109 protein-coding genes and 1 other RNA gene (1 of these 110 only partly in view) are annotated in these 113,583 nt (G+C 61.3%); 68 read left to right on the top strand and 42 right to left on the bottom strand.

Going from position 1 to position 113,583, the window contains the following annotated elements; translation table 11 throughout:
* From phnK to EEQ99_RS27760, 11 genes are all read left to right on the top strand, one after another.
* Positions 1-746, top strand: partial view of a phosphonate C-P lyase system protein PhnK gene (gene phnK / locus EEQ99_RS27810; protein ID WP_028756929.1) — the 3' portion only. 31 nt of this gene lie to the left of the window's left edge; 746 of the gene's 777 nt are visible here — the last part of the coding sequence; the start codon falls outside the window, past its left edge; it ends in the stop codon at positions 744-746.
* A gap of 25 nt (positions 747-771) precedes the next feature.
* On the top strand, positions 772-1,479 hold the full coding sequence (phnL, locus tag EEQ99_RS27805; protein WP_028756930.1) for a phosphonate C-P lyase system protein PhnL: 708 nt from the start codon (positions 772-774) through the stop codon (positions 1,477-1,479).
* Positions 1,476-2,093 carry a DapH/DapD/GlmU-related protein gene (locus EEQ99_RS27800; RefSeq protein ID WP_063473520.1) on the top strand — a complete coding sequence of 206 codons (618 nt, stop codon included), beginning with the start codon at positions 1,476-1,478 and terminating at the stop codon, positions 2,091-2,093. Before phnL ends, EEQ99_RS27800 begins: the two co-directional genes overlap by 4 nt.
* 117 nt (positions 2,094-2,210) lie before the next feature.
* The gene (gene phnC, locus EEQ99_RS27795) at positions 2,211-3,056 is read left to right on the top strand and encodes a phosphonate ABC transporter ATP-binding protein (RefSeq protein WP_063473521.1); all 846 of its coding nucleotides are present in this window, start codon (positions 2,211-2,213) and stop codon (positions 3,054-3,056) included.
* An 87-nt stretch (positions 3,057-3,143) separates the two neighbouring features.
* Entirely contained in the window at positions 3,144-4,049 is a 906-nt protein-coding gene (gene phnD, locus EEQ99_RS27790) for a phosphonate ABC transporter substrate-binding protein (protein WP_063473522.1), read from the top strand.
* A 58-nt stretch (positions 4,050-4,107) separates the two neighbouring features.
* A complete protein-coding gene (phnE, locus tag EEQ99_RS27785) occupies positions 4,108-5,067 on the top strand; it encodes a phosphonate ABC transporter, permease protein PhnE (RefSeq protein ID WP_127431386.1) in 960 nt (319 codons plus the stop codon).
* 7 nt (positions 5,068-5,074) lie between these two features.
* On the top strand, positions 5,075-6,418 hold the full coding sequence (gene phnE, locus EEQ99_RS27780) for a phosphonate ABC transporter, permease protein PhnE (RefSeq protein WP_063473524.1): 1,344 nt from the start codon (positions 5,075-5,077) through the stop codon (positions 6,416-6,418).
* A gap of 141 nt (positions 6,419-6,559) precedes the next feature.
* Positions 6,560-7,255: a DUF1045 domain-containing protein gene (locus EEQ99_RS27775; RefSeq protein ID WP_028756292.1), complete on the top strand. Its 696-nt coding sequence runs from the start codon at positions 6,560-6,562 to the stop codon at positions 7,253-7,255.
* Between the two features lie 13 nt (positions 7,256-7,268).
* Positions 7,269-8,408 (top strand): alpha-D-ribose 1-methylphosphonate 5-triphosphate diphosphatase, encoded by a 1,140-nt coding sequence (locus tag EEQ99_RS27770; RefSeq protein ID WP_127431385.1) that lies wholly within the window; start codon positions 7,269-7,271, stop codon positions 8,406-8,408.
* Complete coding sequence (gene phnN / locus EEQ99_RS27765; protein ID WP_174824512.1) at positions 8,408-9,001, top strand: phosphonate metabolism protein/1,5-bisphosphokinase (PRPP-forming) PhnN; 594 nt, start codon at positions 8,408-8,410, stop codon at positions 8,999-9,001. The genes EEQ99_RS27770 and phnN overlap by 1 nt, the downstream gene beginning before the upstream one ends.
* Positions 9,002-9,016: 15 nt before the next feature.
* Positions 9,017-9,520, top strand: a complete 504-nt coding sequence (locus EEQ99_RS27760; RefSeq protein WP_063473525.1) for a GrpB family protein — start codon at positions 9,017-9,019, stop codon at positions 9,518-9,520.
* A gap of 171 nt (positions 9,521-9,691) precedes the next feature.
* Here EEQ99_RS27760 and EEQ99_RS27755 read toward each other — a convergent pair whose 3' ends face one another.
* Entirely contained in the window at positions 9,692-10,801 is a 1,110-nt protein-coding gene (locus EEQ99_RS27755; RefSeq protein WP_244604852.1) for a LysR substrate-binding domain-containing protein, read from the bottom strand.
* Between the two features lie 307 nt (positions 10,802-11,108).
* Here EEQ99_RS27755 and EEQ99_RS27750 point away from each other — a divergent pair, with 307 nt between their 5' ends.
* From EEQ99_RS27750 to EEQ99_RS27735, 4 genes are all read left to right on the top strand, one after another.
* Positions 11,109-12,158: an ABC transporter substrate-binding protein gene (locus EEQ99_RS27750; protein ID WP_028755694.1), complete on the top strand. Its 1,050-nt coding sequence runs from the start codon at positions 11,109-11,111 to the stop codon at positions 12,156-12,158.
* 110 nt (positions 12,159-12,268) lie between these two features.
* Complete coding sequence (locus EEQ99_RS27745; protein ID WP_127431384.1) at positions 12,269-13,342, top strand: ABC transporter ATP-binding protein; 1,074 nt, start codon at positions 12,269-12,271, stop codon at positions 13,340-13,342.
* Positions 13,339-14,508 (top strand): ABC transporter permease, encoded by a 1,170-nt coding sequence (locus EEQ99_RS27740; protein WP_028755692.1) that lies wholly within the window; start codon positions 13,339-13,341, stop codon positions 14,506-14,508. Before EEQ99_RS27745 ends, EEQ99_RS27740 begins: the two co-directional genes overlap by 4 nt.
* Before the next feature lies 1 nt (position 14,509).
* Complete coding sequence (locus tag EEQ99_RS27735) at positions 14,510-15,298, top strand: ABC transporter permease (protein WP_028755691.1); 789 nt, start codon at positions 14,510-14,512, stop codon at positions 15,296-15,298.
* A gap of 60 nt (positions 15,299-15,358) precedes the next feature.
* On the opposite strand, the gene EEQ99_RS27730 is transcribed toward EEQ99_RS27735, so the two are convergent.
* Both EEQ99_RS27730 and polA read right to left on the bottom strand, forming a co-directional pair.
* Positions 15,359-17,701 carry a DNA translocase FtsK gene (locus EEQ99_RS27730; protein WP_127431383.1) on the bottom strand — a complete coding sequence of 781 codons (2,343 nt, stop codon included), beginning with the start codon at positions 17,699-17,701 and terminating at the stop codon, positions 15,359-15,361.
* A gap of 273 nt (positions 17,702-17,974) precedes the next feature.
* Positions 17,975-20,974 (bottom strand): DNA polymerase I, encoded by a 3,000-nt coding sequence (gene polA / locus EEQ99_RS27725; RefSeq protein WP_028755689.1) that lies wholly within the window; start codon positions 20,972-20,974, stop codon positions 17,975-17,977.
* A gap of 428 nt (positions 20,975-21,402) precedes the next feature.
* Between polA and EEQ99_RS27720 the strand changes: the two genes are divergently transcribed.
* Positions 21,403-21,819, top strand: coding sequence for a MarR family winged helix-turn-helix transcriptional regulator (locus EEQ99_RS27720; RefSeq protein WP_127431382.1), 417 nt, complete (start codon positions 21,403-21,405; stop codon positions 21,817-21,819).
* Positions 21,820-21,825: 6 nt separating this feature from the next.
* On the opposite strand, the gene EEQ99_RS27715 is transcribed toward EEQ99_RS27720, so the two are convergent.
* Positions 21,826-24,210, bottom strand: a complete 2,385-nt coding sequence (locus tag EEQ99_RS27715) for a bifunctional diguanylate cyclase/phosphodiesterase (protein ID WP_028755687.1) — start codon at positions 24,208-24,210, stop codon at positions 21,826-21,828.
* Between the two features lie 213 nt (positions 24,211-24,423).
* Between EEQ99_RS27715 and EEQ99_RS27710 the strand changes: the two genes are divergently transcribed.
* The 7 genes from EEQ99_RS27710 (at position 24,424) to EEQ99_RS27680 (ending at position 34,356) form a co-directional block, all read left to right on the top strand.
* Entirely contained in the window at positions 24,424-25,812 is a 1,389-nt protein-coding gene (locus EEQ99_RS27710; protein ID WP_127431381.1) for a M20/M25/M40 family metallo-hydrolase, read from the top strand.
* Positions 25,813-26,202: 390 nt separating this feature from the next.
* Entirely contained in the window at positions 26,203-26,913 is a 711-nt protein-coding gene (locus tag EEQ99_RS27705; protein ID WP_127431380.1) for an SH3 domain-containing protein, read from the top strand.
* 575 nt (positions 26,914-27,488) lie between these two features.
* Positions 27,489-27,710, top strand: coding sequence for a hypothetical protein (locus EEQ99_RS27700; RefSeq protein WP_028755684.1), 222 nt, complete (start codon positions 27,489-27,491; stop codon positions 27,708-27,710).
* 230 nt (positions 27,711-27,940) lie between these two features.
* The gene (locus EEQ99_RS27695) at positions 27,941-30,295 is read left to right on the top strand and encodes a transglycosylase domain-containing protein (RefSeq protein ID WP_097544474.1); all 2,355 of its coding nucleotides are present in this window, start codon (positions 27,941-27,943) and stop codon (positions 30,293-30,295) included.
* A 282-nt stretch (positions 30,296-30,577) separates the two neighbouring features.
* Positions 30,578-32,494 carry a molecular chaperone DnaK gene (dnaK, locus tag EEQ99_RS27690; RefSeq protein WP_028755682.1) on the top strand — a complete coding sequence of 639 codons (1,917 nt, stop codon included), beginning with the start codon at positions 30,578-30,580 and terminating at the stop codon, positions 32,492-32,494.
* Positions 32,495-32,579: 85 nt separating this feature from the next.
* A complete protein-coding gene (gene dnaJ, locus EEQ99_RS27685) occupies positions 32,580-33,707 on the top strand; it encodes a molecular chaperone DnaJ (RefSeq protein ID WP_028755681.1) in 1,128 nt (375 codons plus the stop codon).
* 448 nt (positions 33,708-34,155) lie between these two features.
* On the top strand, positions 34,156-34,356 hold the full coding sequence (locus tag EEQ99_RS27680) for a hypothetical protein (RefSeq protein ID WP_003544370.1): 201 nt from the start codon (positions 34,156-34,158) through the stop codon (positions 34,354-34,356).
* Positions 34,357-34,502: 146 nt separating this feature from the next.
* On the opposite strand, the gene EEQ99_RS27675 is transcribed toward EEQ99_RS27680, so the two are convergent.
* Positions 34,503-34,868 carry a helix-turn-helix domain-containing protein gene (locus EEQ99_RS27675; RefSeq protein WP_028755680.1) on the bottom strand — a complete coding sequence of 122 codons (366 nt, stop codon included), beginning with the start codon at positions 34,866-34,868 and terminating at the stop codon, positions 34,503-34,505.
* Between the two features lie 472 nt (positions 34,869-35,340).
* On the opposite strand from EEQ99_RS27675, the gene recF reads away from it, so the two are divergent.
* The 3 genes from recF to EEQ99_RS27660 are packed head-to-tail and all read left to right on the top strand — an operon-like array spanning position 35,341 to position 37,771.
* Positions 35,341-36,465 carry a DNA replication/repair protein RecF gene (gene recF, locus EEQ99_RS27670; protein ID WP_028755679.1) on the top strand — a complete coding sequence of 375 codons (1,125 nt, stop codon included), beginning with the start codon at positions 35,341-35,343 and terminating at the stop codon, positions 36,463-36,465.
* Positions 36,462-37,286: a molybdopterin-synthase adenylyltransferase MoeB gene (locus EEQ99_RS27665; protein WP_127431379.1), complete on the top strand. Its 825-nt coding sequence runs from the start codon at positions 36,462-36,464 to the stop codon at positions 37,284-37,286. The genes recF and EEQ99_RS27665 overlap by 4 nt, the downstream gene beginning before the upstream one ends.
* Entirely contained in the window at positions 37,283-37,771 is a 489-nt protein-coding gene (locus EEQ99_RS27660; RefSeq protein WP_028755677.1) for a GNAT family N-acetyltransferase, read from the top strand. The genes EEQ99_RS27665 and EEQ99_RS27660 overlap by 4 nt, the downstream gene beginning before the upstream one ends.
* A 15-nt stretch (positions 37,772-37,786) precedes the next feature.
* Here the strand turns inward: EEQ99_RS27660 and EEQ99_RS27655 are convergent, their stop codons facing one another.
* Complete coding sequence (locus tag EEQ99_RS27655; protein ID WP_127431378.1) at positions 37,787-38,788, bottom strand: 2-hydroxyacid dehydrogenase; 1,002 nt, start codon at positions 38,786-38,788, stop codon at positions 37,787-37,789.
* A gap of 185 nt (positions 38,789-38,973) precedes the next feature.
* Between EEQ99_RS27655 and EEQ99_RS27650 the strand changes: the two genes are divergently transcribed.
* The gene (locus EEQ99_RS27650) at positions 38,974-39,513 is read left to right on the top strand and encodes an SH3 domain-containing protein (RefSeq protein ID WP_028755675.1); all 540 of its coding nucleotides are present in this window, start codon (positions 38,974-38,976) and stop codon (positions 39,511-39,513) included.
* Here EEQ99_RS27650 and EEQ99_RS27645 read toward each other — a convergent pair.
* A complete protein-coding gene (locus EEQ99_RS27645) occupies positions 39,506-40,498 on the bottom strand; it encodes an adenosine kinase (RefSeq protein WP_028755674.1) in 993 nt (330 codons plus the stop codon). The genes EEQ99_RS27650 and EEQ99_RS27645 overlap by 8 nt on opposite strands.
* Before the next feature lie 515 nt (positions 40,499-41,013).
* Here EEQ99_RS27645 and EEQ99_RS27640 point away from each other — a divergent pair.
* The gene (locus EEQ99_RS27640) at positions 41,014-41,961 is read left to right on the top strand and encodes an AEC family transporter (RefSeq protein WP_028755673.1); all 948 of its coding nucleotides are present in this window, start codon (positions 41,014-41,016) and stop codon (positions 41,959-41,961) included.
* Positions 41,962-42,127: 166 nt separating this feature from the next.
* Here EEQ99_RS27640 and EEQ99_RS27635 read toward each other — a convergent pair whose 3' ends face one another.
* The gene (locus EEQ99_RS27635; RefSeq protein WP_028755672.1) at positions 42,128-42,691 is read right to left on the bottom strand and encodes a c-type cytochrome; all 564 of its coding nucleotides are present in this window, start codon (positions 42,689-42,691) and stop codon (positions 42,128-42,130) included.
* 154 nt (positions 42,692-42,845) lie between these two features.
* Here EEQ99_RS27635 and EEQ99_RS27630 point away from each other — a divergent pair, with 154 nt between their 5' ends.
* Together EEQ99_RS27630 and EEQ99_RS27625 are read left to right on the top strand one after the other, a co-directional pair.
* Positions 42,846-43,601 carry a 3-deoxy-manno-octulosonate cytidylyltransferase gene (locus EEQ99_RS27630; RefSeq protein WP_028755671.1) on the top strand — a complete coding sequence of 252 codons (756 nt, stop codon included), beginning with the start codon at positions 42,846-42,848 and terminating at the stop codon, positions 43,599-43,601.
* Positions 43,602-43,611: 10 nt separating this feature from the next.
* Complete coding sequence (locus tag EEQ99_RS27625; protein ID WP_028755670.1) at positions 43,612-44,466, top strand: prephenate dehydratase; 855 nt, start codon at positions 43,612-43,614, stop codon at positions 44,464-44,466.
* Between the two features lie 38 nt (positions 44,467-44,504).
* Here the strand turns inward: EEQ99_RS27625 and EEQ99_RS27620 are convergent, their stop codons facing one another.
* The 5 genes from EEQ99_RS27620 to EEQ99_RS27600 form a co-directional block, all read right to left on the bottom strand.
* Entirely contained in the window at positions 44,505-44,873 is a 369-nt protein-coding gene (locus EEQ99_RS27620; RefSeq protein ID WP_017962745.1) for a VOC family protein, read from the bottom strand.
* A 135-nt stretch (positions 44,874-45,008) separates the two neighbouring features.
* Positions 45,009-45,269, bottom strand: a complete 261-nt coding sequence (locus tag EEQ99_RS27615) for a hypothetical protein (protein WP_028755669.1) — start codon at positions 45,267-45,269, stop codon at positions 45,009-45,011.
* A gap of 70 nt (positions 45,270-45,339) precedes the next feature.
* The gene (locus EEQ99_RS27610) at positions 45,340-46,035 is read right to left on the bottom strand and encodes a helix-turn-helix transcriptional regulator (RefSeq protein ID WP_028755668.1); all 696 of its coding nucleotides are present in this window, start codon (positions 46,033-46,035) and stop codon (positions 45,340-45,342) included.
* Between the two features lie 4 nt (positions 46,036-46,039).
* The gene (gene nudC / locus EEQ99_RS27605; RefSeq protein ID WP_028755667.1) at positions 46,040-46,999 is read right to left on the bottom strand and encodes an NAD(+) diphosphatase; all 960 of its coding nucleotides are present in this window, start codon (positions 46,997-46,999) and stop codon (positions 46,040-46,042) included.
* The gene (locus EEQ99_RS27600; protein ID WP_047617373.1) at positions 46,996-47,406 is read right to left on the bottom strand and encodes an HIT domain-containing protein; all 411 of its coding nucleotides are present in this window, start codon (positions 47,404-47,406) and stop codon (positions 46,996-46,998) included. The genes nudC and EEQ99_RS27600 overlap by 4 nt, the downstream gene beginning before the upstream one ends.
* 89 nt (positions 47,407-47,495) lie before the next feature.
* On the opposite strand from EEQ99_RS27600, the gene ffs reads away from it, so the two are divergent.
* The 3 genes from ffs (at position 47,496) to EEQ99_RS27585 (ending at position 49,852) form a co-directional block, all read left to right on the top strand.
* Positions 47,496-47,592: signal recognition particle sRNA small type (ffs, locus tag EEQ99_RS27595), an RNA gene on the top strand.
* 45 nt (positions 47,593-47,637) lie between these two features.
* Entirely contained in the window at positions 47,638-49,506 is a 1,869-nt protein-coding gene (locus EEQ99_RS27590; protein WP_097544480.1) for a DNA polymerase III subunit gamma/tau, read from the top strand.
* Between the two features lie 22 nt (positions 49,507-49,528).
* Complete coding sequence (locus EEQ99_RS27585) at positions 49,529-49,852, top strand: YbaB/EbfC family nucleoid-associated protein (RefSeq protein WP_063473528.1); 324 nt, start codon at positions 49,529-49,531, stop codon at positions 49,850-49,852.
* A gap of 34 nt (positions 49,853-49,886) precedes the next feature.
* Here the strand turns inward: EEQ99_RS27585 and EEQ99_RS27580 are convergent, their stop codons facing one another.
* Positions 49,887-50,516, bottom strand: a complete 630-nt coding sequence (locus EEQ99_RS27580; protein ID WP_174824510.1) for an MOSC domain-containing protein — start codon at positions 50,514-50,516, stop codon at positions 49,887-49,889.
* A gap of 57 nt (positions 50,517-50,573) precedes the next feature.
* On the opposite strand from EEQ99_RS27580, the gene recR reads away from it, so the two are divergent.
* Positions 50,574-51,179 carry a recombination mediator RecR gene (gene recR, locus EEQ99_RS27575; protein ID WP_047617368.1) on the top strand — a complete coding sequence of 202 codons (606 nt, stop codon included), beginning with the start codon at positions 50,574-50,576 and terminating at the stop codon, positions 51,177-51,179.
* An 11-nt stretch (positions 51,180-51,190) separates the two neighbouring features.
* The gene (locus EEQ99_RS27570) at positions 51,191-52,444 is read left to right on the top strand and encodes a lytic murein transglycosylase (protein ID WP_088930315.1); all 1,254 of its coding nucleotides are present in this window, start codon (positions 51,191-51,193) and stop codon (positions 52,442-52,444) included.
* Positions 52,445-52,450: 6 nt separating this feature from the next.
* Here EEQ99_RS27570 and EEQ99_RS27565 read toward each other — a convergent pair whose 3' ends face one another.
* Together EEQ99_RS27565 and EEQ99_RS27560 are read right to left on the bottom strand one after the other, a co-directional pair.
* Positions 52,451-52,906 (bottom strand): GNAT family N-acetyltransferase, encoded by a 456-nt coding sequence (locus EEQ99_RS27565; protein WP_047617364.1) that lies wholly within the window; start codon positions 52,904-52,906, stop codon positions 52,451-52,453.
* An 8-nt stretch (positions 52,907-52,914) separates the two neighbouring features.
* Positions 52,915-54,594 (bottom strand): MFS transporter, encoded by a 1,680-nt coding sequence (locus EEQ99_RS27560; protein ID WP_174824509.1) that lies wholly within the window; start codon positions 54,592-54,594, stop codon positions 52,915-52,917.
* A 197-nt stretch (positions 54,595-54,791) separates the two neighbouring features.
* Between EEQ99_RS27560 and rimP the strand changes: the two genes are divergently transcribed.
* The 9 genes from rimP (at position 54,792) to EEQ99_RS27515 (ending at position 66,249) form a co-directional block, all read left to right on the top strand.
* Positions 54,792-55,397 (top strand): ribosome maturation factor RimP, encoded by a 606-nt coding sequence (gene rimP / locus EEQ99_RS27555; RefSeq protein WP_047617361.1) that lies wholly within the window; start codon positions 54,792-54,794, stop codon positions 55,395-55,397.
* Positions 55,398-55,456: 59 nt separating this feature from the next.
* Positions 55,457-57,058, top strand: coding sequence for a transcription termination factor NusA (gene nusA, locus EEQ99_RS27550; protein WP_047617359.1), 1,602 nt, complete (start codon positions 55,457-55,459; stop codon positions 57,056-57,058).
* Entirely contained in the window at positions 57,055-57,750 is a 696-nt protein-coding gene (locus EEQ99_RS27545; protein WP_127431377.1) for an RNA-binding protein, read from the top strand. Before nusA ends, EEQ99_RS27545 begins: the two co-directional genes overlap by 4 nt.
* Before the next feature lie 101 nt (positions 57,751-57,851).
* Positions 57,852-60,602: a translation initiation factor IF-2 gene (infB, locus tag EEQ99_RS27540; protein ID WP_097544483.1), complete on the top strand. Its 2,751-nt coding sequence runs from the start codon at positions 57,852-57,854 to the stop codon at positions 60,600-60,602.
* Between the two features lie 153 nt (positions 60,603-60,755).
* The gene (gene rbfA / locus EEQ99_RS27535) at positions 60,756-61,160 is read left to right on the top strand and encodes a 30S ribosome-binding factor RbfA (RefSeq protein ID WP_047617355.1); all 405 of its coding nucleotides are present in this window, start codon (positions 60,756-60,758) and stop codon (positions 61,158-61,160) included.
* Between the two features lie 13 nt (positions 61,161-61,173).
* The gene (gene truB, locus EEQ99_RS27530; RefSeq protein WP_063473395.1) at positions 61,174-62,106 is read left to right on the top strand and encodes a tRNA pseudouridine(55) synthase TruB; all 933 of its coding nucleotides are present in this window, start codon (positions 61,174-61,176) and stop codon (positions 62,104-62,106) included.
* 268 nt (positions 62,107-62,374) lie between these two features.
* Positions 62,375-62,644, top strand: a complete 270-nt coding sequence (rpsO, locus tag EEQ99_RS27525) for a 30S ribosomal protein S15 (RefSeq protein WP_047617353.1) — start codon at positions 62,375-62,377, stop codon at positions 62,642-62,644.
* Between the two features lie 373 nt (positions 62,645-63,017).
* Positions 63,018-65,156 (top strand): polyribonucleotide nucleotidyltransferase, encoded by a 2,139-nt coding sequence (gene pnp / locus EEQ99_RS27520; RefSeq protein WP_127431376.1) that lies wholly within the window; start codon positions 63,018-63,020, stop codon positions 65,154-65,156.
* 76 nt (positions 65,157-65,232) lie between these two features.
* The gene (locus tag EEQ99_RS27515) at positions 65,233-66,249 is read left to right on the top strand and encodes a class I SAM-dependent methyltransferase (RefSeq protein ID WP_127431375.1); all 1,017 of its coding nucleotides are present in this window, start codon (positions 65,233-65,235) and stop codon (positions 66,247-66,249) included.
* A gap of 98 nt (positions 66,250-66,347) precedes the next feature.
* Here EEQ99_RS27515 and fabI read toward each other — a convergent pair whose 3' ends face one another.
* Genes fabI through fabA form a run of 3 tightly spaced genes read right to left on the bottom strand, consistent with a single transcriptional unit; the run spans position 66,348 to position 68,952 of the window.
* On the bottom strand, positions 66,348-67,154 hold the full coding sequence (gene fabI / locus EEQ99_RS27510) for an enoyl-ACP reductase FabI (RefSeq protein WP_127431374.1): 807 nt from the start codon (positions 67,152-67,154) through the stop codon (positions 66,348-66,350).
* 4 nt (positions 67,155-67,158) lie between these two features.
* Positions 67,159-68,391, bottom strand: coding sequence for a beta-ketoacyl-ACP synthase I (fabB, locus tag EEQ99_RS27505; protein WP_047617350.1), 1,233 nt, complete (start codon positions 68,389-68,391; stop codon positions 67,159-67,161).
* Positions 68,392-68,436: 45 nt separating this feature from the next.
* Positions 68,437-68,952 (bottom strand): 3-hydroxyacyl-[acyl-carrier-protein] dehydratase FabA, encoded by a 516-nt coding sequence (fabA, locus tag EEQ99_RS27500; RefSeq protein ID WP_047617348.1) that lies wholly within the window; start codon positions 68,950-68,952, stop codon positions 68,437-68,439.
* A 301-nt stretch (positions 68,953-69,253) separates the two neighbouring features.
* On the opposite strand from fabA, the gene irrA reads away from it, so the two are divergent.
* Positions 69,254-69,673, top strand: a complete 420-nt coding sequence (gene irrA, locus EEQ99_RS27495) for an iron response transcriptional regulator IrrA (protein WP_047617346.1) — start codon at positions 69,254-69,256, stop codon at positions 69,671-69,673.
* A 13-nt stretch (positions 69,674-69,686) separates the two neighbouring features.
* On the opposite strand, the gene EEQ99_RS27490 is transcribed toward irrA, so the two are convergent.
* Positions 69,687-70,322, bottom strand: a complete 636-nt coding sequence (locus tag EEQ99_RS27490; protein WP_063473397.1) for a trimeric intracellular cation channel family protein — start codon at positions 70,320-70,322, stop codon at positions 69,687-69,689.
* 288 nt (positions 70,323-70,610) lie between these two features.
* On the opposite strand from EEQ99_RS27490, the gene EEQ99_RS27485 reads away from it, so the two are divergent.
* The gene (locus EEQ99_RS27485; protein ID WP_029868354.1) at positions 70,611-71,084 is read left to right on the top strand and encodes a hypothetical protein; all 474 of its coding nucleotides are present in this window, start codon (positions 70,611-70,613) and stop codon (positions 71,082-71,084) included.
* Between the two features lie 97 nt (positions 71,085-71,181).
* Here EEQ99_RS27485 and EEQ99_RS27480 read toward each other — a convergent pair whose 3' ends face one another.
* Positions 71,182-71,970: a YdcF family protein gene (locus tag EEQ99_RS27480; protein WP_127431373.1), complete on the bottom strand. Its 789-nt coding sequence runs from the start codon at positions 71,968-71,970 to the stop codon at positions 71,182-71,184.
* A 67-nt stretch (positions 71,971-72,037) separates the two neighbouring features.
* The gene (locus tag EEQ99_RS27475; RefSeq protein WP_127431372.1) at positions 72,038-72,760 is read right to left on the bottom strand and encodes a YoaK family protein; all 723 of its coding nucleotides are present in this window, start codon (positions 72,758-72,760) and stop codon (positions 72,038-72,040) included.
* Between the two features lie 237 nt (positions 72,761-72,997).
* Between EEQ99_RS27475 and EEQ99_RS27470 the strand changes: the two genes are divergently transcribed.
* The 3 genes from EEQ99_RS27470 (at position 72,998) to EEQ99_RS27460 (ending at position 74,746) form a co-directional block, all read left to right on the top strand.
* Positions 72,998-73,234: a DUF2798 domain-containing protein gene (locus tag EEQ99_RS27470; protein WP_097544485.1), complete on the top strand. Its 237-nt coding sequence runs from the start codon at positions 72,998-73,000 to the stop codon at positions 73,232-73,234.
* Positions 73,235-73,465: 231 nt separating this feature from the next.
* Complete coding sequence (locus EEQ99_RS34765) at positions 73,466-73,771, top strand: hypothetical protein (RefSeq protein WP_048338295.1); 306 nt, start codon at positions 73,466-73,468, stop codon at positions 73,769-73,771.
* A gap of 150 nt (positions 73,772-73,921) precedes the next feature.
* Positions 73,922-74,746, top strand: coding sequence for a universal stress protein (locus tag EEQ99_RS27460; protein ID WP_127431371.1), 825 nt, complete (start codon positions 73,922-73,924; stop codon positions 74,744-74,746).
* 113 nt (positions 74,747-74,859) lie between these two features.
* On the opposite strand, the gene EEQ99_RS27455 is transcribed toward EEQ99_RS27460, so the two are convergent.
* Complete coding sequence (locus tag EEQ99_RS27455) at positions 74,860-75,225, bottom strand: hypothetical protein (protein WP_097544486.1); 366 nt, start codon at positions 75,223-75,225, stop codon at positions 74,860-74,862.
* A complete protein-coding gene (locus EEQ99_RS27450) occupies positions 75,225-76,826 on the bottom strand; it encodes an MBL fold metallo-hydrolase (protein WP_029868360.1) in 1,602 nt (533 codons plus the stop codon). The genes EEQ99_RS27455 and EEQ99_RS27450 overlap by 1 nt, the downstream gene beginning before the upstream one ends.
* A gap of 125 nt (positions 76,827-76,951) precedes the next feature.
* Here EEQ99_RS27450 and EEQ99_RS27445 point away from each other — a divergent pair, with 125 nt between their 5' ends.
* Complete coding sequence (locus EEQ99_RS27445; protein WP_097544487.1) at positions 76,952-77,785, top strand: universal stress protein; 834 nt, start codon at positions 76,952-76,954, stop codon at positions 77,783-77,785.
* A 60-nt stretch (positions 77,786-77,845) separates the two neighbouring features.
* Here the strand turns inward: EEQ99_RS27445 and EEQ99_RS27440 are convergent, their stop codons facing one another.
* The gene (locus EEQ99_RS27440; RefSeq protein WP_097544488.1) at positions 77,846-78,304 is read right to left on the bottom strand and encodes a pyridoxamine 5'-phosphate oxidase family protein; all 459 of its coding nucleotides are present in this window, start codon (positions 78,302-78,304) and stop codon (positions 77,846-77,848) included.
* Between the two features lie 120 nt (positions 78,305-78,424).
* On the bottom strand, positions 78,425-79,249 hold the full coding sequence (locus EEQ99_RS27435; protein ID WP_063473400.1) for a universal stress protein: 825 nt from the start codon (positions 79,247-79,249) through the stop codon (positions 78,425-78,427).
* 131 nt (positions 79,250-79,380) lie between these two features.
* Between EEQ99_RS27435 and EEQ99_RS27430 the strand changes: the two genes are divergently transcribed.
* Positions 79,381-80,202, top strand: coding sequence for a universal stress protein (locus EEQ99_RS27430; RefSeq protein WP_047617327.1), 822 nt, complete (start codon positions 79,381-79,383; stop codon positions 80,200-80,202).
* Here EEQ99_RS27430 and EEQ99_RS27425 read toward each other — a convergent pair whose 3' ends face one another.
* From EEQ99_RS27425 to EEQ99_RS27415, 3 genes are all read right to left on the bottom strand, one after another.
* Entirely contained in the window at positions 80,203-81,798 is a 1,596-nt protein-coding gene (locus EEQ99_RS27425) for a heavy metal translocating P-type ATPase (RefSeq protein ID WP_244604853.1), read from the bottom strand.
* Between the two features lie 260 nt (positions 81,799-82,058).
* The gene (locus EEQ99_RS27420; RefSeq protein WP_063473415.1) at positions 82,059-83,321 is read right to left on the bottom strand and encodes an MgtC/SapB family protein; all 1,263 of its coding nucleotides are present in this window, start codon (positions 83,319-83,321) and stop codon (positions 82,059-82,061) included.
* A gap of 92 nt (positions 83,322-83,413) precedes the next feature.
* Positions 83,414-83,845: a DUF3775 domain-containing protein gene (locus EEQ99_RS27415; protein ID WP_063473402.1), complete on the bottom strand. Its 432-nt coding sequence runs from the start codon at positions 83,843-83,845 to the stop codon at positions 83,414-83,416.
* Between the two features lie 202 nt (positions 83,846-84,047).
* Here EEQ99_RS27415 and EEQ99_RS27410 point away from each other — a divergent pair, with 202 nt between their 5' ends.
* On the top strand, positions 84,048-85,031 hold the full coding sequence (locus EEQ99_RS27410; RefSeq protein ID WP_097544490.1) for a zinc-dependent alcohol dehydrogenase family protein: 984 nt from the start codon (positions 84,048-84,050) through the stop codon (positions 85,029-85,031).
* Between the two features lie 88 nt (positions 85,032-85,119).
* Here the strand turns inward: EEQ99_RS27410 and EEQ99_RS27405 are convergent, their stop codons facing one another.
* The 4 genes from EEQ99_RS27405 to EEQ99_RS27390 form a co-directional block, all read right to left on the bottom strand.
* Positions 85,120-87,795 (bottom strand): cation-translocating P-type ATPase, encoded by a 2,676-nt coding sequence (locus EEQ99_RS27405; protein WP_097544491.1) that lies wholly within the window; start codon positions 87,793-87,795, stop codon positions 85,120-85,122.
* A 56-nt stretch (positions 87,796-87,851) separates the two neighbouring features.
* Positions 87,852-88,367 (bottom strand): Hsp20/alpha crystallin family protein, encoded by a 516-nt coding sequence (locus EEQ99_RS27400; RefSeq protein WP_047617325.1) that lies wholly within the window; start codon positions 88,365-88,367, stop codon positions 87,852-87,854.
* A 422-nt stretch (positions 88,368-88,789) separates the two neighbouring features.
* Positions 88,790-89,089, bottom strand: a complete 300-nt coding sequence (locus EEQ99_RS34760; protein ID WP_164735972.1) for a hypothetical protein — start codon at positions 89,087-89,089, stop codon at positions 88,790-88,792.
* Between the two features lie 66 nt (positions 89,090-89,155).
* Positions 89,156-89,803 (bottom strand): BON domain-containing protein, encoded by a 648-nt coding sequence (locus tag EEQ99_RS27390; protein WP_097544492.1) that lies wholly within the window; start codon positions 89,801-89,803, stop codon positions 89,156-89,158.
* 263 nt (positions 89,804-90,066) lie between these two features.
* Between EEQ99_RS27390 and EEQ99_RS27385 the strand changes: the two genes are divergently transcribed.
* A complete protein-coding gene (locus tag EEQ99_RS27385; protein WP_127431370.1) occupies positions 90,067-91,557 on the top strand; it encodes a succinyl-CoA:acetate CoA-transferase ScpC in 1,491 nt (496 codons plus the stop codon).
* A gap of 101 nt (positions 91,558-91,658) precedes the next feature.
* Here EEQ99_RS27385 and EEQ99_RS27380 read toward each other — a convergent pair whose 3' ends face one another.
* From EEQ99_RS27380 to EEQ99_RS27365, 5 genes are all read right to left on the bottom strand, one after another.
* On the bottom strand, positions 91,659-92,630 hold the full coding sequence (locus EEQ99_RS27380; RefSeq protein WP_028759092.1) for an ABC transporter ATP-binding protein: 972 nt from the start codon (positions 92,628-92,630) through the stop codon (positions 91,659-91,661).
* A gap of 16 nt (positions 92,631-92,646) precedes the next feature.
* Positions 92,647-92,772: a hypothetical protein gene (locus tag EEQ99_RS35405; RefSeq protein ID WP_280178100.1), complete on the bottom strand. Its 126-nt coding sequence runs from the start codon at positions 92,770-92,772 to the stop codon at positions 92,647-92,649.
* 15 nt (positions 92,773-92,787) lie between these two features.
* The gene (locus tag EEQ99_RS27375; protein WP_028759093.1) at positions 92,788-93,510 is read right to left on the bottom strand and encodes a CBS domain-containing protein; all 723 of its coding nucleotides are present in this window, start codon (positions 93,508-93,510) and stop codon (positions 92,788-92,790) included.
* 243 nt (positions 93,511-93,753) lie between these two features.
* A complete protein-coding gene (adhP, locus tag EEQ99_RS27370) occupies positions 93,754-94,827 on the bottom strand; it encodes an alcohol dehydrogenase AdhP (protein ID WP_097544495.1) in 1,074 nt (357 codons plus the stop codon).
* A 268-nt stretch (positions 94,828-95,095) separates the two neighbouring features.
* On the bottom strand, positions 95,096-95,821 hold the full coding sequence (locus EEQ99_RS27365; protein WP_028757964.1) for a response regulator: 726 nt from the start codon (positions 95,819-95,821) through the stop codon (positions 95,096-95,098).
* Positions 95,822-95,948: 127 nt separating this feature from the next.
* Here EEQ99_RS27365 and EEQ99_RS27360 point away from each other — a divergent pair, with 127 nt between their 5' ends.
* Positions 95,949-96,701, top strand: a complete 753-nt coding sequence (locus EEQ99_RS27360; RefSeq protein WP_028757963.1) for a Crp/Fnr family transcriptional regulator — start codon at positions 95,949-95,951, stop codon at positions 96,699-96,701.
* A 61-nt stretch (positions 96,702-96,762) separates the two neighbouring features.
* Here EEQ99_RS27360 and EEQ99_RS27355 read toward each other — a convergent pair whose 3' ends face one another.
* Positions 96,763-97,164 (bottom strand): hypothetical protein, encoded by a 402-nt coding sequence (locus EEQ99_RS27355; protein ID WP_244604851.1) that lies wholly within the window; start codon positions 97,162-97,164, stop codon positions 96,763-96,765.
* A 289-nt stretch (positions 97,165-97,453) separates the two neighbouring features.
* On the opposite strand from EEQ99_RS27355, the gene hemN reads away from it, so the two are divergent.
* Both hemN and EEQ99_RS27345 read left to right on the top strand, forming a co-directional pair.
* The gene (hemN, locus tag EEQ99_RS27350) at positions 97,454-98,806 is read left to right on the top strand and encodes an oxygen-independent coproporphyrinogen III oxidase (protein ID WP_063473410.1); all 1,353 of its coding nucleotides are present in this window, start codon (positions 97,454-97,456) and stop codon (positions 98,804-98,806) included.
* A 67-nt stretch (positions 98,807-98,873) separates the two neighbouring features.
* Complete coding sequence (locus EEQ99_RS27345; RefSeq protein WP_063473411.1) at positions 98,874-99,365, top strand: hypothetical protein; 492 nt, start codon at positions 98,874-98,876, stop codon at positions 99,363-99,365.
* A gap of 110 nt (positions 99,366-99,475) precedes the next feature.
* Here EEQ99_RS27345 and EEQ99_RS27340 read toward each other — a convergent pair whose 3' ends face one another.
* The 3 genes from EEQ99_RS27340 to EEQ99_RS27330 all read right to left on the bottom strand — a co-directional run bounded on the left by EEQ99_RS27340 (position 99,476) and on the right by EEQ99_RS27330 (position 102,777).
* Positions 99,476-99,934 carry a pseudoazurin gene (locus EEQ99_RS27340; RefSeq protein ID WP_063473412.1) on the bottom strand — a complete coding sequence of 153 codons (459 nt, stop codon included), beginning with the start codon at positions 99,932-99,934 and terminating at the stop codon, positions 99,476-99,478.
* A 158-nt stretch (positions 99,935-100,092) separates the two neighbouring features.
* On the bottom strand, positions 100,093-102,018 hold the full coding sequence (locus tag EEQ99_RS27335; RefSeq protein WP_063473413.1) for a PAS domain S-box protein: 1,926 nt from the start codon (positions 102,016-102,018) through the stop codon (positions 100,093-100,095).
* Between the two features lie 27 nt (positions 102,019-102,045).
* Positions 102,046-102,777: a Crp/Fnr family transcriptional regulator gene (locus EEQ99_RS27330; protein WP_063473418.1), complete on the bottom strand. Its 732-nt coding sequence runs from the start codon at positions 102,775-102,777 to the stop codon at positions 102,046-102,048.
* A gap of 228 nt (positions 102,778-103,005) precedes the next feature.
* Here EEQ99_RS27330 and ccoN point away from each other — a divergent pair, with 228 nt between their 5' ends.
* The 12 genes from ccoN to ccmE all read left to right on the top strand — a co-directional run.
* Positions 103,006-104,628, top strand: a complete 1,623-nt coding sequence (ccoN, locus tag EEQ99_RS27325; RefSeq protein WP_097544496.1) for a cytochrome-c oxidase, cbb3-type subunit I — start codon at positions 103,006-103,008, stop codon at positions 104,626-104,628.
* 8 nt (positions 104,629-104,636) lie between these two features.
* Positions 104,637-105,371 (top strand): cytochrome-c oxidase, cbb3-type subunit II, encoded by a 735-nt coding sequence (gene ccoO / locus EEQ99_RS27320; protein ID WP_028757956.1) that lies wholly within the window; start codon positions 104,637-104,639, stop codon positions 105,369-105,371.
* Positions 105,372-105,379: 8 nt separating this feature from the next.
* Entirely contained in the window at positions 105,380-105,532 is a 153-nt protein-coding gene (locus EEQ99_RS27315; RefSeq protein ID WP_017969139.1) for a CcoQ/FixQ family Cbb3-type cytochrome c oxidase assembly chaperone, read from the top strand.
* Between the two features lies 1 nt (position 105,533).
* The gene (gene ccoP, locus EEQ99_RS27310; protein WP_028757955.1) at positions 105,534-106,397 is read left to right on the top strand and encodes a cytochrome-c oxidase, cbb3-type subunit III; all 864 of its coding nucleotides are present in this window, start codon (positions 105,534-105,536) and stop codon (positions 106,395-106,397) included.
* A gap of 11 nt (positions 106,398-106,408) precedes the next feature.
* Complete coding sequence (locus tag EEQ99_RS27305; RefSeq protein WP_028757954.1) at positions 106,409-106,594, top strand: hypothetical protein; 186 nt, start codon at positions 106,409-106,411, stop codon at positions 106,592-106,594.
* A gap of 174 nt (positions 106,595-106,768) precedes the next feature.
* Positions 106,769-108,337 carry a cytochrome c oxidase accessory protein CcoG gene (gene ccoG / locus EEQ99_RS27300; RefSeq protein WP_097544497.1) on the top strand — a complete coding sequence of 523 codons (1,569 nt, stop codon included), beginning with the start codon at positions 106,769-106,771 and terminating at the stop codon, positions 108,335-108,337.
* Entirely contained in the window at positions 108,334-108,819 is a 486-nt protein-coding gene (locus EEQ99_RS27295; protein ID WP_127431369.1) for a FixH family protein, read from the top strand. Before ccoG ends, EEQ99_RS27295 begins: the two co-directional genes overlap by 4 nt.
* Complete coding sequence (locus EEQ99_RS27290; RefSeq protein ID WP_127431368.1) at positions 108,816-111,098, top strand: cation-translocating P-type ATPase; 2,283 nt, start codon at positions 108,816-108,818, stop codon at positions 111,096-111,098. The genes EEQ99_RS27295 and EEQ99_RS27290 overlap by 4 nt, the downstream gene beginning before the upstream one ends.
* The gene (gene ccoS / locus EEQ99_RS27285) at positions 111,095-111,253 is read left to right on the top strand and encodes a cbb3-type cytochrome oxidase assembly protein CcoS (RefSeq protein ID WP_028757950.1); all 159 of its coding nucleotides are present in this window, start codon (positions 111,095-111,097) and stop codon (positions 111,251-111,253) included. Before EEQ99_RS27290 ends, ccoS begins: the two co-directional genes overlap by 4 nt.
* Before the next feature lie 33 nt (positions 111,254-111,286).
* The gene (locus EEQ99_RS27280; protein ID WP_127431367.1) at positions 111,287-111,958 is read left to right on the top strand and encodes a Crp/Fnr family transcriptional regulator; all 672 of its coding nucleotides are present in this window, start codon (positions 111,287-111,289) and stop codon (positions 111,956-111,958) included.
* 101 nt (positions 111,959-112,059) lie between these two features.
* Entirely contained in the window at positions 112,060-113,142 is a 1,083-nt protein-coding gene (gene ccmI, locus EEQ99_RS27275; protein ID WP_127431366.1) for a c-type cytochrome biogenesis protein CcmI, read from the top strand.
* Positions 113,139-113,583: cytochrome c maturation protein CcmE (gene ccmE / locus EEQ99_RS27270; protein ID WP_127431365.1), on the top strand; the 445-nt coding region annotated here is incomplete at its 3' end. The genes ccmI and ccmE, both read left to right, overlap by 4 nt.

Genomic DNA, 113,583 nt, shown 5'->3' with positions numbered 1-113,583 from the left:
ACGTTTCGAAATTCTACGGCAACCGCATCGGCTGCCGCGACGTCTCCTTCGAGCTCTGGCCCGGCGAAGTGCTCGCCATCGTCGGCGAGTCCGGCTCCGGCAAGACGACGCTGCTCAACTGCCTCTCCACCCGGCTGCTGCCGAGCACCGGCAGCGTCGAATATCACATGCGCGACGGCAGCTACCGTGATCTCTACCGGATGAACGAGGCCGAGCGGCGCTTCCTGATGCGGACCGACTGGGGCTTCGTGCACCAGAATCCGGCCGACGGCCTGCGCATGACGGTCTCGGCCGGCGCCAATGTCGGCGAGCGGCTGATGGCGATCGGCGACCGCCACTATGGCAAGATCCGCGCCTCGGCGATCGACTGGCTCGAGCGCGTCGAGATCGACGCCGATCGCATCGACGACCAGCCACGCGCTTTTTCCGGCGGCATGCGCCAGCGACTGCAGATCGCCCGCAACCTCGTCACCGGCCCCCGCCTCGTCTTCATGGACGAACCGACGGGCGGCCTCGACGTCTCGGTGCAGGCGCGCCTGCTCGATCTCGTGCGCGGCCTCGTCAACGATCTCGGTCTCTCGGCCATCATCGTCACCCATGATCTCGCCGTCGCCCGCCTGTTGTCGCACCGGATGATGGTGATGAAGGACGGCTACGTCATCGAGCACGGGCTCACCGACCGCGTGCTCGATGATCCGCGCGAACCCTATACGCAGTTGCTCGTCTCCTCGATCCTGCAGGTCTGAGCTCCGAATCCAAGGAAGAAGAAAAATGGCAACGCCCCTCGTCGTTTCCGAAGTCTCGAAGAGCTTCACCATGCATCTGCGCGACGGCATCAGGCTGCCCGTCGTCTCCGATGTCGCCTTCTCGGTCGCGTCTGGCGAATGCGTCGTGCTCGGCGGCCCGTCGGGTATCGGCAAGAGCTCGCTGCTCAAGATGATCTACGGCAATTATGCCGTCGACACCGGCCAGATTCTCATCCGCCACGACGGCCGCATCGTCGATCTCGCCGCCACCGATCCGCGCACCGTGCTCAAGGTGCGGCGCCATACGCTCGGCTATGTCAGCCAGTTCCTGCGCACCGTGCCGCGCGTCGCGGCGATCGACGTGGTTGCCGAGCCGCTGGTGGCGCGCGGCGAGGACGCCGGCACGGCACGGGAAAAGGCCGGCGCTCTGCTGGCCAGGCTCAACCTGCCGGAAGCCCTCTGGCAGCTTCCGCCCGCCACCTTCTCCGGCGGCGAGCAGCAGCGCGTCAACATCGCCCGCGGCTTCATCACCGAACACACGATCCTGCTTCTCGACGAACCGACAGCCTCGCTCGATGCCAGGAACCGTGCCGTCGTCGTTGGCATGATCGCGGAAAAGAAGAAGGCGGGTGTCGCCCTTCTCGGCATCTTCCACGACGAGGAAGTGCGCGAGGCGGTCGCCGACCGGATCCTCGACGTCCAGCAGTTCTCACCGAGAAAGATCGCCGCATGAGCCGCAAGCTTGGTATCGAACCCTACTTTCATGAGACGGCATCCGTCAGCGATTCCACCTTCGGGCGGTATACGGAGGTCTCCGAACGGTGCCGCATCAGCGAGGCTACGTTCGGCGATTATTCCTACATCATGCAGGACGGCTCCGTCTGGTGCGCGACGATCGGCAAGTTCGTCAATATTGCCGCCGCCGTGCGCATCAACGCCACCAACCATCCGACCTGGCGGGCGACGCTGCATCATTTCACCTATCGCGCCGTCGACTATTGGCCGGACGGCGACATGGAGACCGACTTCTTCGCCTGGCGCCGCGCAAACCGGGTGACGATCGGCCACGACGTCTGGATCGGCCACGGTGCGACCATCCTGCCGGGTGTGACCGTCGGCAACGGTGCGGTGATCGGGGCCGGCGCCGTCGTGTCGAAGGATGTTGCGCCCTACACGATCGTCGGCGGCGTGCCGGCCAAGCTCATCCGCGAACGCTTTCCGAAAGAGGTCGGCGAACGGATGGACAGGCTTGCATGGTGGGACTGGGAGCACGATCGGCTGCGCCTGGCGCTAGCCGATTTTCGCAACCTGAGCGCGGAAGATTTCCTGTCCCGCTACGGCGGCTAAACCCCCGATATAGGGGCGGAGAATTGTGACAGGACTTACACAAATGTGACACGCGAGGTTCATCAAGCGGGACTAATGCGATGCTGACCAAGGCCTGGATCGCAAGGGAAGCGCATGATGTTCGAGCTGAAGAATGTCACACGTCGTTTCGGAAAAAAGCTCGCCGTCGATTCCGTCACGCTCGCCATTCCCCAGGGCCAGATGGTCGGCATCATCGGCCGCTCCGGCGCCGGCAAGTCGACGCTGCTGCGCATGATCAACCGCCTTCAGGAACCGAGCTCCGGCTCCATTCATTTCGCCGGCGTCGCGGTCTCCGCGCTTCGCGGCCGGGCGCTGCGCAACTGGCAGCGCGACTGCGCGATGATCTTCCAGCAGTTCAACCTGGTGCCGCGCCTCGACGTTCTGACCAACGTCATGCTCGGCCGCCTCAACCACCGCTCGACGCTGATGAGCCTGCTCAACATCTTCACCCGTGAGGAACGTGTGCATGCCATCGCCGCGCTCGAACGCCTCGGCATCGAGCAGACGGCGCTGCAGGCAGCCGGCACGCTTTCCGGCGGCCAGCAGCAGCGCGTGGCAATCGCCCGGGCGCTGATGCAGAACCCGAAGATGGTTCTCGCCGACGAGCCGATCGCCTCGCTCGATCCGCTGAACGCCAAGATCGTCATGGATGCGCTGCGCGATATCAACGAGCGCGAAGGCATCACCGTCATCACCAATCTCCACACGCTCGATACCGCCCGCAGCTATTGTGAGCGCATCGTCGGCATGGCCGGCGGCCGCGTCGTCTTCGACGGCAAGCCCTCGGAGCTCACCGCCGAGGCGGTGAAGGAAATCTACGGGACGGACAAGGACGGCGCCGGCATCGACGAAACGGTGACCTCGACATCCATCAATATCGCCCCCGAGCGGGCAGACAATCAATCCGCCGGCACCCAACCGCTGGCGCTGGCCGGTCTCTGAGAGAGGCGGCCGCGATCGAGCGCCCGCGTCAAGGGCACACTTCTTCGTAACGGGAAGACCGGGGACACCGGTCAATAGGAGAGACATATGTTGAAGAAAGCACTCTTTGCAGCAACGGCGCTCTTCGCGCTCGCCGGCGCTGCTCATGCTGCCGACCTCAAGGAATTCCGCATCGGCATCCTCGGCGGCGAAAACGAAACCGACCGCCTGCGCAACTATGCCTGCCTTGCCGACCACCTGAAGCAGGAATTCGGCTTCGAGAAGGTTTCGCTCTTCCCGGCCGCCGATTATGACGGCGTGATCCAGGGCCTGCTCGGCGGCACGCTCGACTTCGCCGAACTCGGCGCCTCCGGCTATGCCGCCGTCTACATCAAGGATCCGAAGGCTGTCACGCCGATCCTGACGACGCAGCAGAAGGACGGCTCGACGGGCTACTATTCGATCGGCCTCGCGCTGAAGTCCTCCGGCATCAAGTCCATCAAGGACGCCAAGGGCAAGAAGCTCGGCTATGCCGACCCGGATTCCACCTCGGGCTACCTCGTTCCGCTGACGCAGATCCCGAAGGACACCGGCATGCCGAACGACAAGTTCTTCGCCTCGACCCAGTTCAACGGCGGCCATGAGAACAACCTGCTCGCCGCCTATGACGGCAAGGTCGACATCGCCGTCGACGACTCGTCGGGCATTGGCGATTTCAAGGACGGCTACACCTCCGGCACCTTCCGCAAGGAAGTCGACAAGGGCGCCGTCGATCCGAACAAGCTGGTCGAAGTCTGGCGTTCGCCGCTGATCCCGAACGGCCCGCTCGTCGTTCGCAACGCTCTCGGTCAGGAGTGGCAGACGAAGCTTGCAGCCTTCTTCACGGCTCTGCCGGCAAAGGATCACAAGTGCTTCGCGGCTATCGAAGGCGGCGACTACAAGGGCTACTCGCCCGTCAAGCACGACTTCTACAACGCTGTCGTTGAAGTCCGCAAAGCTGCCATCGGCGGCTGATCGGATCTTTGAATGCGGGCGGCCGGAAACGGCCGCCCTGTAACCGGACGAGGCGTTGATGACTATTGCCGATGCACAGCCGCACATGCAGAGCACCAAGGAGATCGGCACCGCCTGGGATCGGATGGTCGCCAAACGTCGCTTCTACACCATCCTCGGCCTGGTCATTCTGATTGCGGCTTTCGCAAGCTCCGTCCGCTTCGCCGACGAGAGCAATGCCGGCCATTTCTTCGACCGCCTACCGCATCTCTTCGACTTTCTGAGCTGGCTCATCCCCAAGGATTGGAACGACGTCTGGCGGGCGCTGTTCGACATTGCGAGCGTCAACGACAAGGGCGGCGAGGAATTCAATTTCGACAGGGGCCGCGTCTACGTCTGGGGCACTTTCTACATTCCCGAATATTTCGAGCTGATGATCGTCACCATCAACGTGGCGCTGATCTCGACGATCATCGGTTTCGTCTTCGCCGTTCCCTTGAGCTTCTTTGCCGCCCGCAACCTGACGAATTCATGGGTGCTGCGCATCTTCTCCAAGCGGCTGATGGAGTTCCTGCGCGCCCTCCCCGAGATCGTCATTGCCGGGCTGTTTTCGGCGATCCTGTCGATCGGACCGGTCGCCGCCATCATTGCCATCAGCCTGCACACGGTCGGGGCGCTCGGCAAGCTTTTCTACGAAGTGGCCGAGAATATCGACATGAAGCCCGATGAGGGCATGAAAGCCGTCGGCGCCAACTGGTGGGAGCGCGTGCGCTTCGCCGCCCTGCCGCAGGTGCTGCCGAATTTCACCTCCTACGCGCTCTTACGCCTGGAGATCAACGTGCGCGCCTCGACCATCATCGGCGCCGTCGGTGGCGGCGGCATCGGCGAGGAGCTGAAGCTTTCGATCTCGCGGGGATTCGGCGCCAAGACGATGGCGCTCGTCCTCCTGCTGTTCGTGACGATCGTTGCCGTCGACCAGTTCTCCGCCTGGCTGCGCCGCCGCCTTGTCGGCGAGCACGCCTTCCTCCTGCAACATTGAGGCCGCCATGACGGTGATCGACGCAAACCGCATGCACGAGATAGAGACCCGCTATCCGGAATATTTCCATCGCTCGTTCCGCCAGCGTTTCGGTGGGCTGATGATCCTTATGGCGACGCTGCTCTACGGCCTCTACGCCGTCTGGTTCTTCGACCTGCCCAAGCTCTTTGCCGAAGCGCATTGGGAGCGCGTCGGCATCTATCTCAGCCAATGGGTGAGCTACGACGTCCAGCCGGAACTCCGCATCCAGGACGACGGCTCGATCGAGGTGCGTTATCCGCGTTTCTCGCCGCTCGGCGACAATCCGCATCCGGATTGGCTGGTCAACAATCCCGACGGCAGCATCAGCGTTTCGATCAACGGCACCAGCCGCAGCATCTCCGTCTCGAAGAGCGAGACGATCGTCACCGCCCACGGCGTCAGCGTCCCGGTCGAGCTTTCCAGCGGTGCGCCGAAAGTCGTCGGGCCGGTGCCCGGCTGGATGACGGTTTATGACGACAACGTGCTGGCCGATCTCGGCTTTGCCGGCAATGTCAGCATATCCGTCGACCGGGTGAAGATCCGCAAGCGTTTCATCGGCTGGGCGAATTTCATCTTCGACACACAATCCTCCTTCTTCGACAAGCCGGTCGGCGAGGTCGTCAGCCTCATCGTCTCCGGCCCGCGCATCAAGCCCGACCAGTCCAACCTGTCGCTCGCCTTCGACGATATCTGGAACAATAGCGAATGGCAGCACGGCGACGTCTGGACCAAACTTTTCCAGACAATCGTCATGGCGTTCCTCGGAACGCTGCTCGGCTCTCTCGCCGCCTTTCCGCTCGCCTTCATGGCAGCACGCAACATCACGCCGAACCGGCTGCTGAACCAGATCCTGAAACGCTTCTTCGATTTCCTGCGCTCGGTCGACATGCTGATCTGGGCGTTGTTCCTGACGCGCGCTTTCGGCCCCGGCCCGCTTGCCGGCAGCGGCGCGATTTTCCTCACCGAGACCGGCACGCTCGGCAAGCTCTATTCCGAAGGATTGGAGAATATCGACAACAAGCCGCGGGAGGGCATCAAATCGACAGGTGCTCAGACGGTGCTCGTTCATCGTTACGGCATTATGCCGCAGATCGTTCCCGTCATCGTCAGCCAGACGCTCTACCAGTGGGAATCGAACGTGCGCGGTGCGACCATCATCGGCGCTGTCGGCGCCGGCGGCATCGGCCTCAAACTCTGGGAGGCCATGCGCACCAACGCCAACTGGGAAAATGTCGCCTATATGGTCATACTGATCCTGATCGTCGTCTTCCTTTTCGACACAGCCTCGAACGCGCTGCGCCACCAGCTGATGGGCACGAAAACCCACTGATCCACCCATCAAAGGCGGTGGCGGCGCTGCCGCCATCATCATTCTGTCACGGAAATCTTTTAGCCGGAGCCTGCTTGCGGTTCGCCGCCAAATCACTGCACATTGCGCTCCCCCGTTTCGAAGATCCCCAGGATAAAAGCCTTGCGCTACGCTCTCTATTTCTCGCCGCCGAAGGATCATCCCCTGACCGGCGCGGCCTCGCTCTGGCTCGGCCGCGACGCTTTCACCGGCGAGACCTATCCGGCACCGGACCATGAGCAACTGGGTGCGGCAGAGCAGTTCGAGCTGACCGCCGACCCGCGCCGCTACGGCTTTCACGCCACGATCAAGGCGCCGTTTTCGCTCGCTGCCTCCGTCACCGAGAAGGATCTCCTGGGGGTTGCCGAGGATTTTGCCCAGCGCACGCCAGCCTTCGAGATTCCGGAACTCGTGCTCGGCCAGCTCGGCCGTTTTTTTGCCCTCGTTCCCGGTTCTCTTCATCAACCTCTTCAGGATTTCGCCGCGAAGGTGGTAAGGTCGTTCGAACCGTTCCGTGCCGCGCTTTCCGAGGCCGATATGGCGCGGCGCAACCCGGATAAGCTCAGCGACAGCCAGCGCGCCCATCTGCAGCGCTGGGGTTATCCCTACGTCATGGAGGATTTCGGCTTTCACATGACGCTGACCGGCCAGGTGCCCGAAGCGCGCGCCGCGGTGATGAAAGCGATTCTGACCGAGCGTTTTGCCGATTTCACCGGCCGTCCGCTTCCGATTTCCGGCCTTGCCGTCTTCACCGAGGAGACGCGCGGTGCCCCGTTCAAAGTTCATTCCTGGCTGCCGCTTGCCGGCGCCAAACGCTGAAAGACCTGACGAGATGAGCAAAGAGACCGTGTTTTCCAATGCCCGCATCGTTCTCGAGGATGACATCCTCTCAGGATCGATCCTCATTCGCGACGGCAAGATCGCCGACATCTCCGAGGGCAGCTCGGTAGCCGGCGAAGATTTCGAAGGCGACTATGTCATTCCCGGCCTCGTCGAGCTGCACACCGATCATCTCGAAGGCCATTATCAGCCGCGTCCCGGCATACGCTGGAACAAGACCGCCGCAGTCCAGGCGCACGACGCCCAGATCGTCACCTCGGGCATCACCACGGTGTTCGACTGCCTGCGCATGGGTGCGGATGAGGACGGCGGCTTCGAACATGGCGAGATGCGTGAGATGGCCGATGCCATCCAGTCGGCGGAGAAGGAGGGCAGGCTGCGCGCCGAGCACCTGCTCCACCTGCGCTGCGAGGTCTCGGCCGACAATGTGCTCGAACATTTCGCCGATTTCGAAAACGACCGGCATGTGCGGCTCGTTTCGCTGATGGATCATGCGCCCGGCCAGCGTCAGTTCCAGACGATGGACCAATATATCTTCTACTACCAGAAGAAGCGCGGCCTGAGCGACGAGGCCTTCGCCCGTTTTGTCGCCAAGCGCCAGGCAGAGTCGGCCCGCAATTCGACGCCGCACCGCAACGCCATCGCCAAGGTCTGCACCGAGCGCGGCATCACCGTGGCAAGCCATGACGACGCCACACTCTCCCATGTCGACGAGGCGATCGACAACGGCGTGCGCCTGGCCGAATTTCCGACCAGCTTCGATGCCGCCCGGGCATCGCACGGACATGGCATGAGCGTGCTGATGGGGGCGCCGAACATCGTGCGCGGCAAATCCCACTCCGGCAACATTGCCGCCCGCGATCTTGCCGAAATGGGCGTGCTCGACGTGCTTTCCTCCGACTACGTGCCGCTCAGCCTGCTGCACGCGCCTTTCATCCTCGCCGACGAGGTGGAGAGCATCAGCCTGCCGAGGGCGATCGCCATGGTGACGTCGACGCCCGCCCGCACCGTCAGCCTCGACGATCGCGGCCGGATCGCGACGGGACTGCGCGCCGATCTCGTCCGCGTCCACCGCGCGCATGGCGTGCCGGTGACACGCTCCGTCTGGCGCCAAGGACGCCGTGTCGCATGATGCCGCACGAACCCCATCCCGGAGCCGGAGCCGAGCGCGGCATCATGGTCGTCGTCGTCGGGCCGAGCGGCGCCGGCAAGGATACCCTGATGAACCTTGCCGCCCGGCATTTCACCGGCCGCACCGACGTTCATTTCACCCGCCGCGTCATCACCCGTCACCGTGACGCCGGCGGCGAGGATCATCTGTCCATCTCCCTCGAAGGCTTCGCCGCCATGGAGCAATCAGGCTCCTTTGCCGTCTGGTGGGAGGCGCACGGCCTGAAATATGGAATTCCCGCCGAGGTTTCGGTGGCGCTGTCCAGAGGCCATGTCGTCGTCGCCAACGGCTCGCGCTCGGCGCTTCACCGTTTCCAGGCCGCCTTCCCGCGGCTGAAGGTCATCAACGTCACCGCCCGCCCCGAAGTGCTCGTCGGCCGGCTGGAGGCGCGCGGACGCGAGACGCATGAGGATATCATGGCCCGGCTCGCCCGCGGACCGCTGACGGTGCGCGGCGAATATGACGTGACGGAACTCGACAATAGCGGCTCGCTCGAAGAGGCCAAGCAGAAGATGATCGCGATCCTCGAGGGATTGCTGGCGGAGACGCACTGACGGGAGAGGCAGGGCATGCGCGCCATCAGAGTGGTCGACTACGATCCTTCCTGGCCGCGGCTCTTTGCCGAAATCAGCGCCGAGGTGTCCATCCTGCTCGGCGACCTCGTGCTTTCCACCGATCATATCGGCAGTACGTCCGTGCCCGGCCTGGCGGCCAAGCCGAAGATCGACCTCGATGCCGTCGTGATATCCGACGACGTCCTGCTGGTGGCGATCGAGGCCGTGCGCGCTGCGAATTTCGTCTTCCACGGCGATACCGGTGAACAACGATGGGCCTTCACGCGCGATTGTGAAGGTTATGGCTTCAAGCTCTATCTTTGCGGACCCGATAATCGCGCACATCGAGAGCGCATTCTGTTTCGCGATTATCTCAGGGATCACCCGGAGCGAGCCAAAGCCTATGCCGATCTGAAACGTAGGCTGGCCGCGGAGGCAGACGGCGATTGGGGCCTTTACACCGGCGGAAAGACCACGTTTGTTCGCGAGACGCTGCGACTGGCAAGCTTGAGGCTGTGAAATTGAGCTGCGCCCCTATCTTCAAAGCGTGTCCGGCCCTCTCCTGGAGCGATTCCGTTTTTCTTCTAATCACGGAATTGCTCTATCTCTTTTGTTTTCACGCAATTCCCGGCAAAAGCGTTTCACGCTTTGCCTGGCAAAATCGCTGCACACTTTTGCTGGATTGCTCTTTCACCCCGGCCGGCTGGTTTCATCAGAGGCGTGACCGCCCATGGTTTCACCGATTGACTGTTGCATCCATGCGCGGAAACGCGCCAATGTCACCTCATTCCAGCGCTCTCGCGATCCGACGAAGTAATAGCCTCCAAGCCGGACATCCGTTCCGAGCAATTCGACGAGCCGCCCGGCACGCAGGTCGTCTGCAGCGATCAAACGCGTGGCAAGGGCTATTCCTTGGCCTGCGACAGCCGCGTCGACCGTCAGATTGGCCGACCACAGCCGTGGACCATTCAAAATTACTTCATGCTCGAAGCCAGCCTTGCGAAACCATTGCCGCCATTGATCGCGGCTTTCCTCGTGGATCAACGGTTGGCGCACCAGATCGTCGAGGGTGCGTATTGGCGCATTCCTGCTGATCCATTCGGGGCTTGTGACCGGAAACATGCGAGGCCTTTCCAGCAGGATCCAACGGACATTCCCTCTTGGCTCCTCCGAGTAGCGGATGTCGACATCGGCCTCATAGCGCGTGAAATCCGGTTCGAGATCGGTCGCGCGCATCACGAAATCGATCCCGGGCAAGGCAAGCTGGAGCTGATTGAAGCGCGGTGTCAGCCAACGCGTTGCGAGGCCGGGCACGCACCAGATGCGCAAGACAGTGCGGTTGACTGCTGGGCGCAATTCCGCCGTCGATTTGGCAATGAGGTCGAAAGCCGTTCCCACGGTCTCGGCAAAAACCCTGCCTTCCGCCGTCAGCCTGATGCCGCGCGGTCCGGCATCGACAAGCCGCGTGCCAAGCCAGGCTTCGAGGTTACGGACGTGGCGGGATATGACGGTATGGCTGAGATTGAGATCGTCCGCGGCCCTGCGCATTGAGCCCAGCCGGCTGACCGCCTCGAAGGCGCGCACCATGGATAACGGCGGTAAACGTCCGCGTTTCTGAGCACCTTCCGGTTCATCTGCTAGCGATTTCCCTCTGCGCAATCCCGTCCCCCAAAGGAAAACCAAAATCGGAATGCCGTGTACACATCCATATGCCATAGGCTTCGGAACTTGGGTGTAACGAAGAGTGGTGCACGGTGGTGCATATGGTGCACCACTAACCTGTCGATTGGCAATTGCCATATCCGACCTTTTCATAGGCGAGTCGTGTCGAATTTGCCGGCGGGTGCAACGCCTGGCCGGAAACACCGGTTGGGAGTGGTGCATCGACGTGTCCACCGGGGGCAACAAAAAGCGCCTTTCCGCCCCTTGGGACATACGCCAGCATTGTTCGCAGCAAAACCGTCCGCCTGTTGGAGATGACACACGGCAAGCCCGTTGAAGCCGGCCTTGCCTACCCCACGGACGCGGCCGGCGATCGCCACCGATCCCGAAGATCGTGGTTGTCAACCAAGCATCGGGCAGATGCTCAACAAACAGGGGAAAGCGAATGAAACTCAAGAACACGTCGACGATTGCAGCTCTGGGATTGCTGTCACTGGCGGTTGCTACGGGGCCGAGCGTGGCCAGGGACCTCACCATAGCTTCCTGGGGCGGCAACTTTCAGGATGCTCAACGAAAGATTTTTTTCCAACCCTTCGCCGAGGATACCGGAAAGCCTCTGCTCGATGAGGCCTGGGATGGCGGCATCGGTGTCCTTCAGGCGAAGGTCAAGGCTGGCAATCCTTCCTGGGATGCGGTGGAGGTCGAGGCGGATGAGCTTGCGCTCGGCTGTGCCGACGGTCTTTTTGAAAAGGTGGACTGGAGCAAGCTCGGCGGCAAGGATGCATTCCTCCCTTCCGCCGTAAGCGATTGCGGCGTCGGCTCCATCGTCTGGTCGACTGCGATCGCCTATGACGGCGCAAAGATTGCCAAGGGCCCGGAATCCTGGGCCGACTTCTGGGACGTGAAGAAATTCCCCGGCAAGCGCGCCCTGCGCAAGGGGCCGAAATACACACTCGAATCCGCGCTGATGGCCGATGGCGTGCCGGCCGATAAGGTTTACGAGGTCCTGGCGACGCCGGAAGGCATCGACCGTGCTTTTGCCAAGCTCGACGCATTGAAGCCGAGCCTGGTCTGGTGGACCTCGGGCGCCCAGCCACTGCAACTGCTTGCCTCCGGCGAGGTTGCCATGACCAGCGCGTATAACGGCCGCATCACCGGCATCAACCGCTCGGAAGGCAGGAAGTTCAAGGTTGTCTGGCCGGGCAGCATCTACGCCGTCGACAGTTGGGTCGTCCTGAAGGGCGCTGAAAACAAGGATGCGGCCTTTGACTTTGTTGCCTTCGCTAGCAAGTCGGAAAATCAGGCAAAGCTGCCGCAATATATCGCCTACGGCCTCACGAACACCGAAGCCGGCAAGACCCTGCCGCCCGATCAACTGGCCGACCTGCCGACGACCCCGGCCAACATGCAGGGAGCCGTCAGCCTTGATACGGACTTCTGGATCGACAATTCGGAAGCGCTGACCAAAAGATTTGACGCCTGGCTGGCACAGTAGCGGCACGATATCGCCCCCACGGATCGCTCCTGCCGAGGATCCATGGGGGCTTCCGCCTATCCTCGTCACTTCGTCTCCTTGAGAACAGACAATCCGAACGGAGGGCCGCCGTGGCTACGCCGCGCATACGCTTTGAAAGAGTCTCCAAATCCTTTGGCACGCTTCAGGTCGTCAAAGACCTGTCGCTCGACATCGAGAGGGGCGAATTCGTCAGCCTTCTCGGACCGTCGGGTTCCGGCAAGACAACCTTGCTGATGATGGCGGCGGGTTTCGAAAACCCCACCGGTGGCAGCATCTTTCTCGACGGCCGCCGTATCGACCATCTGCCACCGTATCGGCGCGAAATGGGCGTCGTCTTCCAGAACTATGCGCTCTTTCCGCATATGTCGGTTGCCGACAACATCGCCTTTCCGCTGAAGATGCGCGGTATCGGACGCAGCGAGATCGAAGGTCGAGTAAAACGGGCGCTCGACATGGTGCAACTGTCTGCAATGAGCAACCGAAAGCCGGCCCAGCTTTCCGGTGGTCAGCAGCAGCGTGTGGCACTTGCCCGCGCTCTGGTGTTCGAGCCGGCCGTTGTGCTGATGGACGAGCCGCTGGGGGCGCTTGACAAACAGTTGCGGGAACAGATGCAACTCGACATCCGCGCGCTGCACAAGCGGCTGGAGCTGACCGTGGTGTTCGTGACCCACGATCAGGCCGAGGCGCTTACCATGTCCGATCGGATTGCAGTCTTCAATCATGGGAACATCGAGCAGATCGGCTCGCCGCGCGATATTTATGATCGCCCGCAAACGCGCGTCGTCGCCGAATTCGTCGGCGAAACCAATCTGATAGAAGGAACGGTGACGGCGACGGGAAAAACCGGGGCCTCGGTCGAGCTCGCCGATGGGCGGCATCTGATCGTATCGGGCAGCGGCTCCCTCTCCGTCGGAACCCGCGTCCATATTTCGGTCCGTCCTGAGCGGATTTCTCTTGCGGCCCGCGGGACTGGGTCTGCGACGAATGCCTTGCCGACGAAAATACTCGACAGCGTGTACCAGGGCGATCACCTGCGGGTGCAGCTTGACCACGATGCCTTCCGCTTCATAGTCCGGACCGACAGGCGATCGGCGGAGTGGGCAGCGGGCGCCGATGTGGTGGCTCATTTCGCACCGGACGATTGTTGGGTGATTGCGGCATGAGTCCGTTCCGTCAAAGCATCGGCACCTTCGCTCTTGTCCTTCCTCTTACTCTGTTCCTGGGTGTCTTCTTCATCTGGCCACTTCTGACGGTGCTTGAGCAGGCGGTGTCCGATCCGGTCGTCAGCCAAAACCTGCCCCGGACGACGGCCGCGATCTCCGCCTGGAACCGTAATTCCGAGTCCTCCGACGAGATGCAGATTGCGCTTGTCGAAGACCTGAAATCGATCGACGACGATCAGAATCTGGGCGAGGTGGTTCGAAGACTTAACAGCGCCCAGCCGGGCTTCCGCACGCTGATGCGAAAGACCGTCGCCGCCGTGGAAGGCAGCGCCGAACCGACAAAACTTGGAGAGGTGGACTCACGATGGAACGATCCCTCGTTCTGGCGGGCCATTGCCGAGGCGACCTATCCTTATACCGATCGCAATCTCCTAGCCGCAGTCGATCTTCAGCATGACGCATCGGGAGCGATCGTGGCGATGCCGGCCGGGGAGTCGGCCAATCAGGCGATTCTTCTCAGAACATTCACTGTGGCTGCTGTCGTGACCGTGGCAACATGCCTCATCGGCCTGCCATATGCGATGCTGATCGCAGCCTCCAGCGGCTGGCGGCGACAGCTCCTCCTTGTCGCGGTGCTCCTGCCGCTATGGACGTCGTTGCTGGTGCGCACCGCGGCTTGGTACATCCTCCTGCAGGACAAGGGACTTATCAATTCCTTCCTCATGTCGCTCGGCCTCTTCAGCGACCCGTTGCCGCTTCTCTTCAACCGAACGGGCGTCATTATCGCCATGACGCATGTTCTGCTGCCCTTCATGGTCCTGCCGATCTACAGTGTCCTCATCGCAATCCCCCGAAATCTCATGCCGGCGGCAGCCTCTCTCGGCGCGCGGCCGATCCGGGCCTTCCTGCAAATCCTGTTGCCTCTGACATTGCGCGGTATCGCTTCCGGTGGACTGCTCGTCTTCATGGCAGCCCTCGGTTACTACATCACGCCGGCGCTCATCGGCGGGCCCAAAGACCAGATGATCAGTTCGGTGATTGCCTTCTATGCCACCGGCTCCGCCAATTGGGGGATGGCCGGCGCGCTCGGCATCGTGCTGCTCGCCGCGACCATCGTGTTCTACGGCGTCTATGGCCGGCTCTCAACGAAGACGGCAGGTGCCTGACATGACAGTTCGTTTGCTTAAATTTCTGTATGGTGCGGCAACGGTGATTTTTCTGCTGGCCCCGCTTTTGGCGATCCTTCCGATCGCATTTACCTCCAGCAGTTTCCTGTCCTATCCCATCCCTTCTTTTTCGACCCGCTGGTTTGCGGAACTCGCAAACGCGGACGCCTGGCGGCGGTCCATCGTCAACAGCTTGCTGATCGGCACGGGGACCACACTGCTTTCAACCGTGCTCGGCATGCTGGCCTCACTTGCATTGCGCAGGCGCATTGTCTTCGGCTCTACACTGCGGACAATGTTCCTTCTGCCGATGGTCGTTCCGGCGGTCGTGCTCGGAGTCGGGCTTCAAATTCTGTTTGCCAAGCTCGGATTTCCGAACACCTTTGCGGCCGTCATCATAGCGCATACGGTTGTCGCCGTACCTTTCGTGCTGATCAGCATCACCGCGTCGCTTGACGGCATCGACTATCGAGTCGAACGGGCGGCGACGAGCCTGGGCGCTTCTCCAGCAAAGGTCTTCTGGAAAATAACGCTGCCGCTCGCCATACCGGGTGTACTGTCGGGCGCGGTGCTTGCTTTTGCCACCTCGCTTGATGAAGTCGTGCTGACCCTGTTTGTCGCCGGCCCAAACCAGTTGACGCTCGCGCGCCAGATGTTCTCGTCCATTCGCGAAAACATCAGCCCGGCCATCGTTGCCGCGGCATTTCTCTTCATCCTCGGAACGATCTTTCTCGGAGGCCTGCTTGCCATCGTGCACAAACGCGCCGCCCGTTCCGCAGTCGCGGGGTGATGTTCGGCCACTGGAATGCCGCGCCCTCACGCTGAGCCGCGATGGCGCGGCTCCTGCCGATCAATCCCCGTCGCCCCGCCCAGAAACGATCTCGCGCTTGCCGACGTGGTTGGCCGGGCCGACGAGGCCTTCCTTTTCCATGCGTTCCACCAATGAGGCGGCGCGGTTATAACCGATGCCGAGGCGGCGCTGGATGTAGGAGGTGGAGCATTTCTTGTCGCGCATGACGACCTTGACCGCCTGCTCGTAGAGTTCGTTGCCATCCTCGGAGGCCATGGCGCTCTTGTCGAAAACGGCGCCGGCTTCCTCCTCTTCCGTCTCGTCCTCCTCGTCGGCGGTGACGGTGTCGAGATATTCGGGGCGCCCCTGTGTTTTCAGATGGGCGACGACCTTTTCGACCTCCAAATCCGAAACGAAGGGACCGTGGACGCGGGAAATGCGCCCGCCGCCCTGCATGTGCAGCATATCGCCCTGACCGAGCAGTTGTTCGGCGCCCTGTTCGCCGAGGATGGTGCGGCTGTCGATCTTCGAGGTCACCTGGAAGGAAATGCGGGTCGGGAAGTTTGCCTTGATCGTGCCGGTGATGACATCGACCGATGGGCGCTGTGTGGCCATGATCAGATGGATGCCGGCGGCGCGGGCCATCTGGGCGAGGCGCTGGATCGCGCCTTCGATGTCCTTGCCGGCGACCATCATCAGGTCAGCCATTTCGTCGACGATGACGACGATATAGGGCATCGGCGTCAGGTCCAGCGCCTGGCTTTCCTCGATCGGAGCACCGGTGCCCTTGTCGAAGCCGACCTGGACCATGACGTGGATGGTCTCGCCCTTTTCGCGGGCCTGCGCCACGCGGTCGTTGTAACCGTCGATATTGCGCACGCCGAGGCGCGACATCTTGCGGTAGCGCTCCTCCATTTCGCGCACGGCCCATTTCAGCGCCATCACCGCCTTCTTCGGATCGGTGACGACGGGCGTCAGCAGATGCGGGATGCCGTCATAGACGGAGAGTTCGAGCATCTTCGGGTCGACCATGATCAGGCGGCACTGTTCCGGCGTCATGCGATAGAGCAGCGACAGGATCATCGTGTTGATGGCGACCGACTTGCCCGAGCCGGTGGTGCCGGCAACAAGCAGATGCGGCATCTTGGCGAGCTCGGCAATCACCGGCTCGCCGCCGATCGTCTTGCCGAGGCCGAGCGCCAGCTTGTAACCGCTCTTCTCGAAATCCTGGCTTTCGATCATCTCGCGGAAATAAACGGTTTCACGTGTCACATTCGGCAATTCGATGCCGATGACGTTGCGTCCGGGGACGACGGCGACACGGGCCGAGAGCGCCGACATCGAGCGGGCGATATCGTCGGCCAGTCCGATGACGCGCGACGACTTCACGCCTGGCGCCGGCTCGAATTCATAGAGGGTGACGACGGGGCCGGGACGGACATGGATGATCTCGCCCTTGATGCCGAAATCTTCCAGCACGCTTTCCAAGAGCCCGGCATTCTGCTCCAGCGTCTCCTGCGACATGATCTCGCCGAGGCGTTCCGGCGGTTCCTGCAGCAGGGCGCGCGGCGGGAATTCGTAGCCGGATGCGTCGACCCTTTCGGGCCTCACGGCCAGACGCGGCGACGGTAGAACCGCAGCCACAGGCGGCGTACGCTGCGGCGCGGGCGCTGCCGGAGGGGCTGATGCAATTTGAGGGGCTGGCGTGACCTGGGGTGCGGGTGCAATCTGAGCCTGCACGACCGGCGCCTCGACAATAATGCGCCTCGGCTTTTGCAGGGATGGGGCGGCCGGAGGACGCACGGCGACCTTTGCGGACATCGCAGCGGGCGGCGAGACCGGGCGGGAGGGCACGGGAGCGACAGCCGGCCGGCCGGGGCGCCATTCCATGATCTTGAACAGCGAAGTGATCGATTCGGGCGTGGCCTCAGCCTTCGGGAACGAGATCACGGGGGGCGCGCGAACCGGCTCGGCCTCTTCGAAGGCCATGACTTCCCAGAAGGCGAAATCCGAAATGGAGGAAAGCTCAGCGGTGGCGCGGAAGGCAGGCGCGCGGACCTCATCAGGCAACGGTGCCTGCTGCAGTTCGACCATGTCGGGTGCCGTGGAAATTTCCTCCGGCTCCGGCAGATAGATATCGAACGGCACGTCGACGGCAACCGGCTCTATCCGTATCGCCTGCTGTGCAAGCTGCGAATCATCGCGACCGGGCTCATTCGGCGCGCGCCGTTTGCTGATCAGCGTTTCCGGCGTGCGGGTGAAACGAACATTCGGCGCGAGGGAAAAATTGCTCTGCCAAATGGGCGCTGCCGGCTTTTCTCCTGGATTTTCCTCCGGAAGCTCAGTTTCAATCCCGCTGGAAAAGTCCCCGGCGTCCGTCAAATTGGTTCTGGGAAAACGCATGCGTCCGCTACTCACTCATGCTTGGCAAATTACGACCCTACCGGGATAGAAAAGGAAGGTTAATAAGTTCCTTCCTTCCGTACCGTTCCGACACGGCTCCTGGTGGCAAATTGCTGCACTTTCAATGGCTTGCGCTAAGCGGAAAAATCTTTGCCAATTTTGAAGAGGTGGCTAAGCGCGTCGCGTCGAATCTGATTGATGCGACGTGCTTCGGGTCTTTGTTTGATGCATGTCGTTGTCCCAAAACCGCCGCGCACTTTTGGGCGACATGCATTAGTGCGCCTCGTCCCAATTGGTGGCGGCGCGCGCATCGACCCTCAGCGGCACGCGCATTTCGAGCGCCGGCATGGTGGCGTTTTCCATGACCGAGACGATGACCGGCATCGCCTTTTCGACATCGTCATCCTCGACCTCGAAGATGAGTTCGTCATGCACCTGCAGCAGCATGCGGACGCGATCGCCAAGGCCGACTTCGGCAAGCGCCGGCTCCATCCTGATCATCGCCCGGCGGATGACGTCGGCAGCCGAGCCCTGGATCGGCGCGTTGATCGCCGCACGCTCGTTGAAGGCGCGCACGGACGGATTGGACGAGCGGATTTCCGGATAGTTGATGCGGCGGCCGAAGATCGTCTCGACATAACCCTTATCGCGCGCCATGGCCTTTCGGCTTTCCATATAGTCGCGGATGCCGGGGAAACGCTCGAAATATTTCTTGATGTAGTCGCCGGCTTCCGAACGCTCGATCGAAAGCTGATTGGCAAGGCCGAAGGCCGAGATGCCGTAGATGATGCCGAAATTGATCGCCTTGGCGCGACGACGGACCTCGCCCGGCATGCCTTCGACCGGCACGCCGAACATTTCCGACGCCGTCATGGCGTGGATGTCGACGCCGTCCTCGAAGGCTTTGGTCAGCTGCGGGATTTCGGCCACATGGGCAAGCACGCGCAGCTCGATCTGGCTGTAGTCGGCAGAGATCAGCTTGTGGCCGGGCGTCGAGATGAAGGCGGTGCGGATCTTCCGGCCTTCGGCGGTGCGCACGGGAATGTTCTGCAGGTTCGGCTCAGAGGACGACAAGCGCCCCGTCGTCGTCGATGCCAGCGAATAGGAGGTATGCACCCGCTTGGTCTCAGGGTGGACATAGCCGGGGAGCGCGTCGGTGTAGGTCGATTTCAGCTTGGTGAGCTGGCGCCAGTCGACGATCTTGCGCGGCAGCTCGAAACCGGCGGCAGCCAGATCTTCGAGCACCTGGGCGGAGGTGGACCATTGGCCGGTTTTCGTCTTGCTGCCGCCGGCAAGGCCCATCTTGCCGAACAGGATGTCGCCCAGCTGCTTCGGCGAGCCGATATTGAAACGCTCGCCGGCCAGCACGTAGATCTCGTCCTCGAGGCGCGCGGCCCCCTGGGCCAGCTCGCCGGACAGGCGCGACAGGATCTGCCGGTCGACGGTGATGCCGCGCGCTTCCATGCGCGCCAGCACCGGCAATAGCGGTCGCTCCAGCCGCTCATAGACGCTGGTCAGCCCTGCCGCCGCCAGCCGGGGCTTCAGCACCAGCCAGAGGCGCAGCGTCACGTCGGCATCTTCGGCGGCATAATGGGTGGCGCGGTCGATGGCGACCAGATCGAAGGTGACGTTCGCCTTGCCGCTGCCGGCCACGTCCTTGTAGGGGATCGGAGTATGGCCGAGGAATTTTTCCGAGAGCGGATCCATGCCATGCGCGCCGGTGCCGGCGTCGAGCACGTAGGAGATCAGCATCGTATCATCGAAACTCCGGGTCTCGATGCCGTAGCGCTTCATCAGCAGGTAATCGTATTTCAGGTTCTGGGCGACCTTGAGAACCGATTCGTCCTCCAGCAAAGCCTTCAGCCGCGGCAGGGCATCGCGCATGGGGATCTGGTTTTCGGCAAGGCCGCCGCCGAGCAGATCGCCGACGCCGTTCTTGTGGACGAGCGGCACATAGGCGGCGCGGATCTTCGTGCCGGTGGGATCGGCCGTATTGTCGGCGATCGCCATCGAGAAGCCGACGAGCTCGGCCTGCATCGCATCGAGCGAGGTCGTCTCGGTATCGAAAGCAACGAGGCCGGTCGCGCGCGCATCGGCGATCCACCGGTCGAGCGTCGCCAGGTCGCGGATCGTCACATAGGCCGTATGATCGAAGGGCAGCGTCGCAAAGGCCTCAGCCCGCGCCTTGGCAAGATCGGCGGGCGAAAAGGCGCCTTCGACGACAGCCTTCGCCTTGGCGCGCGGCGGCACCGGCACGGATTCGCCCGAGACTTCGGGGATCCCGCCGGCAACGGGTTCGGGTTCCGCCGCACTGAGATCGGGGCCGTGGGCCGCCTCGCCCCATTCGATGTGGACGACCGCCGGTTCGATGCTGCTGGCATCGCAATCGCAGGCTTCGGCGACCCGGCGCGTCAGGGTGGTGAATTCCATCGTCTTGAGGAAGCCGATCAGCTTCGGGCCATTCTGCGGCTCGAGCACCAGCGCGTCGAGATCGAGATCCAGCGGCACGTCGGTGCGCAACCGCACGAGGTCGCGCGAGAGCTTGGCCATGTCGATATTGGCGAGGATCGTCTCGCGGCGCTTGACCTGCTTGATCTCGGTGGCGCGCTCGAGCAGCGTGTCGAGATCGCCGTATTCCTCGAGGAGCTGGGCGGCGGTTTTCGGGCCGATGCCGGGAATGCCGGGGACATTGTCGACCGAATCACCGGTCATCGCCTGCAGGTCGATCATCTTTTCAGGCGGCACGCCCCATTTTTCGATGACATCGGGAATGCCGATCTGCTTGTCCTTCATGCTGTCATACATATGGACATTGGGGCTGACGAGCTGCATCAGATCCTTGTCGGAGGAGACGATGGTGACATCGGCGCCTGCTGCCTCGGCCTGGCGGGCGTAGGTGGCGATGATGTCGTCGGCCTCAAAACCTTGGGTCTCGATGCAGGGCAGATTGAAGGCGCGGGTCGCCTCTCTTATGAGGCCGAATTGCGGGATGAGCTCTTCCGGCGGGGCGGAGCGGTTCGCCTTGTAGGCGTCGTAGAGATCCTTGCGAAACGTCTTGGCAGAATAATCGAAGATGACGGCAAGATGTGTCGGCGTCACGCCGACATCGGTATTGCGTGCATCCCTCAAGAGCTTCCACAGCATGTTGCAGAAACCGGACACGGCGCCGATCGGCAAGCCGTCCGTCTTGCGGGTCAGCGGTGGCAATGCATGAAACGCCCGGAAGATGAATCCGGAACCATCGATTAGGAAGAGGTGATCGCCTTTTTTCATGCGTGCATGGATAGCGCGGGCATTGGACGAGGTCCATATAAAGTTCGGCGCGCAAAAAGGATTCAGCGTGCGCAGCGCCGTCTATTCCTGCTCACCAAACTGTTACCGATTTGTAACGATCGCTCTCCCTTGAAAAACCACATTCGCAGCCACAAATCCATGTCACCGGCGCTTGATCGCGCCGCGGGTCTGATTACCGGCTTGTCCCCCGCCGCGTCAGGCTTGGACAAAGGCCTTATCCCCCTCTCCGGGCCTTTGTCCCCACTTTAAAGTCGCCATGGCCAACCTCCAGGCCATGGCGACTTTTGTTTTTTCCAGCCACTCGAAATTATCGTCGCGGCTTGCATCTTATGAAGCATCGCCTGCGATTTGCTGCATTGTCTCCAGCATGGTTTTGAGCCTAACTTGCAATCATGGGATTTAACCGCATGGATTCGGGAGCCTACCTTGCCAGCCAACTGGCGAAGGGTTTTGCCCGCTCGCTGCACCAGCGCGCGGTCGGTCTGGGTTTTTCTCCGGGCCAATTCCCCATTCTGCTGGAACTCTGGGCCGAAGACGGGCTGACCCAGAAACAGCTTCTCGAGCGGGTCGATATCGAGCAGGCGACCATGGCCAATACGCTTTCGCGCATGGTCCGCGACGGATTGATCGAACGCCGTCCACATCCCTCCGACAGGCGGGCGCAACTGCTCTTCCTGACGCCGAAGACCCGCGCCATGGAGGCCGAGGCGATCGAGATCGCGCGGGAGGCCGACCTTGCGCTGTTTAAAGGTTTTCGGGTCTTCGAGCGCGAGCTGACGCTCGAATATATCCGCCGGCTTCTGGAAAACGCCAAGGCGCTGTGAAGAAGCTCATTCGCCAGCACTGTGTGCGTGTCGTAACGAGAACACGCCGGTTTCAATCTGCGCGGTCAGGACGTTTTCGTGGGCGGCAAGCTTGACGCTCGGTTCGATATCCGGCTTGCCAAGCAAAAGGCCCTGTACTTGCGCGCAGCCTTCCTCGACGACGATCCGGCGCTGCATTTCGGTTTCCACGCCCTCCGTCACCACCGGCATGCCGAGGCTGTGGCCAAGACCAATGATGGCGCGCACGATCGAGCGCGCCGCCGCATCATGTTCCAGCAGGCCGGTGAAGCTGCGGTCGACCTTGATCTTGTCGAAAGGGAATGAACGCAGGTTGGAAAGCGAGGAAAAACCGGTGCCGAAATCATCCATGACGATGTGCACGCCGAGCTTGTGCAGCCGCAGCAACATCGTCATCACCCGGTCGCGATCGCGCATGAGGGCCGCCTCGGTGATCTCGAGCTCCAGCCGGCTGGGTGCAAGCCCGGTTTCGGCGAGGATCGCCTCGATCCGCTCACAGAGGTTCGGCAGCATGAATTGCACCGGCGAGAGATTGACGGCGATCATCAACGGCAGCGGCCAGCGCACGGCCTCCCTGCAGGCCTGCTGCAACACCCATTCACCGAGTTGGACGATCGAGCCGCTTTCCTCGGCGATCGGGATGAAGATATCGGGCTCGGTCAAGCCGTGACCTGGCCGGTTCCAGCGCATCAGGGCCTCATAGCCGCCAATCTCGCCGCTCAGCGCATCGAGGATCGGCTGATAGCTGACATGGATCTGGTTGCGGATGATCGCATGGCGCAGTTCGCTTTCGATCTGGCGGCGGTTCCGTGCCGCCTTATCCATTTCCGCGTCGAAGAAACAGACCTTGCCGCGACCGTCATGCTTGGCGCGGTAAAGTGCAATATCGGCATTGTTGCAGAGTTCTTCAGCAGCAGCGCCGTCCGCCGGATAGAGTGCGATGCCGACGCTGACACCAACGGCTGTGGGGTCACGCGCCGTGTCCATCTCGGCGGCGAATTCGTCGAGTATCGCCGCCGCAAGCTTTTGCGCCGCTGCCGGCTGCTGTCCGGCGGGCTGAAGGATGGCGAATTCATCGCCGCCGAGGCGGGCGATCGTATCGCTCTCATCGGCCACGCGGCGCAGGATCGAGGCGACCTTGCCGAGAATGCGGTCGCCTTCGGCATGACCGAAGATATCGTTGACGGCTTTGAAGCGATCGAGGTCGAGATAGAAGAGGGCAACCTCGCTGTTCTTTCGTTCGGCCATCTGCAACGCCTGCCGGATGCGGGTATCGAACAATGACCTGTTCGGCAGATCGGTGAGCACGTCGTGGTGGGCGAGATGCTCGATCATCTCCTCGGCCTGCCTGCGCTCGGTGAGATCGCGCACCGCCAGCACCTCGCAATTGTGTCCGCGATAAACAATCCTGCTCGCGGTCACTTCGACGGCAATCTCCTTGCCGTTCCTGGTGTTGAGCAGCGTTTCGCCTGGCTTGTTCTGCCCAGTCCCCTGAATAGCGGTCAAAACAGCCGAGGGCGCCTTGCCGGCAAGATCGGCAAGCTTCCAGCCGGAAAGCCCCTGAAAGCGTTCATTGGCATCGATGATCCGGCCTTCCCGCAGGATCAGCAGTCCTTCCTGCGAGGCATTCGCGAGCCCCCTCAGATCCGTCAGGTGGCTTTCGATAAAGACCACCGCGAGCGCAATCAGAATGAGCGTCGTCGCCGCCGCCACGACGATCGCGGCGAGCAGGCTGGCGTCGAGCACCGTTGCCGGAACCTCTTTGCCGGGATCCGGTACGAGGGTGATGCTGGCCATCGAGATGAAATGGAGAGCGCAGATCGCGAGGACGAAAGTGATGGACGAGGCGAGGAGCCGCCTCGGCCCCTTCAATTCGAAAAAAGCGTGGAAGGCGGCGCTCGACAACAGCGCTCCTGCGAGAACCGCAGTCAGCGTCATGAAGGGATCATAAACGATTACCGCCGGCGTTTCGATCGCCTGCATGCCGGTCAGGTGCATGGAGGCGATGCCGAGCGCCATCAGAACGCCGCCGCGCACGCGAGAAAGCCTGCCGCGGCTTTCCGAAGCGACGAGGATCGCCGCCCACGAACCGGCAACCGACAAGAGGAAGGAAAGCGCCGTCAGGCCCAGTTGGTAGCCGATCGGCATGCCGCCGTCATAAGCCAGCATCGCAATGAAGTGCGTTGCCCATACGCCGGTGCCGAAAGCAAATGCCGAGGCGCCAATCCAGAGTTTGCGCCGCCCGGCATCGCATTCCTGGGCGCGGGAAAGCGGCAGCATCGCCGCCATCGCGCCGACCAGACAGACCGCTGCCGCCGCAATCACCAGCCGCCAATCGTGATTGTCCCGAATACATGCGATGACCGAAAACATCTGCCCCTCCCACAGCTGAATTCGATCAGGTTATTTAGGTTATGCTAAATAACCGTAAATTGAATTAGTATTCTCTTCTATATTATTCAGTAAATCTTCCTGATATTGATCCATGCCCCGCCGGTCTTTCGCGCCGCCGATTTTTTGTTTTTCCGCCTCGCCTGCCTTTCTGGTTTGGTCTATCGTCCGGCCGAATTTCAAAAGGAGTCGAAAATGACCGATATCAATCAGGTGCTTGCGCGCGCGGACCAGAACCTTCCATCGAGCCTCGACAAGCTATTCGAACTTCTGCGCATCCAGTCGATTTCCACTGATCCCGCCTATAAGGCCGAATGCCGAAAGGCGGCGGAATGGCTCGTCGCTTATCTTGAAGGGCTCGGCTTTACGGCCTCGGTGCGCGACACGCCTGGCCATCCGATGGTGGTCGCCCACCATGCCGGCGCTGCTTCCGATGCACCGCATGTTCTCTTTTACGGCCATTACGACGTCCAGCCGGTCGATCCGATCGAGCTCTGGGAAAACGATCCGTTCCAGCCGTCGATCAAGGATCTCGGCGAGGGTCGCAAGATTTTGACCGGACGCGGCACCTCGGACGACAAAGGCCAGTTGATGACCTTCGTCGAGGCCTGCCGCGCCTATAAGGAGATCAACGGCGCGCTTCCCTGCCGCATCACCATTCTCTTCGAGGGCGAGGAAGAATCCGGCTCGCCATCCCTGAAGCCCTTCCTCGAAGCCAATGCCGCCGAGCTCAAGGCCGATTATGCGCTCGTCTGCGATACCGGCATGTGGGACCGCGACACGCCGGCAATCGCCGCCGCATTGCGTGGCCTCGTCGGCGAGGAAGTGATCGTGACGGCCGCCGACCGCGACCTGCATTCCGGTCTGTTCGGAGGCGCTGCGGCCAATCCGATCCATATTCTCGTCGAGGCTCTTGCCGGCCTGCATGACGCGACAGGCCGCATCACGCTCGACGGCTTCTATGACGGCGTCGAGGAAACACCCGACAATATCAAGGCGTCCTGGGAGACGCTCGGCAGGACCGCGGAGAGCTTCCTCGGCGAAGTCGGCCTTTCCATTCCGTCCGGCGAAAAGGGCCGTTCGGTGCTGGAACTCACCTGGGCGCGGCCGACCGCCGAAATCAACGGCATCTGGGGCGGATATACCGGCGAAGGCTTCAAGACGGTGATCGCCGCCAAGGCTTCGGCCAAGGTTTCGTTCCGGCTTGTCGGCACGCAGGATCCAGACGCCATCCGCAGGGCTTTCCGTAGCTATATCAGCACGAAGATTCCCGCCGATTGCTCGGTCGAGTTCCATCCGCATGGGGGCTCGCCGGCGATCCACCTTTCCTATGATTCGCCGGTTCTGACCGAGGCGAAGAACGCGCTGTCCGACGAATGGCCGAAACCCGCCATCGTCATCGGCATGGGCGGGTCGATCCCGATCGTGGGGGACTTCCAGAAGATGCTCGGCATGGAATCGCTGCTGGTCGGCTTCGGCCTCAGTGACGACCGCATCCATTCGCCGAACGAGAAATACGAGCTTGTCTCCTACCACAAGGGCATCCGCTCCTGGGTACGGATCCTGCAGGCGCTCGCCGCCTGAGAGGGAAAGGCGCGCCTTCAGGATGCGCCATGCGAAAATCGCGACAACAAAAAGGCCGGTTCGAACCGGCCTTTCGTCGTCCGCTCATCTCAGTGCCAGTTCATCCGTGGTCAAGGAGAAAGCGGTATTGCAATGAGACTGCCCGCGAAAGGTTAACGGGGCGTTAACGGCACCAACTCCAGTCGGAAACATTGGTTGCAGCTTCAGGCGCCGCGGATTTGCCGTTCAAGCTACGTTCATCGCGGACGACATATAAGCCATTGAAAGATAAGATGAATGATAGCGCCCTAACAGCTGCGGGCGATCGCTCTATCTTTTGTTTCAAGGGCACATGCCACGGAAACACGGCCAATTGCTGCCCGAAAAACGTGCCAACGAGGACTGAGAAGCGTGAAAAATCTCTTTGTTAAAATCGCAGCGACCGGCCTGTTCATGCTGGCGCCCGCCATAGCGCAGGCTGCCGAGGGCTACTCGACGGCGAACGTCAACATGCGTGCGGGTCCGAGCACCCGATATCCTGCCGTCGCAGTCATACCGGCCGGTTCCTCGGTCGAGATCCGCGGATGCCTTTCCGACGTCAACTGGTGCGACGTCGAGTTCTACGGCGGCCGCGGCTGGGTCTCCGGCCAGTACGTGCAGGCCCTCTACCAGCAACGCCGCATCTATGTCGGTCCGCAATATTACCGTCCGCTCGGCATTCCGGTTATCCGCTTCAGCGTCGATAATTATTGGGACCGCTATTACCGCAACCGCGATTTCTATCGCGAGCGTGACCGCTGGAGCCGCGGTCCGGACTATTATTACCGCGACCGCGACAACCGGGATTGGGATCGCGATCGGGATAACGTAGATCGCGACCGGGATAACCTAAATCGCGAGCGGGATAACCGGGATCGCGACCGGAACTGGCGCGAGCGGGATCGCGACCGAGATTGGCGTGATGGTGACCGGGATCGGCGCGGCGTCAATCAAAGGGACGATCGGCAACGAGACGATCGGCAAAGGTACGACCGGCAAGGAGCCGACCGGAGAGGCGATGATCGCAGACCGGGCCGTAGGGATTTTGATTGCCGCCCCGGCGATCCCTCCTGCGACCAATGAAACAGAAGGGGCGGCAGCGCCGTCCTCTCTCGAGGTTTGCCAGCCAAGGCAACCATCCAAGAAAAAGCCCGGCGCTCCCATGAGGGATGCACCGGGCCTGATGTCGATCGGCGCGTGTTGAGGGGAGACGGCCGATCATGCGCGGGACGTGAGGGGTTGTCCCGCTTCTCCCTAAACAATCGCCGAGCCTATTGGTTCCACCGACCAGACGGAAGATGTTCAACGCAACGCCGAAAGCAGCGTGTGCATTTCCGCGTCACGGCCACGAGCCATCCTCAGCCGGCTTTCCTCCATCCCCGGATTTCTCCAAGGCCGGCTTCATTCGATTTTGTCGAATCGACCGTTACCGCCTGCGCAGATATGACGCCTGTGTGCGTCTGCCCGCCTCGCCGGCGAGCGCAAATCGGCGCGCGCTATGTCAGATTTGCGACAGTCATGAAAATTGGCATGGATGCGCGCAAGAGGCCGACGACAATTTGATGTGAGGGTATCGTGATGCTCTTGTGTTGCGGGGTTGTTTATTGCAATTTCGTGGCGTTGCGGATTGATCGTAATCCGTTCGAGGCTGGACCCTGATGACGCAAGACTACCTGGCTTTCCTGGGGCTTTTCGCCCCCCGGGCAGCCGCCACAGATGTTACCGTTTGGCATAAACACAACCCACTCCTGCCTGTCCGCCTTACCGATGGGGCGAAGCTCAATCCTTCCGGCCAGATCTGGCGCCGCTTTCATCTGGGCGAGTGGGAATATAAGCAGGACCCGGAAACGCTCGACGATTACGAGGCCCGGCAGTTTTGAAGGCCAATGCATGTCGCAGAGAAATCTGTGGCGGTTTGGGACTTACGGCGCACCGTATCAATGCGGTTTGACGCGACGCGCTTTACCTGCGCGATCTGCTTTGATTTCCATTATTAACACCCCGTTAAATCGCCGCATTTACAGTTCAGTCGGATGATCACGGCGCCCGCAAGTGCACCGTTGTGCGAAGCCAAGCTTCGCGATCGAACATGGGGTATGACCGGTCCGCGATGGCAGGCAGAGGCAGATCAGGCGACAGAATAGAACCGTCCTTCAGCGGCCGCCCGGCACGCGACGATGACGAATTTTCGCTCGATGCCGACGATCGCATCGCCGGCAGCCGATCCCAGCGCCGCGGCGGTTCAAAACCGCCGCCGCAGCGTGCCGCCCCCCGGCGGCGGCGCGAGCCGCGGGAGCGTGACGGCGGCGGCCTTTTCGGTTTCATGCGCCGCGTGATCTACTGGTGCGTCGTGCTTTTCATCTGGGCCGGCATCGGCGTTGCCGGGCTGGTGGTTTATTATGGCTCGCGCATGCCGAGCGCCAGCACATGGGCGATCCCGGAACGGCCGCCGAACGTCAAGATCACCGCCGTCGACGGCAGCGTCATCGCCAATCGCGGCGCCACCGGCGGCGAGGCGCTGTCGCTCGAAAACATGTCGCCCTATATTCCGGAAGCCGTCATCGCCATCGAGGATCGGCGTTTCTATTCGCATTTCGGCGTCGATCCGCTCGGCCTCGGCCGGGCTGTAGTGACCAACTTCACGGCCGGCCACATGGTGCAGGGTGGCTCGACACTGACACAACAGCTTGCCAAGAACCTCTTCCTCTCCCCTGAGAGGACGCTGGAACGCAAGGTGCAGGAGGTGCTGCTCTCGCTCTGGCTGGAGCAGAAATACACCAAGGACCAGATCCTTGCGATGTATCTCAACCGGGTGTTCTTCGGATCGAACGCCTATGGCGTGGAGGCGGCCTCGCGCCGCTATTTCAACAAATCGGCGCGTGACGTGAACCTCGGCGAGGCCGCGGTGCTGGCCGGCCTGCTCAAGGCGCCGTCGCGGCTTTCGCCAGCCCGCGATGCGGAAGCGGCGAATGCACGCGCGCAGCTTGTGCTCGCGGCAATGCGCGAACAGGGCTTCATCACCGATTCCGAAGTCAAGACCGCGATGTCGCAGACCCCGGCTTCGGCCAAGAGTTACTGGTCGGGCGCCGGGCACTATGTCGCCGACATGGTGATGGACGAGCTGCCGGGCCTGATAGGCGACGTCAAGGAAGACGTCATCGTCGATACGACGATCGACAAATCGCTGGAAAAGAAGGCCGAGCAATCGCTGGTCGACGTGCTCGACAAGGAGGGCGGCAAGCTCGACGCCTCGCAGGCGGCCCTCGTCTCGATCGACGGCACCGGCGCGATCCGGGCGCTGGTCGGCGGCAGGGACTATGCGACGAGCCAGTTCAACCGCGCCGTCAAGGCGAAGCGCCAGCCGGGTTCCTCGTTCAAGCCCTTCGTCTATGCCGCCGCACTCGAGAAAGGGCTGACGCCCTACTCGGTGTTCAACGACGCGCCGATCCGGATCGGCGACTGGACACCGGAAAATTACGAGAAGAAATACAATGGCGAAGTGACGCTGGCGACCGCGCTTGCCAAGTCGCTGAACACGGTGGCCGCCCAACTGGTGATGTATGACGGGCCGGATCAGGTGATCAAGCTTGCCCACCGGCTCGGCATCGAAAGCGAACTGCAGCCGAACGCCTCGATCGCGCTCGGCACGTCCGAAGTGTCGCTGATGGAACTCACTGCCTCCTATGCCGCCTTCATGAACGGCGGCTACAAGGCGACGCCGCACGTCATCCGCCGGGTGACGACCGCCGAGGGCAAGGTTCTGTACGAAAATACCTATGACAGCCCGCCGCGCGTGCTCTCCGAGCAGATCGTCGCCGAGATGGATGCAATGATGATGGGCGTCATAGACAACGGCACCGGCAAGAGCGCCAAGATCCCCGGCTGGCAGGCCGCCGGAAAGACCGGCACGACGCAGAATTCGCGCGACGCGCTCTTCGTCGGCTTCACCAGCAACCTCACCACCGGCGTCTGGTTCGGCAATGACGACGGCAAGCCGATGAAGAAGGTGACCGGCGGCGGCTTGCCCGCAAAGGCCTGGAAGGAATTCATGATCGCCGCCCACAAAGGTCTTTCGCCGGCGCCGCTCTTCGGCAACGGCCAGTTGACTGCCGATCCGAACAGTGGTCAGCCGATGGCACAGACGGCCCCCGGTGATGGACAAGGGGGTAGTGCACAGTCGGGCGGCGGGCAACCGATGACAGCGGAGGCGCCGCCGTCGACGATCGGCGGCATCATTTCCGGCGTCTTCGGCGGCAACGACAATGCAAACCGCTATCCGCAAGCGCCTGCCCGGCAGCCGGCGGCGCCCTCCGGCAACGGCCCGGTTCCGCCTGCGGACATCGCCGAAGGCGGCGGTTCCGGCTATGAGGGCATGGTGCCGCCGGGCGATGTCGGCGGGCCGCAGACGACCTCTTCCGTGCAACCGCGGCGCACGACGCTGCTCGATCTGATCATGGGCCAGTGAGATCCTTTGCTGCATGCCCGGCGCAAGGCCGATGCTCTAGATATCGACCGCTTTGCGGACATGAGGCAAGCTCTTTCCCGGCGACTGTCAAAATTGAATGCAACACATTCGTTTTGCCGGATTCCGGGCCATTTCTCGCCTTGCAGTCCAGAAAACCGCTCCTTATATACGCCGCATCACCGCAATCACGATTGCGTAATCTTAAGTAGACCCATCCCGTAAGGGGCTGTCAGGGAAATGCCTTCTCGGGGTTCCGACAGCTTGCTTCAAGGAGAGAATGACATGGCAAAAGTAATTGGTATCGACCTTGGAACGACAAATTCCTGCGTCGCAGTCATGGACGGCAAGGACGCCAAGGTTATCGAGAATGCGGAAGGTGCACGCACGACCCCTTCCATGGTGGCATTTTCCGATGATGGCGAACGCCTCGTCGGCCAGCCGGCCAAGCGCCAGGCAGTCACCAACCCGACGAACACGCTCTTTGCAGTCAAGCGCCTGATCGGCCGCCGCTACGAAGATCCGACCGTCGAGAAGGACAAGCACCTCGTTCCCTTCACCATCGTCAAGGGCGACAATGGCGATGCCTGGGTCGAAGCCAATGGCAAGGGCTACTCGCCCGCACAGATTTCCGCGATGATCCTTCAGAAGATGAAGGAAACCGCCGAATCCTATCTCGGCGAAAAGGTCGAAAAGGCCGTCATCACCGTTCCCGCCTACTTCAACGACGCGCAGCGCCAGGCAACCAAGGATGCCGGCCGCATCGCCGGTCTTGAAGTCCTGCGCATCATCAACGAGCCGACCGCTGCAGCCCTCGCCTACGGCCTCGACAAGAAGGACGGCAAGACCATCGCTGTCTACGACCTTGGCGGCGGCACCTTCGATATTTCGATCCTTGAGATCGGCGACGGCGTCTTCGAAGTGAAATCCACCAACGGCGATACCTTCCTCGGCGGTGAAGACTTCGACATGCGTCTCGTCGAATATCTCGTCGCCGAGTTCAAGAAGGACAACGGCATCGACCTGAAGAACGACAAGCTTGCCCTGCAGCGCCTCAAGGAAGCTGCCGAAAAGGCTAAGATCGAGCTGTCGTCCTCGCAGCAGACCGAAATCAACCTGCCGTTCATCACCGCCGACGCCTCCGGTCCGAAGCATCTGACGCTGAAGCTGACCCGCGCCAAGCTCGAAAGCCTGGTCGACGATCTCGTCCAGCGCACCATCGCGCCGTGCAAGGCAGCCCTCAAAGATGCCGGCGTTACCGCCGCCGAAATCGACGAAGTGGTTCTCGTCGGCGGCATGAGCCGCATGCCGAAGGTCCAGGAAGTCGTCAAGCAGCTGTTCGGCAAGGAGCCGCACAAGGGCGTCAACCCGGATGAAGTCGTGGCGCTTGGCGCCGCCATCCAGGCCGGCGTTCTGCAGGGCGACGTCAAGGACGTCCTGCTCCTCGACGTGACGCCGCTGTCGCTCGGCATCGAAACGCTCGGCGGTGTCTTCACCCGCCTGATCGAACGCAACACGACGATCCCGACGAAGAAGAGCCAGACCTTCTCGACCGCCGAAGACAACCAGCAGGCCGTCACCATCCGCGTTTCGCAGGGCGAACGCGAAATGGCTGCCGACAACAAGCTGCTCGGCCAATTCGACCTCGTCGGCCTGCCGCCGTCGCCGCGCGGCATGCCGCAGATCGAAGTCACCTTCGACATCGACGCCAACGGCATCGTGCAGGTTTCGGCCAAGGACAAGGGCACCGGCAAGGAGCAGCAGATCCGCATCCAGGCTTCCGGCGGCCTTTCCGACGCCGACATCGAGAAGATGGTCAAGGATGCTGAAGCCCATGCCACCGAGGACAAGAAGCGCCGCGAGGCCGTCGAAGCCCGGAACCAGGCCGAAAGCCTGATCCATTCGACAGAAAAGTCGCTGAAGGATTACGGCGACAAGGTTTCCGAGGCCGACCGCACCGCGATCTCGGATGCGATCGCCGCGCTGAAGACGGCTTCGGAAGCCTCCGAGCCGGATGCCGACGACATCAAGGCCAAGACCCAGACGCTGATGGAAGTGTCGATGAAGCTCGGCCAGGCGATCTATGAAGCACAGCAGGCCGAAGGCGGCGCTGCCGGCGATGCCTCCGCGGAAGGCGGCGACAATGTCGTCGATGCCGACTACGAGGAAATCAAGGACGACGACCGCAAGAAGTCCGCGTAATCCGCGACGGCGTGGTTATGCTTCAACACTTGATCCGGCTGCTCACCATGGCAGCCGGAAATCCATTTCCGGGGTTTAATCCTTAATGGCAAAAGCGGACTATTACGAAACTCTGGGTGTAGCCAAGACGGCGGACGAGAAAGAGCTGAAGAGCGCCTTCCGCAAACTGGCGATGAAATTCCATCCGGACAAGAACCCGGATGACAAGGACGCCGAACGCAAGTTCAAGGAAATCAACGAAGCCTACGAGATGCTCAAGGACCCGCAGAAGCGGGCGGCCTATGACCGTTATGGCCATGCGGCCTTCGAGCAGGGCGGCATGGGCGGCGGTGGCGGCGGATTTGCAGGCGGCGGCTTCTCCGACATTTTCGAGGATATCTTCGGCGAGATGATGGGTGGAGGGCGCGCGCGCCAGCGCTCGTCGGGCGGCCGCGAGCGCGGCGCCGATCTTCGCTACAACATGGAAATAACGCTGGAAGAATCTTTCTCCGGCAAGACGGCGCAGATCCGCGTTCCCACGTCGATCACCTGCGACGTCTGTTCGGGCTCTGGCGCCAAGCCCGGCACACAGCCGAAGAACTGCGGCACCTGCCAGGGATCGGGACGCGTGCGCGCGGCCCAGGGCTTCTTCTCGATCGAGCGGACCTGCCCGACCTGCCACGGCCGCGGCCAGATCATTCCCGACCCCTGCCCGAAGTGCCATGGCCAGGGCCGGGTGACGGAAGAGCGTTCGCTCTCGGTCAACATTCCCGCCGGCATCGAGGACGGTACGCGCATCCGCCTGCAGGGCGAAGGCGAAGCCGGCGCCCGCGGCGGACCGGCCGGTGACCTCTATATCTTCCTGTCCGTCAAACCGCATGAATTCTACCAGCGCGACGGAGCCGATCTCTATTGCGCCGTTCCGATCTCGATGACGACGGCCGCGCTCGGCGGCACCTTCGACGTGGCGACGCTCGACGGCACCAAGTCGCGCGTGAGCGTGCCCGAGGGCACGCAGGCCGGCAAACAGTTCCGCCTCAAGGGCAAGGGCATGCCGGTGCTGCGTTCGGCACAGACGGGCGACCTCTACATCCAGATCCAGATCGAGACACCGCAGAAGCTCACCAAGCGCCAGCGCGAACTGCTTCAGGAATTCGAGCAGCTTTCCTCCAAGGAGAACAATCCTGAATCGACGGGCTTCTTTGCCCGGATGAAGGAATTCTTCGAAGGCTGAGCGGCGATCGACACGCCTATCTCTAAAGCCGGGGACGGAAACGTCTCCGGCTTTTTGTTGCGCGAGTCCCAATTTGCGACATTCGCCGTTCGTGCCGGGAAATCTGTTCCAGAACGACACGGCGGCGCGAGGGAAGACGACTTGCATTAACGCAGCCAGATGATGCCGCTTGCAAGTTTTCCAAATGAATTCAGTCTCTGCCGTCAGCGCACAACACCGAAAACCGGAAGCGATATTCGGAAGGGACGATGCCCAGGTTCGAAGCGATAGAGCATCCTTTGCTCGACGCGACGTGCTTTAGAGCAATTGCAGCAAAAGTGCGCAGCGGTTTTGCCAGGCAAAGCGTGAAACGCTTTTGCCGGGAATAAACAAAAAGATAGAGCATTTCCGTGAATCGGAGAAAAACGGAAATGCTCTAGTGGGAACAACCAAACCAAGGGTATCGACCATGGCGCCAGCCTTTTCCTCTCAGTCCGAAGACGTCGACGTTCTCGCCGGCGCCATCTACACATGGTGCGCCGAGCGCAATATCAAGCTTCGCAGCCAGCAGGGCCTTTCGATCGCCAGCATCGCGATCGACCTCTATCATGCCGGCCACCAGACGCAGGACGACCTGCTGATGGCGCTGCACGAATGCGAGATTCACTAAAACGCGATATCGAACCTCATTCAGGTGACCTGCGTCCAGTCTTTGTCCTGATGCACGCCGTTCCCCAACCGCTGCATAGCCATATCTATCCGGACATAATTCAGGCCCGGAACAGATCGTGCTTTTCGGTGAGCCGGCAGCGGGGATCAGACGGCGGTTTCTGCCGCTTCGCCTGTCATGAGGGTGACAATGGTCTTGACCGCTTCCTTGCCTGCCGGTGAGCTCAGCTTGTCGTAGCTCAGCGCAAGCGCATAGGCGTCGGGGCTGAGTTCGATACGGCTGCCGAATTGCGATATGCCGGCTCCCTCGAAAAGAGCAGAGATATCGACATCGAGAAAAACCGCGATCTGATGCAGCTTGCTGGCGGAAACGCGGTTCGTCCCCTTTTCGTATTTCTGGATCTGCTGGAAAGTCAGTCCGAGTGCTTCGCCAAGCTCGAGCTGGGAAACACGGCGAAGAGCGCGAAACTGTCTTACGTTGCGACCAACGATAATATCAACCGGATCTGGCACTTCATCACTCTCTGATACGTAAACGGTTCGTTTACCATATCGTTTTCACGGGATAACTCAACCCTACAGTTGCAAATTTCAACCGACTTTTTTTGGACCTTACGTTACGTCAGTGGCCTCAAGGGAATGCGGCAAAAGCCCGAATATCTGGCGCTTGACGACATTGAGCGTGACCGTCGACGGTATCGGTCCAGCGATATCGGATCATCCTCTCTCAGGTTGTATTTTTAGCTGATTAGAGGGCGGCATGCTGACCGTTACATCGGAAGGGTGCCGGACGCCAGGACCTCGGTCACGGGATCTGCCGGAAAATATGCCCCCGCGGTATTTCGCGCCCTGAACTTATCCCCATGTGGCCCCCAAGCCTCGGTGCGACACCACCAGGGCACGCGATCCACGGCCGTCAAGCTGTCAGCCTTGCCATCAACGCCGCTTAGGCTTAGCTGTCACGCTTCACGATTCCGGACATTCGATGCCGCACAAGGTTTCTCTTTCCCGTCTGAAGCTGACCGACTTCCGCAATTATGCGGCGGCGGCCCTTACCCTTGACGGTCGACACGCCGTGCTCACGGGAGACAACGGCGCCGGCAAGACCAATCTCATGGAGGCCGTCTCGCTGCTTTCGCCCGGCCGCGGTCTGCGCCGCGCCGCCTATGGCGATATAACCCGGGTCGGCGCGGCCGGCGGCTTTTCGATCTTCGCCGCACTCGACGGCATGGAGGGCGACGTCGAGATCGGCACCGGCATCGAAACAGGCGAGGAGACCACCACCCGCAGGCTGCGCATCAACGGCACCCCGGCAAAGACTGCCGACGAGTTGACCGACCACCTGCGCCTTCTCTGGTTGACGCCGGCGATGGACGGCCTCTTTACCGGCGCCTCTTCCGACCGGCGCCGTTTTCTCGACCGGCTGGTGCTGTCGCTCGATCCCGCCCATGGCCGCCGCGCCAGCGATTTCGAGCGCGCCATGCGCAGCCGCAACAAATTGCTGGACGAGGGCCGCTTCGATCCCTCCTGGCTCGCCGGCATCGAGGAGCAAATGGCAAGCCTCGGCATCGCCATGGCGCTCGCCCGCCAGGAGATGCTCGGCCTGCTGACCCGGCTGATCGAAGAAACGCGGGAGACTTCGCCCTTCCCTTCGGCATCGCTGCAGCTCTCGGGCTTCATGGACGGACAATTTTCGCGCCCCTCGGTCGACCTCGAGGACGATTACGCGGCTATGCTGGCAGAGAGCCGCTATCGCGATGCCGGCGCAGGGCGCACGCTCGAGGGGCCGCACCGGGCCGATCTCATCGTGCATCACCGCGAAAAGGCGATGGAGGCGGAGCGTTGTTCCACCGGCGAGCAGAAAGCATTGCTTGTCGGCCTGGTGCTTGCGCATGCGCGCCTCGTCGGCAATCTCACCGGCCATGCACCGATCCTGCTGCTGGACGAAATCGCAGCGCATCTCGACGAGAATAGACGCGCCGCGCTGTTCGATCTCATCGACGGGCTCGGCGGCCAGGCCTTCATGACCGGAACGGATCGCTCGATGTTTTCGGCGCTGGGCGACAGGGCGCAGTTTTTCACGGTGGCGGAGGGACGGGTGTTCGAATGACCGAGGCAGCTTTTCCCGACGTCGGCCGTCATGATAACATCGGTGCCATGGAACCGCTCAGCCCGGACGAAATCGCCCGTTATCACCGCCACATCCTGCTCCCCGAGATCGGGGGCGCCGGCCAGCAGAAGCTGAAAGCCGCCCGCGTGCTGGTGATCGGCGCCGGCGGCCTCGGCGCGCCGATCCTGCAATATCTGGCCGCAGCCGGCGTCGGCACGCTCGGTATCGTCGACGACGACCGGGTGTCGCTCTCCAACCTGCAGCGCCAGGTGATCCATGATTCCGGAACGATCGGCGAGTTGAAGACGGAGAGTGCTGCCTTCGCCATCGCCCGGCTCAATCCGCATGTCCGGCTGATCCGCTTCGAGGAACGCTTTTCCCCGGAGGCCGCCCGCCGTCAGCTCTCCGGCTTCGATCTGCTGATCGACGGCTCCGACAATTTCGACACGCGTTATGCCGCCGCCGATGCGGCCGAGGAAGCGCGCATTCCGCTCGTCACCGGCGCCGTCGGCCGTTTCGACGGTTCGCTGACGGTTCTCAAGCCCTATGAGAATACCGAGGACGGAACACTCTACCCTTGTTATCGTGACCTCTTTCCGGAAGCGCCGCCGGCGGGGCTCATTCCTGCCTGCGCCGAGGCCGGCATCATCGGCGCGCTGACCGGCGTCATCGGCACGATGATGGCGATGGAAGCGATCAAGCTCATCACCGGCACCGGCGAACCACTGGTCGGACGGCTGCTGCTCTACGACGCGCTCTCGGCCCGCTTCGACACGGTCCGCTACAGAAGACGCCGCACGCGGGAGAGGCAGACCGGATGACAATCGTCCCTCTCGACCAGAGCTTCACGCGCTGGGACGAACTGCTCGCGCTCATCCTCGCCGCCTTCGCTTCCATGAACGGCAGGATCGACCCGCCATCCTCGGCGCTCAAGCTCACGACCGAGTCACTGGCCGAAAAGGCCAGGGCCGAGATCGGCCATGTCGCCATCGACGGCGAAAAGCTGATCGGCTGCCTCTTCCTGCGGCCGGAGGCCGATTGTCTCTATGTCGGCAAACTCGCCGTTCTGCCCGAAGCGCAGGGAAAGGGCATTGGCAAGCGGCTGCTGACGATTGCCGAGGAAACGGCCGCATCGCTCGACCTTCCCGCCTTGCGGCTGGAAACGCGGATCGAGCTCACGGAAAATCATACCGTCTTTGCCGCCTGGGGATTTTCCAGAACCGCCGAGAAAGCGCATCCCGGCTTTGCCCGGACGACGTTCATCGAGATGCGCAAGGCCATTGCGCCGACGATTCGCCCCGTCTAAATCAAATGCACGGCTTCAACGCCCCGGCAGCACCCGATTGGGCGGCCTGTGACCGTCGATGAAGGTGCGGATATTGATGATGACCTTGTCGCCCATATCGATGCGGCCTTCGATCGTCGCCGAACTCATATGCGGCAGCAGCACGACCTTGCCCTCATTGGCGAGTTTGACGAGCTTCGGGTTGACGGCAGGCTCGTTTTCGAAGACGTCGAGGCCGGCGCCGGCAATCCGGCCCTCCCTGAGGCATTTGATCAGCGCAGCCTCATCGACCACGTCGCCGCGCGCGGTGTTGACGAGATAGGCCGTCGGCTGCAGCAGCGCCAGACGGCGCGCCGAAATCAGGTGGAAGGTCGCCGGCGTCGACGGACAATTGATCGAAACGATGTCGACGCGGGCGAGCATCTGGTCGAGGCTTTCCCAATAGGTCGCCTCCAACTCGTCCTCGACGGCTGGATTGACGCGTTTGCGGTTGTGATAGTGGATCGACAGGCCGAACGCCTTGGCGCGGCGGGCCACCGCCGTACCGATGCGGCCCATGCCGACGATGCCGATGCGCTTGCCGTGAATGCGCCGGCCGAGCATCCAGGTGGGAGACCAGCCGGCCCATTCGCCCGGCTTGTCGGTCAGCACACGCGCCCCCTCACCAAGCCTTCTCGGAACAGCGAGAATCAGCGCCATGGTCATGTCGGCGGTGTCCTCGGTCAGGACGTTCGGCGTGTTGGTGACGGTGATGCCCTTGCGCGCCGCCGCCTCGACGTCGATGTGATCGGTGCCGTTGGAGAAGCTCGCAATCAGCTTCATCTGTGGCCCCGCCTGTTCGATCAGCGCCGCGTCGATGCGGTCGGTGACGGTCGGCACCAGCACGTCGGCGGTCCTGACCGCGGCGACAAGCTCGGGAACGGAACGCGGCGCATCGTCGATGTTCAGCTCGGCGTCGAAGAGCTCGCGCATGCGGGTTTCGACGGCATCGGGCAGCTTGCGGGTGATGTAGACCTTCGGTTTTTTCTTCGCTGTCATGGCTGGCTGTGGTGCCTTGTTCAGAGGTCTTTAACCAAGAGGGGTGATAATTTTCCCATTCCGGGCATTTTCTACCAGACCCGCACGCGAAGACAAACAAAACTCGCGGTGCAGCCGGGGAATGTCAGAGCCCGGACCGCGAGCAGGCCGGGCCTGCCCGCGAATTCGAGCAAACGGAAACCTCCATGCGCAGCAAAGTTCTGAAGTCCTGCCTCGCCCTTGCCATCGCTCTGGCTACATCCATGGGAACCGTCGAATTCGCCCATGCGCAGGCGGCCAAAGGTCCAAGCGGATTGCCATTGCCGCGTTTCGTCACCCTGAAATCCAAGCGCGTCAATCTGCGCATCGGCCCGGGAACGGATTACGCCGTCTCGTGGATGTACCTGAAATCCGGCCTGCCGGTGGAAATCATCCAGGAATACGACAACTGGCGCCGCATCCGCGATGCCGACGGCACCGAAGGCTGGGTCAACCAGTCGCTGCTATCGGGTCAGCGCGCGGCGATCGCCGCCCCCTGGATGAAGACGAAAGGCAAGGGCGTCTATGTCAATCTGCGCCGCGAGGCGCTGCCCTCCGCCTCGATCGTCGCCAAGCTGGAACCCGGCGTGATGATCACGATCGGCGAATGCAACGGCGACTGGTGCCGGGCCGAAACCGAAGGTGCCTCCGGCTGGGTGGCGCAGTCGGAGATCTGGGGCGCCTATCCCGGCGAAGCCTTCAAATAAGCCCTGCCTGTTTGGCGGCCTCGGCAAGCGAGGTCATCGGGCGCGGGCCGATCTGCTGAATGACGATGCCGGCGGCCAGGCAGCCGAGCTTGCCACAATCCTCCAGAGAGCGCCCCTGGGTGTAGCCATAGAGGAAACCGGAGGCGAAGAGGTCGCCGGCGCCCGTCGTATCGACAACTTCCCTGATTCGGATCGCATCGACGTAAAAACGCTCGTTGCCCTTCAGGATGACGGCGCCATGCTCGCTCATCGTCACGGCAGCGATCTTGCAATCGGCGGCGATCCTGTTCAGCGCCTCCTCGAAATCATCGGTCTCGTAGAGCGACAGCGCTTCCTGGCGATTGGCGAAGACGATATCGACCTTGCCGGAGCGCATCAGATCGAGGAATTCGCCGCGGTAGCGGCCGACGCAGAAGCTGTCGGACAGCGTCATCGACATTTCGCGGCCGTTTTCGTGGGCGATGCGGGCACAGTCGAGAATCGCTTCCTTGGCGCGTGGCGGATCCCAGAGATAACCTTCGAAATAGGTGACCTTGGCGTCGGCGACGACGTCGGGCTCGACGTCTTCGGGGCCGAGCTCGACGCAGGCGCCGAGATAGGTGTTCATCGAACGCTCGCCGTCCTCGGTGACGAAGATCATCGAGCGCGCCGTCGGTGGGAAAGTGCCCTTGGGCCGGGTCTGATAGTGGACGCCCTGGGCGCGGATGTCGTGGGTGAAGATGTCACCGAGCTGATCGGCGGCGACATTGCCGAAATAGGCAGCCTTGCCGCCGAGGTTAGCCACGCCCGCCGCGGTATTGCCGGCGCTGCCGCCGGAGGCTTCGAGCGCCGGTCCCATGCGCGAATATAGAAGTTCGGCGCGTTCGGCATCGATGAGGTTCATCGCCGCTTTGGTGATCTGGTTGTCAATGAGGAACTGGTCGTCGCAACGGGCAATGATATCCACGATTGCGTTGCCGACTGTCAGAACATCGAATCTTGTCATGAAAAGGGAAGTCCCCGGATTTGTGATAGCCGGGGTTTGGTCTTAGCGAAATTTCCGCGGTTTGGAAGGATAAATGGGACGACGCTTCTATTTCTTCGCAAAAGTGCCGCCTATTCGTCATGTCGCTGTCATTTTCAAAATCTAGAAATACTCGCAGGAAGACCGGCATGAGCAGCTTTCTGTTGCAGCCGGGCGCACGAGGGATGACCCTTCGATCTTACCGGCGTGATGCTGACCACGGATGAACTGGCAGCTTTGTGATCCGGATATCCGGCAGGGCCGGAGCGGAAAAGCGGGCTGAGCCCGCTTTTTTTGCCTTTGGGTGCCCCGGCTGCCGGATCGGGCGGTGATGGCCTTTTCAATCCAAACAGTTTGCTGGTACTCAATAATTCCGTAAATCGATTCCGCTTTATGGAATTATGCAGGAATTCAAAGTGCTGCAGTGTCCTTTGCGCATCTGAAAAGCGCGCGACGCTGTAGATGTCGGATACTCCCCGCGCAGAGCAACCTCCCTCATGTCAGCCATCATTCTCGACGTCCTTCCCATCTTCCTCCTGATTCTCATCGGCTGGGTGATCGTCCGCAGCGGCCTGATGGCATCGAATGTCGGCGATGCGCTCGGCGAATTCGTCTTCAAGATCGCCGTGCCGCTGCTGCTCTTTCGCACCATCGCCGAGGCGGATTTTCATGGCGCCTCGCCCTTCCGGCTCTGGATCGTCTATTTTTCCGGCGTCGCCATCACCTGGACGGCCGGCCATCTCGCCGCCACGCGGCTCTTCGGCCGCGACGAACGCATCGGTGTCTTGGCCGGCGTTTCCTCGGCCTTCGCCAACAATGTCTTTATCGGACTGCCGCTGGTCGAGCGTACCGTCGGCGACGAGGGGCTGGTGGCGCTGTCGATCCTGCTTGCCGTGCATCTGCCTGTCATGATGGTCGCGGGCACGGTGCTGATGGAGCATGCCGAGCGCAAGATCGACGGCAAAAGCGACCGCAGCATGATGTTCGTGCTACGCCAGATCGCCATCAATCTCGTGCGCAACCCGCTGGTGATCGGGCTTGCGGCCGGCATGGCCGTGCATCTTTCCGGTCTCACCATGCCGACGGCGGTGGCATCGGTCGTCGGGCAGATCGCCGGCATCGCCGGTCCGGCGGCGCTGATATCGCTCGGCATGGCGCTGGAGAAATACGGCGTCTCCGGCAATGTCGGTATCGCCAGCGTCACCTCGACATGCAAGCTGCTGCTGCTGCCCGGTTGCGTGTGGGCGGCGAGCCATCTCCTCGGCCTCAGCCCCGAATGGACGGCGGCGATCGTGCTGACTTCCTCCGTACCGACGGGCGTCAACGCCTGGCTGATCGCCAACCGCTTCGGCGTCGGTCACAGCCTCGCCGCCTCGACTATCACGGTGACGACGGCGCTCGGCGCCATCACGGTCTCGCTCTGGGCCTATTTCCTCGGCGCCTAGAGCGGTTCAGCTTTTCATGGAAACGCTGAACCGCTCCAACCTCTTGTTTTGACGCAATTCCGGGAACCCGCTTCGCACTTTTCCTGGAATTGCTTTGGCGGATCTCCGCAAAACGAAAGCCCGGCTTGCGGGCCGGGCTTCCATACCATGCGATTGTCCTGCTGCGTCACTGCGTCGCGGTTTTCGGATCCGGCAGCGGCACCGGCGAATCGGCCAGCGTGTGCAGGTAGAGGATGACGTTGGCGCGATCCTGATCCTTCGCCAGACCGGCGAAGCCCATCGCAGTGCCGGGAACGTCCTTCTTCGGCGCCAGCAGGAACTTGTTGAGATATTCGAAAGTCCACTTCTCGCTGCCGCCCTTGGAGAAATCCTTCATGGGAGCGGAATAGGCGAAGCCTTCATGCGAGGCGATCGGGCGATCTACGACACCAAAGAGGTTGGGACCGACCTTGTTCGGTCCCCCTTTGGTGCCGTCATGACAGGCCTGACACTTCTTGAAGACCGTTTCACCGGCCTTGGCATCTGCAGAAGCGAGCAATTGCGCGATCGGAACGGCAACGGCAGGCGCAGCCTCACCACCAGCGGCGGGCGCCTCTTCGGCAACGATCGCGAAACCTTCCTTTTCCGGCGCTTCGGAATGGAAGATCCCTTCGGACGCGATGGAGACAGACATCAGAACGAAAATCGTCCCGAGCAGCGCCCCCACGGCCGTATTGACGTATGAATTCATCTGCAATGCTCCCCTTGCAGCCGGCAGACCATAAACCGGACCATCTTGAAATCGCGCGGAACCTATGTCTTTTGGTGGATCGTTGCAACTGTCTAAATGGTCTTGTGCGTGAGACTTTTTGACACTTTTCAGCCCGGAATAGAAGGCCCGAACAATGAGTGATTCAAATTTAGACGGCGTGCTCGTATTGATCCCGGCGCGCATGGCCTCCACTCGGCTTCCGGGCAAGCCGCTTGCCGATATTTGCGGCCTGCCGATGATCGTTCAGGTGGCGCTGCGCGCCAGGGAAGCGGCCATCGGCCGGGTCGTCGTCGCCGTCGACGATGATCAAGTGTTCGATGCCGTGGCCGCGGCCGGCTTCGAGGTCGTCATGACCAGCACGGATCATCAGTCGGGTTCCGATCGGATATTCGAGGCGCTGACGAAAGTCGATCCGGACGGAAAGGCGAAAATCATCGTCAACGTCCAGGGCGATCTGCCGACGATCGATCCGGAAACGGTGCGCGCAGCCTTGCGCCCTCTCGAAAACGAGGCGGTCGATATCGGGACGCTGACGACCATAATCGACAATGAGGAGGACAAGACCGCGCCGCACATCGTCAAGATCGTCGGCTCGCCGCTTTCCGACGCCCGTCTGCATGCGCTCTATTTCACCCGGGCAACCGCGCCTTACGGTCAGGGGCCTCTCTACCACCATATCGGCCTTTATGCCTATCGGCGGGCAGCGCTTGAACGATTCGTCTCGCTCGGTCCGTCGACGCTCGAAAAGCGCGAATCGCTGGAGCAATTGCGGGCACTGGAGGCCGGCATGCGCATCGATGCCGAGATCGTTGACACGGTTCCGCTTGGTGTCGATACTCCCGCCGACCTCGAAAAAGCGCGGCGCATCCTCTCCGCAAAGTCGAATTGACGGAACCATCATGAATATCAAGACCAACAGGATCGCCTTCCAGGGCGAGTTCGGCGCCAATTCCGACATGGCCAGCCGCGACATGTTTCCGACCATGGAGCCGCTGCCCTGCCAGACCTTCGAGGATGCGTTCACGGCGGTCGACAACGGCGACGCCGACATCGGGATGATCCCGATCGAGAACACGATTGCCGGGCGCGTCGCCGATATCCACCATCTGCTGCCGGAATCGCGGCTGCACATCATCGGCGAATATTTCATGCCGATCCGTTTCCAGCTGATGGTGCTGCCCGGGGTGACCAAGGACGAGATCCGCACGGTGCACAGCCATATCCACGCGCTCGGCCAGTGCCGCAAGATCGTTCGCGCCAATGGCTGGAAGCCGGTGATCGCCGGCGATACGGCCGGGGCGGCAAAGCTCGTGAAGGAAACCGGCGACCGCTCGATGGCCGCCTTGGCACCGCGCCTTGCCGCCGATCTCTACGGTCTGGAGATCATCGCCGAGAATGTCGAGGACACTGAAAACAACGTCACCCGTTTCGTTATCCTGTCCCGTGACGAAGAATGGGCACAACGGAATTCGGCGGAAGAAAAGGTCGTCACCACCTTCGTCTTCAACGTCCGCAACATTCCGGCCGCGCTCTATAAGGCGCTTGGCGGTTTTGCCACCAACAATATCAATATGACCAAGTTGGAAAGCTACCAGCTCGGCGGAAAATTCGTGGCGACGCAGTTCTACGCCGATATCGAAGGCCATCCGAACGATCCGAACGTGCGCCGGGCATTGGAGGAACTGCGCTTCTTCTCCGAGAAAGTGAGGATTCTCGGCGTCTACAAGGGGCACGCGATGCGAGGCCTGCTTTAAACAGGCCCCGTTCTTAAACAGACCTCGTCATTCGGCGATTATTTATCCGGCTCACAGACGCGCAGGCGATGACCGTCAGGATCGAGCACGACGAAGGTCGGGCCAAAATCCAGCTCGGTCAGTTCCTGGGCGATCGGCAGGCCGCGTTGACGCCAGTCCTCATAGTGCCTGGCGACGGCATTTTCTCCCTCGACCATGAAAGCCACTTCGCCGCGGTTGCCGATGGCGGAGGGCTGCGGCTCGACCTTGCTGCGCCGCCAGAGGCCGAGCGTGAAGCCGCCCTCGAGCGGAAAAGCGACGAAATTCGGCGCTTCCACGGCCGGTTCGCGGTTCAAGAGGTTCCGGTAGAAACTGGCGCTTTCGGCCGGGTCCTTGACGTAAAGGATTATGAGATTGGGGCTGGTCATTTCGGTTCTCCCGTTGTTGTGAAATAAATCCGCGAGGGATCGCCTGCTGCCAATTCATGGCAGCATGGTGCGACGGGGCGTAGCGATCGCAACGCCCCGTTCTCGTCAGGCAGATTGTTGGAAGGGATAGGCGACCTAAAGCGGGAAACGGTCCTCGCAGTGCGGGCCGCGTCCGTCGATGAAGCCGAGGTCGCGCTTTAGGTAATCCGGCGTTGCTTCAAGGTCGAGGCTGGTGCGGTTCCCCTTGGGAAACCTGAAAATATTGATGACCAGATGCAGCAGGCCGGAGCGCGCCGACTGGCGGACATCGGCAAAAGTTTCGGCCGAAATGACATCGGCAAAGGTGTCGCCCGTAAAGCGGTCGTTGGTCAAATGAATGGCTGGAGGCGTTACCATGATCAGTACTCCTTCCTGGTGGAATGGTACTCATAATAACCCTGCCTACTGACAGTTTCTGGCAGCAGCGTTAGTTCTCGACCGGAACGTCCTGCGTCTCACGCCACTCCTTGAGCAGTACCGTGCGGCGGCGCGGATAACGCACCTCATGCAACGCCATGTCGATAATGCGGTCGGTGCGGAAATGGCGGAAATCCTGGCGCAGTTCGCACCAGGCCATGAGGACACGCACATGCTCGAAATAACCGAGCGCAAAAGGCCAGACGCGACGGCGCGAGATTCGGCCCTGCTCGTCGCCATAATGCAGTTCGAGGATGCGCTCCAGACGGATCGCCTTGCGGATGGCCGAAACATCGGCCTTGTCCTCGTCCCGGCGTTTGGGGCCGACGAAAAGGGCTGCCGAATCGATCATCTCCCGCATATCGGCCGGCAGCACGGCGGCAATCTTGGCCAGCGCGTCGGCGCCGGCGCCGGCAAGGCGCGGCTCGGCGGCGCGAGCCACCCAGCGCGAGCCAAGCACCAATGCCTCCAGCTCTTCTTCTGAAAACATCATCGGCGGCAGCATGAACCCCGGCTTCAGCACATAACCGATGCCGGCTTCGCCTTCGATCATCGCGCCCTGCGCCTGCAGGCTGGCAATATCGCGATACAGCGTGCGCAGGCTGACGCCGGTCTCCTCAGCCAGCACCGTGCCGGTCACCGGCCGGCGGTAACGCCGGAGCGTCTGCAGCAGCGTCAGCAGCCGTTCCGAGCGGGCGACCGGCATGACGCTAGCGCTTCCACTCCACCCAGTCGCGCATCAGGCGGTGGGCGATCGCCCCTTTCGGCGGCGAGGCCTTGCCTGTCGCGCTCGGGCGTTCCAGCATCTCGATCGTTTCCTCGCGGGTGAACCAGCGGCAATCCTCGAGTTCCGTCTCGTCGCGGTTGATTTCGGTGGATTTCGCCTCGGCGTAACAGCCGATCATCAGGGAATGCGGCATCGGCCAGGGCTGCGAGGCGTGGTAGCGGATGCGGCCGGTGCGGATGCCGGATTCTTCCAGCGTTTCGCGACGCACGGCATTCTCGATGGTCTCGCCGGGTTCGACGAAGCCGGCAAGGCAGGAATACATGCCGGGCGCGAAATGCGGGCTGCGGCCGAGCAGGCAGAGGTCGCGTTTCTCGTCGATCGTCAGCATGATGACGACGGGATCGGTGCGGGGAAAGATCATGTGTTGGCAGGCGGCGCAGACACGCTTGTAGCCGCCGATGTGGATCTCCATCGCCGAGCCGCAGCGGCCGCAGAAGCGGTTGTCGCCATTCCAGCGGATGAGGCTGGCGGCCTGGGCGAATTCGCCGAGCAACACCTCGTCGATCAGCATTTCGCGAAACAGCGTGCGACCATCGGCGGGCTTGTATTGGCTGGTGAGGTCGTCGACGCCGATGCCGACGGGAACGGCAAGGCGCGGCTCGCCTGATTTACGATAACCGAGAAGCACCGTCTCATCCCAATCCGGCTGCAATTCCTGGAGCTCATAGCGGGCAAAGAGCGGATCAAGCACCTGGCCGTCATGCTTCAGCACCAGCTTATCCCCGGCGAAGGCGAAGATATGGGTGCCGTCCTTGGCCAGCGCCTTTTCGACGGACTGTTCGTCGCGATGCTCGGAATCGCGATTGAGGTCATTGGCGGCAAAGGCCGTGAGATTGCTGGGTTCCGGATGCGGCACATCCGAATCGAAAAGCGAATGACTCATGATGAAAGGGCTTCCCGCAGCTTCACTGTGAATTCATCTCTCTTTCCGTCTTCGTAGGGTTCCGCGCGCCCGAAGCCCCAGACGGGACCCGGCCAGTTGGCATCGCCTACGAAGCGGGCAATGACATGAACATGAAGCTGGCGGACGATATTGCCAAGAGCCCCGACATTGATTTTTGTCGCGCCGGTGATCTCCTTCAGGGCTTTGGAGACCAGTTCCGTCTCGAAGGCGAGCAGCACCTGGTCGAGCGGCGTCAGTTCGAAGATTTCGGTGATATCGGCCCGGCGCGGCACAAGAATGAGCCAGGGCCAGCGGGCATCCCTCGACAATCTCAGATCGCAGAGACCGGTAACCATGATGCTGACGCTATCGTTTTCCAGCCGGGGGTCGAGCACGAAACCGTTCAAAGGGCATTCTCCTCATGTTTTCCAACGACTAGCAGTTTTTTTGCATGTTGGCTTGCTTTTGATGACGATATTGCCGATATGTGCATCCGGGAGGTTGGTGGTGGACGAGCCACTCGCCAACCGGGTCAGGTCCGGAAGGAAGCAGCCCTAACGAGCCCGGCACGGGTCATCGTGCCAGCCTCCCACCTTCTCTCCACGAAGTGCCCGACGATCCGGGCGACAAGCAGGGCGATGAGCGACACCGAGCGACAATCAAAAGATGCCGCCTCGACGGGCACCGGGTACCGGGTGCTGGCTCGCAAATACCGCCCCAAGGATTTCACGGACCTGATGGTCGGCCAGGAGCCGATGGTCCGCACCCTCACCAATGCCTTCGAAACCGGCCGCATCGCCCAGGCTTACATGCTGACCGGCGTGCGCGGCGTCGGCAAGACGACGACGGCGCGCATCCTGGCGCGGGCGCTGAACTACAAGACAGCCGACATCGACAAGCCGACGATCGATCTGCGCGTGCCCGGCGAACACTGCCAGGCAATCATGGAAGGCCGGCATGTCGACGTGATCGAGATGGATGCCGCCTCCCATACCGGTATCGACGATATAAGAGAGATCATCGAGCAGGTGCGCTACCGACCGGTTTCGGCGCGCTACAAGGTCTATATCATCGACGAAGTGCACATGCTGTCGACGCAGGCCTTCAACGGCCTGTTGAAGACGCTCGAAGAGCCGCCGGAGCATGTGAAATTCATCTTCGCCACCACCGAGATCCGCAAGGTGCCGATCACCGTGCTGTCGCGCTGCCAGCGCTTCGACCTGCGCCGCATCAGCGCCTCCGATCTTGTCGGGCTGTTTTCAACTATCGCCGCCAAGGAAGGCATCGAGGCGGAAGCGGACGCGCTGGCGATGATTGCGCGTGCTGCCGAAGGCTCAGCGCGCGACGGCCTGTCGCTGCTTGACCAGGCGATCGCCCATGGCGCCGGCGCCGTGCAGGCGGAAGCCGTGCGCGGCATGCTCGGACTTGCCGACCGTGCCCGGATCGTCGATCTCTTCCAGCACGTCATCAAAGGCGACGTGGCCGCCGCACTCGGCGAGTTCCAGAGCCAGTACGAGGCCGGCGCCAATCCGGTGGTGGTGCTGACCGACCTTGCCGATTTCACCCATCTGGTGACGCGGCTGAAATATGTGCCGGATGCGGCAAACGACCCGTCGCTCAGCGAGATCGAACGCACCAAGGCGGCGGAATTCGCCAAGGGTGTTGCGGTGACGACGCTGTCGCGCATCTGGCAGATGCTGCTGAAGGGCATTCCGGAAACGGAAGGCTCGTCGCGGACGGCAGGAGCAGCCGAGATGGTGCTGATCCGACTTGCACATGCCGCACACCTGCCAGCGCCCGAGGATGCGGCGCGGCGGCTTGCCGAATTTTCCGGCGACAATGCCGGTCCGCGGCCCTCCCCTTCGCCTTCCGGCAACGGCGGCGGCAGCGGAACGCGGGTCCCCTATCAGAGCAGTGTCGCGGCGCGCGCACCCGAGCCGACACCACGGCCACTACCCTCAGGGCCGACGGCGATGCTGCGCGCCGTGCCCAATCCCGAACCGCAGAATATCGGCCGTACCGAGGCAAAGCCTGCAGAGGCTCCGAAGCCGCTCGTGCGTGTCAATTCGATCGGCGACATCGTCGACCTCGCGGGCGAGAAGCGCGATGTCAAATTGAAAGCACTGGTGCGCAACTTCGTGCGGCCGGTGCGGCTCGAGCCGGGCCGGCTGGACGTGAACCTCACCGAGGGCGCCCCGAACACGCTGCTTAACGAACTCGCCGTCAAGCTCAAGGAATGGACCGGAATCCACTGGATCGTCAGCACCAGCCGCGAAGAGGGCGGGCCGACGATGGTGGAGGCGGAAGCCAAGGCACAGGAACAGCGCGTCAGCGATGCGCGTCAAGATCCCGATGTCGCGGCGATCCTGGCGCATTTTCCGGGCGCCAAGATCATCGACGTGCGCGTGCGGGCGCCCGAACCGGACGAGGAAGGCGAGGCGACGCCGCCGGCTGCCGCCGAATCCGAGGAAGGTGACATCCTGCCCGGCGACGACATAGAATTCTAAAAGTTCAACAAGGAGCGAGACGATGCGCGACATCATGGGCATGATGGGCAAAGTCAAGGAAATGCAGGCCAAGATGGAGCAGATGCAGGCGGAGATCGCCGAGCTCACGGCCGAAGGCAAGGCGGGCGGCGGCCTCGTCGCCGTCGTCATGTCAGGCAAGGGCGAGCTGAAGAGCCTGAAGATCGACCCGTCGCTGTTCAAGGAAGACGATGTCGAGATCCTCGAGGACCTGATCGTCGCCGCTCACAAGGACGCCAAGGACAAGGCCGAGGCGCTCGCCGCCGAAAAGACCAAGGCGCTGACCGCCGGCCTTCCGATCCCGCCGGGCTTCAAGCTGCCGTTCTGAGACGGGCGCACCTATTCAAGGCCCAAAGTCCGATCTAGCGCGCTTCGTCGCTCTCGGATTCCAACATAGCCCGCAGTTTGTAGTGAATTGGGGCGGCGAGATATCGCGCCCGATCTGCCGCCCGAAGCCGTCGACCGAAAGTCTCCATCAGCTCCGGCATGGTGATCTTGGCTCCGTGAAAGGGCGTGCATTCCACCGACATTCCGGCCTTGGCCACGCCGCTCCGGATGACACGGCAATAGATGCCGGGACGGGCGGCGGCGGTATAACGTTTGACGAATTTCGGATCGGCCATCCTGGCGGCAAACGTGGCGCAGGGGATGCGGCACGCGGTGACTTCGAGGACGAGAGCGCCGATCACGAAGCGGTCACCGACGGCGACATCGCGATTGTCGAGATCCGAGATCACCATGTTTTCGCCGAAAGTGCCGGGCTCGTATGGCCGACCGAGCTCGCTGCTCCACCAGTCGAGCGTCAGCGATCCCTCGACATAAACAGCCTGATCGACACCGCCATGGTGTTTGCGGTTGCAGATGGCATCGCCGACCAGACCTTCGGCATCGATCATCACCGCACCGTTGACGGCATGTTTGAAGATGCCGGTCTTGTAGCTCTTGCCCGGCAGTCTTTCCGGATTGCCGGTGCACAGCGCCAGGATTTTCATGGGATGGCCAATCCTTCCGCGATTCCGTTTCCGTTCCATATCAGTTAAGAACGGCGCATGGCAAAACGAGTCACCGGCCCCGAAATCGAAAAACTCATCCAGCTTCTGGCGAAGGTGCCGGGCCTCGGGCCGCGCTCGGCGCGCCGGGCGGCACTGCATCTGATCAAGAAGAAGGACCAGTTGCTCGGCCCGCTGTCGAATGCGATGGGCGAGGCCTATGACAAGGTGAAGATTTGCTCGCGCTGCGGCAACGTCGATACGGTCGATCCCTGCACCGTCTGCACCGACACGCAGCGCGATCAATCCGTCATCATCGTCGTCGAGGACGTATCGGATCTCTGGGCACTGGAGCGCGCGGGCGCGATGAACGCCGCCTATCACGTCCTCGGCGGCACGCTGTCACCGCTCGACGGGGTCGGGCCCGACGATCTCAACATTCGCGGGCTGATCGACCGGGTCGGCGAAGGCGGTATCCGCGAGCTGATCATCGCCGTCAACGCCACCGTCGAGGGGCAGACGACGGCGCATTATATCACCGACCAGTTGCAGGGGCTGGACGTGAAGATCACCCGGCTGGCGCATGGTGTGCCTGTTGGCGGCGAGCTCGACTACCTCGACGAGGGAACGCTCGCGGCGGCCCTTCGGGCGCGGACAGTGATATGAGGGGTTTGCCTATGCCGAAAGATGTTCCACGGCGGCTATTCGCACTCGCCCTAGCGACCGCCCTCCTCCCCCTCTCCGCCCTCGCAGCCCCTTCGAAAGCCGATGTCGAAGCGCAGTTCGAGACATGGGTACGGAAAGACCTCTGGCCGGAAGCGAAGGCGGGCGGGATTTCCGAGAAGACCTTCCAGGCTGCCTTTTCCGGCATCACGCTGAACTGGAACCTGCCCGATCTTGCCCCGCCCGGCTTCCCGCCGCCGAAGGAGCAGAAGCAGACGCAGGCCGAATTTTCCTCGCCCGGTCCCTATTTCAACGAGGACCGGCTGAAGAAGCTTGCCGCAACGGGGCGCGGCTTTGCGGCGCAATACGGTTCAACGCTGAAACGCATCGAGAAGACCTATGGCGTGCCCGGCTCGATCGTGCTGGCCATCTGGGGCCGGGAGACAGGCTTCGGTGCGGCGAAGATCCCGAACTCGGCAATCGAGGTGTTGGCGACCAAGGCCTTCATGTCGACGCGCAAGGAGATGTTCCGTACCGAGCTGGTGGCCGCACTCCATATTCTCGATGGCGGTGATGTCGCACCGGCCGATTTCAAGGGGTCGTGGGCGGGCGCACTCGGCCAGCCGCAATTCATGCCGACCAGCTATCTGAAATATGCCGTGGATTTCGATGGCGACGGCCATCGCAACATCTGGACCTCGGTGCCCGATACGCTCGCCTCGATCGCCAATTTCCTGGTCAAGAAGGGCTGGCAGCGCGACCGCGACTGGGGCTTCGAGGTGTCGATCCCGGAGGCGGTTTCCTGCGCGCAGGAGGGGCCCGATCTGGCAAAGCCGCTGTCGCACTGGGCCTCGCTCGGCATCGACCGCATCTCCGGCAAGGGGTTTCCCTCCAGCGAGATGAAGGCTGAAGGCATGATGCTGGTGCCGGCCGGCCGCGACGGGCCGGAATTCATCGTCACGCCGAATTTCTACATCATCAAGGAATATAATAATTCCGATCTCTACGCGCTCTATATCGGTAATCTCGCCGATCGGATCGCCTATAATGGCGGCGCCTTTGAGGGCAGATGGGGCGATGTCGGCAAGATGTTGCGCTCGGATGTCGCCGCCATGCAGAAGGCGCTGGAACGGCAGGGCTATGATGTCGGCGGTTCCGATGGTCTGCCAGGCTACAAGACGCGGCGTTCGATCGGCCAGTGGCAGGCCAAGAACGGCATGAAGCCGACATGTTTTCCCGAAGCGACGATGAAGGGCAAGCTGAAGTAACCGGCTTCAGAGACTGCGCTTCAGCCCTTCATGGCTGGCCACAAAACCGAGCTTCTCGTAGAAGCGGATTGAATCCGCCCGCGTCTTGTCCGATGTCAGCTGCACGAGGCCGCAGCCACGCTCGACGCATTGGGCGATCGCCCATGCGATGAATTCAGAGCCGAGGCCCGAGCCGCGAAGGTCGCTGGCAACACGCACGCTTTCGATCTGACCGCGCCACATGCCTGTTCTCGAAAGGCCGGGAAGAAAGCTCAGCTGCAGGCAGCCGACGACACGATCGGCCGCGTCGGTTGCGACGGCCAGCAGCTGATTGGCGTCCGCCTCGATCGCCGCGAAGGCCGAGAGATACCGTGCGTCGACGGGATCGGTAACGATCTCCCTGGCGCCGCCGAGATCGTCATCGGCCAGAAGCCGGACGATGGCGGCAAGATCGGATTGGCGGGCGAGCCTGAACCTATACATGGCCGTTCTCAATGATGCAGATCGATCGGCGCCTTGTGGAAGACGTCGTTATCAGGCGGAATAGCCTGGCGTTCGATCATGCGGTGAACATGCGGCAAACCTTCGCCGCGGTGAAGCGCGCGAAGCCTGTCGATGTTTTCGGCATCGGCCTGCGTGCGCCGCTGGTTGTGTCTTATATATTCGACCCAGGTCGACGTATGGTAGGTCTCCGTCCAGAGCCCGGGATTTTCGAGATCGCGCATCAGCGCCCAATTGCGGGCGCCGTCGCGGATGCGGATGCGGCGGCGCTCACCCATCAGCGTCATGAATTCGGCAAGGTCGGTATCGGCGATCTCGTAGTCGACAAGGATGACGATCGGGCCACTGCGCGGCGTGATGTCGAGGCTGAGGGCCGGCTCGATGAAGCGGTTCAGCGGATCGAGGTTGAGCGAAGCGAAGGCCGGCATGGAAAAACGCAGGCCGATCGCGATGCCGAGCAGCATGACGACCGATGACATCAGCAGCGCATCGGCGACGCCATAACGATCGGCGGCAACGCCCCACAGCCAGCTGCCGCCGGCAATGCCGCCGAAGGTGACGGTCTGGTAGAGCGACAGCGCCCGGCCGACCACCCAGCGTGGCGTCGAAAGCTGGACGATGGTGTTGAACAGCGAAAGTGCGGAGACCCAGCAAGCGCCGGAGACGAGCAGCCCGGCGGAGGTGAGGACGGCACTCGGGCTCACGGCGGCGATGACGGCGCTCATCGCGAAGCCGGCAAAGGCCAGGCGGATGATCGTCTCGCTGGAAAGCATCTGGCGAAGCCTCGCATTCATCACCGCGCCGCCGATCGCGCCGATGCCGAAAGCGCCGAGCATGAAACCATAGGTCAGCGGCCCGCCGGCAACGAGATCGAGGGCGACGACCGGCAGCAGCGCCAGGATCGAGCTGGCGCCGATGCCGAAGAGCAGGCCCCTGACGAGGACCTTTTCGAGATTGGGCGACATCGAGATATAGCGCAGGCCGGCAAAGATGGCGCTGCCGAGCGCCTCCCGCGGCAGGGTCGAGACCGGCGTGGCCGGCCGCCAGCGCAGCAGGGCATAGATCAAGGCGAAGTAACTCACCGTGTTCACCGCAAAGGCCGCGGCCGCGCCGGCAGCGGCGACGATGACGCCGCCGATCGCCGGGCCGACACTGCGGGTGATGTTGAAGCCCATGCTGTTCAGGGTGACGGCGCCCGGCAGATCGGCGCGCGGCACCATGTCGCCGACCGAGGCCTGCCAGGAGGGATTGTTGAGCGCGGTGCCGCAGCCGATCAGGAAGGTGAAGAAGAGCAGCAGCCAGGGTGTGATCCAGCCGAGAAGGGCCGAGGCCGTCAGCAGCGCCGAAACCGTGAGCATCATGCATTGCGCCGTCAGCATGACCCGGCGACGGTCATAATTATCGGCCAGCGCCCCCGATATCAGCGAAAACAGCATGATCGGTAGCGCCGTCGAGGTCTGCACCAGCGCGACCATGTCCTCCGAGGCGGTAATGGTCGTCATCATCCAGGCAGCGCCCACCGCCTGGATCAGGCCGCCGAAATTCGAGGAAAGGCTCGCGAACCAGATGGTGCGGTAGGTATCGTGCCGCAAAGGCGCCAATGTCGAGGAAGTGTAGGCCACGATTTCTCCCGCTTTTGTTATTGCGCCCCAGCGGCAATATATGCGCAAGACCGGCGCTGGCCATAGGCCTGTTCACGCGCGGCAAGCGAATTGGCGGAATCGGTCGCGGACCTTGCAATTTCGGAAAAACCCGACTATATGCCTCTCAAATTCTTGATCGCTTGATGAAGAGTGGGCCGCAAGGACCCGCTCTTTTTTATTAGCGCGATCGCCCGAACAGCTTGAAATTGCGAGGAGCGCACCGCTTGTCGGACATGACAAACGCAGACAACGAACTTGAGCCGCGGCTGATTACCGAAACCGGGCTCGACCAGCGTCTTGCCGATATCATCGAACCCGTCCTCGTCGGCCTGGGCTTCCGGCTTATCCGCGTCCGCATGCTGAACCAGAACGGCGCGACGATGCAGGTCATGGCCGAACGCAACGACGGCACGATGACGGTTCAGGACTGCGAAGAAATCTCGATGGCGATTTCTCCCGTCCTCGATGTGGAAGATCCGATCGATAAAGAGTATCATCTCGAGGTGTCTTCGCCCGGCATCGATCGTCCGATGGTGCGGAAATCCGATTTCGTCCGCTGGCAGGGCCACCTTGTGAAATGCGAGACGTCGATCTTGATCGACAATCGCAAGCGCTTCCGCGGCAAGATCGTCGAAGCAGGCGCAGATGGTTTCACGCTCGAGCGTGACCAGGTCGCCTATGGGGAAGAGCAGAAGGTCACCATTCCCTTTACGGCGCTCAGCGATGCGAAGCTCATTCTGACCGACGACCTGATCCGCGATGCGTTGCGCGCCGACAAGCTGGCAAAAGCACAGGCCGCCAACCAGAACGAAGCGGACGACCAAGAATAACCGATCAACAGACCGCTCCAGGGACGGGAACCCTGGAGTAAAGACGGAGAAACAAGACAATGGCAGTCAGTGCGAACCGGCTCGAACTTCTGCAGATCGCAGATGCAGTGGCGCGCGAAAAGGTCATCGACCGCGAGATCGTGCTGGCCGCAATGGCCGACGCTATCCAGAAGGCGGCACGCTCCCGTTACGGCACCGAGTCCAACATCCGGGCCGACATCAATCCGAAGACCGGCGAAATCCGCCTGCAGCGCCTGCTCGAAGTCGTCGACAAGGCCGAGGATTATTCGACGCAGATCCCGCTGGAGCTGGCCCGCGACCGCAATCCGGACGCCGCACTCGGCGACTTCATCGCCGACCCGCTGCCGCCGATGGATTTCGGCCGCATTGCCGCCCAGTCCGCCAAGCAGGTGATCGTGCAGAAGGTGCGTGAAGCCGAGCGCGACCGCCAGTTCGACGAATTCAAGGATCGCGTCGGCGAAATCGTAAACGGTACCGTCAAGCGCGTCGAATATGGCAACGTCATCGTCGATCTCGGCCGCGGCGAAGGTATCATCCGCCGCGACGAAATGATCCCGCGCGAAAACGTGCGCTATGGCGATCGCGTCCGTGCCTATGTCTATGATGTCCGTCGCGAGCAGCGCGGCCCGCAGATCTTCCTGTCGCGCACGCATCCGCAGTTCATGGTGAAGCTGTTCACCATGGAAGTGCCAGAAATCTACGACGGTATCATCCAGGTGAAGTCGGTCGCCCGCGATCCGGGTTCGCGCGCCAAGATCGCGGTGATCTCGAACGACAGCTCGATCGATCCGGTCGGCGCCTGCGTCGGTATGCGCGGTTCGCGCGTCCAGGCCGTCGTCGGCGAGCTCCAGGGTGAGAAGATCGATATCATTCCGTGGAGCCAGGACCCGGCGACCTTCGTCGTCAACGCCCTGCAGCCGGCCGAAGTCGCCAAGGTCGTTCTCGACGAGGATGCCGAGCGCATCGAAGTCGTCGTTCCCGACGAGCAGCTGTCGCTTGCGATCGGCCGCCGCGGCCAGAACGTCCGGCTCGCCTCGCAGCTGACCGGCTGGGACATCGACATCATGACGGAGGCCGAGGAATCGGAACGCCGCCAGAAGGAATTCAACGAGCGCACCAACCTGTTCATGGATTCGCTCGACGTCGACGAGATGGTCGGCCAGGTTCTGGCCTCCGAAGGTTTTGCCGCGGTTGAAGAACTGGCCTATGTCGATCTCGACGAAATCTCCTCGATCGACGGTTTCGACGAGGAGACGGCGCAGGAAATCCAGCAGCGCGCCCGCGAATTCCTCGAGCGTCTCGAAGCCGAGATGGACGAGAAGCGCAAGGCGCTCGGCGTCCAGGACGAGCTGCGTGAAATCGACGGCATGACCGCCCAGATGATGGTGGCGCTCGGCGAAGACGGCATCAAGACGATCGAGGACTTTGCCGGTTGTGCGGCCGACGATCTCGTCGGCTGGACGGAACGCAAGAACGGCGAAACGAAGAAGTTCGAGGGTCTGTTCTCGAAATTCGACGTCTCGCGCGTCGAGGCGGAACAGATGATCGTCCAGGCCCGCCTCTCGGCCGGCTGGATTACCGAAGAGGACCTGGCGAAGGGGACCGAAGAAGAGGTCACCGAAGCCGAACAAGAAGCATGATGACCGTGCATGAGCCGGACGCTCTCCCTGATGAGGACGACGATCTTGCAGGTTATGACGTGAACGGACGCATGTGCATCGTGACGCGCGAAAGCGGATCGCCGGAAGAGTTGATCCGCTTCGTTGCCGCTCCCGATGGAACTATTGTCGCCGACCTGAAGCGCGAGCTTCCGGGACGCGGATGCTGGGTGAAGATCGACCGGTCGCTGGTCGACCGGGCGGTGGCGAAGAAGCTCTTCGCCCGCGCACTGAAAATGGATGTGAAGGCGGCGGACGATCTCGGCGCGAGCGTCGATCGGCTGCTCGCGGCGCAATTGATGCAGATGATGAACATGGCGCGGAAAGCCGGCCAGTTCGTCAGCGGGTCCGCGAAAGTGGATGCCGCGGTCAGAAGCGGAGCAGCGCTTGCGGTGTTCCACTCGACTGACGCAGCGGACGACGGCGTCCGGAAAATCGACCAGGCCCGCAAGGCCTGGCACCTCGGAATGGAGACCGAGGAGGAGATACCTTCCTTCCGTCTCTTCTCGGAGAGCGAAATGGAAGGCCTGATGGGCCAGAATGCTTTTATCCATGCCGCAGTGCTTGCAGGGCAGGCGGGTGAGGGTGTAGTGAAGCGCGCAAAGATGCTCGAACAGTACCGTATTGGCGGTCAGTCCCGGGCAGCGGGCGGCGCTGGCCGGCAAAAACAATGACGTGGTCACCGGCATCGGCCGGTCCCATTCTCATTGATCGACAGTATTGAACGACAGGGTCTGATCTAGTCATCGCTCCCTGTCCGAAGGAACGGGAACGAATGACCGATAGTAACGACGACAAGACAATCAGCGTGACGGGCAAAAAGACGCTTACCCTGAAACCATCGGGGATGAGCCAGGGCACCGTTCGCCAGGATATGGGTCGAGGTCGCACCAAAGCGGTCGTCGTCGAGACCCGTAAGCGGCGCCCGATGCGCCCGGAAGACGAAAAGCCGATCACACCTGTCGCTCCCGCGCCCGTCCGCGCAGCCGAACCGGCGCCTGCACCCGTGCAGGCACGCCCGCAGCAGCCGACGCCGGCACCGCGGGTTCAGCAGGGCAACAACAGCCAGACCAATCAGCGTCCGCAGCAGCCCTATCAGCAGCCGCGCTCGAACGATCGTCCGCGTCCGGTGGTGCTGAACCATCTGTCCCCGGAAGAGATGGACGCCCGCCGCCGCGCATTGGCCGAATCCCAGGCGCGCGACGCCCAGGACGCCATTCGCCGCGCCGAGGAAGAAAAGCGCCGTGCGGCCGAAGAGGTTGTCCGCAAGGCGGCCGAAGCGGAAGAAGCAGCCCGCAGGGCCGCCGAAGAGGCTGTCCGACAGGCGGAAGCGCCCGCTGCTGCCGAACCGGCAGCCGCCGCGGCCGCACCGGCTCCTGCTGTGGCCGAAGCTCGCTCCAACGCTCCGCGGCCGGCATCATCGGCGCCTGCTGCGCGCCGGCCCGATGCCGCAACACCCGCTGACGCCCGTCCGGCGCCGGGCGCCGCCGCACCGGCCGGTGTCCGTGGCCGTCGCAACGACACCGAGGATGACGATCGCGGCGCTGCGCGCGGCGGTCCGGCCCGTGGCCGTGTCGTTCGCCCGGAACCGGCAAAGCCGGTCACGACGCGTCCGAAGACGGAAGAAGAGCGCCGCCGCGGCAAGCTGACGATCACCACCGCTGACGCAGATGGCGACGACAATGCTCGTGGCCGTTCGCTTTCGGCGATGCGCCGCCGGCAGGAGAAGTTCCGCCGCAGCCAGATGCAGGAAACCCGCGAGAAGATCTCCCGCGAAGTCGTTCTGCCTGAGACCATCACCATTCAGGAACTGTCGCAGCGCATGTCCGAACGCGCCGTCGACGTCATCAAGTACCTGATGAAGGAAGGCCAGATGATGAAGCCGGGCGACGTCATCGACGCCGATCTTGCCGAACTCATCGCCGGCGAATTCGGCCATACGGTCAGGCGCGTATCGGAATCCGACGTCGAACTCGGCATCTTCAACGTGTCCGACGAAGATGGCGAACTGGTTTCGCGCCCGCCCGTCGTTACCATCATGGGTCACGTCGACCACGGCAAGACCTCGCTGCTCGACGCCATCCGCCATGCCAACGTGGTTGCCGGTGAAGCCGGTGGCATCACGCAGCATATCGGCGCCTATCAGGTGGAGCAGAACGGCCAGAAGATCACCTTCATCGACACCCCCGGCCACGCCGCCTTCACGGCTATGCGTGCCCGCGGCGCCCAGGCGACCGACATCGCGATCCTGGTCGTCGCAGCCGACGACAGCGTAATGCCGCAGACGATCGAATCGATCAACCACGCCAAGGCGGCCGGTGTTCCGATCATCGTTGCGATCAACAAGGTCGACAAGCACGAAGCGGATCCGCAGAAGGTCCGTAACCAGCTGCTGCAGCACGAAGTCTTCGTGGAATCCATGGGCGGTGAAGTGCTCGACGTCGAAGTTTCGGCCAAGACCGGCAAGAACCTCGACAAGCTGCTCGAGGCGATCCTGCTGCAGGCGGAAATTCTCGACCTCAAGGCCAATCCGAACCGGACGGCGGAAGGCACTGTCATCGAAGCCCAGCTCGACCGCGGCCGCGGTGCGGTCGCGACCGTGCTCGTCCAGAAGGGTACGCTGCGTCCTGGCCAGATCATCGTCGCCGGCGACGTCTGGGGCCGCGTGCGCGCGCTCGTCACCGACAAGGGCGACCATGTGAAAGAAGCCGGTCCGGCAATGCCGGTCGAAGTGCTCGGCCTGTCCGGCACGCCGCAGGCGGGCGACAAGTTCGCCGTCGTCGAAAGCGAAAGCCGCGCCCGCGAGATCTCGGAATACCGTCAGCGTCTGGCCCGCGACAAGGCGGCTGCCCGCCAGTCGGGACAGCGCGGTTCGCTGGAACAGATGATGATGCAGCGCCAGAGCGCCGGCATCAAGGAGTTCCCGCTTGTCATCAAGGGTGACGTGCAGGGCTCGATCGAAGCGATTGCCGGCGCGCTGGAGAAGCTCGGCACCGACGAGGTCCGCGCCCGCATCGTCCATTCTGGCGCCGGCGGCATCACCGAGTCGGACATCTCGCTCGCCGAAGCCTCGAACGCGGCCATCATCGGCTTCAACGTTCGTGCAAATACGCAGGCACGCCAGTTCGCCGAACGCGAAGGCATCGAAATCCGCTACTACAACATCATCTACGACCTCGTGGATGACGTGAAGGCAGCGATGTCGGGCCTGCTGTCTCCGGAACGCCGCGAAACCTTCATCGGCAACGCCGAGATCCTCGAGGTGTTCAACATCACCAAGGTCGGCAAGGTCGCAGGCTGCCGTGTCGTCGAAGGCAAGGTCGAACGTGGTGCGGGCGTCCGCCTCATCCGCAACGACGTCGTCGTTCACGAAGGCAAGCTCAAGACCCTCAAGCGCTTCAAGGACGAAGTCTCCGAAGTGCCGATGGGTCAGGAATGCGGCATGGCCTTCGAAAATTACGAAGACATGCGCGCCGGCGACGTCATCGAGTGCTTCCGCGTGGAACACATCACGCGCACGCTCTAAACCGCTGCGCACGATATATCAGCCCGAACGCCATTCGCCAGCCGGCGGATGGCGTTCGGGCATCTGCCGACTTGACCTTTTGGAACAAAAGAGTCATGGACGCTCTCCTTTGACGGGTTCGATTCCCAGCCGCATCGGCAAATAGAGATAACAATGACCAGACCAACTTCCTCCGCGCCTTCGCAGCGCATGCTGCGCGTTGGCGAACAGGTTCGCGCCGCTATCACCCAGGTGCTTCAACGCGGCGAAGTGCGCGACGACGTCATCGAGGCGACCGTGATCTCCATCTCGGAAGTGCGCATGTCGCCGGATCTCAAGATCGCCACCGCCTATGTGACGCCGCTCGGCGTTTCCGACCATAGCGTGGTCATCGAGGCGTTGAACCGTCATGCGAAGTTCATCCGCGGCCGGCTCGGGCCGCAGCTTCGGCAGATGAAATACATGCCGGAGGTGCGCTTCCGCGACGATACCAGCTTCGACAATTACAAGAAGATCGACGAGCTGCTGCGTTCGCCCGAGGTCCAACGCGACCTCGACGGCGATAATGACGAACAATAAACAGAAGAGACTGATGTCCAAACCACGCAAACCCAAGGGCCGGCCGATTTCCGGCTGGCTGATCCTCGACAAGCCGGTGGATTTCGGCTCGACGGAAGCCGTCTCCAAGATCAAGTGGCTCTACAAGGCACAGAAGGCCGGCCATGCCGGAACGCTCGATCCGCTCGCCTCCGGCATGCTGCCGATCGCGCTCGGCGATGCGACGAAGACCGTTCCCTATGTGATGGACGGCCGCAAGATCTACGAATTCACGGTGAGCTGGGGCGAAGAGCGCGCGACGGACGATCTCGAGGGCGAGGTGACCGAAAGCTCGGACAAGCGCCCAAGCGAACAGCAGATCCGCGATATCCTGCCTGGATATATCGGCACCATCAACCAGGTGCCGCCGCAGTTTTCCGCTATCAAGATAGCGGGCGAACGCGCCTATGATCTGGCGCGCGAAGGCGAAGCCGTCGAAATCCCGTCGCGCGAGGTCGATATCTTCCGGCTGACGTTGCTCGCCTGCCCGGATGCCGATCGCGCGCATTTCGAAGTGGAATGCGGCAAGGGCACCTATGTCAGAGCGCTCGCGCGCGATTTCGGCCGAGAGCTCGGCTGCTTCGGCCATGTGTCGGGGCTGCGGCGCACCTTCGTCGCGCCCTTTGCGGAAGAGGCCATGGTGCCGCTTGCCGATCTCGTGGCACTGGAGGCGATCGAGGATATGGACGAGCGGCTTGCGGCCCTTGACGCGCTGCTGATCGACACCTGCGAAGCGCTCTCGTCCCTACCCCACCTGGTCATCAATGACGACCAGGCACACCGGCTGAAGATGGGTAACCCGATCCTGGTGCGTGGCCGCGATGCGCCGGTTGCCGAAAGCGAAGCTTATGCGACGGCCCGCGGCAAGCTGATCGCAATCGGCGAAATCGGCCAGGGCGAGTTTCGCCCGAAGCGCGTCTTCGGCTGATCGGCTATCCCAATGCATGTCGCCCAAAAGTGCGCAGCGGTTTTGGGGATAACGACATGCATAAATCAAAGACCTAAAGCGCGTCGCATGAATCCGGATTGACGCGACGCGCTTTAGAGAGGCACAGTTTTACGCCTCTTCCCTTTGCTGCCTGAATGGTTTATAGGCAGCGCCAGCATCGGGTACGCCCGATTGCATTCGCGGCCAAAGCTGGACGACATCCCGGCTTTTGGCGACCTTTATCTCCTCTCTTAGAAAGGATCACCCGATGTCGATCACTGCTGAGCGCAAGGCTGCGCTGATCAAGGAATATGCGACCGTTGAAGGCGATACCGGTTCTCCGGAAGTCCAGGTCGCGATCCTGACCGAACGCATCAACAACCTGACCGAACACTTCAAGGACCACAAGAAGGATAACCATTCCCGCCGTGGCCTGTTGACGATGGTTTCGAGCCGCCGCTCGCTTCTTGATTATCTCAAGAAGAAGGATGAAGGCCGCTATTCCAAGCTGATCGCCAGCCTGGGTATCCGCCGCTAAGATTGTCCGGCGGGCGCTTCCGAGCGTCCGCCGGATCTGTTTCGGGACAAGGCTCCCGATGAAATGTTCCAGCCGCGCCCTATCTAAGCGGTGGAACGACCGGCAGACCCGGATGGGCCGGATCTGCCAAACCAACCGTTGACCTGTCATGGGGCAGGATTGCCGGATGCTTTCGGCCAAGGCTCATCAGTGAGTGCTGGCCCGGTTCCCCAGGGAACCTTCGGGTTGCTGGAAATCTTCGGATTTCCCGGGAACCCGAGGAATGAAAAGCCTCCCGTTGTCTTGCCCGTGATACGTCACATTGATTGCGGTCGACTGTGCGCTGCGCCTTGATATCGGCGATGGCGCGTGCTCCCGCATTGAAGGACAAGACATGTTTGATACACACACCGTGGAAATCGAGTGGGCCGGCCGCCCGCTGAAGCTTGAAACCGGCAAGATTGCCCGTCAGGCCGACGGCGCGGTTCTCGCCACCTACGGCGAAACCGTCGTTCTTGCCACCGTCGTCTCGGCCAAGGCGCCGAAGCCCGGCCAGGACTTCTTTCCGCTCACCGTCAACTACCAGGAAAAGACCTATGCAGCCGGCAAGATCCCCGGCGGCTATTTCAAGCGCGAAGGCCGTCCGAGCGAGAACGAGACCCTCGTTTCCCGCCTGATCGACCGCCCGATCCGCCCGCTCTTCCCGGAAGGCTACAAGAACGACACGCAGGTCGTCGTCACCGTCATCCAGCACGACCTTGAAAACAATCCGGACATCCTGTCGATGGTCGCCACTTCAGCCGCGCTGACGCTGTCCGGCGTTCCCTTCATGGGCCCGGTCGGTGGTGCACGCGTCGGCTACATCAACGGCGAATACGTTCTCAACCCGCATCTCGACGAGATGGACGAATCGAGCCTCGATCTCGTCGTCGCCGGCACCTATGACGCCGTGCTGATGGTGGAATCCGAAGCCAAGGAACTCAACGAAGACGTCATGCTCGGCGCCGTCATGTTCGGCCACAGGGGCTTCCAGCCGGTTCTCGACGCGATCATCAAGCTCGCCGAAGTTGCCGCCAAGGAGCCGCGCGACTTCCAGCCGGAAGATTACTCCGCTCTCGAAACCGAAATGCTCGGCCTTGCCGAAGGTGAACTTCGTGAAGCCTACAAGATCACCCAGAAGGCCGACCGCTACGCCGCCGTCGATGCCGTCAAGGCGAAGGTGAAGGCACACTTCCTCCCCGAGGAAGGCGAAGCCAGGTACACGGCCGAGGAAGTCGGCGCGATCTTCAAGCATCTGCAGGCGAAAATCGTCCGCTGGAACATCCTCGACACCAAGAGCCGCATCGATGGCCGCGACCTCGAAACCGTCCGTCCGATCGTTTCGGAAGTCGGCCTTCTGCCGCGTACGCATGGTTCGGCGCTGTTTACCCGTGGTGAAACGCAGGCGATCGTGGTTGCCACCCTCGGCACCGGCGAAGACGAGCAGTATGTCGACAGCCTGACGGGCATGTACAAGGAGCGCTTCCTGCTCCATTACAACTTCCCTCCCTACTCTGTTGGCGAGACCGGCCGCATGGGCTCCCCGGGTCGCCGTGAAATCGGCCACGGCAAGCTCGCATGGCGCGCGATCCGTCCGATGCTGCCGACGGCTGAGCAGTTCCCCTACACGCTACGCGTCGTCTCCGAGATCACCGAGTCGAATGGCTCGTCCTCGATGGCGACCGTCTGCGGCACCTCGCTCGCTCTGATGGACGCAGGCGTTCCGCTGGCCAAGCCGGTTGCCGGTATCGCCATGGGTCTGATCTTGGAAGGCGATCGCTTCGCGGTTCTCTCCGACATTCTCGGTGACGAAGACCACCTCGGCGACATGGACTTCAAGGTCGCCGGTACCGCTGACGGCATCACCTCGCTGCAGATGGACATCAAGATCGCCGGCATCACCGAAGAGATCATGAAGGTTGCCCTCGGCCAGGCCCAGGGCGGTCGCGCCCACATTCTCGGCGAAATGGCCAAGGCCATCACCGAAAGCCGCGGCCAGCTCGGCGAATTCGCTCCGCGCATCGAAGTCATGAACATCCCGGTCGACAAGATCCGTGAAGTCATCGGCTCCGGCGGCAAGGTCATTCGCGAAATCGTCGAAAAGACCGGTGCGAAGATCAACATCGAGGACGACGGCACCGTCAAGATCGCCTCCTCCTCCGGCAAGGAAATCGAAGCGGCCCGCAAGTGGATCCACTCGATCGTTGCCGAACCTGAGATCGGCCAGATCTACGAAGGCACTGTTGTCAAGACCGCCGACTTCGGCGCCTTCGTCAACTTCTTCGGCGCCCGTGACGGCCTCGTCCACATCTCGCAGCTTGCTTCCGAACGCGTCGCCAAGACGCAGGACGTTGTCAAGGAAGGCGACAAGGTCTGGGTCAAGCTGCTCGGTTTCGACGAACGCGGCAAGGTTCGCCTGTCGATGAAGGTCGTCGACCAGGCCACCGGCCAGGAAATTGCGAACGACAAGAAGAAGGAAGAAGCGGCCGAATAAGCCGCATCTCCCAGATTTGATTCCGGGCGCGGGAATCTTCCGCGCCCTTTTTGTATCCGAAGTCGAGACGAGATCCATGAGCCGCGAGACGCTGAAGACCCTGTTCCATCCCTTTGCCAGCGGCACAGTCGAGGCGCCCGGCGAGGGCGAGCGCGTGCTCTTCCTCGGCGCCGAGGCAGGCTTTGCGCTGCCGGACGGCTTTGCCGCCTCGCTCAACGCCGTCCAGGGCTTCCGGCCGCTCTATCGGCAGCTGCTGGCGCAGCGGATCGAAGCGAAGCCGGAGATCGACGGCGACGAATACGATGCGGCTCTGGTGCTCTGCACCAAGCACAAGGGCGAGAACGAAGCCAACCTCGCCGCGGCGATCGCGCGCACACGGGTCGGCGCCCTGATCGTCGTTGCCGGTGCGAAGGAAGACGGCATCCAGCCGCTACGCAAGCGGCTGGAAGGTTTCAATCTCGCCGTCGACCATATGCCGAAATATCACGGTGTCGCCTTCTGGTTCGGTCGCCCTGCCGATGCCGGCGAGATCATCTCGAAGCTGGCAAAGGCGCCGGTGCGCGTCGACGGCCGTTTCCATGCGACCGCCGGCATGTTCTCGCATGACCGGATCGATGCCGGATCGGAACTGCTCGCCTCGCGCCTGCCTGAGGATTTCACCGGCGACGTTGCGGATTTCGGCGCCGGATGGGGCTATCTCTCCGTGGAACTGGCGCGGAGATCGCGTGGACTGACCCGCCTCGACCTCTACGAGGCCGATCACGCGGCTCTGGAGGCGGCCAGGGACAATCTGGCGGAGAACTGCCCGAACGCGCCTGCGCGCTTCTTCTGGCACGATCTGGCGGGCGAACCGGTCAAGGACAAATACGATCTCGTCATCATGAACCCGCCCTTCCACGAAGGTCACGCCGCCGAACCTTCGCTCGGCCAGGCCATGATCAAGACCGCCGCATCCGCCCTGCGCGGCGGCGGCCGCCTGATGCTCGTCGCCAATCGCGGCCTGCCTTACGAGCCGGTTCTGGCAGCGAATTTCAGAGAAAGCGGTGAAACCTGCCGCAACGCCCGCTTCAAGGTGCTGTGGGCGAAGAAATAGGGCTCAAGCGGCTTCGATACCGATCATCCCAACCGATACAACAAAAAGGCCGTGCGCATCATCTGCGCACGGCCTTTGAGTTTCAATCGGGTCGTTGTTTATTCGACATCCGCCTTGCGCAGCGTTTCCAGCGTCGGCATGGAGGTGACGTTAAACCCTGCGTCGACAAAGTGGATCTCGCCGGTGACGCCGGCGGACAGGTCGGAGAGCAGGTAGAGCGCCGAATTACCGACCTGATCGATGGTCACGGTCTTGCGCAGCGGCGCATTGCGCTGGTTCCAGGAGAGGATCGCGCGCGCATCAGAGATGCCGGCGCCGGCAAGCGTGCGGATCGGGCCGGCGGAAATGGCGTTGACGCGGATGCCGCGCGGACCGTAATCGGCGGCGAGATAGCGCACCGAGGCCTCGAGCGCGGCCTTGGCAACACCCATGACGTTGTAGTTCGGGATGACGCGCGTCGAACCATTATAGGTCAGCGTCAGCATCGCACCGCCATCTTCCATCAACGGAGCGCAGCGCTTGGCGATCTCGGCGAACGAGAAACAGGAAATGACCATGGTGCGGCTGAAATTCTCCCGCGTCGTATCGGCGTAGAGACCCTTCAGCTCGTTCTTGTCGGAGAAACCGATGGCGTGGACGATGAAATCGAGCTTGCCCCAGCGCTCACCGAGCGCGTCGACCACGGCATCGACCGAGGCGATGTCCTCGACGTCGCAGGGCAGCACGAAATCCGAATTGACCTCGGCAGCCAGCGGCTTGACGCGCTTGCCGAGCGCATCGCCCTGATAGGTGAAGGCGAGTTCCGCACCCTGTGCGGCGAGAGCTTTCGAAATCCCCCAGGCGATCGAGTGGTTGTTTGCGACGCCCATGATGAGCCCGCGCTTACCCTGCATGATTCCCGACATGTTGTTATCCGTTATAACGCTGGAAGACCAGCGTGGCGTTGGTGCCGCCGAAGCCGAAGGAGTTGGAGAGGGCAATGTCGATCTTCGCGTCGTCGATCCGTTTGCGCACGATCGGCACGCCTTCGAATTCCGGATCGAGCTCGGCGATATGGGCGCTTTCGCCGATGAAGCCTTGCTGCATCATCAGCAGGGAATAGATCGATTCCTGCACGCCGGCAGCACCCAGCGAATGGCCGGTCAATGACTTGGTCGACTGGATATGCGGAATCCTGGAGCCGAATACCTCGCGGATGGCGCCAATTTCCTTGCTGTCGCCGACCGGCGTCGAGGTGCCGTGGGTATTGATGTAGTCGACGTCGCCTTTGACGGTGGCGAGCGCCTGGCGCATGCAGCGGATAGCCCCCTCGCCCGAGGGGGCAACCATGTCGTAGCCGTCCGAAGTTGCTCCGTAACCGACGATTTCGGCATAGATCTTTGCACCGCGGGCCTTGGCGCGCTCCAGTTCCTCGAGCACCAGCACACCGGCGCCGCCAGCGATGACGAAACCGTCGCGGTTGACGTCATAGGCGCGCGAGGCGCTGTCCGGCGTGTCGTTATATTTGGAGGACATGGCGCCCATGGCGTCGAAGAGGTTGGACATCGTCCAGTCGAGATCTTCGTGGCCGCCGGCGAACATCACGTCCTGCTTGCCCCACTGGATCATTTCGGCGGCATTGCCGATGCAATGCGCCGAGGTCGAGCAGGCCGACGAGATCGAATAATTGACGCCGTGGATCTTGAACCAGGTGGCAAGCGTCGCCGATGCGGTCGAGGACATCGCCTTCGGCACGGCGAAGGGGCCGATGCGCTTCGGGCTGTTGTTCTTCACGGTGATCTCGGCAGCCTCGATCAGGGTGCGGGTAGACGGACCGCCGGAACCCATGATGATGCCGGTGCGCTCGTTGTTGCCGATGTCCTTGTCCTCGAGACCGGAATCGGCGATCGCCTGCTTCATGGCGACATGGTTCCAGGCGCCGCCCTGCGACAGGAAACGCATGGCGCGGCGGTCGACCAGTTCGGCAAGTTCCGCCGAACCGAGCTTTGGACTGCCCCATACCTGGCATTTGAACCCATGTTCGGCGAAATCGCTCGAAAAGGAGATACCCGACTTTGCCTGCCGCAAGGATTCGGTGACTTCGGCCGCGTCGTTTCCGATCGAGGACACGACACCCAGACCCGTGACAACTACCCGTCTCATCTGATCAAACCTTTGTTGTTTTCGTCCGTCGCTCGAAATGCGGTTTCAGGCCGTCTTGTCTTTCGATAGACCGACGCGAAGGTCGGCCGCCTGATAAATGGTTTCGCCGTCCGCCTTCAGCCAGCCGTCGGCCGTGCCGAGGACCAGACGGCCGCGCATGACGCGCTTGAAGTCGATGCCATATTCGATCAGCTTCGTATGCGGCCGGACCATGCCCTTGAATTTCACTTCACCTGTCGAAAGCGCCATGCCGCGGCCTTCCTCGCCGAGCCAGCCCAGGAAGAAACCGGTCAGCTGCCACATGCCGTCGAGACCAAGGCAGCCCGGCATGATCGGATTGCCTTCGAAATGGCAGGGAAAATACCAGTCGTCGGGGCGCACGTCATATTCGGCCCTGAGGTAGCCCTTGTCGAAGGCTCCGCCGGTTTCGGAAATGTCGGTGATACGATGAACCATCAGCATGGGCGGCAGGGGCAGCTGCGCATTGCCGGGGCCGAACAGCTCGCCATGTGCGCAAGCGATGAGTTCGTCGTACGAGAAGCTGGACTGTCTGGTCGTCATAAAGTTTCTTTTTCCCCCCGCGTGAAGCCGATGGATGTGAACGTGTAGTCCAAGTTCTTCAGAAAATGAAGCACGAGCAAGGCAGCTTCATTCATCGCCCCGGACCAGGCTTGCGCCATTATTTGGTGGTCGCATACAGGAAGGCCAGGGCCGCGACCAGACCTATTTGCGTCAAAAGCCGGTTTTTGCCGCGTTTATCAGGCTCTTGCCCTCATTGAACTATTGAAAGGCTCCGGTGCAAAAGTTATACCGCTTGAAGAAACATGATTGCTTTATGCCAGAATAACCGGAGTTGGTCTTGATGACGGGTACGCTCCCGATCGCAATAGAGGTAAGGCTGCGCGGTGCAGGACTGCGCCCTACCCGCCAGCGTGTGGCGCTCGGCGACCTCCTGTTTGCCAAGGGCGACCGGCATTTGACCGTCGAGGAACTGCATGAGGAGGCGGTTGCCGCCGGTGTGCCGGTTTCGCTGGCAACCGTCTACAACACGCTGCACCAGTTCACGGAAGCCGGTCTGATCCGCGTCCTCGCCGTCGAAAGCGCCAAGACCTATTTCGACACCAATGTGTCCGACCATCACCATTTCTTCATCGAAGGCGAGAACGAGGTGCTCGACATTCCCGTCAGCAACCTGACGATCGGCAATCTGCCGGAACCGCCAGAGGGCATGGAGATCGCTCATGTCGACGTGGTGATCCGGCTGCGGGCAAAGCAGGGCTGACGACACCGCCGCTTCACATGACATCGTCGGGATGCCGGCCGGGCTTGTGCTTGTAGGTCGGGAAGGTCCAGCCGAACCACAGGGCTCCGCCGCGCACCGCAAAGGCCGCCACGACGCCGCAGGCAGACGCCAGATAGAGCTGCATTCCGAGCGCATTGGCCGCCGTGAACACACCGGCGCCGATGAGGGCTGCGGTCACGTAGATTTCCGGCCTCAACAGCACCGAAGGCTCGTTTGCCATCAGATCACGCAGGATGCCACCGAAGGTCGCCGTCAGCGTGCCGGTGACGATCGCGATGGTCGGGGAGCCGGTGGCGGCAAGGCCCTTGGCGGCGCCGATCACGCAATAGGCGGCAAGGCCGATCGCATCCAGCCAGATCAGCAGACGATAGCGCGATTCCAGCAGGTGGGCGGTGAAAAAGACGATGACGCCCATGATGCAGCAGACGAGGATATAGCCTGGGTTCAGCACCCAGAAGACCGGAACGCGGCCGAGCACGATATCACGTACCGTACCCCCGCCCGTTCCCGTCACCATGGCGAAAAACAAAAAACCGATGAGGTCCAATTGCTTGCGTGACGCGGCGAGCGCGCCTGTCGCGGCAAACAGCGCAATGCCGGCATAATCGAGATAGACGAGCAAGGACATGCGAACCCCGAACCGGCAGACGTTCAGAGCATGATGCCGAAAAGTGTGAGCGGTTTTCTCATGACATCATGCTCTAACTCTTGAATTGACAACAGGATTCAGATTTTGGGCCAATTAGGCCTAAAATCATTCTGTTCTCGAGAACAGAACCACGGCGGCAAGGGCGGCGCAAGGCGGGGGCGCCATAAAGCTCGAGTCTTTACGTGATGCATGTCGTTGTCCTAGAACCGCTGCACAGTTTTGGCGACATGCATTGGGCCACAGAGCCTTTATCCAAAGAGGAAAGCCGTGAAAACGCTGGTGCTCGCCGTTCTGAATATCGTCCTGCTGCTTGTCATGCCGGCTGTCGCCTTCGGCCAGCAATCGCTGATTTCCGATCCTGAGATCTACGAGAAGAAACATTTCCAGGAGCAGTGCAAGACGGCCGAATTTGCCGACGGCTTCGTCACCCGGCAGGACATCAACAATGACGGTCTGATCGACGCGGTGGTCAATGAGGGTCAGCTGACCTGCGACGGGCAGAAGGGGCCGCAATGCAATGACGACGGCTGCACCTATAATTTCTACCTGCAGGTTGCCGAAGGCGGTTATTTCATGATCGCGACGGCGCAGATCTATGGCTACGACTTCGTCCAGCGCTTCGGCAACATGGTGCTGGCGATGAAGATGCATCCGCGTTTCTGCGACCGCACGGAGGGCGATCCCTGCATCGTGACGGCCCGCGTCCGCGGCACGAAATTCGTCACCATCTCGAAGAAATAGCGCAGCATATGACCCGAAATCGGAATCGATATTCGGGTCATGCGCAAAGTCAAAGCGATCGAGCGTCCTTGGCACGTCCTGTTGGACGCGCGGCGCTCTATTGCGGATAAAGTTCCGACGTGCGGCCGGCGAGATAATAGCCGACCAGGCCGTACCATTCGCGGATGGCGGTTGCCAAGTTCTGGGCATTGAGGTTCGGCTGGGTGAAATCCAATCCAAGTCTCATCTGGCCGTCGGTGCGATAATCGGTCGGCCAGGGCACGATATCGATGCCGAGCTTGCGGAAGATGCCGACGGATCGCGGCATATGAAAGCCCGAGGTGATCAGCAGGCAATGGGAAAGCCCCTGGCTTGCCAGGAATTCCTTGGTGTTGACGGCGTTTTCGAAGGTCGTGCGCGATTGTCTCTCCTCGATCAGGCGATCCTTGCCAACGCCGAAGAGCGGGAAGAACCGCTCGGATGCCGCCGCATCGCCTTCGTAGACGCCCGAGATCGAACCGTCGCCGCCCGATACCAGAATGCGCGACTGCGGAAATTTCTGCGCGAGCCGCAGAGCTTCGACGAAGCGGTCGGCTCCGCCATTGAATTCTATGCCGTGGCGCGCCGTGTTCACCTCGTTTTCGAAGGCGCCGCCGAGCACGATCATGCACTGCAGGTTGTCGGGATCGGCGGCCGGCTTTGCGAAGCGCTGCTCGAGACCCTGCATCAGGAGGTTGCCAGCCGTGGTGTAGAGCGTAACGAAAAGGATGAGGGCCGAACCAGCTGCGCCGAGGATACTTAAGATACGCCAGCGCAGAAGGCCGGCAATGAGGGCCAAGAAGACGAGGAAGAATGCCAGCGACAGCGGCTGAGCGAAAATCCAGACAAGCTTCGAAATCAGGAACAAGACCCACTCCTTGAGGATTGGCGGCGGTCCCTTCTATCCGATTCGACGGTAACAGGAATGCGACGGTCTATTTCGCGCGCCGCACGGCCGATCCGTGCGGCGGGATCTTCTGATTGAAGCGGCGCTGGAGCGGCCGCGGGATGAGCATGGCGACAAGCGCCAGCGCCATGGCAAAGAGGGAGACCAGCCACAGCGCATGCGCGCCGGTCAGCCGCGTCAGGACGGCGCCGACGATTGCACCAAGCACCATGCCGCCCCAGGGTACGATCTGGATCGTCCATTCGACACGACGATCACCGATGATCCAGCGGCCGATCCCGCGGCCGAAGCGCGACAGGGCACCGGTTACATAGGTCAGGCCGATCGGCAGGCCTTCGATGTGCTCGACGGCGGCGTTCACCATGCCCATGGAAAAAACGATCAGGTAGAACCGGGCGAAGAGCATGTTTTGCACCGTCATCATCGAGGCGAGCGCCAGGACGAGGCCGACGCAGCCAAGCACCACGAAGATGCGGCGTTGCGAAAGATGAGAGATGACGATGCCTGCCGCATTGCCGAGCACGAAGACGATGATGGCAGAGACCAGGACTGCCGCGTGATAAAGATTGCCCTCACTCAAGGCGAGTGCGGCCCGCGTCGTATTGCCGGTCATGAAGGAAACGAAATCGCCGGTGAGCAGAAGACCGGTTGCATCAGTCATACCGGCGAGAAACGAAATCGAGCCGACGAGGGCGAGCCCGGTCAGGGTTCGTCTGGTCCGGATGATGCGGCGGCGTCTTGCTCTGGTCATTGGCTGAAGGTCCTGGAGCCGAATCGCTGAGATTGCGGCAACAAGGATAATTCCTTTCGTTGAGGAATTGGCAAAGACGATCGGAAGGAGGTGAGGCGGACTTGAACGGCAAGACATTTTCGGCCATAGAGACGGCGTTGCTTCAGATCGAAGCTCCGTAAGCGTTTACGTCAATCAACGCGCAACCCGCCGGTCGGCGCTGCGCAATTGTCTGATCGGCACCTTACGGAGATCGAAATGCTCAAAGGCAAACTCCCTAAACGTTACAATACGATCATCATGCCGTTCATCCTCTCGCTGCTGATGACGTCAGTCGTCTCGGCGATCAGTATCGTGAGAGCCCAAGGCCTGACCGCGCCTGCCCTTGCTATGTGGCCCTCGGCATGGCTGCTCTCCTGGGCGATCGCCTTTCCTGTCCTGCTACTGGTGCTGCCGGTGGTCAAGCGGCTGACGGCTGTGATCGTTGAGGCGTGAGGAGCGCGAGGCGCCGGCGGGCTGCGCAAGCGGCCTGCCGGAAGCGTTCCGCCGCCCACGCGTAGCTCCCCCCCTGCAGGACCTTGCCATTCGTTCAGCAAGCCGTCTCCTTTGATGTGTATCAAGGCATGCTTTTCGAGCAGGGATAAGGTCCGGCAACTTGCCCAGGCAGTCCAACAACATTCCTGCGGCAGGTTTTCCAAAGAGATCAATCGGTCGGGAGATAGGGTGATGCCATTAAAACTGATCAGTGGAATGATGAAGTCGTCCGGCGAGGAAGCGTTGCTTGCGATGGATGCGGGCGGCGCAAATCAGATGGTCGTCATTGACAGGGGAGCTCTTCAGGAGGTCGCAGAACCACGACGCTGCGACGAAAGCCGGCTTCAGGAAAATATCGATTTGTTCAGCCGGATTGCGTCGGCGAAATATGACTGCGGCGACGTCGAACCGGATGGGCGCATCCGAATCGGCGCGGACGATCTGCTTGCATGGCGGCAGAGTGCGCATGTCAAAAGCAAGCCGGCAAGCATAGCTTGATCGGTCCATAGCTTGCGCCGGCAAGCCTATCGATCAACACCGTCGTCACGCAGAAGGGCGCCCTCTTTGACGTACGTCAATTCATAATTCCAGGGCAGTGCGAGAGTGTGGCGAATATCAGCTCTCGCCTCTTTCCGTTTGGAGATCAGCATGAAGCAACACCTCTTTCTTCCGCTCCTCACCTATCCGGATGCGACTTCGGAATTCATGATCGCCAACGCCGTCGCACTTGCGCACCACATGCAGGCGACGCTGACCGTCTGTGCGGTGGAGATTACCGTTCCCGACGTGTCCAATGCCCTGTCGTCGCTGATCATCGATGCGGCGAAGATGGCGCGGGATGCCGGGGCGCTCAGCCGCAAGCGTGCCTCGGCGCTGACCCGGATGGCGGTCGATGCGGCAAAAGGCGCTTCCGTGGATGTGCGCACGCGCGAGATCAAGACTGCGGAGCCTTTCGTCGTCGAGGTCCTTTCGGAAGCATCGCGCGCCTACGATCTCGTGCTTCTGGAATCGGCCGGGATCTCCCGTCCGGTCGTCGAGGCGGTGCTGTTTGCGTCAGGTCGGCCGCTCATCCTATATCCGTCTGCACCTTTCGGCGGCCGGATGGATCACGTCGCCATCGCCTGGGATGGCAGCCGCGCTGCCGCACGGGCGGCACATGATGCCTCGTTTTTCCTGGAACGGGCTTCCAAGGTCTGCCTGCTTTCCGTCATCGACGAGAAGCCGGTGGAATTCGAGACCGGCGATTATCTGGTGGAGAATCTGCTGAAGAGCGGTGTCGTCGCGGAGGCGACGCGCGTGCGTGCGCGCGGCGAACCAGTCGGCGAGGTGCTGCAGACCAAAGCCTTCGAATTGCGGGCAGACCTTCTCGTCATGGGCGGGTTCGGCCATTCGCGTCTGCGCGAATTCGTGCTCGGCGGCGCTACTCAAGCCGTGCTGACCAATATCAGCCTGCCTATCCTGCTGTCGCATTGAGCACTGGCACGCCATCTTCAACGATCGAATTCGGAGCAAACGGCTCCGAACTCGTATCGCCAGAACAATCGAAGGCATGGAACATATGCACGCCGGTTATTCTCCCTTCCAACCTAACGACCGGAAGGACCATGCATCGCCCTCAGCCGACGAATCGTCTCGCAGCCGCCAGGTTTCGATGAAACCGTCCGCTTCCTGCCGGCCGCTTCGGCTGCCCCCTCCACCAGTTGAAAAGCATATTCCACGGCCGCTTCCGTATCATCGTGGCAGAGCTTTTCCGCCTGGCAGCGGGTTTCGAGCGATCGTCTGATCCGGCGTTTGATGGCAGGCACAACGGCATCGTTCGTGTGAGCGAAAAGGTGCCGCAGGCAGCTGGTAGCGACCACTTCCGAAACCAGAAGTTTTCCTTCGATTTCGCCGAGCGTCGGCACGGCAAATCGCGCTCCTCCGCTCTGGCAGTCACGATCTGTAACCAACATCATTGTTCTCCCATTTCATCATCGAGCGCTCTTTTCACCCGACGCAGGATCACCGCTCGTCCCTTTCGATCAGGTCGACGGCGCAAGCGCTCTTCCAAGTCGATAACGATCGACTGGTACTCATTGTGCCAATCAGGATGGCCAACCTCTTGTGGTGCAAGACGCGGGCGCGGGGAAGCAGGGCCCAAGAGTTCCGCGCCTTGCCTCGTCAGGCGGTAACAAGCATCGAGCGAGGGGATAAGGACCGTGATATCCGGCTGCTCCAATGCCAAACGGGATTTCAACTGGTCGCGCGCTGCATCTTCGCCATGAACCAGGAACAATCCTGTTCGAACCGGTTTGCGCGCTGCCACCCACTGCATCAATTCGGTCGCATCGGCATGACCACTATACGCCTCCAGAGAGTGAATGGTTGCACGCACGACGATTTCATCGCCTTGGATCCTGACCGTGCGCGCTCCGTCTTGGAGTAGACGTCCGAGCGTTCCCTCCGCCTGAAAACCGACGATGAGAACACTGCCCTCATCGCGCCAAAGCCAGTTCTTGAGCCGATGACGAATCCGGCCCGCCTCGCACATTCCGCTTGCCGCGATGATAATGTGGAAGCCACGGATAAGGTCGAGCGCCTTCGATTGCTCGGCGGTTTCCGTGAAGCGCACGTTCTTCGAATTCAATGCTTTGACCAGCAAATTACCGTTCGCCATGGCGCGCGCGTAACGCTTGAATATCGCAGTGGCGCGCGACGCGAGCGGCGAGTCGATCACGATCGGACAGCGCGGCAGACTGCCTTCGTCCATCAGGATGTTGAGATCAGCCAGAAGCTCCTGGGTTCGTTCGACCGCAAAGGACGGAATCAGCAAAGCGCCGCTTGGGTGATGGGCCTTCAGCACAATTTCAAGGAGCAGCCCGCGCCGTGCTTCATCCGAAACTTCGTCCCGCTCGCGATCGCCATAGGTGCTTTCGCAGATGACATAGTCGAACCCCTGGGGCGCTTCGGGTGCAGCCTCCAGCAATTTATGCTGAGGCCCGATATCGCCCGAAAACAGCATTCGGATCGGTTCATCCGTTCCCGAAAGCTCGATTTCGACCGATGCGGAGCCGAGAAGATGGCCGGCGTCCCAGAACCGGAAGCGGAGGTGGCCAGAAAGCTCGTGCCATTCCTTATGAGCGACGGCTTGAAATTGCGTCATCGCGACTCGTGCGTCATCCGCGTTGTAAATTGGTTCTATGGCGTCGCGTGATCTCCAGCGATTGCGGCGATTGAGCTGCTCGACCTCCGATTCCTGGATATGGCCGGAGTCCTGGAGCATGATCCCGCACAGGTCCAAGGTGGCAGCGGTACAGTAAATATGTCCGGCAAACCCGGCCTTCACCAGCTTGGGGACTAGGCCCGAATGATCGATATGTGCGTGGGTCAAAATGACAGCGTCAACGGCGGCCGGCTCGAAAGGGAAAGGACGATAGTTCAGCTCCTTCTCCGTTTTCGATCCTTGGAACATGCCGCAATCGATCACGATCCGAACACCACGATGGTCCAAAAGAAAGCAGGAGCCGGTCACCGATCCGGCTGCACCGTGAAAATATAAAACAGGATCTGACATGGCCTGCCCCCCAATTGTTTACACATCCTAGCCGGCGGGAACACCGACCGCTTTGCGGCAGATCAATGAATGGGGGAGCAAGGGAGATTAGGGTTGGTCAATTCCAACAAGAGAGGCAACTGGTCATGACCATCAAAACTGTTTTGAGCGTCCTCGGCGTCAATCACTTCGACGAAGACTTGAAGGGCGCCATCGACTTTTGCGAAACCCACGGCGCCCATCTCACCGCAATGGCGATTTCGATGGGCGCAGCGCCCCCTATCGGTTCCTACGAGGTTGTCTCGACGGTCTGGGTCGAAGAACGTCAGCGCGAAATCGATCGCCTGGCCGATAAGAGTTCCGAGATCAAAGCAGTCCTCGCAAGGAGCGAGGTCTCTTTCGAGGTGCAGGAGATCTACACCGAATTCGCCTGGGCGGACGAAGATATTGCAGAGCGGGCACTCTATGCCGATCTCGTCCTGGTCGGCCCTCAGGCCGCCCGTGACCAGGAACTGCGGCGCAGGGTTATCGATGGTGCCCTGTTCCGGTCGCCGACACCGATGCTGATCAACCCGAGAAAGTCCAATGTCGGGCTTGCTCCAAAAGCGATCCTGCTGGCCTGGGACTCCAGCGACGAGGCTTCGCGCGCGGCACGTCAGTCGATCGAGTTCCTGCAGGCTGCTGAATCGGTGCATATCACGCTCGTCGATCCGCTGGCATCATCATCGGCGAATGGTGAAGAACCAGGCGCTGACGTTGCCACCTTTCTGGCACGCCACGGGGTGAAAGTTGATGTGGATTGCGTCGCAAGCGGCGGCCGCCGCGTCGATGAGGTGCTGCGCCAGCATGCCGCCGATGTCGCTGCCGACATGATCGTCATGGGCGCATATAATCATCCCCGGCTTCAGCAGCGTCTTTTTGGCGGTGTAACGCGATCGATGCTGGAGGAAACCAAAATTCCCCTGTTCCTCGCCCATTGAGCAAAACGCCCGGGTTCATCCCGGGCGTCCTCCCCCGGTTTTCAATCAACGGCCCGGCTTTCAATCAACGGAAAGCGCCGTTCGACCGGTAACCTCACGGACAAATATGCCGTAAAATATGTGCTCGGACTCCGAGGCCGTTGCCTGCGGCTGCGGCTTCAAGGCACCGATTTCCCACCAATCGAAGTGTTTTTGCAGCAACGACCAGGCTTGCAGCCTTTCATTGCGCCAAAGGTCTGTATCCGGAAACTCTTCGAAGCGCCCATCGACGACGACGCTCGTCCAGCCCTTGCCCGTGCCATGCTGGTCGATTTGCAAACAGACGTTTTCGTTCGCGCGCATCCAGTCGACCTTCCGGCCGGGCATGGAAAAACTGTAGATCACACCCTTTGCATAAGCGAAGTAGATCGGCACCAAGTAGGGCTTGTCATCCTTGCAACAGGCCAGGTGGCCAAACCGGGAATGCTCAAGAACGGCGAAGCATTCTGCTTGCGTCAAGTCTTTCAGGATGTAGCTCATCGGTAACTCTCCTTGCCGCGACAAGTTCATATATTACCACCTGATCACACCCTGTCGTTGATGGAGCGCAATGACTGAAACTCCCACAGAGGCGAGACTCTCCCCGCCTTGGAGTACCGGTTAATTCGACAAAAGCCGGTTGATGGCGTTGTTATGGAGCAGCGTGCGGGTGATCCCTCCGAAGACACGTTCGCGAAATCGATTGTGGCTATATGCGCCTGCGACAATCAGATCTGCCGCCAACCTATCTGCAGCTTCGATGATCGTCATCCCTGCATCGCCTGTCTGTCGCGGCTCGATGATGCTCCGGGCTGGAACCGAATGGCGGGAGAGAAACCGAACAACATCATTCAGCGCTTGCTCATCGATCGGGTGGCTCTCCTCGATCGAAAGGACGACCACGTCTTGCGCCAAGATCAACAGAGGCATCGCATCGACAATTGCCCGCCGCGATTCCTTCGTGTCCTTCCAGGCAATCACAATCGTCTGAGCTTCCAGAGGAGCCCGGGAGGCCGAAGGTAGCAGCACCGGTCTGCCCGCCGACAGCAAAACGTCCGGTATGTTAACCGTGCGTCGGTAATCGCGTGCCTGACCCTTCTCGACATCAAAGAGGACAATAAGGTCGGCCGCTCGTGCATTTTCAACGACAAAAGTTGCCGGGTCGGCAGCCTTTGTCTGCCAGGAGACGTGGTTCCTGAACGGCGCATGTCGCATGATCCGCTCGTGCAGGTCGCGTTGTCGCGTCTCGACGGCCTCCATCTCTTCACGCATGATTTTGGTTCCGGATGTCGGTCCGATGCTTGGCTCGATCACGAATAGCGGCTGGGCCGCGGATATGCAGGCGAGTTCAGCATTGCAACGCTCAGCGAGGTTTATCGCAAAGGTGAAGCGATGATCGGGCTGGGCATCGATATCGAAATGCGTAAGGATGGATTTGAAAGTCATGGCTGGCTCCCTCCTTCGTGAGGACATTCAAATCATGCTCGCGCTTCTGCGATTTATCACCTTGATTTTCGTCAAAGCGCGGGCCGCACGAACAGGCGATGCTAGCTCCAATCATCGGGAGGACATCACCCATGAAAGCGCAATTTCATTTGCCCCTAGTCACCTATCCAGACGCAAGCTCCTTTTCGCTCCTTCAGAATGCTGTCGCTGTTTCCCTTCACCAAAAGGCTGATTTAACGGCAAGTATACCGTTGGTCAGAATTGAACCCGTGCAACCGCGACTTCCGTCATTTCTTGACGTGGAAAAAATGCGTGCGGATGCCGAGCACGTCAGCAGAGACAATGGCGCCGTTCTCGGGCAGACGCTGCGTGACTATGCGAAGCAAGCCGAGATCGAGGTTGAGATCCAGCCATTCGACGCGAGGCAACCGTTTGTCGCCCAAGCTCTTGCCGAGCTGTCACGCGCATATGATCTTTCGATTCTGGAAGCATCCGAAATAATGAGGCCGCTGATCGAGAGCGTGCTGTTTGAAAGCGGTAGACCGCTCCTGCTTTTTCCCACGGACAATTTCTGCGGGCGGATCGATGCTGTCGCCGTCGCCTGGGATGGGGGAGCCACCGTCGCGCGGGCACTGACAGGTGCCAGATTCCTGCTGGAACAGGCTTCGCGTGTCGTCCTGATTTCCGTGACCGACGACAAGCAGATTGACGAGCGCAGGCGAGACCACCTTGCGGCTGCACTTCGAAAGGCCGGCCTTGCCGTCGATGTCACGGCCGTCCAGGCGAACGGAGAACCGTCAGCCGGCGTCATCCAAGCTGCGGCGCTGGAACGCAAGGCTGATTTGCTGGTCGCCGGCGCGTTCGGTCATTCGCGGCTGCGCGAATTCGTTCTGGGTGGGGTCACACGGTCACTGTTGACGCGCCTTGAAATGCCCGCTCTCTTTTGCCACTAACTAGAGAGCACGGAGTGCGTTGCCGATCACGGCAACATCGATCACCTCCTGGAGAAGGGCGCCCTGCACAGGCGTGAGGTATCCCAGGCTCGCACAAACCATCGCGATCACCGATAGACCGACACCGCAAGCGACACTCTGAAGAGCGATCGCACGGGACCGCCGCGCGGTTTGCAGCAGAGTTCCAATCTGCCCCAGGTCATCCCGCAGCAACACGACATCCGCCGCTTCAGCGGCGGCGGCAAGATTGCGCCGGCCAACGGCAACACCGACGTCGGCAGCAGCAAGTGCAGGTGCATCGTTGACGCCATCACCGATCATCATGACGCGCCCGTAGGATCTTTCCGCCGTCACCCTCTGAACTTTCTCGGCCGGCTCAAGCTCGGCACTGATCTGATCAAGACGAAGAGCAAGGCCGACGGCGTCCGCGACTTCGGCCCTGTCACCGGTCGCAAGGCTAAGCCGCTTGACGCCCAAACGTCGAAGATCCGCGATCGCCGGGACAGCATCCTTGCGAACCGGGTCGGCCATGACGATCGTACCGGCGAGAGCGTCATCGATCGCGACATAGGCTGTGACCGTGCTGTTGTCCTTCGGGCCAGGGCGAGTGGCGGACCTTGTCTTGCCGGCAATGAAATCCCATCCGCCAACGGCTACCTTGCGTCCGTCCACATATCCCTCGATGCCTTCTCCTGGCACTTCTGCGAGTTGGGCAGGTTTGGCAAGCCTCAGGCCACGTCGCTTCGCTTCTTCGACAATCGTTTGACCAATCACGTGGCCAGAGGCTTGATCCACGGATGCCGCGAGACGCAAAATCTCCTCGGCATCCCGATCGGTCTCGATTCTGACAACAGCAGGCTCTCCAGTCGTCAGCGTGCCTGTCTTGTCGAAGACGACCACCGAGATGGTCGCGAGGACCTCGAGGACATGAGCTCCTTTGACCAGGACGCCTGCACGGGCAGCTTTCGACATTCCCGCCACGAGTGCGACGGGAACGGCGAGAATCAGCGGGCAAGGTGTCGCGACGACCAGAACTGCAACAATCCGCGTGGGATCGCCCGACAACCATGCGGCCAGGCCGGCGATCACCAGGGTCATCGCCAGGAAGGCGAGGGAGAAGCGGTCGGCCAATCTCGATATTGGCGCTTTCGAGTTTCGGGCCTGGCTCACCATGCGGATTATTCCGGCATATGTACTTTCGCTTGCTGAGCCGGAGGCGATCATTTCAAAAGCATCGCCGAGATTGGAAGACCCGCTCATGATCAATTCACCGCTTTCCCGCCGCGCCGGCAACGGCTCGCCGGTGAGAGCCGCCTCGTTCAAGAGCGCGTGACCGGCTACAACCTTGCCATCGGCAGGGACCACGTCGCCCTTTCGGACGAGCAGCTTGTCTCCCGGGACAAGTGCCGCGATGGGAACCTCGGACAGGCCGGATGCGGTGACACGAACAGCGCTACGGGGGGCGCGAGACAGAAGTTCGCTCATACCGCTCTCTGCGCGCCCTTGAGCAAAGCTTTCCAGAAACTGCCCGCCTGCATACATGACAGCAACGATGGCGCCGGCAAAATATTCGCCAAACCAGAGCGCAGCACTCATGGACAGGGCCGCGATAAGATCCAGGCCGATATCGCCACGCCTCAAACTGAGTGCGACGTCAACAGAAAGCGCGACGATGACAGTGATCGTCGCGCTGACCAGAGCGGTGGTGGACCAGAAAAGCAGATCGCCATGCCACCACCGCAACAGACCGCCGACGATGAGGCCTGTGATTGCGATAGCCGCGAGCGAAAGAGGCCAAATGCGGTGAATAACCGTGAAGGTTATTGGAAGGCGGTAATTGATACGCGAAGAAGCACTCATGCCAGAACCAAGCCGGCAATCCCAGCAAAAGTCGCGACACAGCCTGCGATCGCGAAACGAATTGCATAGGCGATGCTCCCAACACTTGCCGCAAGAACGGCCTTCGCAAGCATATTGGCGAACGCCGCGACCGCTATGGCGCGAGCGGCTGCATCTGCAGGCACCTGGATGGATGACAGTTTCGCCACGGCAAGTGTTATCGCATCGAGATCGCCCAGTCCGGTGATGAACGCAAGGGCGACCAATGACTGGGTTCCGAAGACGATCAGGGTCAAGCGTGTCAGGACGGTCACGACGGCGAGAACAAGCGCGAAACGCAGCACGACCATGACCTCAAGCGGGTTTCGCGGCAAAAAATCAGTGCTCTCGTCCGGGCGCCGCAACGATGCGGCAAGGCCGCCTCCGATGGCGAAGATCATGGCAGCGGGAGCGAGCGATGGAGCCAGCTCCTTGAGTACAGCCGGTGCAATGAGGCCGCAAATCAAAAGCACCCGGGCGAGAGAAACGGCTCCCGCCAGCATCGCTCCGGCTGAAAGGAGCGGTGAGAGGGCGGGCATCTGTATCGACTGGCGGGCAAAGGAAAGCGTCAGGGCTGTCGACGAGACGATACCGCCGCTGGCGCCGGTCAACAGGATTCCGGCACGGGCGCCGCCAATCTTGATCAGGATATAACCAACAAAGGAAACGGCTCCCACCAGGATCGTCATCATCCAAAGCTCGAAGACATTGATCGCCTGCCAGGGATCGACCGGCTCATTGGGCAGGATCGGGAGGATGACGACCGTCATCGTCAGCAGGATCAGGGCGGCCCTCAGCTCGAGCCAGGTCAGGCGCCGAAGAAATCCATGCAAGGGTTCCCGCGCGGCGAGAAGGGCCGTTATTGCAACCGCGCTTGCTGCCGTTGCCGTCATATCTGCAACGACCGCGCCGAAACCCAGTGCGAAGACCGTTATTGCGGCAATCGTGCCGGTTGCACTGTAGTCTTCGTCATGTGTTGCCTGCATGCGGCTGAAAACGAGGATTGTGACGCAAAAGGAAACAAAGATAGCCGTCGGCAGAATTGGCCCCGTGACGGGCTGCAGGAAACCGCAGAAGCCGCCCAGGAAACTTGACAGGCCATAGGTGCGGATTCCCGCCACCCTTTTGCCTGGCGCGGCCTCACGATCCTGCCAGCCGCGCTCGATACCGACCAGGATGCCTATCGCAAGCGCGAGGCTGAGGCGCTGGAATGCTTCTGTCGTTACCAATGATGTCATCATCTGATGGTCCAGACGTGCCGGTCCATCCATCGCGGAAGGTACCTGTGCCGTCTATGTCGTTGCCGTTCATTTCGAATCATGCGCCGGCAATGTCAGAGCCGGCCCAGCGCATCGTCTGTGGACGTCTCACCGAACTGGTCGAGCGCCTCCTCGAGATAATCCGGCAGGAGAGGCATGCCGAGAAGATAGGCCGCTGTGCGTCTATTGTGCGCATCCGCTGCTCGGCTGCGAAGCTCATCCCAATCATTGACATTCCCATCGCCTCGACCGAGCCACGCCAAGGCGACCAGATCGATCTGTTCGTCTTCGTTGAGAGCCCAGATTGCACTCCTGAGTTCGGTCTCGACGGGATCGTCGTCATGATCTTCCAGCACTCCGATCATGTTGTCGTCGCTCGGGTTCGAGCCCGGATCCGGCTCGGTGATGACATCCTTGACGTCGAACTCCTTAGCCTTGAGGATGAGATAGCGGACGGTCTCCGGGGAAATGCTCGGCATCCATGCCTCGTTCACAGGGTCATTCATAAGTGGCCTCCGCGCCCAATATTTCATTTCAATTATATACCATGTGACATCGGGCTGCCGTTGCATTGAGAAGGATCAATCTACCCCACCGTCACATGACGAAAACGGCGAACGAGAATGGGCAGGACGTAGGCTTGACGCTCGTCGATGCCGATCGTCGCGTTTTCAAGACCGTAACGGTTTGCGAAATGAGGAGACGCTGATGCAGGCGATGATTTTGGAGGCGATCGGGACCCCTTTACGTCTGGTGGAGCGCGCCGATCCCGCGCCGGGCAAAGGCCAGTTGATGTTGAAGGTCGAAGCCTGCGCCGTCTGCAGGACGGATCTTCACGTCTGTGACGGCGATCTTCCGAACCCGAAGCTTCCCCTCGTTCCCGGCCATGAGATCGTCGGCGTCGTCGAGGCGGTCGGCGAAGGTGTCGCGGCGTCACGCAGAGGGCAAAGGGTCGGCGTACCCTGGCTCGGCCACACATGTGGCCGCTGCTCGTTCTGCCGCAGCGGAGAGGAAAATCTCTGCGACCAACCGCAATTTACCGGCTATACGCGCGATGGAGGTTTTGCCACCCATGTCGTTGCCGATGCAGCTTACGCATTTGCGCTCGACAGCGAGGCCGATCCGGTCGCTCTTGCGCCGCTGCTATGCGCGGGACTGATCGGCTGGCGTTCGCTGAAGAAGGCTGGAGACGGCGCCCGGATCGGGCTTTACGGCTTTGGCGCAGCCGCCCATATCATCGCGCAAATATGCCGCTGGCAGGGCCGTCAGGTCTACGCTTTCTCACGCAGCGGCGACGCTGCAGCGCAAGGTTTTGCGCTCGGCCTTGGCGCTGCCTGGGCAGGGGGTTCGGATGAAGCTCCGCCTGTCATGCTCGACGCCGCAATCATCTTCGCACCTGTCGGCGAACTCGTACCGGCTGCACTGAAGGCGGTGCGAAAGGGCGGAAGGGTCGTCTGCGGAGGTATCCACATGAGTGAGCTTCCGGCCATGCCTTATGCGCTGATCTGGGGGGAGCGAAGCGTTGTTTCGGTCGCAAATCTGACGCGTGAAGATGCGGAGGAATTCTTCCCCATTGCCCGCCACGCAGGCGTCAGGACCCACACGACCGTCTATCCGCTTGCCGAAGCCAATACGGCGCTCGACGACCTGCGTGCCGGCCGATTGAGCGGAGCGGCTGTCTTGAAGCCCTGAGCCGATGGGTCATCGCTGGCCACTGCATGATGGGATTTCAGACGGGCGCACGCAAATTACCGCCATGGCTGGCCGCCGCGTCTTGTCGTCAGTTGTCGCGGTGCTGCCTGCGCCACCATTTGTCCACCTCGGAGACCGCAAGCAGAGCGCAGGCGAGCGCCAGAAGCGTTGCCCATTCGCCAAGAGATACCGGTTGCAGGGAGAGTATGTCGCTGAGGAAGGGGAGGTGCATAGCGAGCATGTGGACCGCCTGGGCGACGAGCACAGCGGCAAGCAGCAGCAGGTTACCGCCAAAACCTTGCCTGAAGAGAGACTGATATTCCGAGCGGCTGTTGCAGGTCTGGACGTTCTCGAAGAGGACGAAGAGCAGGAGCAGCATGTTGCGAGCCGCCCCTTCCGAATAGCCGTTCAGCAGCAGCCAGTAAAAGATGGCAAAACCACCAAGACCCATGACGAGGGTGGAAAGCAGCACACGGCGCAACATCAGCCGGTCGAGGATCGGTTCCGAGGGCTTGCGTGGCGGACGGCAAAATTCGTCGCCTTCGGCCTTTTCGGCACCGAGCGTGACATCTTGGATGCCGTTGGTGACCAGGTTCAACCACAGCAATTGCACCGGCAGCAGCGGCATCGGCAGGCCGAGCGGAATTGCCAGCATGAAGAGCAGCACTTCAGCCGCCCCGGTCGAGATGAGCATGAAGATCACCTTGCGAATATTGGCATAGGCGACCCGGCCCTCGCCGATACCGGCGACGACGGAGGAGAAATTGTCGTCGGTGATGATGATGTCGGCGCTGTCCTTGGCGACATCCGTGCCTTTGCGACCCATAGCAACGCCGACATGGGCGTGTTTCAGCGCCGGCGCATCGTTGACGCCGTCGCCGGTCATGGCAACGAAATGGCCCTGCCGCGCCAGCGACAGCACGATCGAAAGCTTCTGTGCCGGCTGCGCGCGCGCATAGAGCCGCGTGCGGGCGGTCAAAGCATCGAGGATCGCCGCCCCCTCCTGCTCCGCTTTGGCGATTTCGGCGCCGGTTGCGATCTGGACGTCGTCGAAATCCAGGCCGGCTTCGGCGGCGATGGCGGCCGCCGTGCGGGGATCGTCGCCGGTTATCATGGCGACCGCGATGCCCGCGGTGCGGCAGCGACGAATGGCATCGGGTACTTCGGGCCGGATCGGATCCTTCATGCCGACGAAGCCCAGAAAGACGAGGTTGACGAGATGATGGCGGCCATAGATGTCGTCGGAAGCCGCTGCCATCTCGCCATAGGCGAAGGCGAGCACGCGCAGGCCGCGGCCGGCAAGTTCTTCCTTCTGTTTGACGAGCGCTGCCTTGTCGAGGGCGACGAAACCCTTGCCTGTGTCCATTCGATCGGCCATGGCGAGCACCGTCTCGGGCGAGCCCTTGACGAAGACATGGACGCTGTCTTCCGCGTCGTGGAAGGAGGCGGCATAACGCAGGTCCGGCTCATAGGGAATGGCGCTGAGGGCGGGAAAATCCGCGCGCAGATGCCTGTGATCGATGCCGGCTTTTCGGGCCGCCGCCAGCAGTGCGATGTCGACGGTGTCGCCGGTGCCGCTCCAGCCATCAGCCTGCTGCTGAAGGGTCGCCTCATTCGGCAGGGCGGCAGCCTTCAGCAGCGAAAAGGCTCTTTCGGCAGCGACTTCGCGGGTGACGCCGGGTGCGTGCAACTCGCAGCGATCGAGGTCATGGCCGGCGTCGAAGAAGAGGCGGGTTCCTTCCGGCAGGATCATTTCCGTCACCGTCAACTCGTTCATGGTCAGGGTGCCGGTCTTGTCGGTGGCAATCATCGTGCACGAGCCGAGCGCTTCAACGGCCGTCATGTTGCGGACAATGACATTGGCCTTCGACATCCGGCGCATACTGATCGCCAGCGCAACGGTGATGGCGACGGGCAAACCTTCGGGAATCGCGCTGACGGCAAGACCGACGCTCATCAGGAAAAGATCGTGAAGTGAAAGGCCCCGCGCCAGGCCGGCAGCAAGAAGCAAGGCCGTGGCAACGGCGACCGAGTAGGCTATGTTGCGCGAGAAATACTCGAGCCGGATCAGCAACGGTGGCTGCGAACGTGATCTTTCGCCGATACTGGTTGCAATCCTGCCGAGTTCGGTGGCCGACCCTGTCGCCGAAACGCGGCCGCGACCGCGCCCTCTGACGATCATGGTTCCGGCGAAGACCTGGGAGGAGCCGCTGCCGTTTGCGAACTTGCGCACCGGCACGGATTCTCCCGTCAGCAGGGATTCGTCGCATTGAAGGTCGTCGCAGGCAAAGAGCGTGAGATCGGCCGGCGCGCGCCTACCGGATTCCAGCACGAGAAGATCTCCCGGAACAAGGTCGGTTGCGGCAATGGTCTGCTGCATTCCATCGCGGATCACCAGCGCGCTGGGCTGTTCGAGATTACGCAGGGCAGCGGCAGCCTTGCCGGCCGAGTATTCCTGGAAAGCGCCGATCGCGCCGTTGAGAATGAGGACTACCGCGATGAAGGCCGCGTCCTTTAGATCGCTGACAATGGCGGAAACCGCCGCGGCGCAGATCAGGATGTAGATCAGCGGGCTCAGGAACTGGTGCGCGAAGACGAGCAGGAAGCCGGGAGCAATTGATTTCGGCAACTCGTTGCGGCCGAAGCGACGCAGCAGCGCTTCGGCTTCGGCTTGCGAAAGCCCTGTCTCATCGCAGCGGATTTGAGCGGCGTGGTTCATGCCCTCATAGGACGGGATGTCCGGCAGCCTCGCCTTGATCTTCATCAAGGAACTCGTCCCAAGAGAGGGCGCGCCGTTACGGCGCGCCCGCATCGGAAGAGTCAGCCCGCCTTGATCGGGATCTTGCGTTCGCTCTTCAGGGCGTCGTTGCTTTTCGGCAGCTTTACCGTCAGCACACCGTTGGCAAAAGACGCATCGATCTTGGCGCTGTCGACGCTCGGCGGAAGCTGGAATGCGCGGTGGAAGGCGCCGTAACGGCGTTCGGAAAGATGATACTCCTTGTCCTTCTCCTCTTTGGTCTCCTGCTTTTCGGCCGTAATGGCGAGAATGCCGTTTGTGACTTTCACGTCGACATTGCTGGCGTCGATACCCGGCAGTTCAGCCGTGATTTCATAACCATTGTCTCTCTCGACGAGATCGACGGCCGGAGAGACGATCGTCGAGAGCGCCTTGTCGAAGGACAGTCTCGAAAAGGGGCGATGCCAGAAGCTCGGCGTGAAATCGTCGAAGAGCCGATCGATCTCCGAGCGCAGGCTCTCGAAGGTGGAAAGGCCCCTCTGCGGGGTCTTGTTCTTCTCATCGGTCTTGATCGGCAGTTTGGTGGCTGTGTTGGCCATGTTCTTGCTCCTCTGTCGTAACGTGTGGGACCGTTTCGCGGCGGGGTCGGCAGACGATCGCCGCAATAACCGAACTTCGCGTTCGGCAACGGACCGATCAAAGCCGATAACGGGCAACGCGGCATTGATCGCCGTCAATGTGTGTTTCGCCGCGATGCCCGGGCAATCTCCGTGAGACGGCAGAGCAAAATCGCCCATGCATAGCTGCAACACGAGGCTTTGAGGCAGGTGGATCGGGACGAGCCGACATCGCACGGCGCCAGTGCGGAGGACGGTGCCTCTGGGCAAGGAAGTTTGCGAAAACGCTCTCTCGCGAGCAAGTGTTGAGAACCTTCGCGGGCGCCGGTTTCGGCTTTGCCGTCAGCGGTTCAGACGACAGCGACAGCTTTTCTTCCGCATCAGACAGTGATCTTCTTCATTGATCAGTACAGATCTTTGCCGCTTCGCCCAACGAACTCCGTTCGAAGGCCCTGATCGTGCGCTTGCTTGAGAAAACGATCGGCGCTCAGCATGTCGAGAGCGATGCTGTCACTCAGACATTGGCATAGCGGACCACAGAACTGTTCGTGGACCCACGCTCGGGCGCGGGCCGACAGAATGACGATTCGCCATTCATCATCCGTGCTTCGCTCAAGCCGGAAATCACGGTCGGAATGATAGGGCGGAGGGCTGCCCGCCGCCGCAAGCAGTGCTTCTCCCGTCCGGGTGGGTATCGTGTCCATGACAAATATAACCTGTTTCAGCGCTCCGATGGCGGCCAGGGGGCCGCCATCGATGTCAGACGTCGATCAACCGACCGAGAGCTGATCATCGAGTGTGGTGATCCCGGGCGCCGACCAAGCGGCTCGCTCGGCAGCGCGTCGTTCTGCCCAGGTCCTGACCTTGCCTTTCAGCGTCACTTTGCCGCCGGAAACATCGACTCGGATTGCCTCGGCCTGCAACTCCGCATCGCGCTCGAAGGCATCCTCGATGCGTTTCCTGACGTTGGCCGCGCTGGCCTTGGGTTTAACCTCGACCAGATTCGAGAGGCCAACAATGCCGGCCAGGTCTTTGACGGCATCTGACGCAGCGTCCTTCTGATATTGCCACTCGACCGCGCCGGTTAAGGTTACCCAACCCTTGAGGACCCGCACCTGCACCGCTTCCTTCGGGATGCAGACATTCCAGTCGATCATCTTTACCGCCCGCTGCGCGATATCGTCGTCGTCGGTGATGCGAGCGCCAAAGATACGAACCTCGATTTCCTGGGCGATGCCGCGAACCCCCTTCACGCGTTTGACCACGTGCTCGACCGCCTCCTTCTCCGAATACGTGCGGACATGTCCGGTGAGGGAAACGATGCCACTATCAACGGCTACGCCAATATTGGCCGCATCGACACTTGGCTCGAATTCGAGTTCGTCCAGAATGGCCTGTCTCAACGCAATGTTGTTCATAGCCTTCTCTCCACTTGGTTTCATCGACATGAACAGCGATAGGCCGCAATAGCCGGGACGTCGTTGATCCGGGTCAATAAAGCGAATTCCAAGAGTTTTGTGACGCCGGCGAAGGTATCGCCATGTCCCCCGCACGATCCCCGTCAGGTTTTTGAGCCGTGTCAATGTGCAAGGCCGCTACGCCGCCAGAATGACATGACGGCCGAGACGCCGTCAGGGACATCAACCTCCCCGTTCCAATGTCGCATTGAGGATCGCTCGCTATGTTCAGAAACCGTCTCCGCAGCGCGAAGCTCTGGGATCGTATTGTCGGTGCCGAGGAAGCGGCGCTCCTGATTACCAATGGGATGACCGTCGGCATGAGCGGCTTTACGCAGGCCGGCGAGGCCAAGGCCGTGCCGCTGGCGCTGGCGGAAAGGGCAAGGCGCGATCCGCTAAGGATTACGCTGATGACTGGCGCCTCGCTTGGCCACAATCTCGATCGAACCCTCGTCGAGGCGCATGCCGTCGCGCGGCGCATGCCTTTCCAATCGGACCCAGTCATGCGCGAGGCGATCAATGCCGGCGAGGTGATGTTCATCGACCAGCATCTTTCCGAGACCGTCGAGTCCCTGCGCAGCGGACAAGTCCCGCCAGTCGACGTCGCCGTCGTCGAAGCAACCGCGATTACAGAAGATGGCGGCATCGTTCCGACCACCTCCGTCGGAAATTCGGCGAGTTTCGCGATTCTCGCCCCGAAAGTGATCGTCGAGATCAACCTCTCTCAGCCGGAAGCTCTCGAGGGACTCCACGACGTCTACATTCCGACCAAGCGGCCGAGCCGCGAGGCAATCCCGATCGTGGCGCCCGACTGCCGCATCGGCGTACCGTTCATTCCTATCCCTGCGGAAAAAATTGCGGCAATCGTCGTCACGCAAAGCAGCGACAGTGCCTCTACAGTGGAGCCGCCGGATGCGCAGACCAACGCGATCGCTGGCCATCTGACAGAATTCCTGTCGCACGAGGTGCGGCGTGGCCGGTTGACGGAAAGGCTGCAGCCGCTGCAGGCAGGCATCGGAACGATCGCCAATGCGGTGCTTTATGGCTTCACCGCGACGCCCTTCCACGATCTCACCCTCTATTCCGAGGTGCTGCAGGATTCGACCTTCGATCTGATCGATGCCGGCAAGCTCGCCTTTGCTTCCGGATCTTCCATGACGCTCTCGGCGCAAAGGCATCGCAGCGTGCTTTCCGAGATCGGGCATTACAAGCAGCGGCTGGTGCTGCGGCCGCAGGAGATCAGCAACCATCCCGAAGTCATCCGCCGGCTCGGTATCATCGCGATCAACACGGCATTGGAATTGGACATCTACGGCAACGTCAACTCGACCCATATCGGCGGCACACACATGATGAACGGTATAGGCGGCTCCGGCGATTTCGCCCGTAACGCCTATATGTCGATCTTCGTGACAAAGTCGCTTGCCAAGGACGGGGCGATCTCACGCGTCGTGCCGATGGTCAGCCATGTCGATCATACCGAGCATGATGTCGACATCCTCGTTACCGAAATCGGTCTTGCCGATCTTCGCGGACTGGCGCCGCGGGAACGCGCCAAAGTCATTATTGCCAATTGTGTGCACCCAAGCTACCGCGAGCTACTCGCGGATTATCATCGGCGGGCGCTGCTGCGCGGCGGGCACACGCCGCATCTGATCGAAGAAGCCTTGGGATGGCACGATAAGCTGCGCCGAACGGGACGGATGTTGTCGTAGGTGGCCGTAAGGCATCCTCAGAAATTCCGTGACACTCGTAGAAACGAGATCGGGAAGGCGGCGGACACCCGAACAGACAACCTTGTCCGCGATTCAAGCCTTTAGCGCGTCAGCGCCGGCACTTCGTCCCTGGAAACGCCTTCGCCCCGCAAAGTGGTGGCGGCATCGCTCGCATCGCGGATCAGGGCGTATTTGACCTGAGTGACTTTGAGATCGCGATACCAGTCAACCAGTTCTCCCCAGGGATCAGTGATCTTGGCCAGACCGGAGATGAACGCGACGACGGTTCCTATCTCGGTCTTGCCGGTGACGACATAATAGCCGCCGAGTGCGAAGATGCCGACATAGCCGACCTGCGTCATCAGATTCATCAGAAAATTCATGGTGAACTTGATCCGGTAGATGCTCATATTGGTCGAGAAGAGCCGCTGCACCCGGCCGCTCTGGGCATCGAGAGCATCGCTGGTGACGACGTGCCGAACCATGCCCTCGCTGACGTGTCGCATCACCGTGATCTTGGTCTCGACCCGGCGGTTGATCGCCATTTGCATCAGCGGCACGAAGCCGATCTGCGGCAAGAAGACGACGGCGACGGCAAGCGCCATCAGCGGCTGCAGGTAGATCATGTAACCGCCAACCGCAATCAGGATGCCGGCCTGCAGGAGGGGCTCCGAAACGCTGGTGCCGACGAAGCCACCGACGGGTTCCGCCTCGGCCAGGACGATCGAAAGCTGGACACCTTCGGCGAGCGCATCGACGGGAGATTCGCGAGAGCACTCGGATGCGGCGAGCACGCCCATGCGAAGCCAGCGGATCGCGACCTCGCCGATCCATCCGCGATAGAGGTTCAGCGCCAGCTTTGTCAGACCTTCCAGCAGGGCGAGGCCGAGGTAAGCGAAAACAAGAATCAGGATGGCCTGGTAGGAAGCGCCCCCAGTGGCCGCGTTGATGATGCGCCTTTGCACCTCAAGCGGCGCCGTACCGGCGAGGAAGAGGAGGATCGAAAGGGCGGCGATCGCGATCTGATGATGGCGACCCATGAGGAGCACGAAACCGAACAGGTTTTTCGGCATTTGACGTCCTGACCCCTCACCCTTCCGATGAGACGACGAGTTTTTCCATGTCGGCAACGAGAAGTACGGACGGTGCCGACGTTGCGAGCATCGAGGTGGCCAGCAGTTGGGCCATGCGAACGTTGGGAGCCGGGTGTTCCATGATCTTCCCTCGAATTCAGGCCTGTCTGGCCTCGCTCTCCGGCGGCGGGATTGCGACGCCGTAATAGGGATCGACCCAGACGAGCTGGTCCTTGATCGACGTCACGCCCGGGACATTCTCGACCGCGACTTTCGCGGCGAGACGTTCGCGTTCGTCGAAGATGGTGCCGTTCAGTTCGGCAACGCCGTTCGTGACCCGGCAATGGATGAAGCCGTTACGGCTCCAGCTCTGCCGGGCAAGCTCGGCGTCGATCGCCGCCTGGATCTGCGCATCGTTTGCGGAAACGGCGGCGGCCGGCAGGGCTTGCGAGAGTGCGCGCAGCAGGTCGGAGCGGGCAACGATGCCGACGAGCCTGCCATTGGCGACGACAGGCAGGCGCTTGATATCCTGACGCTCCATCAGCCTGACGGCGTCGGAGATCGAGGCGGTTGGCGCGATCGCGGAGACCGGGGCGGTCATCACTTCCTCGACCCGTCGCCCGTGCGCGCGGACATATTCGTCGGCGATCTTGCCCGGGCTGGTCAGCCATTCGAGCAGCCAGGAACGCTTGCGTTCCGTGTTCAGTTCACTGCGGCGCAGGAAATCGCCTTCGCTGACGATGCCGACGAGCGCTCCGTTCGCATCAACGACCGGCAGGCCGCTGATCCTGTTGTCGAGCATTAACTTCGCGGCGTCGGCAACGGAACAGGATGCCGTTACGGTGATCGGCGGTGAGGTCATGATGGCTTGAACGAGCATTTTCAACTCCTGACAAAGACAGGTTTGGGATCATGCTGGTGGCGCTCTGAAGCTTTCGAACGCGTCGGCATTTGCCGACGAAACCAGTGGAACGAAGGTAACTGCGATGAAAGCGAAATGCTTTGATCAGCGTCAAAATCAAAAAGGCAAGGAAAACGGCGCGGGCAGATGAACAGGGTATTGGGCCACGCGCCGCCTGTGTCCCCGCCGCTTCGGCCGGCGGGAACGCTGCGCAGCGGCCGGCTATGCCGCGGACTGCCCCTGAGTTGCGACTGCGCTCGCCTGTCCGGCGATGTCGAGCACCATGCGCCCCTCGATCGTTCCCGCCTTCAGCCCGTCAAAGATGTCGTTGATGTCATCGAGCGGCGCGGTGGCGATCTCGGCCCGGACGCGACCTTCTGCGGCGAAGGCGAGCGCTTCATCGAGGTCGCGGCGTGTCCCGACGATCGAACCACGCACGGTGATGCGCTTCAGCACCACGTCGAAGATCGGTGTCGGGAAATTGCCCGGCGGCAGGCCGACAAGACTAATGGTGCCTTTGCGGCGTACCATACTGAGGGCCTGCGAGAAGGCGGGCGGCGAGACGGCGGTGACAAGCACGCCATGCGCTCCGCCGCTCGTCACCTTCAGCACTTTCTCGATCGTGTCTTCGGAAAGCGCATTGAGTGCGAGATCGGCGCCTACCTGGCGGGCAAGGTCGAGCTTGGCGGCGGCGACGTCGAGCGCGACCACCTTGAGGCCCATCGCCTTGGCATATTGGATCGCGACGTGGCCCAGCCCGCCGATCCCCGATATCGCCACCCACTCACCTGGGCGCGCCTCGGTTTCCTTCAAGCCCTTATACGTCGTGACGCCGGCGCAGAGGATCGGCGCAATCTCGGCGAAGTCGACATTTTTGGGAAGGCGGGCGGCGAAGGCGGCGGAGGCGATGACATATTCGGCAAAGCCGCCGTTGCAGCTGTAGCCGGTATTGTGTTGGTGTTCGCAGAGCGTTTCCCAGCCGGTTTCGCAATATTCGCAGCGAAGGCAGGCATCGTGCAACCAGGCGACGCCGACCGCATCGCCTTCCTTGAAATCAGTGACACCGGGACCGAGGGCGGTCACGATGCCCGCTGCCTCATGGCCTGGAACGAAGGGCGGCGTCGGCTTGACAGGCCAGTCACCTTCGGCTGCGTGCAGATCGGTATGGCAGACGCCGCATGCGACGACCTTCACCAGAATTTCGCCCGGCCCGGGCACAGGCACCGGCACGCATTCGATTGCGAGCGGTTTGCCGAATTCGCGCACCACTGCGGCCTTCATCAGTTTGTTCGTCATGATCTTATCCCTTCGCGATGTTTGTTCGGCGGGGATGATGAAGGCGGCGCCCGGCGGCGCATTGATTCATCGCAAAGCGGTTCTTGACGACGTTCATGGCACATTACGCACGCCGGCCTGATCTCGTCTCTTGCGATATGTCGAGGAGTGCGGGCCGGAGTCATCCTATCCCGTGCGCAAAAACATCTGACGATGCAACTGCTTCACGAAACCATCGGCGGACGACGACGGAAGTGGCCGCCGCAAGCGTCACCATGTCCTGAACTCGTCAATCCAGCCTGGCAGTAAAGACGTAACCGACGCCGCGTACGGCCTTGATGAATTGCGGTCTCTTCGGATCTGTTTCGATCTTGCGGCGCAGCCGGACGATCTGGGCATCGATCGTCCGGTCGAAGGCTTCGAGGTTTCGGCCCCGGGTCAGATCCATCAGCACGTCACGGGTTAGCACCCGGCCGGCATGCCGCACGAAGGTTGCCAGCATGTCGAATTCGCCGGTCGTCAACTCGATCTCCGCGCCGTCGGGATCGAGAAGCTGCCGGCGGCTGAGATTGAGCTTCCAATCCTCGAAACCGATGATCTCCTCGCTGACCGGCTCGGCATTGCGTGCCGAAGATTGCCGGCGGCGCAGGATCGACTTCAACCGTGCGTGGACTTCTCTGAGATGGAAGGGTTTGGCGATGTAATCGTCGGCGCCGACTTCCAGACCGACGATCCGGTCGACGACGTCGTCGCGGCCCGTCAGCATCATGATCGGAACATCGGATTGGGCGCGAATTTCGCGGGCAAGATCAAGCCCGTCCGTGCCGCCGGGAAGGACAAGGTCAAGCAGGATGGCATCGAAACTCTGCTGACGCAGGCGTACCCGCATCTCGATGCCGTCAGAAGCGGAAGAGACGGTGTAACCCTCGCCCTCGAAATAGCGCGTCAGCATCTGACGAATGCGCGGATCGTCGTCAACGACGAGAAGATGCGCGTCATGCTGAAGTGTTGCCATCGCCCATCCGTCAAGCCGCTGCTTGTTACAGACTGTTACCCAATGGCACCGTCTTTAACACGCGTGGCATCAGCGTGTCACCAGCGTCGGGTTAGTTGTCCTCATCGACAGCACAGAGGGAACGGTCATGCTGCAGACAACCAATTTTCATCACGCGCTGGAAATCGCCAATGCGGTGCTTCTCGGCTCCGAACAGAGCTGCCTGCAGGCGCTTTTCAACAAGCAGCCGGTCGAACGTCTGGCAGCCGGGGAATCGCTGTTCTTCGAGGGCGACGCCGCCAAACACCTCTTCGAAGTGGTGGAAGGAAACCTGCGCATCTTCAGGATCATCTCCGATGGCCGCCGGGTCATCACCGGCTTTCTGCAAGCTGGCGACATCGTCGGCGTGTCTTTGAAGAACCACTATCTCTACAGCGCCGAAGCCATCACCGACACCAGGGTCCGCCGCCTCTCGCGCAAGGCTTTCGAGGCCGAAGTCGGCAACTCGCCGGCGCTGCGGCCAGAGGTCTTTGCCCGCCTTCGCGACGAGATGGCCGCCGCCCAGAACCAGATGGTGCTGCTGTCCTGCAAGAACGCCGAGGAGCGGGTCTGCAGCTTCCTGCTGAAGCAGCTTCATCGTGACCCGGGCCATAGCCGGTCCAATGCCATTGTCGAGCTGCCGATGACCCGGCTCGACATTGCCGACTATCTCGGCCTGACGATCGAAACCGTATCGCGAATGATGACGAAGCTGGCGAACAAGGGGATCCTGGTATCGGCCGGCCGTCATTGCGTTCGCATCGTGAAATATGGAATGCTGGTGCAACTCTCCGGCGACGATGACGAATATGATGGCGACGAACGCGGCTTGCTCGCCTACGCTGGAAGGCAACGCCAATGATCCTGAAATGACGAAAGTGCCGGAATGAAACTTCCGGAATGCCGAGCGGCGCGGCGCAAATTTATGCGACGCGCTTTGACGACGCTGCGTCCGGCGGCATCGAGCGATGTGCGGTTCGTATCCCCGCCATTTCGGACGATTGCCACGCGCGACGCCATCTGCGGACATCATTTGCAGTGATCATGACCACGTCACCGCCGGCCTCCTTTGAACCGAGGCCGCTCGCCGCGATTTCGCAGAACGCGTCGACATATTGAAGGAAACGGACTTCGGTTGCGCGAGGTGGCGAGGCTACGGAGAGCAGCGCGCGCCTGGAGACAATGACGGTTTTCATGTCTGCGCCGAAACGCACATCGATGCGCCCAGACTTATCTCGTGCATTCAGGCTTGCTGTGACGACATCGTGCGGCACTTTCATCTCCTTTGAGCCGGCATCTCCGTTGAGCAGGAGCCTGCGTTGCATGAACTGCTGCCGGCCAGTGGTGCTCCCTCTCAAGGTACGAGATCAGCACAAAGACACTTTGACCTCGGTCAACTCCACATCATTTGCCGTGCGGCAACTCATGGAACTTGGGGGCATGACGGCGTGTGTCGGAACGCTTCGCCCGCGAGCGGCTGGATCAGCGGGCCGACTTTGACGTCGAGCTGAGATGGACGACGATTTCACCAGTGGACGCCAACATTGACCTAGAACAAGGAAGATCGCGCGCTTTGACGTCATAAACCATTCTGTTTTGTCAAAGGATGCGACAATGTCCGACTGTCTGGTCGCCAAGTATGGCGACGCGCGGTTCCCGCGCTACACGAGCTATCCAACGGCGCCAGCCTTTTCAGCCACGGTGGGGCCGGATGAATATGCGAGGGGACTCGCCAACATCGCAAAAGCCGGACCCGTCTCCGTCTATCTCCACGTCCCATTCTGCCGCTCGATGTGCTGGTACTGCGGTTGTCACACGAGCATCACCCGGCAGGATGGTCCGGTTCGCGAATACCTGGATGTCATGAGCCAGGAGATCGAGCTTGTATCCTTCGCGGCCGGAAACGACGTCCCCGTCAAGAACGTTCATTTCGGTGGCGGCACCCCCACGATTATGAAGCCGCAGGAGTTTGCCGCAATCATGGCCAAGCTGCGGAGCGCCTTCCGGTTTGAGGCAGATGCGAGCATCGCGGTTGAAATCGATCCACGCACATTGGCTGCTCCAATGATCGAGGCGCTCGGTGAAAGCGGTGTCGATCGCGCAAGCCTCGGCGTTCAGAGCTTCGACCCGATCGTGCAAGCCGCGATCAACCGAACACAATCCTTCGAACAGACGGAGATTGCGGTCAGCGGGCTACGCTCCGTGGGCATCTCCAGTATCAACTTCGATTTGATCTACGGCCTTCCGAACCAGACCGTGCAATCCTGCATCGACACCGTCAGACTGGCCGCGCAGCTGCGTCCGGAGCGTTTCGCCGTTTTCGGTTATGCGCACATACCGACCTTCAAGAAGCACCAGCGCCTCATAGATGAAGCGTCGCTTCCGGATGCAAAACAGCGAAACGAGCAGGCCGAAGCCATCGCGGAAGAGCTTGCGAAGGCCGGATATGCGCGCATCGGGCTCGATCATTTTGCGCTGCCGGACGATCAACTCGCGATCGCTGCGCGCAACGGCACGATGAGAAGGAATTTCCAAGGTTACACGACGGATGACTGCGATACGCTGATCGGCCTCGGTGCTTCGGCGATCGGGCGGCTGCCGATCGGCTATGTCCAGAACCATGTGCCATTGGGGCTATATCAGGAGCGGGTTGCTTCCGGCATCCTGCCGACAGCCAAGGGATATCTTCTCACCGAGGAAGATAAGCTCCGGGCCAAAATAATCGAACGGCTTATGTGTGATTTCGAAGTCGATCTCGCAGGATTGAGCAAAGAGTCGGGTTTTGACATCGAATTCCTCATCGACCGAAACGATCGGCTCAGTGAGCTTGTCGCCGATGGCGTCGCGGCGATTTGCGGAGATCGGATTGTCGTGTCTCAAGACGCACGGTTCATGGTCCGCGCCGTTGCCGCGGCATTCGACGCCTATTTCAGTTCGCATGGGCGCACGCACAGCAAGGCCGCTTGAGCGAGAAACCAGCCCTTGCTCGGCGCGCTGCCATGGCCCGCCAGCTTGTTGCTGCAGAGGTAATAGGATGAAGAACCCAATCCCGGACAGTTTCGGAGAACTCGAGAGCTGCTATGAGCAGCTTATGTCGTGGTGCGACGTGCTGCAGGCAATTGCCGACTTTCTGCCTTGCCATATCGATGAAGGCCTCTGCCGCCGTCTTTCACGCGGTCTGATCCCGCTGTTGCTGACGACGCACCAGCTCGAAGAGCATTTGGTCTCGTCGGCGCTCGGACTGATCATGGAGGTCGAGGAGCTGTCCGATGCGAGGGAACACCGGCAAGCCGGTCGCCTATTCGATCATGATGCGGCTCAGCACCTCGTCTTCACGCTGGAAACCCTGAGCGAGGGGCGCTGCCGGCTCTCCTGGGAAGCCGTAGGATATCAGCTGCGTTCGTTCTGCTGTTCGATGCGCCGGCATATCAAGTCGGAGCGGGAGATCATCAGGTTGCTTCAACGGGCAATGAAGGACGAACCGCCGTCGCGTCCCGATGCAGCTGCGCAAACGGAGGCGGCCTGAGCAATGCGACGCTGCCGCGAGCTGCCGTGCCGATAATCGCGAAGCAGCACGCGCTGAACGGGACGGTGCGGGACGGCGCGCAAGCGTGCCGTCCCGCACCTGTCGGTCAATCACTGGGTGATCTGAGCCGGGGTGATCTGCGCGAGGTCGGCATCCAGCCTCTTGCGCGCCATGTTCGGCACCTTGGCGATCTTGATCGCGTCAAGGTTGGCCGGGTTGTCGCCGACCTGGATCAATGCAACCATGCCCATGCCCACATGCGGCGTGCACTTCAGGACATATGCGCCCGGAATATCGAACTTCGCCTGATACTGCTCGCTCGGCCTGGATTTGAACTCGGGAACGCCATCGGGAATGAGACCCTTGAACGTCTCGACGTTGTGGCTCTTGTCCGTGGGAATGAACGTGACAGTATCGCCCGGAGCGATCTTCAGGAAGCCGGGCTCAAACACCATCGCGCCGTCCGCGCCCTTGTTCAGCATCTGAACCTGGTGGTCAGCAGCCATCAACGGTGCAGCCGAAGCGATCAAGGCTGCCGTTGCAGCGATCAGACCGAATTTCAAACGCATTTGCATATCTCCTGTTCTCCGAGGTCCGGTTCGGCCTCGCGGACGTTTTTTAAGACATGCAGGACGCCGGTTCTTTGATGCGGGTCAAACGCGGGAGAAACCACACGCACCGCGCGGGCGAAGGCGCAAGAGCGGGTGAGCTGCACCGCCGACAGATGTCACCTTGCGTCGAGAAGTTCGCGAATCCTCAACGCCAGCTCCTTGGCGGTATAGGGTTTGCGCAGCCACCGGGCGCCCGGAACCGTATCATTGCCCGCGAGACCCGGTTCGGAATATCCCGACGTGAAGAGCACGGCAATGTCCGGCCGTAAAATACGCACCTCTCTTGCGAGCTCGTCACCCGTCATCCCGCCCGGCATCACGATGTCGGTAAAAAGCAGCGCGACGTCAGTGTTTTCCTTGAGGAGATCGAGCGCGCGGTGACCGTTTTCGGCTTCGCGCACCGTATAGCCCATCGAGGCGAGCCTGGCGACGGCTACGCGGCGAACACGGGCGTCATCTTCGACGACGAGCACGACTTCGTCCCCTTGCGGCAGTTGGCTCTCACCCGCGCCATGGTCCGGTGCCGCCTCTTGAGGCTTCCCGCCATTGGTTGCGGGGAGATATATCCGGACTGTCGTGCCGCGCCCCACCTCACTGTAAATCTGCAGATGCCCACCCGATTGCTTGACGAAGCCGTAGACCATGCTCAGTCCGAGACCTGTGCCCGAGCCGACTTCCTTTGTCGTGAAAAATGGCTCAATCGCATGCTTCCTGACCTCCTCCGTCATGCCGGAACCGGTATCCGTCATCGTGACCAGCACGAAATTGCCGCTGCGTAGCTCCGGATACATTTTCGCATAGTCGGCATCGAGATAGACGCGCGAGATCGTCGTCGTCAGACTGCCGCCCCTGGGCATGGCGTCCCTTGCGTTCAAAGCGATGTTCAGAATGGCATTCTGGAGCTGCGAGCTGTCCACAAGGACGTTCAGGCCAGATCCATCGATGACGGTCGACAACCTGATATTTTCGCCGAGCGTTCGACGGAGCAGATCCGAGAAGCCGCTCACAACTTGACCAAGATCGGCGTGCTTCGGATTCAACGGCTGTCGGCGACCGAAAGCGAGCAGTTGAGCCGTGAGAACAGCTCCGTCCTCCGCCGCGGCCTGAGCCTCTCCCAGGATTTCACGAAGGTTGCCGGGCGGCAGTTTGTCCTCGATCATTTCGAGATTGCCGCTGATGACGGTGAGGAGGTTGTTGAAGTCGTGCGCGATGCCTCCGGTCAACTGCCCGACAGCTTCCATCTTCTGTGACTGGCGAAGATCTTCCTCGATTTTGTAACGGCTGGTGAGATCGCGGATAAAACCGGTGAATATCCGCTCTCCGTTTGCCGTCGCTTCGCCGACGTGGAGTTCCATCGGAAATTGCGAACCGTCGGCCCGCTGACCGGTGACGACACGCCCGTAGCCGATGATACGTTTCTCGCCCGTATCGATATAGTGGTCGATGTAGCCGTCGTGGGCATCGCGATAGGGGTTCGGCATCAGGTTGCTGACGTTGCGGCCGCAAATTTGATCGGAAGACATTCCAAACAGCTTCTCGGCAGCCTTGCTGAACGAAAGCACCATTCCCTTGTCATCGATCACCACCATGGCATCCGGCACGGTGTCCAGGATCGAGCTCAGATGCGCTTCGCGGGATTTGACTACCTCTTGCGCTCGCTTCAACGCGCTGACGTCGCTGTTTGTCTGGATGACGGCAAGATCGCCATCCGGCAAATTGACCAGCACGCAACGAGAGGCAACATGAATCTCGTGCCCGCTCTTGTGACGATGAATGATTTCACCCTGCCAGAAGCCGCGCGACTTCAGTTGGTTGCGGATGTTTTCCACCGGTTCGGGGAACTGCGTCGCCAGCAATTCGTGCACCTCCTCCCCGACCGCTTCCTCTCTTGCCCAGCCATACATGTTCTCGCAGCCAATGGACCAATGCGTGACAGTTCCCTCAAAACGATGGATCAGGATGTCGGCTCCGTCCAGCACGTGCACCATGGCATCCAGTTCCTGGGACGATACGGTTCGCGGTGATATGAGGCGGTGAGGCATGAACGTCGATCCTGCGGCTTCGTTACGTCAGTGCAAGCTGACCCTATGACAGGATTTCTCCGAAAAATCATCAGCGTCGCCGGACAACTGCTTAAGAAGGGCGCGATTGACGATTCGCAAATCATGCCTGCCCTCTGGAGCGACGACGTTTCGCGATGCAAGTTTGGTGAGGGTGCGAGACACGGTTTCAATGGTCAAACCGAGATGGTCTGCAATGTCCTGCCGGTTCATGGGGACGCGCAGCAGGCTCTGCCGCGCCTGGGGATTGCGGCGGGATACAAGCTTCGCGATGAAACTGCACAGGCGCTCTTCTGCATTCTTCTTCGAGAGCAGTACCATCTGTTCGTGTGCGGCAGCCGTCTCCTGGCAGAGCAGGGAAATGTATGCGGTGTGAAGAGCATCCGACCGGGCGACTTCGTCGTGGAAGCTTTTCCGGGATACGCGGCGAATCCGGCATTCGGTCACGGCTTCCGCGGTGAAGAGGAAATCGCGTTGCAGCGATGCACCGATCAGGTCGCCGGCGAAGCAAAACGCGGTTATCACACGGCGGCCCTCCCCGACGATGCGATAGAGACGAACAACCCCCTCCACGACCTGGAAGAGATGTTTCGCCTCGTCGCCCTCCCAGCAGATGGCTCTCCCGGCGGAGATGGACTCCATTGCGGAGGAGAGGAAGAGCGCGGACAAAGATCGACCGGCATAGATCGTTTCGTTCGTCATTTCGGCATGTTCGAACGCTTGGTTTTTCTGCATCAGCATCGTCGTGTCCCCCATTGTCAGGACATGTACTAGAACGCCCCTGCGTCACACCGGAATGAGCGGACGGTGCCAAAGGGTGAAAGTTTGTAACAGTTTGTAACTGCGGCGGTCCGCGCCGGTCTTACTGTCCGCTCGTTGATGTAGATCAAGGAGTAATTCGCAGCTTCGTGACAGTCCTGCCGAGAAAGCCGGCCGCGACGCGGTCGTCTGTGCACTGGGGACGACATCATGAATTACACAACGGAAACGATGGTGATCACGGTCGCGGCGTTTCTAGCGTTGCTAGGAGCCGCATTCGCCCATGATCATCTCTTTGCGATCCATATGGGCATACTTTGCCTCTGCCTCGTCATCGGCGCTTTGCTGCTGGTCAGGAACGTGGACTTTTCACCGGCAGGCCAGCAACGCAAAGTCGACATATCCGGCTATTTCGACGAAGTGGTGCGTTATGGCTTGATCGCCACGGTGTTCTGGGGCGTGGTCGGCTTCCTGGTGGGCGTGATCGTCGCGCTGCAACTGGCCTTTCCCGACCTCAACATTGCGCCTTATCTCAATTTCGGAAGGCTGCGGCCGGTTCACACGTCGGCGGTTATCTTCGCCTTCGGTGGCAACGCCCTCATCATGACGTCGTTTTATGTCGTGCAGCGCACCTGCCGCGCACGTCTTTTCGGCGGGAACCTCGCCTGGTTCGTATTCTGGGGTTACCAGCTTTTTATCGTGATGGCTGCGACCGGATATGTCCTCGGAATCACCCAAGCCCGCGAATATGCCGAACCCGAATGGTACGTCGACCTCTGGCTGACCATCGTTTGGGTCGCCTATCTCGCCGTGTATCTTGGGACGATCCTCAAGCGCAAAGAGCCGCACATCTACGTGGCAAACTGGTTCTATCTCGGCTTCATCGTCACCATCGCGATGCTGCATGTGGTCAACAACCTGGCGGTTCCGGCGTCGTTTCTCGGCTCCAAAAGCTATTCCGCCTTCTCGGGCGTACAGGACGCGCTGACCCAATGGTGGTACGGCCACAACGCCGTCGGCTTCTTCCTCACCGCCGGCTTCCTGGGCATGATGTACTACTTCGTGCCGAAGCAGGCCAACCGACCCGTCTATTCATACCGGCTTTCGATCATCCACTTCTGGGCACTGATCTTCATGTACATCTGGGCCGGGCCCCATCATCTGCATTACACGGCACTGCCCGACTGGGCCCAGACACTCGGCATGGTTTTCTCGGTGATGCTCTGGATGCCCTCCTGGGGCGGCATGATCAACGGTCTCATGACCCTTTCGGGCGCCTGGGACAAAATCCGCACCGATCCGATCATCCGCATGATGATCGTTGCCATCGCCTTTTACGGGATGTCGACCTTCGAAGGTCCGATGATGTCGGTGAAGACAGTCAATTCGCTCAGCCATTACACAGAATGGACGATCGGTCATGTGCATTCCGGCGCGCTCGGCTGGGTGGGAATGATCACCTTCGGCGCGATCTATTATCTGACGCCGAAGCTATGGGGACGCGAGCGCCTCTACAGCCCGCGGATGGTCAACTGGCACTTCTGGCTCGCAACCCTCGGAATCGTCATCTACGCCGCCGTGCTTTGGGTTGCCGGCATCCAGCAGGGGCTGATGTGGCGCGAGTACAATTCCCAGGGCTTCCTCGTCTATTCCTTCGCGGAGACGGTCGCGGCCATGTTCCCCTACTACGTGCTGCGCGCGGTGGGCGGAACGCTTTACCTGGCGGGTGGTCTCGTCATGGCCTGGAACGTGTTCATGACGATCCGCGGCCGCGTGCGTGACGAAGCTGCGATCCCAACCACTTTCGTGCCCCAAGCACAGCCTGCCGAGTGAGGTGAGACATGGCATCGATACTTGATAAACATAAGATCCTCGAGAAGAACGCGACGCTTCTTCTCGTCGGCTCGCTGCTCGTCGTGAGCATCGGCGGCATCGTCGAAATCGCACCGCTGTTCTACCTGCAGAACACGATTGAAAAGGTGGAAGGCATGCGGCCGTATACGCCGCTCGAGCTGGCCGGACGAAACATCTACATCCGCGAAGGCTGCTACCTCTGCCACAGCCAGATGATCAGACCGTTCCGCGACGAGGTGGAACGCTACGGCCATTACTCGCTCGCGGCCGAGTCCATGTACGATCATCCTTTCCAATGGGGATCCAAACGAACCGGGCCGGATCTGGCCCGCGTCGGCGGACGCTATTCCAACGAATGGCATGTCCAGCATCTCGCCGATCCCCGGGCAGTGGTGCCGGAGTCGATCATGCCGAGTTACGCCTTCCTCAAAGAGCAACGGGTGACGGTCAAGGACGTGGGAATGGACCTGAAGGCCAACGAGGACGTGGGCGTACCTTATAACGACGACATGCTGGCGAATGCGGAAGCCGACATGAAGGCCCAAGCCGATCCGAACGCAGATACGACGGCCCTGCTTGCCCGCTATCCGAAGGCGAAGACCGGCGATTTCGACGGCGATCCCGCTGCGCTGACCGAAATGGATGCCTTAGTGGCCTACCTGCAGATGCTCGGAACGTTGGTCGATTTCTCGACCTACGACGATGCGACCGGCTACCGGTGAGGTGATCCATGGAAACCTACACTGCAATGAGACACTTCGCCGACAGCTGGGGCCTTTTGGCAATGGCGGCATTCTTCGTCGGCGTGGTTGTGTTCACCCTTCGCCCAGGCAGCAAGCAGACGGCGAAAGAGGCCGCCGATATTCCCTTGAAGGATGATTGAGATGTCGGAAAAACATATCGATGAATTTAGCGGCGTCGAAACGACCGGACATGAATGGGACGGCATCCGCGAACTCAACAATCCGATGCCCCGCTGGTGGGTGTGGACCTTCTACGCCACCATTGTCTGGGCGTTGGGCTATGCGATCGCATATCCCGCGATCCCGATGATTACCGACGCTACGAAGGGCATGCTCGGTTTTTCCAGCCGCGCCGAACTGCAGCAGAACCTGGACCAGGCCAAGGCATCGCAAATGCAATTTCATGATCTGATCGCCGCCAAGACGGTACAGGAAATCGATTCCGATTCTGCCCTTCGCGAATTCGCAATCGCCGGCGGCGCGTCAGCATTCAAGGTGAATTGTGCGCCATGCCACGGCTCGGGAGCAAGCGGCGGTCCTGGATTTCCGAACCTCAACGACGACGATTGGCTGTGGGGCGGAGACCTGGATGCCATCCAGACGACGATCGCGCATGGGATTCGCTTCGACGGGGATACGGACACTCATGCTTCCGAGATGCCGCCCTTTGTCGATGTTCTGGATCCCATCCAGACAAGGCAGGTCGCGGCTTACGTCTGGGGGCTGACCAATACACCGTCGGACCCCGGTCTCGCAGAGGCGGGAAAACAGGTCTTCGTCGACAACTGTGCCGCATGTCACGGCGAGGATGCCAAAGGAAAAGCCGAAATGGGCGCGCCGGATCTCGCTGATGCGATCTGGCTGAAGGCCCGCGGCGAGGATGCGATCATCCGCCAGGTCGCTTCTCCGAAGCATGGCGTCATGCCCGCCTGGGCAGGGCGCCTCGGCGATACGACGGTCAAGGAACTGACGATCTTCGTGCATTCGCTTGGCGGCGGAACGTAAGGAGCAGAGCTATGGCGGCTCACGGCCACAATCCGATCCTCGATCTCTACGGCACGCCGCGCGCAGCGATACGATCACGTGTGTCGGCGCGCGCCAAGGCCCTGCCGCCACCGTCCGATCAGGATGATCCGGCAAAGATCGGCAGTTCGATCATCAGTTTGACCTGCCTCAAAGACCACGAGCAGACAAGCCGCTAGCTGCAGACTTGTCGAGGACGTCCCAGCGGTGTTCGTTCCCCGCGGTTCCTCCAGGCCACGCCCTCTCTCCAGGGCGTGGCCTTTTCCATTGGCGGGAAGACCTTCGTCTTGATCTGTATCAAGGAAAGGATGCGCGGCGGATGGGACAAGGTCGGGTGAAATCGGATAGGTCCCATGAACCTCTACACTGCACCAGATCCCGACAGCATCGAACGGCTCAGCGTCGAGCCGGTCAACGCCCGTCGCAATCGGCAGCCTCTCTATGCACCTCGGAAGAAGGTTTTTCCCAAGCGTGCAGAGGGGCGATTCCGTCGATTCAAATGGATCGTCATGCTGGTCACGCTCGGCATCTACTATCTCGCGCCATGGATTCGCTGGGATCGCGGTCCTTACGCGCCTGACCAGGCAATCCTCATCGACCTTTCCTCACGACGCTTCTTCTTTTTCTTCATCGAAATCTGGCCTCAGGAATTTTATTATGTGGCTGGTCTCCTCGTCATGGCGGGGTTCGGCCTGTTTCTCGTCACTTCCGCGGTCGGCCGCGCCTGGTGCGGCTACGCCTGTCCGCAGACCGTCTGGGTCGATCTCTTTCTCGTCGTCGAACGCGCGATCGAAGGCGATCGAAACGCGCGAATGAAGCTTGACGCCGCTCCCATGAGCTTTGCCAAGCTGAGGAAGCGTGTCGTCAAACATTCGATCTGGCTGCTGATCGGCGTCGCCACGGGCGGAGCGTGGATTTTTTATTTTGCCGACGCGCCGAGCCTGCTTGTTTCGCTGTTCACTGGCCGCGCTCCTGCAGCCGCCTACGCCACGGTCGCCGTCCTTACTGCGACGACCTATGTGCTCGGCGGCCTCATGCGCGAGCAGGTTTGCACCTATATGTGCCCGTGGCCACGCATCCAGGGTGCGATGCTCGACGAGAATTCTCTCGTCGTCACCTATCATGACTGGCGGGGCGAGCAGCGGTCGCGTCACGCGAAAAAGGCGCAAGCCAAAGGCTTGCCGGTGGGCGATTGCGTCGATTGCAATGCCTGCGTGGCGGTGTGCCCGATGGGTATCGACATTCGCGACGGACAGCAGATGGAGTGCATCACATGCGCGCTCTGCATCGACGCCTGCGACGGTGTCATGGACAAACTCGGAAAGCCTCGCGGCCTGATTGCCTATGCCACGCTGAGCGAATACGCGAGCAACATGTCACTGGCGACCGACGAAGGGCGAACGGCCGTCCAGCCGTCTAGGGTTCGAAACGAGGATGGAAGCTTCGTCCCGGCGATCCGGCACTTCAACTGGCGCATCGTCTTTCGTCCGAGAATCGTCTTTTACGCGGTCGCCTGGGCATCGGTCGGCGTGGCCATGCTCGTCCACCTCGCCTTTCGCGAGCGCCTTGAACTCAACGTCGTTCACGACCGAAACCCCCAATATGTTCTGGAAAGCGACGGCTCACTGCGGAATGGCTACACGCTTCGGATCCTGAACATGGTGCCGACGCCGCGGGATGTGAACATAAGCCTGGTCGGGCTGGAGGGGGCGACGATGCGTATTCCCGAGTTCGGCAAGGAAGACGCTCGCCGCTTTACCGTCCATGCCGAACCGGACGCAGCCACGACGCTCAAGGTCTTCGTTACGCGCAAGCCCACCGGCGCCGCAATCAGTGAATTTCTGTTCGTGATCGAAGATACGGATCGCGCCGATCGGGCAACCTACCGCGCGGCGTTCAATGCACCGGGAGACACCAAATGAAGACCTCTGCCCAAGGTTTTACAGGCCTGCACATGCTGGTTGCGACCTCGACCTTCTTCGCTGTGGTGATCGCGGTGAATGTCACCATGGCCTTCTATGCCTCCTCCAGCTGGAGCGGTCTGGTCGTGGAAAATACCTATGTCGCCAGTCAGGAGTTCAACCGCAAAGCGGCGGCGATGAAGGCAATGGCGGCTTCCGGCGTCGCGGGCGATCTCTCCATAAGAGGGCATCAGATCCGCTACGACATTCACGACAAGAGCGGCGCGCCTGCGACCGTCGACGAGGTCGTGCTGAATTTCAAGCGACCCGTCGGAGATCACGAAGACTTCCACCTCACGCTCAGAAAAACAGCCGAGGGACGGTTCGAAGCAGATCACAACCTGGCCGAGGGTGACTGGATCGTGGAGGCCATCTCGCGAAACGACGGCTTGGTCGTCATGCATGAGGCCAAACGCATCGATACCAAGGAGTTGGACCGATGACCTGCTGCACCATGGACGCGGAAAGCGTGCTTGCTCTCAGCACGACGTCATCCAGTGCCGAAGAGGTCCGCCTTGCCAGCCAGCCGCTCGGCGGCGGACTGCGCCAGTTGGACTTGAGCGTTCCTGATATTCACTGCGGTGGCTGCATTTCGACCATAGAAGGGGCGTTGCTGACACTTCCTTTCGTCAAGACGGCGCGCGTCAATCTTACGGCTCGAAGGGTAACCTGCGTCTACCAGGAGGAGATGGAGACACATGCCGCCGATCCGTCCGAGATCCTCGCAGCGATCAACTCGGCCGGATATCGCGCGCATCTCTTTACCCCCTCGGCCGCCGAAAACGACAGAACCCGCAATCAGCTTCTCCTGGCGATCGGCGTTTCCGGCTTTGCGGCCGCCAACATCATGTTGCTTTCGGTATCGGTCTGGTCTGGCGCAGATGCCGCGACACGCGACATGTTTCATTGGATCTCGGCGATGATAGCAGCGCCCGCGCTGGTTTATGCCGGGCGTTTCTTCTTCAAATCGGCCTGGAATGCGCTCCGCCGCGGGCGCACCAACATGGACGTTCCGATCTCTCTCGCCGTGACGCTCTCCTATGCCGTTTCACTGTGGGAGACCATCCATCACGGTGAACATGCATGGTTCGACGCTTCGGTTTCGCTGCTCTTCTTCCTGCTGATCGGCAGGACCCTCGATCATATCATGCGGGAAAAGGCTCGGGCGGCGATCAACGGACTTGCAAGGCTGGCGCCGCGCGGGGCCTTGCTGATCAATCCGGACGGGTCCCGACGTTACATTGCGGTAGAAGAGATCGCGGTGGGAGATGAAATCTCGATAGCGGCAGGCGAAAGGGTTCCCGTCGATGGCGTAGTGGTCAGCGGAGAAAGCGACGTGGATCTCTCCATCGTCACCGGCGAGAGCAGCCCCGTCGCCGTCGCCAGTAACAGCGAGGTGAGTTCGGGCGCGATGAACCTGACCGGCTCGCTCGTCCTGCGCGCGACGCGCATTGCCAAGAATTCGCTTCTTTCGGAGATCATCGGCCTCATGGAAGCAGCCGAGGGCGGAAGAGCTCGCTACCGCAGGATCGCCGATCGCGCTGCGGCGCTCTATTCGCCGGCCGTGCATCTGTTGGCGCTGGTCTCGTTTCTTGCCTGGGGCTTCCTCGGCGGAGACTGGAAACAGGCAATGCTGGTCGCGGTAGCGGTCCTGATCATTACCTGCCCATGCGCATTGGGCCTTGCCGTGCCCGTGGTCCAGGTCGTCGCCGCGGGGGAGCTTTTCCGCAAGGGCATCATGGTGAAGGACGGTTCGGCACTCGAAAGACTGGCCGAGACCGACACTGTGGCCTTTGACAAAACGGGCACCTTGACGATGGGCAGGCTGCGCCTTGTCAGAATGGACGCCATGGAAGAGACCACAGCAATCGCCCGCGGATTGGCCGTGCATTCACGGCATCCTCTTTCTCAGGCTCTGCTGCGGGGCACCGAAACCGCCCCCATGTCCTTCGACAGCGTCACGGAGATCCCCGGCGGGGGACTGGAAGCCAGGAAAGGCGCTGACGTCTATCGACTGGGCAACACGGCATTTGCCTGCGGAACCAGCTGCGTGCCCCGCACCGCCGATAGTCCGTTCTCGGAAGTGGTCTTGTCGCAGAACGGCGTCGATCTTGCCCGTTTCTTCTTCGATGACACGCTTCGTCCGGGCGCTCGCGAGGCCATCGGCCAGCTCGACGCAGCCGGCCTTGAAACGCTGATCGTGTCCGGCGACCGTCAGATCGTCGTCGACAATACGGCGCATGCTCTGGGCATCGGCAGGGCTTTGGGCTCTCTGACGCCGAAACGGAAGGTCGATGAATGCCAGAGGCTGAACGGCGAAGGGCGTCGCGTGCTCATGGTTGGCGACGGGATCAACGACGCTCCTGCCCTTGCTGCGGCCCATGTCTCGATGGCGCCGGCCACGGCCTCCGATATCGGCAGACAGGCCGCCGACCTCGTTTTCTTCAACGATCGCCTCGACGCTGTGCCGGAAGCGATCGCCATTGCGCGAAGCTCCGCCAACCTCATCCGGCAGAACTTCGCTCTCGCCATCGGTTACAACGTCCTGGCGGTGCCGATTGCCATCGCTGGATTGGCGACGCCGCTCATAGCGGCGGTGGCAATGTCGACATCTTCGATCATCGTCGTGATGAACGCACTGCGCCTGAACGCGTTCGGCAAGCGTCCGGCTATGCAGATTCGGGGGCGGGTCGGCCGGAGTGCGGAGGTCAAGGCCGCATGAACATGTTGATCTATCTCATACCCATCGCACTGCTGATGGGAGGAATGGGACTGCTGGCATTTCTTTGGTCGCTGAAGAGCGGCCAGTATGACGATCTTCAAGGGGCCGCCTGGCGAATTCTCGCCGAGGACGAAACCGATCGAAGAAAACCCTAACCGCAACCGGGTCCAAACACGAAAGGAAGATGGATGCTTGCGAAAAATTCAGTCCTTCTGCAGTCCGACCTGTTCGCTGGTTTGGATCCGGCGACCGTGGAGCAATTCACCGCAACGGCTGAGGTTCGCACCTTCGCTGCTGACGAGAAGATCATAAGCGAGGGCCAGCAGGCATCATTCGTCTACTGCGTCACGAACGGGTTTGTCCGACTTTCAAAATCGGAATCCGCCGGGCGCGAGGCTGATATCTGCGTGTGCGAGCCGGGCGACACGTTTGGCGAATATCTTCTCTCAGGCGGCGGCTCCTATGCCTATAGCGCGTGGTCGGCCGACGGGGCCGAGGTCGCGCTGTTCGAGCTTGCGGAGTTGCAGGCATTTGCTGACCAACATCCGGTCATTCACCGGAACGTCATGCGCATCATGGTCAGGCATCTGCTCGGCGCGATGGATTGTATTGCCGGTGACCGGCTGCTCACGGCGGCGCAACGTGTGGCAAACTACCTGATGAGCCGCTGCCCCGCCTCGGCGTCCACCTCGCGGGTCGCGTTCCGCCTCCCTTACCGGAAGAGAATCCTGGCCGGCAAATTGGGTCTGGCGCCGGAAGCCCTGTCGCGAGCGTTTGCGACGCTCGCGGCATCGGGCGTCGAAGTCAGAGGCAAGGTCGTCCTGGTCGAAAGCGTCGACCTGCTTCGCGAAGCGTGCTGAACCCGAAAAATTGGGATGGAAGAGCTCGTCGTCGTTGACCGGAATCAATGTGCCGTCCCCCGGCCTCGGTATGTTCAAGCGCAAAAGGGCGTCTGGACGTTATGGTTATTTGGATTGTTTTCGCGGTCATCACGACTGCCATCATCGCCTCTCTTCTTCATCCACTTGCGTCAGGCCGTGTCCGGTTCAACGATGGTGCGGCCGCAGCCGGCCGGGTCTATCGGGATCAACTTCTCGAACTCGACAGGGAATTGCTGGCGAACGAAATCGGCTGCAACGAGTATGAATGCGCGCGGGCTGAAACAGCGCGGCGCCTTTTTAAGGCAAGCGAGCAGAAGCAAGAAGAATGCCGCAGGTTGCCGCATCCGCACAGGTGGCTGAGGTTGGCGATCGCCGCGTTTCTGCCTTTGGCGAGCATTGGCCTCTATGGTCTTGCGGGTTCGCCCGACATGCCGTCGCTGCCGTTGCAAGCGCGATTGGAGGATCCTGGCCAGGACATTGCAATACTGGTCGCGAGAACCGAGCGCCACCTCGCGAGCCAGCCGGATGATGGCCGCGGATGGGATGTGATCGCTCCAATCTACCTCAGGGCCGGCCGGATCGCCGACGCGCGGTCGGCTTACCGCAATGCCCTGCGTCTGCTGGGCCCGGACATTCATCGCCTGGGTGGCCTTGCCGAAGCCCTGATGGCCGAGGCGCATGGTTCGGTGAACAAGGAGACGGTCGACGTCCTGCGACAGATCGTTCAGCTCGAACCTGAAAACCCGCGCGCCCTGTTCTACATCGCTCTCGGCATGGAGCAGGCGGGCCGTCCCGATGAGGCGCTGATGGCCTTTGCGGCACTTGCCAGGCTGTCGCCAGCGGACGCGCCGTGGCTGCCTCTCGTCAATCAGCACATCGCCGCCAATGGCGGAGTTCCGCTGATCGCCGCCGGGACTGCGGATCGACGTCAGGCGATCGAAGCCATGGTGACGGGCCTGGACGCAAAGCTTTCCGAAAGCCCGGACGACTTGAATGGCTGGCTCAGGCTCGTCCGCTCTTACGCCGTATTGAACGATAGGGATCGTGCCGCCGGCGCCCTGAAGCGCGGGCTTGCGGCCTTTCCGCCGGCCGGCGAACAGGGCCGGCAATTGCTGGCGCTTGCCCGGGAACTCGGCATAGCAACGGAAGGAATGGCGCAATGACGCGCAAGCAGAAGCGCCTGGCGGTGATCGCCGGCGGCATGGGCTTCATTGCCGCCGCCGTGCTGCTGGTGATGTTCGCCTTCAGCCAGTCGGTCGCCTATTTCTACATGCCGGCCGATCTGGCGAAGACGCCGGTGGCGCCGCAAACCCGCATCCGCCTCGGCGGCCTGGTCGGCGAGGGCAGCGTCGTGCGCGGCACCGGCTCGACCGTGGAATTTGCCGTCACCGACGCCAGCGCCAATGCCGTGAAGGTGAGATATACCGGCATCCTTCCCGATCTCTTCCGCGAGGGCCAGGGCGTCGTCACCGAAGGCATGTTTACGCCGGGAACGAATGTCTTCGTCGCCGACACCGTGCTGGCCAAGCATGACGAGACCTATATGCCGAAGGATGTGGCCGACCGGCTCAAATCCCAGGGGCTGTGGAAGGAAGGGCAAGGCC

The organism is Rhizobium anhuiense, from assembly GCF_003985145.1.
Taxonomy (GTDB): domain Bacteria; phylum Pseudomonadota; class Alphaproteobacteria; order Rhizobiales; family Rhizobiaceae; genus Rhizobium; species Rhizobium anhuiense.
The sequence above is the reverse complement of the archived record's forward strand: the minus strand, read 5'-3'. Positions and strand labels throughout refer to the sequence as shown.

Coding starts and splice junctions, on each gene's coding strand:
- EEQ99_RS27430 (WP_047617327.1), top strand. CDS start 79,381: ATGAAAGCGCAATTTCATTTGCCCCTAGTCACCTATCCAGACGCAAGC.
- EEQ99_RS27545 (WP_127431377.1), top strand. CDS start 57,055: ATGATGACCGTGCATGAGCCGGACGCTCTCCCTGATGAGGACGACGAT.
- irrA (WP_047617346.1), top strand. CDS start 69,254: ATGACGGGTACGCTCCCGATCGCAATAGAGGTAAGGCTGCGCGGTGCA.
- EEQ99_RS27410 (WP_097544490.1), top strand. CDS start 84,048: ATGCAGGCGATGATTTTGGAGGCGATCGGGACCCCTTTACGTCTGGTG.
- EEQ99_RS27645 (WP_028755674.1), bottom strand. CDS start 40,498: ATGACAAGATTCGATGTTCTGACAGTCGGCAACGCAATCGTGGATATC.
- EEQ99_RS27280 (WP_127431367.1), top strand. CDS start 111,287: ATGCTTGCGAAAAATTCAGTCCTTCTGCAGTCCGACCTGTTCGCTGGT.
- EEQ99_RS27770 (WP_127431385.1), top strand. CDS start 7,269: ATGAGCAAAGAGACCGTGTTTTCCAATGCCCGCATCGTTCTCGAGGAT.
- phnN (WP_174824512.1), top strand. CDS start 8,408: ATGCCGCACGAACCCCATCCCGGAGCCGGAGCCGAGCGCGGCATCATG.
- EEQ99_RS27590 (WP_097544480.1), top strand. CDS start 47,638: ATGAGCGACACCGAGCGACAATCAAAAGATGCCGCCTCGACGGGCACC.
- EEQ99_RS27655 (WP_127431378.1), bottom strand. CDS start 38,788: ATGACAGCGAAGAAAAAACCGAAGGTCTACATCACCCGCAAGCTGCCC.
- polA (WP_028755689.1), bottom strand. CDS start 20,974: ATGAAAAAAGGCGATCACCTCTTCCTAATCGATGGTTCCGGATTCATC.
- EEQ99_RS27380 (WP_028759092.1), bottom strand. CDS start 92,630: ATGCCGAAAAACCTGTTCGGTTTCGTGCTCCTCATGGGTCGCCATCAT.
- EEQ99_RS27660 (WP_028755677.1), top strand. CDS start 37,283: ATGACAATCGTCCCTCTCGACCAGAGCTTCACGCGCTGGGACGAACTG.
- EEQ99_RS27405 (WP_097544491.1), bottom strand. CDS start 87,795: ATGAAGATCAAGGCGAGGCTGCCGGACATCCCGTCCTATGAGGGCATG.
- EEQ99_RS34765 (WP_048338295.1), top strand. CDS start 73,466: ATGCCATTAAAACTGATCAGTGGAATGATGAAGTCGTCCGGCGAGGAA.
- EEQ99_RS27750 (WP_028755694.1), top strand. CDS start 11,109: ATGAAACTCAAGAACACGTCGACGATTGCAGCTCTGGGATTGCTGTCA.
- EEQ99_RS27435 (WP_063473400.1), bottom strand. CDS start 79,249: ATGACTTTCAAATCCATCCTTACGCATTTCGATATCGATGCCCAGCCC.
- EEQ99_RS27475 (WP_127431372.1), bottom strand. CDS start 72,760: ATGACCAGAGCAAGACGCCGCCGCATCATCCGGACCAGACGAACCCTG.
- EEQ99_RS27490 (WP_063473397.1), bottom strand. CDS start 70,322: ATGTCCTTGCTCGTCTATCTCGATTATGCCGGCATTGCGCTGTTTGCC.
- EEQ99_RS27420 (WP_063473415.1), bottom strand. CDS start 83,321: ATGATGACATCATTGGTAACGACAGAAGCATTCCAGCGCCTCAGCCTC.
- hemN (WP_063473410.1), top strand. CDS start 97,454: ATGTCCGACTGTCTGGTCGCCAAGTATGGCGACGCGCGGTTCCCGCGC.
- EEQ99_RS34760 (WP_164735972.1), bottom strand. CDS start 89,089: ATGGACACGATACCCACCCGGACGGGAGAAGCACTGCTTGCGGCGGCG.
- dnaJ (WP_028755681.1), top strand. CDS start 32,580: ATGGCAAAAGCGGACTATTACGAAACTCTGGGTGTAGCCAAGACGGCG.
- EEQ99_RS27665 (WP_127431379.1), top strand. CDS start 36,462: ATGACCGAGGCAGCTTTTCCCGACGTCGGCCGTCATGATAACATCGGT.
- EEQ99_RS27630 (WP_028755671.1), top strand. CDS start 42,846: ATGAGTGATTCAAATTTAGACGGCGTGCTCGTATTGATCCCGGCGCGC.
- ccoO (WP_028757956.1), top strand. CDS start 104,637: ATGGCATCGATACTTGATAAACATAAGATCCTCGAGAAGAACGCGACG.
- EEQ99_RS27360 (WP_028757963.1), top strand. CDS start 95,949: ATGCTGCAGACAACCAATTTTCATCACGCGCTGGAAATCGCCAATGCG.
- EEQ99_RS27340 (WP_063473412.1), bottom strand. CDS start 99,934: ATGCGTTTGAAATTCGGTCTGATCGCTGCAACGGCAGCCTTGATCGCT.
- EEQ99_RS27565 (WP_047617364.1), bottom strand. CDS start 52,906: ATGTATAGGTTCAGGCTCGCCCGCCAATCCGATCTTGCCGCCATCGTC.
- EEQ99_RS27375 (WP_028759093.1), bottom strand. CDS start 93,510: ATGCTCGTTCAAGCCATCATGACCTCACCGCCGATCACCGTAACGGCA.
- EEQ99_RS27635 (WP_028755672.1), bottom strand. CDS start 42,691: ATGAATTCATACGTCAATACGGCCGTGGGGGCGCTGCTCGGGACGATT.
- fabI (WP_127431374.1), bottom strand. CDS start 67,154: ATGTCGGGAATCATGCAGGGTAAGCGCGGGCTCATCATGGGCGTCGCA.
- EEQ99_RS27390 (WP_097544492.1), bottom strand. CDS start 89,803: ATGAACAACATTGCGTTGAGACAGGCCATTCTGGACGAACTCGAATTC.
- EEQ99_RS27515 (WP_127431375.1), top strand. CDS start 65,233: ATGAGCCGCGAGACGCTGAAGACCCTGTTCCATCCCTTTGCCAGCGGC.
- EEQ99_RS27330 (WP_063473418.1), bottom strand. CDS start 102,777: ATGCTGATGCAGAAAAACCAAGCGTTCGAACATGCCGAAATGACGAAC.
- EEQ99_RS27470 (WP_097544485.1), top strand. CDS start 72,998: ATGCTCAAAGGCAAACTCCCTAAACGTTACAATACGATCATCATGCCG.
- infB (WP_097544483.1), top strand. CDS start 57,852: ATGACCGATAGTAACGACGACAAGACAATCAGCGTGACGGGCAAAAAG.
- EEQ99_RS27720 (WP_127431382.1), top strand. CDS start 21,403: ATGGATTCGGGAGCCTACCTTGCCAGCCAACTGGCGAAGGGTTTTGCC.
- EEQ99_RS27440 (WP_097544488.1), bottom strand. CDS start 78,304: ATGAGCTACATCCTGAAAGACTTGACGCAAGCAGAATGCTTCGCCGTT.
- ccoS (WP_028757950.1), top strand. CDS start 111,095: ATGAACATGTTGATCTATCTCATACCCATCGCACTGCTGATGGGAGGA.
- fabA (WP_047617348.1), bottom strand. CDS start 68,952: ATGACGACCAGACAGTCCAGCTTCTCGTACGACGAACTCATCGCTTGC.
- EEQ99_RS27620 (WP_017962745.1), bottom strand. CDS start 44,873: ATGACCAGCCCCAATCTCATAATCCTTTACGTCAAGGACCCGGCCGAA.
- ccoP (WP_028757955.1), top strand. CDS start 105,534: ATGTCGGAAAAACATATCGATGAATTTAGCGGCGTCGAAACGACCGGA.
- EEQ99_RS27615 (WP_028755669.1), bottom strand. CDS start 45,269: ATGGTAACGCCTCCAGCCATTCATTTGACCAACGACCGCTTTACGGGC.
- EEQ99_RS27730 (WP_127431383.1), bottom strand. CDS start 17,701: ATGCGTTTTCCCAGAACCAATTTGACGGACGCCGGGGACTTTTCCAGC.
- EEQ99_RS27650 (WP_028755675.1), top strand. CDS start 38,974: ATGCGCAGCAAAGTTCTGAAGTCCTGCCTCGCCCTTGCCATCGCTCTG.
- EEQ99_RS27625 (WP_028755670.1), top strand. CDS start 43,612: ATGAATATCAAGACCAACAGGATCGCCTTCCAGGGCGAGTTCGGCGCC.
- EEQ99_RS27445 (WP_097544487.1), top strand. CDS start 76,952: ATGACCATCAAAACTGTTTTGAGCGTCCTCGGCGTCAATCACTTCGAC.
- EEQ99_RS27580 (WP_174824510.1), bottom strand. CDS start 50,516: ATGAAAATCCTGGCGCTGTGCACCGGCAATCCGGAAAGACTGCCGGGC.
- EEQ99_RS27460 (WP_127431371.1), top strand. CDS start 73,922: ATGAAGCAACACCTCTTTCTTCCGCTCCTCACCTATCCGGATGCGACT.
- EEQ99_RS27315 (WP_017969139.1), top strand. CDS start 105,380: ATGGAAACCTACACTGCAATGAGACACTTCGCCGACAGCTGGGGCCTT.
- EEQ99_RS27680 (WP_003544370.1), top strand. CDS start 34,156: ATGGCGCCAGCCTTTTCCTCTCAGTCCGAAGACGTCGACGTTCTCGCC.
- EEQ99_RS27365 (WP_028757964.1), bottom strand. CDS start 95,821: ATGGCAACACTTCAGCATGACGCGCATCTTCTCGTCGTTGACGACGAT.
- EEQ99_RS27295 (WP_127431369.1), top strand. CDS start 108,334: ATGAAGACCTCTGCCCAAGGTTTTACAGGCCTGCACATGCTGGTTGCG.
- EEQ99_RS27400 (WP_047617325.1), bottom strand. CDS start 88,367: ATGGCCAACACAGCCACCAAACTGCCGATCAAGACCGATGAGAAGAAC.
- EEQ99_RS35405 (WP_280178100.1), bottom strand. CDS start 92,772: ATGGAACACCCGGCTCCCAACGTTCGCATGGCCCAACTGCTGGCCACC.
- EEQ99_RS27345 (WP_063473411.1), top strand. CDS start 98,874: ATGAAGAACCCAATCCCGGACAGTTTCGGAGAACTCGAGAGCTGCTAT.
- EEQ99_RS27760 (WP_063473525.1), top strand. CDS start 9,017: ATGCGCGCCATCAGAGTGGTCGACTACGATCCTTCCTGGCCGCGGCTC.
- EEQ99_RS27610 (WP_028755668.1), bottom strand. CDS start 46,035: ATGCCGGTCGCCCGCTCGGAACGGCTGCTGACGCTGCTGCAGACGCTC.
- recF (WP_028755679.1), top strand. CDS start 35,341: ATGCCGCACAAGGTTTCTCTTTCCCGTCTGAAGCTGACCGACTTCCGC.
- EEQ99_RS27800 (WP_063473520.1), top strand. CDS start 1,476: ATGAGCCGCAAGCTTGGTATCGAACCCTACTTTCATGAGACGGCATCC.
- EEQ99_RS27305 (WP_028757954.1), top strand. CDS start 106,409: ATGGCGGCTCACGGCCACAATCCGATCCTCGATCTCTACGGCACGCCG.
- ccoN (WP_097544496.1), top strand. CDS start 103,006: ATGAATTACACAACGGAAACGATGGTGATCACGGTCGCGGCGTTTCTA.
- EEQ99_RS27415 (WP_063473402.1), bottom strand. CDS start 83,845: ATGAATGACCCTGTGAACGAGGCATGGATGCCGAGCATTTCCCCGGAG.
- EEQ99_RS27735 (WP_028755691.1), top strand. CDS start 14,510: ATGACAGTTCGTTTGCTTAAATTTCTGTATGGTGCGGCAACGGTGATT.
- EEQ99_RS27715 (WP_028755687.1), bottom strand. CDS start 24,210: ATGTTTTCGGTCATCGCATGTATTCGGGACAATCACGATTGGCGGCTG.
- rbfA (WP_047617355.1), top strand. CDS start 60,756: ATGACCAGACCAACTTCCTCCGCGCCTTCGCAGCGCATGCTGCGCGTT.
- EEQ99_RS27695 (WP_097544474.1), top strand. CDS start 27,941: ATGGCAGGCAGAGGCAGATCAGGCGACAGAATAGAACCGTCCTTCAGC.
- phnE (WP_063473524.1), top strand. CDS start 5,075: ATGACGGTGATCGACGCAAACCGCATGCACGAGATAGAGACCCGCTAT.
- EEQ99_RS27290 (WP_127431368.1), top strand. CDS start 108,816: ATGACCTGCTGCACCATGGACGCGGAAAGCGTGCTTGCTCTCAGCACG.
- EEQ99_RS27335 (WP_063473413.1), bottom strand. CDS start 102,018: ATGCCTCACCGCCTCATATCACCGCGAACCGTATCGTCCCAGGAACTG.
- adhP (WP_097544495.1), bottom strand. CDS start 94,827: ATGACGAACAAACTGATGAAGGCCGCAGTGGTGCGCGAATTCGGCAAA.
- EEQ99_RS27570 (WP_088930315.1), top strand. CDS start 51,191: ATGCCGAAAGATGTTCCACGGCGGCTATTCGCACTCGCCCTAGCGACC.
- truB (WP_063473395.1), top strand. CDS start 61,174: ATGTCCAAACCACGCAAACCCAAGGGCCGGCCGATTTCCGGCTGGCTG.
- ccmI (WP_127431366.1), top strand. CDS start 112,060: ATGGTTATTTGGATTGTTTTCGCGGTCATCACGACTGCCATCATCGCC.
- EEQ99_RS27385 (WP_127431370.1), top strand. CDS start 90,067: ATGTTCAGAAACCGTCTCCGCAGCGCGAAGCTCTGGGATCGTATTGTC.
- pnp (WP_127431376.1), top strand. CDS start 63,018: ATGTTTGATACACACACCGTGGAAATCGAGTGGGCCGGCCGCCCGCTG.
- EEQ99_RS27755 (WP_244604852.1), bottom strand. CDS start 10,801: ATGGCAATTGCCAATCGACAGGTTAGTGGTGCACCATATGCACCACCG.
- phnE (WP_127431386.1), top strand. CDS start 4,108: ATGACTATTGCCGATGCACAGCCGCACATGCAGAGCACCAAGGAGATC.
- rpsO (WP_047617353.1), top strand. CDS start 62,375: ATGTCGATCACTGCTGAGCGCAAGGCTGCGCTGATCAAGGAATATGCG.
- EEQ99_RS27355 (WP_244604851.1), bottom strand. CDS start 97,164: ATGCAACGCAGGCTCCTGCTCAACGGAGATGCCGGCTCAAAGGAGATG.
- dnaK (WP_028755682.1), top strand. CDS start 30,578: ATGGCAAAAGTAATTGGTATCGACCTTGGAACGACAAATTCCTGCGTC.
- EEQ99_RS27710 (WP_127431381.1), top strand. CDS start 24,424: ATGACCGATATCAATCAGGTGCTTGCGCGCGCGGACCAGAACCTTCCA.
- recR (WP_047617368.1), top strand. CDS start 50,574: ATGGCAAAACGAGTCACCGGCCCCGAAATCGAAAAACTCATCCAGCTT.
- EEQ99_RS27585 (WP_063473528.1), top strand. CDS start 49,529: ATGCGCGACATCATGGGCATGATGGGCAAAGTCAAGGAAATGCAGGCC.
- EEQ99_RS27640 (WP_028755673.1), top strand. CDS start 41,014: ATGTCAGCCATCATTCTCGACGTCCTTCCCATCTTCCTCCTGATTCTC.
- EEQ99_RS27740 (WP_028755692.1), top strand. CDS start 13,339: ATGAGTCCGTTCCGTCAAAGCATCGGCACCTTCGCTCTTGTCCTTCCT.
- EEQ99_RS27700 (WP_028755684.1), top strand. CDS start 27,489: ATGACGCAAGACTACCTGGCTTTCCTGGGGCTTTTCGCCCCCCGGGCA.
- ccoG (WP_097544497.1), top strand. CDS start 106,769: ATGAACCTCTACACTGCACCAGATCCCGACAGCATCGAACGGCTCAGC.
- fabB (WP_047617350.1), bottom strand. CDS start 68,391: ATGAGACGGGTAGTTGTCACGGGTCTGGGTGTCGTGTCCTCGATCGGA.
- nusA (WP_047617359.1), top strand. CDS start 55,457: ATGGCAGTCAGTGCGAACCGGCTCGAACTTCTGCAGATCGCAGATGCA.
- EEQ99_RS27455 (WP_097544486.1), bottom strand. CDS start 75,225: ATGTTGGTTACAGATCGTGACTGCCAGAGCGGAGGAGCGCGATTTGCC.
- EEQ99_RS27425 (WP_244604853.1), bottom strand. CDS start 81,798: ATGAGTGCTGCGCTCTGGTTTGGCGAATATTTTGCCGGCGCCATCGTT.
- phnC (WP_063473521.1), top strand. CDS start 2,211: ATGTTCGAGCTGAAGAATGTCACACGTCGTTTCGGAAAAAAGCTCGCC.
- phnD (WP_063473522.1), top strand. CDS start 3,144: ATGTTGAAGAAAGCACTCTTTGCAGCAACGGCGCTCTTCGCGCTCGCC.
- phnL (WP_028756930.1), top strand. CDS start 772: ATGGCAACGCCCCTCGTCGTTTCCGAAGTCTCGAAGAGCTTCACCATG.
- nudC (WP_028755667.1), bottom strand. CDS start 46,999: ATGAGTCATTCGCTTTTCGATTCGGATGTGCCGCATCCGGAACCCAGC.
- EEQ99_RS27450 (WP_029868360.1), bottom strand. CDS start 76,826: ATGTCAGATCCTGTTTTATATTTTCACGGTGCAGCCGGATCGGTGACC.